106 protein-coding genes, 3 tRNA genes, 1 other RNA gene and 1 other annotated feature (2 of these 111 running past the window's edge) are annotated in these 113,968 nt (G+C 56.1%); of the genes, 59 read left to right on the top strand and 51 right to left on the bottom strand.

Going from position 1 to position 113,968, the window contains the following annotated elements:
• The 6 genes from ACTJKZ_RS06320 to ACTJKZ_RS06295 all read right to left on the bottom strand — a co-directional run.
• Window positions 1–519, bottom strand: partial view of a PP2C family protein-serine/threonine phosphatase gene (locus ACTJKZ_RS06320; protein WP_161735597.1) — the 5' portion only. The gene continues 258 nt to the left of window position 1, outside the view; only the first 519 of its 777 coding nucleotides appear in the window; its start codon is at window positions 517–519; the stop codon falls past the left edge of the window.
• Window positions 516–1,652, bottom strand: coding sequence for a type VI secretion system-associated FHA domain protein TagH (gene tagH, locus ACTJKZ_RS06315; protein WP_440829371.1), 1,137 nt, complete (start codon window positions 1,650–1,652; stop codon window positions 516–518). Before tagH ends, ACTJKZ_RS06320 begins: the two co-directional genes overlap by 4 nt.
• Before the next feature lie 36 nt (window positions 1,653–1,688).
• A complete protein-coding gene (gene tagF, locus ACTJKZ_RS06310) occupies window positions 1,689–2,387 on the bottom strand; it encodes a type VI secretion system-associated protein TagF (protein ID WP_161735601.1) in 699 nt (232 codons plus the stop codon).
• Between the two features lie 13 nt (window positions 2,388–2,400).
• A complete protein-coding gene (gene tssM / locus ACTJKZ_RS06305) occupies window positions 2,401–4,515 on the bottom strand; it encodes a type VI secretion system membrane subunit TssM (protein WP_285085823.1) in 2,115 nt (704 codons plus the stop codon).
• Window positions 4,515–5,732 carry a type IVB secretion system protein IcmH/DotU gene (icmH, locus tag ACTJKZ_RS06300; RefSeq protein ID WP_161735605.1) on the bottom strand — a complete coding sequence of 406 codons (1,218 nt, stop codon included), beginning with the start codon at window positions 5,730–5,732 and terminating at the stop codon, window positions 4,515–4,517. Before icmH ends, tssM begins: the two co-directional genes overlap by 1 nt.
• An 85-nt stretch (window positions 5,733–5,817) precedes the next feature.
• Complete coding sequence (locus ACTJKZ_RS06295; RefSeq protein ID WP_013357636.1) at window positions 5,818–6,309, bottom strand: hypothetical protein; 492 nt, start codon at window positions 6,307–6,309, stop codon at window positions 5,818–5,820.
• 487 nt (window positions 6,310–6,796) lie between these two features.
• On the opposite strand from ACTJKZ_RS06295, the gene ACTJKZ_RS06290 reads away from it, so the two are divergent.
• The 7 genes from ACTJKZ_RS06290 (at window position 6,797) to cobA (ending at window position 18,779) form a co-directional block, all read left to right on the top strand.
• On the top strand, window positions 6,797–8,008 hold the full coding sequence (locus tag ACTJKZ_RS06290; protein ID WP_222924132.1) for a nitrate regulatory protein: 1,212 nt from the start codon (window positions 6,797–6,799) through the stop codon (window positions 8,006–8,008).
• Between the two features lie 263 nt (window positions 8,009–8,271).
• A complete protein-coding gene (locus ACTJKZ_RS06285) occupies window positions 8,272–9,522 on the top strand; it encodes a CmpA/NrtA family ABC transporter substrate-binding protein (protein WP_161735628.1) in 1,251 nt (416 codons plus the stop codon).
• 11 nt (window positions 9,523–9,533) lie between these two features.
• Window positions 9,534–10,406, top strand: coding sequence for a nitrate ABC transporter permease (gene ntrB, locus ACTJKZ_RS06280; protein ID WP_222924131.1), 873 nt, complete (start codon window positions 9,534–9,536; stop codon window positions 10,404–10,406).
• Window positions 10,407–10,416: 10 nt separating this feature from the next.
• Window positions 10,417–11,208: an ABC transporter ATP-binding protein gene (locus ACTJKZ_RS06275; RefSeq protein ID WP_161735610.1), complete on the top strand. Its 792-nt coding sequence runs from the start codon at window positions 10,417–10,419 to the stop codon at window positions 11,206–11,208.
• Window positions 11,209–11,218: 10 nt separating this feature from the next.
• Entirely contained in the window at window positions 11,219–15,283 is a 4,065-nt protein-coding gene (gene nirB / locus ACTJKZ_RS06270; protein ID WP_440829370.1) for a nitrite reductase large subunit NirB, read from the top strand.
• On the top strand, window positions 15,280–17,898 hold the full coding sequence (locus tag ACTJKZ_RS06265) for a nitrate reductase (RefSeq protein WP_440829369.1): 2,619 nt from the start codon (window positions 15,280–15,282) through the stop codon (window positions 17,896–17,898). The genes nirB and ACTJKZ_RS06265 overlap by 4 nt, the downstream gene beginning before the upstream one ends.
• Window positions 17,898–18,779 carry a uroporphyrinogen-III C-methyltransferase gene (cobA, locus tag ACTJKZ_RS06260; RefSeq protein ID WP_440829368.1) on the top strand — a complete coding sequence of 294 codons (882 nt, stop codon included), beginning with the start codon at window positions 17,898–17,900 and terminating at the stop codon, window positions 18,777–18,779. Before ACTJKZ_RS06265 ends, cobA begins: the two co-directional genes overlap by 1 nt.
• 704 nt (window positions 18,780–19,483) lie before the next feature.
• Here the strand turns inward: cobA and ACTJKZ_RS06255 are convergent.
• Window positions 19,484–20,296 carry a DeoR/GlpR family DNA-binding transcription regulator gene (locus ACTJKZ_RS06255; RefSeq protein ID WP_095707297.1) on the bottom strand — a complete coding sequence of 271 codons (813 nt, stop codon included), beginning with the start codon at window positions 20,294–20,296 and terminating at the stop codon, window positions 19,484–19,486.
• A 350-nt stretch (window positions 20,297–20,646) separates the two neighbouring features.
• Between ACTJKZ_RS06255 and ACTJKZ_RS06250 the strand changes: the two genes are divergently transcribed.
• The 8 genes from ACTJKZ_RS06250 (at window position 20,647) to ACTJKZ_RS06215 (ending at window position 29,711) form a co-directional block, all read left to right on the top strand.
• Window positions 20,647–21,444, top strand: a complete 798-nt coding sequence (locus ACTJKZ_RS06250) for a GolD/DthD family dehydrogenase (RefSeq protein WP_161735616.1) — start codon at window positions 20,647–20,649, stop codon at window positions 21,442–21,444.
• Between the two features lie 55 nt (window positions 21,445–21,499).
• Entirely contained in the window at window positions 21,500–22,435 is a 936-nt protein-coding gene (locus ACTJKZ_RS06245) for a D-ribose ABC transporter substrate-binding protein (protein WP_222924126.1), read from the top strand.
• Window positions 22,436–22,480: 45 nt separating this feature from the next.
• A complete protein-coding gene (locus ACTJKZ_RS06240; RefSeq protein WP_440829367.1) occupies window positions 22,481–23,092 on the top strand; it encodes a DUF2291 family protein in 612 nt (203 codons plus the stop codon).
• A gap of 10 nt (window positions 23,093–23,102) precedes the next feature.
• Window positions 23,103–24,635, top strand: a complete 1,533-nt coding sequence (locus ACTJKZ_RS06235) for a sugar ABC transporter ATP-binding protein (RefSeq protein WP_161735622.1) — start codon at window positions 23,103–23,105, stop codon at window positions 24,633–24,635.
• A gap of 38 nt (window positions 24,636–24,673) precedes the next feature.
• Window positions 24,674–25,741, top strand: a complete 1,068-nt coding sequence (locus tag ACTJKZ_RS06230; RefSeq protein WP_440829366.1) for an ABC transporter permease — start codon at window positions 24,674–24,676, stop codon at window positions 25,739–25,741.
• Between the two features lie 11 nt (window positions 25,742–25,752).
• Entirely contained in the window at window positions 25,753–26,550 is a 798-nt protein-coding gene (locus ACTJKZ_RS06225) for an SDR family oxidoreductase (RefSeq protein ID WP_161736842.1), read from the top strand.
• Between the two features lie 175 nt (window positions 26,551–26,725).
• Window positions 26,726–28,159, top strand: coding sequence for a YchO/YchP family invasin (locus tag ACTJKZ_RS06220; protein WP_260058052.1), 1,434 nt, complete (start codon window positions 26,726–26,728; stop codon window positions 28,157–28,159).
• 229 nt (window positions 28,160–28,388) lie between these two features.
• Window positions 28,389–29,711, top strand: coding sequence for a methyl-accepting chemotaxis protein (locus ACTJKZ_RS06215; protein WP_202605114.1), 1,323 nt, complete (start codon window positions 28,389–28,391; stop codon window positions 29,709–29,711).
• Between the two features lie 153 nt (window positions 29,712–29,864).
• Here the strand turns inward: ACTJKZ_RS06215 and ACTJKZ_RS06210 are convergent, their stop codons facing one another.
• The 4 genes from ACTJKZ_RS06210 to ACTJKZ_RS06195 all read right to left on the bottom strand — a co-directional run bounded on the left by ACTJKZ_RS06210 (window position 29,865) and on the right by ACTJKZ_RS06195 (window position 32,841).
• A complete protein-coding gene (locus ACTJKZ_RS06210) occupies window positions 29,865–30,065 on the bottom strand; it encodes a hypothetical protein (protein ID WP_237566777.1) in 201 nt (66 codons plus the stop codon).
• Window positions 30,066–30,158: 93 nt separating this feature from the next.
• On the bottom strand, window positions 30,159–30,653 hold the full coding sequence (locus tag ACTJKZ_RS06205; RefSeq protein WP_161736841.1) for a MarR family winged helix-turn-helix transcriptional regulator: 495 nt from the start codon (window positions 30,651–30,653) through the stop codon (window positions 30,159–30,161).
• Window positions 30,654–30,988: 335 nt separating this feature from the next.
• Entirely contained in the window at window positions 30,989–31,300 is a 312-nt protein-coding gene (locus ACTJKZ_RS06200) for a hypothetical protein (RefSeq protein ID WP_440829365.1), read from the bottom strand.
• Entirely contained in the window at window positions 31,297–32,841 is a 1,545-nt protein-coding gene (locus tag ACTJKZ_RS06195; RefSeq protein ID WP_440829364.1) for a methyl-accepting chemotaxis protein, read from the bottom strand. The genes ACTJKZ_RS06200 and ACTJKZ_RS06195 overlap by 4 nt, the downstream gene beginning before the upstream one ends.
• A 606-nt stretch (window positions 32,842–33,447) precedes the next feature.
• On the opposite strand from ACTJKZ_RS06195, the gene ACTJKZ_RS06190 reads away from it, so the two are divergent.
• Window positions 33,448–35,004 carry a putative bifunctional diguanylate cyclase/phosphodiesterase gene (locus tag ACTJKZ_RS06190; RefSeq protein WP_260058060.1) on the top strand — a complete coding sequence of 519 codons (1,557 nt, stop codon included), beginning with the start codon at window positions 33,448–33,450 and terminating at the stop codon, window positions 35,002–35,004.
• A gap of 77 nt (window positions 35,005–35,081) precedes the next feature.
• Here the strand turns inward: ACTJKZ_RS06190 and ACTJKZ_RS06185 are convergent, their stop codons facing one another.
• Window positions 35,082–36,155 carry a porin gene (locus ACTJKZ_RS06185; RefSeq protein ID WP_161736837.1) on the bottom strand — a complete coding sequence of 358 codons (1,074 nt, stop codon included), beginning with the start codon at window positions 36,153–36,155 and terminating at the stop codon, window positions 35,082–35,084.
• Window positions 36,156–37,081: 926 nt separating this feature from the next.
• Here ACTJKZ_RS06185 and ACTJKZ_RS06180 point away from each other — a divergent pair.
• From ACTJKZ_RS06180 to spy, 6 genes are all read left to right on the top strand, one after another.
• Window positions 37,082–38,302 (top strand): aspartate aminotransferase family protein, encoded by a 1,221-nt coding sequence (locus tag ACTJKZ_RS06180; protein ID WP_161735864.1) that lies wholly within the window; start codon window positions 37,082–37,084, stop codon window positions 38,300–38,302.
• Window positions 38,299–39,330 (top strand): arginine N-succinyltransferase, encoded by a 1,032-nt coding sequence (gene astA, locus ACTJKZ_RS06175; protein WP_161735862.1) that lies wholly within the window; start codon window positions 38,299–38,301, stop codon window positions 39,328–39,330. Before ACTJKZ_RS06180 ends, astA begins: the two co-directional genes overlap by 4 nt.
• Window positions 39,327–40,796, top strand: coding sequence for a succinylglutamate-semialdehyde dehydrogenase (gene astD, locus ACTJKZ_RS06170; RefSeq protein ID WP_285085817.1), 1,470 nt, complete (start codon window positions 39,327–39,329; stop codon window positions 40,794–40,796). Before astA ends, astD begins: the two co-directional genes overlap by 4 nt.
• Window positions 40,793–42,121, top strand: a complete 1,329-nt coding sequence (astB, locus tag ACTJKZ_RS06165; RefSeq protein ID WP_161735858.1) for an N-succinylarginine dihydrolase — start codon at window positions 40,793–40,795, stop codon at window positions 42,119–42,121. Before astD ends, astB begins: the two co-directional genes overlap by 4 nt.
• Window positions 42,122–42,170: 49 nt before the next feature.
• Window positions 42,171–43,166 carry a succinylglutamate desuccinylase gene (astE, locus tag ACTJKZ_RS06160; RefSeq protein ID WP_440829515.1) on the top strand — a complete coding sequence of 332 codons (996 nt, stop codon included), beginning with the start codon at window positions 42,171–42,173 and terminating at the stop codon, window positions 43,164–43,166.
• Window positions 43,167–43,473: 307 nt separating this feature from the next.
• Window positions 43,474–43,968 (top strand): ATP-independent periplasmic protein-refolding chaperone Spy, encoded by a 495-nt coding sequence (gene spy / locus ACTJKZ_RS06155; protein WP_161735856.1) that lies wholly within the window; start codon window positions 43,474–43,476, stop codon window positions 43,966–43,968.
• 72 nt (window positions 43,969–44,040) lie between these two features.
• On the opposite strand, the gene cho is transcribed toward spy, so the two are convergent.
• The 4 genes from cho to ACTJKZ_RS06135 form a co-directional block, all read right to left on the bottom strand.
• Window positions 44,041–44,901: an excinuclease Cho gene (cho, locus tag ACTJKZ_RS06150; RefSeq protein WP_161735854.1), complete on the bottom strand. Its 861-nt coding sequence runs from the start codon at window positions 44,899–44,901 to the stop codon at window positions 44,041–44,043.
• A gap of 67 nt (window positions 44,902–44,968) precedes the next feature.
• Window positions 44,969–45,859, bottom strand: a complete 891-nt coding sequence (yddG, locus tag ACTJKZ_RS06145; RefSeq protein ID WP_440829363.1) for an aromatic amino acid DMT transporter YddG — start codon at window positions 45,857–45,859, stop codon at window positions 44,969–44,971.
• 60 nt (window positions 45,860–45,919) lie between these two features.
• A complete protein-coding gene (nadE, locus tag ACTJKZ_RS06140; RefSeq protein ID WP_222924118.1) occupies window positions 45,920–46,744 on the bottom strand; it encodes an ammonia-dependent NAD(+) synthetase in 825 nt (274 codons plus the stop codon).
• 118 nt (window positions 46,745–46,862) lie between these two features.
• The gene (locus ACTJKZ_RS06135; RefSeq protein ID WP_222924117.1) at window positions 46,863–48,065 is read right to left on the bottom strand and encodes a multidrug effflux MFS transporter; all 1,203 of its coding nucleotides are present in this window, start codon (window positions 48,063–48,065) and stop codon (window positions 46,863–46,865) included.
• Window positions 48,066–48,368: 303 nt separating this feature from the next.
• Between ACTJKZ_RS06135 and osmE the strand changes: the two genes are divergently transcribed.
• Window positions 48,369–48,704 carry an osmotically-inducible lipoprotein OsmE gene (gene osmE, locus ACTJKZ_RS06130; protein WP_010245718.1) on the top strand — a complete coding sequence of 112 codons (336 nt, stop codon included), beginning with the start codon at window positions 48,369–48,371 and terminating at the stop codon, window positions 48,702–48,704.
• 66 nt (window positions 48,705–48,770) lie between these two features.
• Here the strand turns inward: osmE and ACTJKZ_RS06125 are convergent, their stop codons facing one another.
• The 6 genes from ACTJKZ_RS06125 to hxpB form a co-directional block, all read right to left on the bottom strand.
• Window positions 48,771–49,160 (bottom strand): DUF6515 family protein, encoded by a 390-nt coding sequence (locus ACTJKZ_RS06125; protein ID WP_222924116.1) that lies wholly within the window; start codon window positions 49,158–49,160, stop codon window positions 48,771–48,773.
• A 188-nt stretch (window positions 49,161–49,348) separates the two neighbouring features.
• Window positions 49,349–50,740 (bottom strand): L-cystine transporter, encoded by a 1,392-nt coding sequence (locus ACTJKZ_RS06120; RefSeq protein ID WP_161735845.1) that lies wholly within the window; start codon window positions 50,738–50,740, stop codon window positions 49,349–49,351.
• Between the two features lie 151 nt (window positions 50,741–50,891).
• Window positions 50,892–51,482 (bottom strand): metal-dependent hydrolase, encoded by a 591-nt coding sequence (locus ACTJKZ_RS06115; protein ID WP_161735843.1) that lies wholly within the window; start codon window positions 51,480–51,482, stop codon window positions 50,892–50,894.
• Window positions 51,483–51,631: 149 nt separating this feature from the next.
• Window positions 51,632–52,393: a 2-dehydro-3-deoxy-D-gluconate 5-dehydrogenase KduD gene (gene kduD, locus ACTJKZ_RS06110; protein WP_187484101.1), complete on the bottom strand. Its 762-nt coding sequence runs from the start codon at window positions 52,391–52,393 to the stop codon at window positions 51,632–51,634.
• Between the two features lie 16 nt (window positions 52,394–52,409).
• Window positions 52,410–53,246 carry a 5-dehydro-4-deoxy-D-glucuronate isomerase gene (gene kduI, locus ACTJKZ_RS06105; protein WP_440829362.1) on the bottom strand — a complete coding sequence of 279 codons (837 nt, stop codon included), beginning with the start codon at window positions 53,244–53,246 and terminating at the stop codon, window positions 52,410–52,412.
• Between the two features lie 176 nt (window positions 53,247–53,422).
• Entirely contained in the window at window positions 53,423–54,091 is a 669-nt protein-coding gene (hxpB, locus tag ACTJKZ_RS06100; RefSeq protein ID WP_161735839.1) for a hexitol phosphatase HxpB, read from the bottom strand.
• Window positions 54,092–54,240: 149 nt separating this feature from the next.
• Here hxpB and ACTJKZ_RS06095 point away from each other — a divergent pair, with 149 nt between their 5' ends.
• A complete protein-coding gene (locus ACTJKZ_RS06095) occupies window positions 54,241–54,777 on the top strand; it encodes a YniB family protein (protein ID WP_013357676.1) in 537 nt (178 codons plus the stop codon).
• Between the two features lie 12 nt (window positions 54,778–54,789).
• Here the strand turns inward: ACTJKZ_RS06095 and ACTJKZ_RS06090 are convergent, their stop codons facing one another.
• Together ACTJKZ_RS06090 and ghoS are read right to left on the bottom strand one after the other, a co-directional pair.
• Complete coding sequence (locus tag ACTJKZ_RS06090) at window positions 54,790–55,683, bottom strand: fructosamine kinase family protein (protein ID WP_222924114.1); 894 nt, start codon at window positions 55,681–55,683, stop codon at window positions 54,790–54,792.
• A 78-nt stretch (window positions 55,684–55,761) separates the two neighbouring features.
• On the bottom strand, window positions 55,762–56,082 hold the full coding sequence (gene ghoS, locus ACTJKZ_RS06085; RefSeq protein ID WP_222924113.1) for a type V toxin-antitoxin system endoribonuclease antitoxin GhoS: 321 nt from the start codon (window positions 56,080–56,082) through the stop codon (window positions 55,762–55,764).
• Window positions 56,083–56,433: 351 nt separating this feature from the next.
• Here ghoS and ACTJKZ_RS06080 point away from each other — a divergent pair, with 351 nt between their 5' ends.
• The 15 genes from ACTJKZ_RS06080 to ACTJKZ_RS06010 all read left to right on the top strand — a co-directional run bounded on the left by ACTJKZ_RS06080 (window position 56,434) and on the right by ACTJKZ_RS06010 (window position 70,260).
• Window positions 56,434–57,195, top strand: coding sequence for a DUF481 domain-containing protein (locus tag ACTJKZ_RS06080; protein ID WP_161735834.1), 762 nt, complete (start codon window positions 56,434–56,436; stop codon window positions 57,193–57,195).
• Between the two features lie 248 nt (window positions 57,196–57,443).
• The gene (gene thrS, locus ACTJKZ_RS06075) at window positions 57,444–59,372 is read left to right on the top strand and encodes a threonine--tRNA ligase (RefSeq protein WP_161735832.1); all 1,929 of its coding nucleotides are present in this window, start codon (window positions 57,444–57,446) and stop codon (window positions 59,370–59,372) included.
• A 3-nt stretch (window positions 59,373–59,375) separates the two neighbouring features.
• A complete protein-coding gene (gene infC, locus ACTJKZ_RS06070) occupies window positions 59,376–59,927 on the top strand; it encodes a translation initiation factor IF-3 (RefSeq protein WP_033732471.1) in 552 nt (183 codons plus the stop codon).
• A 99-nt stretch (window positions 59,928–60,026) separates the two neighbouring features.
• Window positions 60,027–60,224: a 50S ribosomal protein L35 gene (rpmI, locus tag ACTJKZ_RS06065; protein WP_004157374.1), complete on the top strand. Its 198-nt coding sequence runs from the start codon at window positions 60,027–60,029 to the stop codon at window positions 60,222–60,224.
• A gap of 44 nt (window positions 60,225–60,268) precedes the next feature.
• Entirely contained in the window at window positions 60,269–60,625 is a 357-nt protein-coding gene (rplT, locus tag ACTJKZ_RS06060) for a 50S ribosomal protein L20 (RefSeq protein WP_003853267.1), read from the top strand.
• 117 nt (window positions 60,626–60,742) lie between these two features.
• Window positions 60,743–60,868 (top strand) — a sequence feature (Phe leader region).
• A complete protein-coding gene (gene pheM / locus ACTJKZ_RS06055; protein WP_106120997.1) occupies window positions 60,748–60,792 on the top strand; it encodes a pheST operon leader peptide PheM in 45 nt (14 codons plus the stop codon). (Overlaps the previous feature by 45 nt.)
• Before the next feature lie 71 nt (window positions 60,869–60,939).
• Complete coding sequence (gene pheS / locus ACTJKZ_RS06050; RefSeq protein ID WP_161735830.1) at window positions 60,940–61,923, top strand: phenylalanine--tRNA ligase subunit alpha; 984 nt, start codon at window positions 60,940–60,942, stop codon at window positions 61,921–61,923.
• A 14-nt stretch (window positions 61,924–61,937) separates the two neighbouring features.
• Window positions 61,938–64,325: a phenylalanine--tRNA ligase subunit beta gene (pheT, locus tag ACTJKZ_RS06045; RefSeq protein ID WP_161735828.1), complete on the top strand. Its 2,388-nt coding sequence runs from the start codon at window positions 61,938–61,940 to the stop codon at window positions 64,323–64,325.
• Between the two features lie 4 nt (window positions 64,326–64,329).
• Window positions 64,330–64,632, top strand: a complete 303-nt coding sequence (ihfA, locus tag ACTJKZ_RS06040; protein ID WP_003853259.1) for an integration host factor subunit alpha — start codon at window positions 64,330–64,332, stop codon at window positions 64,630–64,632.
• Between the two features lie 200 nt (window positions 64,633–64,832).
• On the top strand, window positions 64,833–65,816 hold the full coding sequence (gene btuC / locus ACTJKZ_RS06035) for a vitamin B12 ABC transporter permease BtuC (RefSeq protein WP_222924112.1): 984 nt from the start codon (window positions 64,833–64,835) through the stop codon (window positions 65,814–65,816).
• A gap of 50 nt (window positions 65,817–65,866) precedes the next feature.
• A complete protein-coding gene (locus ACTJKZ_RS06030; protein ID WP_222924111.1) occupies window positions 65,867–66,412 on the top strand; it encodes a glutathione peroxidase in 546 nt (181 codons plus the stop codon).
• A complete protein-coding gene (gene btuD, locus ACTJKZ_RS06025; protein ID WP_440829361.1) occupies window positions 66,413–67,162 on the top strand; it encodes a vitamin B12 ABC transporter ATP-binding protein BtuD in 750 nt (249 codons plus the stop codon).
• A gap of 68 nt (window positions 67,163–67,230) precedes the next feature.
• On the top strand, window positions 67,231–67,689 hold the full coding sequence (locus ACTJKZ_RS06020) for a C40 family peptidase (RefSeq protein WP_013357687.1): 459 nt from the start codon (window positions 67,231–67,233) through the stop codon (window positions 67,687–67,689).
• A 293-nt stretch (window positions 67,690–67,982) separates the two neighbouring features.
• Window positions 67,983–68,729, top strand: coding sequence for an EAL domain-containing protein (locus ACTJKZ_RS06015; protein WP_253421744.1), 747 nt, complete (start codon window positions 67,983–67,985; stop codon window positions 68,727–68,729).
• A 79-nt stretch (window positions 68,730–68,808) separates the two neighbouring features.
• Complete coding sequence (locus ACTJKZ_RS06010; protein ID WP_440829360.1) at window positions 68,809–70,260, top strand: protein adenylyltransferase SelO; 1,452 nt, start codon at window positions 68,809–68,811, stop codon at window positions 70,258–70,260.
• 7 nt (window positions 70,261–70,267) lie between these two features.
• Here the strand turns inward: ACTJKZ_RS06010 and ACTJKZ_RS06005 are convergent, their stop codons facing one another.
• The gene (locus ACTJKZ_RS06005) at window positions 70,268–71,314 is read right to left on the bottom strand and encodes a 3-deoxy-7-phosphoheptulonate synthase (RefSeq protein ID WP_161735818.1); all 1,047 of its coding nucleotides are present in this window, start codon (window positions 71,312–71,314) and stop codon (window positions 70,268–70,270) included.
• Between the two features lie 151 nt (window positions 71,315–71,465).
• Window positions 71,466–72,293, bottom strand: a complete 828-nt coding sequence (gene ppsR, locus ACTJKZ_RS06000) for a posphoenolpyruvate synthetase regulatory kinase/phosphorylase PpsR (RefSeq protein ID WP_013357691.1) — start codon at window positions 72,291–72,293, stop codon at window positions 71,466–71,468.
• A gap of 436 nt (window positions 72,294–72,729) precedes the next feature.
• Here ppsR and ppsA point away from each other — a divergent pair, with 436 nt between their 5' ends.
• Window positions 72,730–75,111, top strand: a complete 2,382-nt coding sequence (gene ppsA / locus ACTJKZ_RS05995; protein ID WP_161735816.1) for a phosphoenolpyruvate synthase — start codon at window positions 72,730–72,732, stop codon at window positions 75,109–75,111.
• A 69-nt stretch (window positions 75,112–75,180) separates the two neighbouring features.
• Here the strand turns inward: ppsA and rprA are convergent.
• Both rprA and ydiK read right to left on the bottom strand, forming a co-directional pair.
• Window positions 75,181–75,288, bottom strand: an RNA gene (gene rprA, locus ACTJKZ_RS05990) — antisense sRNA RprA.
• Window positions 75,289–75,580: 292 nt separating this feature from the next.
• Complete coding sequence (gene ydiK / locus ACTJKZ_RS05985) at window positions 75,581–76,699, bottom strand: AI-2E family transporter YdiK (RefSeq protein WP_371876300.1); 1,119 nt, start codon at window positions 76,697–76,699, stop codon at window positions 75,581–75,583.
• A 205-nt stretch (window positions 76,700–76,904) separates the two neighbouring features.
• Here ydiK and ydiJ point away from each other — a divergent pair, with 205 nt between their 5' ends.
• Window positions 76,905–79,958, top strand: coding sequence for a D-2-hydroxyglutarate dehydrogenase YdiJ (ydiJ, locus tag ACTJKZ_RS05980; protein ID WP_222924107.1), 3,054 nt, complete (start codon window positions 76,905–76,907; stop codon window positions 79,956–79,958).
• Between the two features lie 33 nt (window positions 79,959–79,991).
• Here ydiJ and ACTJKZ_RS05975 read toward each other — a convergent pair whose 3' ends face one another.
• A complete protein-coding gene (locus tag ACTJKZ_RS05975) occupies window positions 79,992–80,396 on the bottom strand; it encodes a hypothetical protein (RefSeq protein WP_161736479.1) in 405 nt (134 codons plus the stop codon).
• 388 nt (window positions 80,397–80,784) lie between these two features.
• On the opposite strand from ACTJKZ_RS05975, the gene sufA reads away from it, so the two are divergent.
• The 7 genes from sufA to ACTJKZ_RS05940 are packed head-to-tail and all read left to right on the top strand — an operon-like array spanning window position 80,785 to window position 87,447.
• A complete protein-coding gene (gene sufA / locus ACTJKZ_RS05970; protein WP_003853229.1) occupies window positions 80,785–81,159 on the top strand; it encodes a Fe-S cluster assembly scaffold SufA in 375 nt (124 codons plus the stop codon).
• 7 nt (window positions 81,160–81,166) lie between these two features.
• Entirely contained in the window at window positions 81,167–82,660 is a 1,494-nt protein-coding gene (gene sufB, locus ACTJKZ_RS05965) for a Fe-S cluster assembly protein SufB (protein WP_013357696.1), read from the top strand.
• Between the two features lie 42 nt (window positions 82,661–82,702).
• Window positions 82,703–83,449: a Fe-S cluster assembly ATPase SufC gene (gene sufC / locus ACTJKZ_RS05960; protein ID WP_161736468.1), complete on the top strand. Its 747-nt coding sequence runs from the start codon at window positions 82,703–82,705 to the stop codon at window positions 83,447–83,449.
• On the top strand, window positions 83,424–84,704 hold the full coding sequence (gene sufD, locus ACTJKZ_RS05955) for a Fe-S cluster assembly protein SufD (RefSeq protein ID WP_440829359.1): 1,281 nt from the start codon (window positions 83,424–83,426) through the stop codon (window positions 84,702–84,704). Before sufC ends, sufD begins: the two co-directional genes overlap by 26 nt.
• Window positions 84,704–85,927, top strand: a complete 1,224-nt coding sequence (gene sufS / locus ACTJKZ_RS05950; RefSeq protein WP_161736480.1) for a cysteine desulfurase SufS — start codon at window positions 84,704–84,706, stop codon at window positions 85,925–85,927. Before sufD ends, sufS begins: the two co-directional genes overlap by 1 nt.
• Window positions 85,928–85,948: 21 nt before the next feature.
• Window positions 85,949–86,365 carry a cysteine desulfuration protein SufE gene (gene sufE / locus ACTJKZ_RS05945; protein ID WP_161736470.1) on the top strand — a complete coding sequence of 139 codons (417 nt, stop codon included), beginning with the start codon at window positions 85,949–85,951 and terminating at the stop codon, window positions 86,363–86,365.
• 56 nt (window positions 86,366–86,421) lie between these two features.
• Window positions 86,422–87,447, top strand: coding sequence for a L,D-transpeptidase family protein (locus ACTJKZ_RS05940; RefSeq protein ID WP_440829358.1), 1,026 nt, complete (start codon window positions 86,422–86,424; stop codon window positions 87,445–87,447).
• A gap of 81 nt (window positions 87,448–87,528) precedes the next feature.
• On the opposite strand, the gene ACTJKZ_RS05935 is transcribed toward ACTJKZ_RS05940, so the two are convergent.
• The 6 genes from ACTJKZ_RS05935 to ACTJKZ_RS05910 form a co-directional block, all read right to left on the bottom strand.
• Window positions 87,529–87,765 carry a major outer membrane lipoprotein gene (locus ACTJKZ_RS05935; protein ID WP_003853216.1) on the bottom strand — a complete coding sequence of 79 codons (237 nt, stop codon included), beginning with the start codon at window positions 87,763–87,765 and terminating at the stop codon, window positions 87,529–87,531.
• Window positions 87,766–88,068: 303 nt separating this feature from the next.
• The gene (gene pykF, locus ACTJKZ_RS05930; protein WP_033732486.1) at window positions 88,069–89,481 is read right to left on the bottom strand and encodes a pyruvate kinase PykF; all 1,413 of its coding nucleotides are present in this window, start codon (window positions 89,479–89,481) and stop codon (window positions 88,069–88,071) included.
• 344 nt (window positions 89,482–89,825) lie between these two features.
• Window positions 89,826–89,902, bottom strand: a tRNA-Val gene (locus ACTJKZ_RS05925).
• Between the two features lie 11 nt (window positions 89,903–89,913).
• Window positions 89,914–89,990 (bottom strand) — tRNA-Val (locus ACTJKZ_RS05920).
• Between the two features lie 3 nt (window positions 89,991–89,993).
• A tRNA-Val gene (locus ACTJKZ_RS05915) sits at window positions 89,994–90,070 on the bottom strand.
• A 152-nt stretch (window positions 90,071–90,222) separates the two neighbouring features.
• Entirely contained in the window at window positions 90,223–91,596 is a 1,374-nt protein-coding gene (locus ACTJKZ_RS05910; RefSeq protein ID WP_161736473.1) for an MATE family efflux transporter, read from the bottom strand.
• Window positions 91,597–91,799: 203 nt separating this feature from the next.
• Between ACTJKZ_RS05910 and ACTJKZ_RS05905 the strand changes: the two genes are divergently transcribed.
• Window positions 91,800–92,462, top strand: a complete 663-nt coding sequence (locus ACTJKZ_RS05905) for a riboflavin synthase subunit alpha (protein WP_161736474.1) — start codon at window positions 91,800–91,802, stop codon at window positions 92,460–92,462.
• 339 nt (window positions 92,463–92,801) lie between these two features.
• Here ACTJKZ_RS05905 and cfa read toward each other — a convergent pair whose 3' ends face one another.
• Entirely contained in the window at window positions 92,802–93,950 is a 1,149-nt protein-coding gene (cfa, locus tag ACTJKZ_RS05900) for a cyclopropane fatty acyl phospholipid synthase (RefSeq protein ID WP_440829357.1), read from the bottom strand.
• 310 nt (window positions 93,951–94,260) lie between these two features.
• Complete coding sequence (gene punC, locus ACTJKZ_RS05895) at window positions 94,261–95,463, bottom strand: purine nucleoside transporter PunC (RefSeq protein ID WP_161736476.1); 1,203 nt, start codon at window positions 95,461–95,463, stop codon at window positions 94,261–94,263.
• 107 nt (window positions 95,464–95,570) lie between these two features.
• Between punC and punR the strand changes: the two genes are divergently transcribed.
• Window positions 95,571–96,476: a DNA-binding transcriptional activator PunR gene (gene punR, locus ACTJKZ_RS05890; protein ID WP_161736477.1), complete on the top strand. Its 906-nt coding sequence runs from the start codon at window positions 95,571–95,573 to the stop codon at window positions 96,474–96,476.
• On the opposite strand, the gene purR is transcribed toward punR, so the two are convergent.
• The gene (gene purR, locus ACTJKZ_RS05885) at window positions 96,473–97,498 is read right to left on the bottom strand and encodes an HTH-type transcriptional repressor PurR (RefSeq protein WP_013357708.1); all 1,026 of its coding nucleotides are present in this window, start codon (window positions 97,496–97,498) and stop codon (window positions 96,473–96,475) included. The genes punR and purR overlap by 4 nt on opposite strands.
• Window positions 97,499–97,779: 281 nt before the next feature.
• Here purR and cydH point away from each other — a divergent pair, with 281 nt between their 5' ends.
• Entirely contained in the window at window positions 97,780–97,869 is a 90-nt protein-coding gene (gene cydH / locus ACTJKZ_RS05880; protein WP_095707274.1) for a cytochrome bd-I oxidase subunit CydH, read from the top strand.
• Between the two features lie 47 nt (window positions 97,870–97,916).
• Here cydH and ACTJKZ_RS05875 read toward each other — a convergent pair whose 3' ends face one another.
• Window positions 97,917–98,726, bottom strand: a complete 810-nt coding sequence (locus ACTJKZ_RS05875) for a C40 family peptidase (RefSeq protein WP_161736478.1) — start codon at window positions 98,724–98,726, stop codon at window positions 97,917–97,919.
• Window positions 98,727–99,090: 364 nt separating this feature from the next.
• Here ACTJKZ_RS05875 and ACTJKZ_RS05870 point away from each other — a divergent pair, with 364 nt between their 5' ends.
• Window positions 99,091–99,426, top strand: coding sequence for a Grx4 family monothiol glutaredoxin (locus ACTJKZ_RS05870; protein ID WP_170933470.1), 336 nt, complete (start codon window positions 99,091–99,093; stop codon window positions 99,424–99,426).
• Window positions 99,427–99,469: 43 nt separating this feature from the next.
• Here the strand turns inward: ACTJKZ_RS05870 and rnt are convergent, their stop codons facing one another.
• The 4 genes from rnt to ACTJKZ_RS05850 all read right to left on the bottom strand — a co-directional run bounded on the left by rnt (window position 99,470) and on the right by ACTJKZ_RS05850 (window position 102,527).
• Window positions 99,470–100,138, bottom strand: coding sequence for a ribonuclease T (rnt, locus tag ACTJKZ_RS05865; protein ID WP_440829356.1), 669 nt, complete (start codon window positions 100,136–100,138; stop codon window positions 99,470–99,472).
• Between the two features lie 120 nt (window positions 100,139–100,258).
• A complete protein-coding gene (gene gloA / locus ACTJKZ_RS05860; RefSeq protein WP_008926200.1) occupies window positions 100,259–100,666 on the bottom strand; it encodes a lactoylglutathione lyase in 408 nt (135 codons plus the stop codon).
• 116 nt (window positions 100,667–100,782) lie between these two features.
• On the bottom strand, window positions 100,783–101,880 hold the full coding sequence (locus ACTJKZ_RS05855; protein WP_161732546.1) for an alkene reductase: 1,098 nt from the start codon (window positions 101,878–101,880) through the stop codon (window positions 100,783–100,785).
• A gap of 50 nt (window positions 101,881–101,930) precedes the next feature.
• Complete coding sequence (locus ACTJKZ_RS05850) at window positions 101,931–102,527, bottom strand: TetR/AcrR family transcriptional regulator (RefSeq protein ID WP_222924102.1); 597 nt, start codon at window positions 102,525–102,527, stop codon at window positions 101,931–101,933.
• 174 nt (window positions 102,528–102,701) lie between these two features.
• On the opposite strand from ACTJKZ_RS05850, the gene ACTJKZ_RS05845 reads away from it, so the two are divergent.
• The 4 genes from ACTJKZ_RS05845 (at window position 102,702) to ACTJKZ_RS05830 (ending at window position 105,107) form a co-directional block, all read left to right on the top strand.
• Window positions 102,702–102,941 (top strand): DUF1289 domain-containing protein, encoded by a 240-nt coding sequence (locus tag ACTJKZ_RS05845; RefSeq protein WP_440829514.1) that lies wholly within the window; start codon window positions 102,702–102,704, stop codon window positions 102,939–102,941.
• A 68-nt stretch (window positions 102,942–103,009) separates the two neighbouring features.
• Window positions 103,010–103,906, top strand: coding sequence for an aldo/keto reductase (locus tag ACTJKZ_RS05840; RefSeq protein WP_161732542.1), 897 nt, complete (start codon window positions 103,010–103,012; stop codon window positions 103,904–103,906).
• An 84-nt stretch (window positions 103,907–103,990) separates the two neighbouring features.
• Window positions 103,991–104,509, top strand: a complete 519-nt coding sequence (gene sodC / locus ACTJKZ_RS05835) for a superoxide dismutase family protein (protein WP_161732540.1) — start codon at window positions 103,991–103,993, stop codon at window positions 104,507–104,509.
• A gap of 130 nt (window positions 104,510–104,639) precedes the next feature.
• Window positions 104,640–105,107, top strand: a complete 468-nt coding sequence (locus tag ACTJKZ_RS05830; protein ID WP_161732538.1) for a hypothetical protein — start codon at window positions 104,640–104,642, stop codon at window positions 105,105–105,107.
• Here ACTJKZ_RS05830 and ACTJKZ_RS05825 read toward each other — a convergent pair whose 3' ends face one another.
• The 3 genes from ACTJKZ_RS05825 to ACTJKZ_RS05815 are packed head-to-tail and all read right to left on the bottom strand — an operon-like array spanning window position 105,108 to window position 108,204.
• Window positions 105,108–107,108, bottom strand: coding sequence for an FUSC family protein (locus ACTJKZ_RS05825; protein WP_440829355.1), 2,001 nt, complete (start codon window positions 107,106–107,108; stop codon window positions 105,108–105,110).
• A complete protein-coding gene (locus ACTJKZ_RS05820) occupies window positions 107,105–107,962 on the bottom strand; it encodes an efflux RND transporter periplasmic adaptor subunit (RefSeq protein WP_222924100.1) in 858 nt (285 codons plus the stop codon). Before ACTJKZ_RS05820 ends, ACTJKZ_RS05825 begins: the two co-directional genes overlap by 4 nt.
• A gap of 5 nt (window positions 107,963–107,967) precedes the next feature.
• A complete protein-coding gene (locus ACTJKZ_RS05815) occupies window positions 107,968–108,204 on the bottom strand; it encodes a DUF1656 domain-containing protein (protein WP_013357721.1) in 237 nt (78 codons plus the stop codon).
• 150 nt (window positions 108,205–108,354) lie between these two features.
• Between ACTJKZ_RS05815 and slyA the strand changes: the two genes are divergently transcribed.
• Window positions 108,355–108,792 (top strand): transcriptional regulator SlyA, encoded by a 438-nt coding sequence (gene slyA, locus ACTJKZ_RS05810; RefSeq protein ID WP_010245551.1) that lies wholly within the window; start codon window positions 108,355–108,357, stop codon window positions 108,790–108,792.
• Window positions 108,793–108,832: 40 nt separating this feature from the next.
• Here slyA and slyB read toward each other — a convergent pair whose 3' ends face one another.
• Window positions 108,833–109,300 (bottom strand): outer membrane lipoprotein SlyB, encoded by a 468-nt coding sequence (gene slyB / locus ACTJKZ_RS05805; RefSeq protein ID WP_161732532.1) that lies wholly within the window; start codon window positions 109,298–109,300, stop codon window positions 108,833–108,835.
• Between the two features lie 282 nt (window positions 109,301–109,582).
• Here slyB and anmK point away from each other — a divergent pair, with 282 nt between their 5' ends.
• Window positions 109,583–110,704, top strand: a complete 1,122-nt coding sequence (gene anmK / locus ACTJKZ_RS05800) for an anhydro-N-acetylmuramic acid kinase (protein ID WP_161732563.1) — start codon at window positions 109,583–109,585, stop codon at window positions 110,702–110,704.
• Between the two features lie 47 nt (window positions 110,705–110,751).
• Here the strand turns inward: anmK and ACTJKZ_RS05795 are convergent, their stop codons facing one another.
• From ACTJKZ_RS05795 to ACTJKZ_RS05785, 3 genes are all read right to left on the bottom strand, one after another.
• Window positions 110,752–110,985 carry a DUF4060 family protein gene (locus ACTJKZ_RS05795; RefSeq protein WP_013357724.1) on the bottom strand — a complete coding sequence of 78 codons (234 nt, stop codon included), beginning with the start codon at window positions 110,983–110,985 and terminating at the stop codon, window positions 110,752–110,754.
• A 227-nt stretch (window positions 110,986–111,212) separates the two neighbouring features.
• Entirely contained in the window at window positions 111,213–112,424 is a 1,212-nt protein-coding gene (locus ACTJKZ_RS05790) for a diguanylate phosphodiesterase (protein WP_222924099.1), read from the bottom strand.
• Window positions 112,425–112,528: 104 nt separating this feature from the next.
• Window positions 112,529–113,050 carry a GNAT family N-acetyltransferase gene (locus ACTJKZ_RS05785; RefSeq protein ID WP_161732561.1) on the bottom strand — a complete coding sequence of 174 codons (522 nt, stop codon included), beginning with the start codon at window positions 113,048–113,050 and terminating at the stop codon, window positions 112,529–112,531.
• Between the two features lie 224 nt (window positions 113,051–113,274).
• On the opposite strand from ACTJKZ_RS05785, the gene ACTJKZ_RS05780 reads away from it, so the two are divergent.
• Complete coding sequence (locus tag ACTJKZ_RS05780; protein WP_237566675.1) at window positions 113,275–113,571, top strand: hypothetical protein; 297 nt, start codon at window positions 113,275–113,277, stop codon at window positions 113,569–113,571.
• Between the two features lie 144 nt (window positions 113,572–113,715).
• On the opposite strand, the gene ACTJKZ_RS05775 is transcribed toward ACTJKZ_RS05780, so the two are convergent.
• Window positions 113,716–113,968: the end of an MFS transporter gene (locus ACTJKZ_RS05775; RefSeq protein ID WP_161732528.1), read on the bottom strand. 896 nt of this gene lie beyond the right edge of the window; the window shows 253 of its 1,149 coding nt (coding positions 897–1,149); its start codon lies beyond the right edge, outside the window — the gene reads right to left on this strand; its stop codon occupies window positions 113,716–113,718.

Raw genomic sequence — 113,968 nt, 5'->3', positions numbered from 1 at the left:
CTCCTGCGAAAAGCTGACTAAGCGAGGCGGCTCAGCGCCGAGCGCATTATAGAGTAAATTACTGTTAATGCCGGTATTTTCATAGCCCGCTTCTTTCAGCTGCTGGGCCAGACTGTGGTCCCGGGTCACCTCGTGAAGCACGCCCCGTCGGAAGTGGTAAACCCGGCTGTCACCGGCATGCGCCCACCATGCACGCTGTTTCTGGCGGTCAATAAACAGGGCTGCCAGCGTGGTGCTCATGCGGGAATATTTCGGATTTTTACCCTGTGCCTCATGCAGCGCTAAGCGGCACTGCTCGATCGCCTGATGGGTGATTTCCGGCGTAAAGTCGGTGTGCGCCTGTATCTGGCTCAGCAGGGTGTCGCGCACCAGCTGTGCCGCCATCTCGCCACCGGGTAGACCGGCCACGCCATCGCAGACCACAAAACAGGCTTTTCGCTCATCCAGCTCGGCACCCGTGCGATCCTGATTCTCATCGCGTAGCCCCTGCTGGCAGCGGCTGGCAAAAACGATTTTCATGCGTCGTCCACCCGCGTCTGAGAATCTTTATACTGATTCACTTCCATGTCATAGGCATGAAGGAAAGCTTCGCCAAACAGCGTATGGAAATCATCTTCGATCTCACCGGCAGTACGCTGGTAATTACGCATGAAGTAGTCCCATAGCGCCGCTTTCTTCGCGGTGGAAAACGGCAGTTTTGACACCAGACCATCGGCGCGCGCCTGCTCCTCCAGCCGCTGCGGATTAAAGGATTGCAGCATCGCCGCGATAATGGCGCGAATGCCGGCAATCATGCCCAGCTGGTGGGCCTGCAGATCGACCAGCGCATCGCGCACTGCCTGTTCCGGCGGCATAAATCCGGGCATCTGACTCTGATACATCTGCATCAGCACGGTTTTGCCGGAGGGCAGGATTTTGAACGGGTTGTTGGCCTCATTCAGAATCATGGTCATGTCCGCTTTCACGCCCCGTTTGAGAATGGAACGTGATGAGAGCAGGGCCACGGTGCCCTGAGAAAAGAGGCTCAGCATCCGGCCGGTAATGCGCATCTGCTCTTCGTCAACCGGTGTGGCGTGGCCGTTGCTCAGCCCCATGCCGTCCAGCAGGGCGGCGATTAGCCGATCCTGATCCACCGGCTGTGCCGCCAGCGCCCGGCGTGGCTCACTGGCCTGCGGCTCGATCGCCAGCCGCGCATCACTGTGACGCTCTTGACGTGAAGGCGGCACGTCGTTGACCAGCAGCCGATCCTCAACCTCATGATGTTCGTGAATGCCCAAAGGATTCGCGGGCTGGGCGCTGTCACCCGCAAACAGCGCCAGCGGATCGCTCTGCGCGTTCTGGCAGGCGGGATCGCGCACTTCGAGCGCATACTCACCGATACGCAATGCGTCGCCGTGCTTAAGCAGCACCTGCATGCCGCGACCCAGCGTAATGCCGTTATGCTCGACCGGCGTTACGCTGCCCTGGTTGGTCAGCCGGCACTCCCCGTCATGCGACAGGTGAACCAGCGCCTGCAGGCGCGAAATAGCCCGCGTCTCATCCGGCAGCACCAGATCGTTGTCCTGACTGCGGCCGATGGTGCCGCCAGGCGGTTGAAACGCGACGCTTCTGACCGGAACATCCGTAGTGCATTGCACGATGGTAAATTGCATGAGTTATCCCAGATTGAACGGCAAACGCATCCGGCCTCACTCGAACATCGGAGGATAGAGGCCATTACGTCCCGGCTGTGCACCTGCCGCCGGGTTAAACAGTAACGAAAACAGTTGCGCCGTGAGGTTGCCGCTGTGCTTGTGGGTCGCATGGGCAAAACCATCACTGCGATTACTCCACCAGTAGCTCATATGCTGCTGAGGGTCGAAACGTTCGGCCACTTCACGCCAGCTCAGCGTGCAGGGCAGATCCTGAAAACCGATCACATCCATAATCTCAGAGGGCTTCCTGGCGGGCACCAGCAGCGGCGGCAGCGCCTGGATCTGCTGCTCTAACTGCTCGCCGTTCAGCGGCGTCTGAACCGCCCGTAACAGGGTCACGCCCAGATCCTGAAACCAGTCACCGGAGATGGTCAGCTGAGCCGGATGCCACTGTGCCAGCGGAAAGCTGTGCAGTGCCAGCAGCGGCCAGGCGCGCCCGACGCGGTCACAGGAGGGCAACAGACAGCCCATCTGTACGTGTGGCCGGGTCGCGGTCACCGGCAGGACAAAGTTCCATACCGGCGCGTGAAGAAAGTTCGCGCTGTATGACCAGGCCTGCTGATGCCAGTGCATTAATCCCTGCTGGAACCAGTGATTCCACGGGCTAATCTGTTGCTCACTCAGACGACGGTGCAGAAAGTCACCGGTCGACGGCAGCTTGCCATACCAGCCGGGGGCGGTGTAAGCAGCCATGTTCACCTCACCATTACTCGCTTTGCGAGTGTGATCGCGCGGCCGGGTGCAGCGGTGCTGCCGCCAGCACGCTGCCCACCTGGCCCGCGATTTTAAGATTGTCTGCCAGCTTGCGCATCATCAGTGCATTGTCACGCGCATAAGGCGATGACTGAATCTGCTGATCCAGCAGCTGGCTCAGGTGCCAGTCGAGCTGCTGCAGATCGCGGGCGCTTACCGTATCGGGCAGCGAGCGCTGTAAGTTTTGCAGCAGCCATGCCCGTAAAAATTCGCCATCGTAATTGCGCGGTTGATAGAGCATCTGATAGGCGCGCAGCGCATTGCGGCTGTAGGCGTTATCATCACCCGGATCGTTGCGCAGAATGTTGGTGATCTGCTGCGCCACGCGCGGCAGCAGCAAAGACTTAAGCGCATTTTGATAAAGCACCCAGGCGGCATCGCTGACCTGACTGCCGCGATATAAGCCAGCCCGCATAGTAAGCGGCGGATTATCGAGAGAAAAACGTTCCGACAGCGGCAGCTTCACCAGGTTGTTAAGAAAGGGTAGCAGATCAAAAATATTATCAGCAGGCTGATGAATCACCTGCTGACTCTGCTCACGAATGGCGGGTACGCGCGCGGCCACCTGCTGCAGATAGTGCTGATTCTGGTAGTAGCTGATGCCCCACAGGCTGGAGGCGATTAACAGCGCGCCTGCCAGCACGCCGTAGCCAATCCAGTGGAACAGCTGATTGCGATACTCCCAGCGGCGATTACTGCCCGCCAGCCCGCTCTCTTTAAAGACCAGATCGCTCAACAGGTCTCGAATAAAGAAGCTCTGGCCTTTGTTGCCGGGAATCGGACTGTTGCGATTAACGCTGTCCCAGGCGGCAATCGAATGTTCGCCCGCCTGACGTAACTGCAGTTTACGGCTCAGTTCACCCATCACCCGATCAAACGGCAGGCCTTCCTGCGTGCCGCTGGTAAAGAAGAGGCCGCGCGGGCTCCAGGCGACGGCATCCTGATGATCAGAAAAGACGATATCGAGATACTCGTTCAGCAGCGGGCGCAGTGAGGCGAACTCCTGCGGGAAGAGGAAGCATTCAGCGCGCTCATTCAGGTCGCGCTCCTGAGTCATCTGCTCCGCCAGCTGCTGCTGTAGCTGCTCTTCCAGCCGCTGAAATTGCTGGCCAAAATGACGATGCCAGTCATCTCTGTGCGGCCTGGTCGTCTCCCGGTTAAACGTAAAGCCCCAGATAGCGTCACGCCGCGCTTTATCAATGTTGCCGAAGTAGCTCATAAAGCCTTTCAGCAAATCAGTTTTGGTGACCATCACATAGACCGGGAAGTGAATGCCTGTCTGCTGATGCAGTTCCGCCATGCGCTCACGCAGCGCACTGGCCTGGGCAAAACGCGCTTCGGCAGAATCGCTCAGCAGATCGGCCACACTGATGGTCATGATGACACCGTTAATCGGCTGGCGGGTACGATAGCGTTTCAGCAGATTGATAAAACTGTGCCACTCCGCGGCATCGCGCACGCGCTGGCTCTCCTGCAGCGCATAACGCCCTGCAGTATCAATCAGCACCGCGCTGTCGGTAAACCACCAGTCGCAGTTGCGGGTGCCGCCGACGCCACGAATCGCCTGCTTACCCAGCGTATCGGTCAGCGGGAAATCGAGGCCCGCATTAAACAGCGCGGTGGTTTTACCGGCACCGGGCGCACCCATCACCAGATACCAGGGCAGCTGATAGAGGTAATTGGCATTAAAGCGCGAGAGCAGATTGCCGTTGTGACGACGGCCAAACTGGGTGCGTTTCAGCTGCATCGCCGCTTCGCTGAAGCGCTGATTAAGCCGCTCCTCCGTCATCTGACGTTCCGCCGGATCGTCGTTGCCCGCCAGTTGAAGCTGGGTCAGTAAGCGGCTGTTAAACCAGGCACGATAAAGCGACGGGATTAGCTGGAACAGGATCCAGAGAAAATAGAGCGCGCTCACGGTGAGCTGGCGAGGGAGCACCGGTTCCAGGGGACGCGACTCGCCCCATGTCCAGAACGGCCCCAGCATCCAGACCAGACAGCTCAGCGCCGTGACGCCAATAAAGCTCCACAGCAGGCGATGCGTTAACAGCAGGCGAAGGGAAGCGCGCATTATTGTGCTCCTTGATGATTACTGAGCGTTTCAGGCGCGGCAAACAGGGTGATCTCAACGCGGCGGTTGCGGGTCCGGTTTTCGCTGCTGTCGTTGGGCAGCAGCGGGTCGCTGTCACCACGGCCTTCAGAGCGTACCGTATGACCGTCCTCCAGCTGCAGCTGCAGCAGCTGGGTGATGGCACGGGCGCGGGCGAATGAGAACTCATAGCTGGAGGCAAAACGGCTGTTATCCACCGGATGATCGTCGGTAAACACGGACACCAGAATGGTGCCTTTGACATCTTTCATCGCAGTTGAGACGCGGGCCAGCAGCGCGCGGCCCACCGGGTTAATCACCGTGCCTTGCTCGGCAAACAATTTGTCTGCGGGAATAATCACTTTACTGCCAAAGGCACCATCGCTGACTTCGAGCTGTCCGGCAGCGATCACATCGTTCAGTCGCTGACGCAGATCGAGCAGCGCCTGCGGAGAAGAGGGACGGCGGCCCGCAGTAATCTGCGGCAGCGGGGTCTGATAGATGGTGCGCAGCAGCGGTTCGGCAGCGTTGCCGAGTCGCCAGTTCAGGCCGCTGTAGATCAGGCAGCCGATGAGCGCGACCAGCATGGCGCAGGCCCAGAGCGGCACCATCGGGCGGGCGAGGGTACTGACCAGCGGATGCACCTCGACCAGCGGGGGTTGCGGGGTCTGGCGCTGGGCGCGCGTCTCGTCAATCAGGCTTTTCAGGCGCTTACGGATACCGTCGCACTGGGCGCGGCCATTTTCACTGCCGCGATAGCGGCCTTCATAGCCCAGCAGCAGGCAATATTGCACCACTTCCAGCAGCCAGAGGTGTTGTTGCGGACTTTGTGAAATGCGCGACAGCAGCTGAAAGAATTTCTCGCCGCCCCAGCTTTCATTGTGAAAGGTCACCAGCATGCCGTTGCCCGACCAGACGCCACGCGTGCCCCAGGGGGTTTGCGCCGCGGCTTCGTCCAGCGCGCTGCAGATGCAGTAACGCGCGCCGATAATCATCTCAAACGGCAGCCCTGCCTGTTTACAGCGTTGTTCAAACTGGCGAATTTCATCGATCAGAGACTGGCGCAGACCCGCAGGGTCATCATGGGTGGCTGCCTGACGAATTTGCACCACCGCATTCAGCAGTGGCGCCGCAGCCTGAAGTAATAGATTCTCATTGCCCGAGGGGGTCGCCTCACGCGCAGGGGATTCCACAGTCATTAATTCGTGATCTTCCAGCCAATGGCAAATCCCTTTACCCGCAGCACAGGACGGTGCTGCGGGCAATATGCGCCGGATTTCATATTCAGTCTAAGATCCAGGTCGCGGTATCATTAGTCCGACAGGCTTTACTCGCGCCCCCGACGGCCACGCAGACCTGTTTCGCTTTCCGCGGACGGGGACGATCGCTCTGCAGCGTGGCATCGTAACGACTGCTCTCTACACCCGCTTTTAACGGTACATAACCAATCAATGGGCCATCGGCCTGGTCAGCAATCGCCAGCCAGCTGTGCTCCACATTACCTAATACTTCAAACGGTTTACCCGTTTCGAGATAGCGAACGACTTTGCCGCCGTAATCCGGCGAGGTCATAACCGAGGCACCATAGAGCGCCCGCCAGGTCTGATTGACCGGCTCAAATTCAGTCGGTGCTGCGACAGCGTGTCGATGGACCAGTTTAACGCCGTTAATTTCGCTGGTGACCAGCGTATCGTCAGTGACGGGCGGCGGCGGGGCCTTACAGCCTGCCAGGGTAAGCACCGCCAGCAGCGTTAACGCAAGACTCTTTTTCACCATGTTCCTCGTGATCTCATCAAAGTATCTGCATATTGCCAGGCCCGATGCAGGAGGCGCTGTTTTTCGCGCCGCATCGTGCCGAAAGTCTGTTTTTCAAAAAAAGTTCAGATTACATCAGGATAGTTACGCGTTTAGTCTACCTAAGACTTTTGAGAATTCAAACCATTGCACACGCTGCCGATGCGTGATAGCAGACGCTTTCTGGGCGGGCTGCGATATAAGAAAAGCGCCAGGCAATGCGATAGTTAAAGCGAACTGAATTATCGCGGGGACAAACTGGTTGAGAACAGTGCCGCGCATTCTGACATGCAATGGATTCGATTGGAAACTATTAAGTCTTTCTAATATTTTGCTGCCGATAAAATTTATCTCTTCAGCTAAACGATCTTATCAAAATCAGAATTTACGCGCCGGATACGCCTGCCTGTTTTCCGGAAAGCGGCACGCCTTTTGCTTCAGAAAGGTTTTAACGGCGGAGAGGTGAAACATGGATGCCCTGACCTGGCTGCAGGCCTCGCGTGACAGCGATATTGCCAGCCTGCAACGGCTGCTTGAAACCGGCGAGCTGATGGCCGCCGTCAGTGAGCTGGTTCATCGGCTGCAGCGGGAACGCGGCGCAAACAATCTCTGGATCTGCTCCGGTGGCACGCTCTTCAGCGCCGAGCGCCACGCCCGTCAGCAGGAGGTCAGCGCCGGCCTGCACCATTTTTACCAGGCGCTGCCGCACGCCATAGCACAGCCCGGTTTCAGTCGTTTCTGCAACCTGATTGCCGCCGCCCTGCAGGCACTGGAGGGACTGCCCGCGCTGCGTCAGCAAATCAGCCAGCATGAGCGGGATCAGGCTGCGGCGATGGCGGCGTTTAATCAGGTGATCCGCACCTTACTCAATCTGGTGTTTGAGGCAGCCGACACCGCCAGCGATCCCGGTATCTCGCGTGCACTTATCGCGCTGTTCAGTTTTATGCAGGGCAAAGAGCTGGCAGGACAGGAGCGGGCCATCGGCTCCGCGGGCTTTGCGGCGGGGCACTTCACGCCTGAGCAGCGCAGCCAGATGGTGGCGCTGATTGCGGCTCAGGAGCAAAGCTTTACCACCTTCCGGGAGTTTGCCGACGGCGTCGCCTGTGCAAGCTGGCAGCCGCTGTCTCAGGCCAGCCGGGATATCGAACGGCTGCGGCGCATCGCCTGCACCGGTAGCCAGTATGATGAAACCGGCGCACTGGAGTGGTTTTCTCTGCTCTCCGATCGGCTGGACCAGATGAAAACCCTGGAGGATGCCCTGACGGCCACGCTGATGCAGCGTTGTCGTGAGGCGATTGAGCAGGCGCAGCAGCAGGCGGCATCGCCGGTCGTTCGGGGCGACAGCAACTTCTCGCTCTACGTCTCGGGAGCTGACTGGCTGCCCGGCGCGGCTGCGCTCAACAGTGACGGTCTGGCCCCGCAACTTGGACGGTCGGTGCTGTCGCTGATTGGTGAGCAGTCACAGCGCCTGCAGCAGCAGGCGGATGAGCTGGCATCAATGCGCGCTTCACTTGACGAGCGACGGGTGATCGATCAGGCCAAGCACTGGCTGATGAAGCAGCAGGGTTTCAGCGAAGAGGCCGCCTGGCAGGCGCTGCGCAAAAGTGCGATGAACCAGAACAAACGGGTACTGGAGATCGCGCAGGCGGTGCTGGCGGTGGCGAAAACCCTGAGCAACTAACCCGGATGAGGTAGCTGCACAGCCTTTGTGCGTGATCTGCGTCAGAAACGTGCAAAAAAGGTTAATTTCTCACCAGGCTGCCCCCCGCAGATTGGCATTAACACGGCTTGAGCGATCTGGCACACCCTTTGCTTTAACCCTACAGAGAGTACGCATTGCTCCCGCCAATGGCGGTGGGGTCGGTGCTTTGGATAAAGGCGTCCATCCGCAGGCTTCGGCTTGTCGGAGGATGCCTTTTTTTATTTCTGTTCAGGGGCAAGATGATGAGCAAAACGCCATTTTCACTGACACGACGTCAGGCGCTGATCTCCGGTGCGGCGCTGGGTGCGGCCTGGATCGTGCCGGGATTACGAAATGCAGTCTGGGCAGCCGGCTCCGATGCGCCAGAAAAGGCGCAGGTGCGGGTCGGCTTTATTCCACTCACCGACTGCGCGCCGGTCGTCATGGCGTCAGTAAAAGGCTTCGACAAAAAGTATGGCCTGACATTGCAGGTCAGCAAAGAGGCGAGCTGGGCAGCGGTGCGCGACAAACTGACCTCCGGCGAACTGGATGCGGCGCATGTGCTTTACGGCATGATCTACGCGCTGCAGCTGGGTGTGGCGGGGCCGCAGCACGATATGGCAAACCTGATGACGCTTAACCACAACGGCCAGGCGATCACCCTGTCGAACCAGCTCAAGGCAGGCGGCGTCACCGATGCGGCCAGCCTGAAAAAAGCCGTTGATGGCAGTCCGAAAGGCAGCCTGACCTTCGCCCATACCTTTCCTACCAGTACGCACGCCATGTGGCTCTACTACTGGCTCGCCAATGCCGGCATTCATCCGTTTGACGATGTGCGCACCGTGGTCGTGCCGCCGCCCCAGATGGTGATGAACATGAAGATTGGCAACATGAGCGGTTTCTGCGTCGGTGAGCCGTGGAACCAGCGTGCCATCAGCGACAACATCGGTTTTACCGCTGCGACCAGCCAGCAGATCTGGCCGGAGCATCCGGAAAAAGTGCTAGGCACCCGCGCGCAGTGGGTGAAAGAGAACCCCAATACGGCCCGCGCGCTCACTGCTGCCGTACTGGAGGCGGCGCGCTGGATCGATGCCTCAGACGATAACCGCCGTGAAACCGCGCAGGTGTTAGCCGGTCGTGCCTGGATCAACACCAAAGTGGAGACGCTGCAGGGGCGGATGCTCGGCCAGTACGAGAACGGGTTGGGACAGTCGTGGCAGGACGCGCATCCGATGCGCTTCTTCGACAACGGCAACGTCAGTTTTCCGTGGCTCTCCGACGGGATGTGGTTCCTGACCCAGATGAAACGCTGGGGACTGCTGGCCAGCGATCCCGATTACCTCGCCGTGGCCCGCCAGATCAACCGCATCGACATCTACAAACAGGCCGCCAGCGCCGTCGGGCAGATGGCACTGCCCGCCAGTGAGATGCGCAGCAGCACCCTGATCGACGGCAAAGTCTGGGATGGCAGCAATCCTGCCGCCTATGCCGCCAGTTTCGCCATCAAACGTTAAGAGAGGTTGTTATGAAAACTGACGTGCGCGCCCTGACGCAGCCGGTACAAACCCCCGGCAGTGCCACCGTTATTCCGTTACAGGTCACCCCCAAAGCCGCCGTTCGGCCGGCACGGCTGCGTCCGTTTTTGCAGCACTGCATTCCGGCTGCGGGCGGCCTGCTGCTGATGCTGCTGGTGTGGCAGATCGCCGCCCTGTCCGAACCCTCGTTTCCCTCGCCTTACGCGACCTGGCAGGCCGCGCAGGTACTGTTCGCTGACCCGTTCTACAGCAATGGTCCCAACGATCAGGGCATTGGCTGGAATGTGCTGGCCTCGCTGCAGCGCGTCGCCATCGGATTCGGCCTCGCCGCGCTGGTGGGCATTCCTGCCGGATTTCTGCTGGGGCGCTTCACCTTTATGGCGCGCATGTTCAATCCGATTATTGCCTTACTGCGCCCGGTCAGCCCGCTGGCCTGGCTGCCGATTGGGCTGCTGCTGTTTCAGCGCGCCGAGCCGGCCGCCAGCTGGACCATTTTCATCTGTTCGATCTGGCCGATGATCATCAACACCGCCGAAGGGGTGCAGCGCATTCCGCAGGATTACCTCAACGTGGCGCGGGTGTTACAGCTCTCTGAATGGACGGTGATGCGCCGGATCCTGCTGCCCGCCGTGCTGCCTGCGGTGCTCACCGGGGTGCGTCTCTCTATCGGCATCGCCTGGCTGGTGATTGTGGCCGCCGAAATGCTGACCGGCGGGCTGGGGATCGGTTTCTGGATCTGGAACGAGTGGAACAACCTCAACGTGGCAAACATTCTGATCGCCATTCTGATTATCGGCGTCGTCGGGCTGCTGCTGGAGCAGGGTCTGATGCTGCTGGCGCGTCGTTTCAGCTGGGAAAAATAAGGAGAACATCATGCAGCAACACATTATTCGCGTTCAGCAGGTGAGTCAGCGTTTCAACACCGCCAGCGGCGAGTTTCTGGCGCTGGACAACGTCAGTTTTGATATCCACGAAGGGGAAACCCTGAGCCTGATCGGCCACTCCGGCTGCGGCAAATCGACGCTGCTGAACCTGATTGCCGGATTAACCCGTCCCAGCAGCGGCGTGCTGCTATGTGATAACCGCGAAATCACCGGACCCGGCCCGGCGCGTGCGGTGGTATTTCAGAACCATTCGCTGCTGCCGTGGCTGACGGCGTTTCAGAACGTCGAACTGGCGGTGCAGCAGGTGTTTAAAGGACGCTTCAGCAAAGCGGAGATGCGCGACTGGATCGAACACAACCTCAATCGGGTGCAGATGAGCCACGCCATGCACAAGCGGCCTGGCGAAATCTCCGGCGGCATGAAGCAGCGTGTCGGCATTGCCCGGGCGCTGGCAATGAAGCCGCGCGTGCTGCTGCTCGATGAGCCATTTGGCGCGCTGGATGCCTTAACCCGCGCCCACCTGCAGGACAGCGTGATGCGCATTCAGCAGGAGCTGAACACCACCATTGTCCTGATCACCCATGACGTGGATGAAGCGGTGCTGCTCTCCGATCGGGTGCTGATGATGACCAACGGCCCGGCAGCGCAGGTCGGCGAAATCCTCACCGTCGATCTGCCGCGTCCGCGCTCGCGGGTCGCGCTGGCGGATGAGCCGCGCTACCACCAGCTGCGCCAGAAAGTGCTGCATTTCCTCTATGAAAAACAGACCACGGCCGCATAAGGAGCAGACCATGAGGCAACGGTTGCTGGTGATAGGTAATGGCATGGCGGGGATGCAGATGGTGGAGAGCCTGCTGCAGCGTGCGCCGCTGCGCTACGCCATTACGGTCATTGGCCGCGAGCCGCACGGCAACTACAACCGCGTGCTGCTGTCGCCGGTGCTGGCCGGTGAAAAGTCCTTTGGTGAAACCCTGATCCACGATCGCGACTGGTATCAGCGGCATGGCGTCACGCTGCTGACCGGGGAAACCGTGCAGCAGGTCGATCTGGCCGCGCGTACGGTGCAGACCGATCAGCGCCAGCTCGGCTGGGATCGGCTGGTGTTTGCCACCGGTTCACAGCCTCGTCTGCCCGCGATTCCCGGTATTGATGCCCGCCACGTACTCGGTTTTCGCAGCATCGCCGACGTCCGGCAACTGCTGACGGGCCAGGGGCCGGTGGTGATTCTGGGCGGCGGTTTTCTCGGCATTGAAGCGGCGGCGGCACTCCGCGCCCGTGGCCGTGAGGTCACGCTGGTGCACCACAAACCCTGGCTGCTGGACCGCCAGCTGGATGCCAAAGCGGGCGAGCTGTTGCTGACGGCATTAGCGCAGCGCGGCATTCGCTGCGAACTCAGCAGTGGACTCACGGCGATTGACGAGGCGGGCGTAACGCTGACCTGCGGGCGTCACTGCGCCGCCACGCAGGTCGTGATTGCCATCGGTGTTCAGCCTGCGGTGACGCTGGCGCTGGCGGCGGGTCTGCCGTGTCAGCGCGGGATTATGGTTGATGGTCAGCTGCGCAGCGCCATTCCCGATGTTTACGCCGTGGGCGAGTGCTGTGAAATCGCGGGCGAAACCTTTGGCCTTGTCGCGCCCTGCCTGGCGCAGGCAGAGATTCTGGCGGCGCAGCTGGCGGGATCGCCGCTGGCGGATTTCGTCAGTGAGCCGCTGGCGACGCGGCTTAAGGTTAGCGGCATTTCGCTGTTCAGCGCCGGTGATGTCAGTGAGGCGCCATCCATCAGCAGTTTTGATCCGATCTCCGGCGACTATCGCCGCCTTTTTCTCCGTCAGGGCCGCCTCTGTGGCGTGCTGCTCTCTGGCGATACCCGGCAGGGTGCGGCGTGGCTTGAACGTCTGCAGCGTGCCGAACCTGTCACGCTCGATACCCTGTTCGATCACCATCAACCTGAACCGCAGCCGCAGGCTGCTGAGAGTCCTGAGATGAGTAAACCGGTTTTAGCCGTGATTGGTCACGGCATGGTCAGTCACCACTTTCTTGAGCAGCTGGTTGCCCGCGAACTGCATCAGCACTATCACGTCGTGGTTTACGGCGAGGAGCGTCAGCAGGCCTACGATCGCGTGCATCTGTCGGACTATTTCAATGGCAAAACGGCCGGCGATCTGTCGCTGGTCGGCGCGGACTTCTTTGTCCGGCACGGTATCGAACTGCGCAGTGGCTGCACGGTTGTGGCCATCGATCGCCAGCAGCGCAGCCTGCGTGACAGCGCGGGCAGTGAACTGGCGTGGGATAAGCTGGTGCTGGCGACCGGCTCACGCGCATTCGTCCCGCCGGTGCCGGGCCACGATGGCGACCGCTGCTTTGTCTACCGCACGCTGGACGATCTTGATGCCATTGCCGCCTGCGCCCGCCATAGCCAGCGCGGTATCGTCATTGGCGGCGGCCTGCTGGGTCTGGAGGCGGCGAATGCGCTGCGGCAGCTCGGGCTTGAAACGCACGTGGTGGAGTTTGCGCCGCGCCTGATGGCGGTGCAGCTTGATGAGGGCGGGGCGCTGATGCTGCGCCAGAAGATCGACGCGCTGGGCGTCATCATCCACACCTCAAAACAGACCGAGCTGATCGAGCAGCAGCCCGATGGCAGCGTGGTACTGCGCTTTGCCGACGGCAGCAGTTTACCCGGCGATCTGGTGCTGTTCTCCGCCGGTATCCGTCCGCGCGATGAGCTGGCGCGTGAAGCGGGCCTGACGCTGGGACCGCGCGGCGGCATTGAGATTAACGATCGCTGCCAGACCAGCGATGACGATGTGTTTGCCATTGGGGAATGCGCGATGTGGAACGGCCAGATTTTTGGCCTTGTCGCGCCAGGATATCAGATGGCACGGGTGCTGGCCGGACATCTGGCGGCTGAACCTGCCGCCTTCAGCGGCGCGGACATGAGCACTAAGCTGAAACTGCTGGGCGTGGAGGTGGCGTCGTTCGGTGATGCCCATGGCCGCACCCAGGGCAGTCAGCACTATCACTGGACCGACGGGCCAAAAGGCGTTTACAAAAAAATCGTGGTCAGTGCTGATTGCACACGACTGCTGGGCGGCGTACTGGTCGGCGACAGCAGCGATTACGCCACGCTGCTGCAGATGATGCTCAACGACCTGCCGCTGCCTGCCGCGCCGGAGAGCCTGATCCTGCCTGCGCTGGCCGGTGCGCCAAAAGCGCCGGGCGTCGCGGCATTGCCCGACAGCGCACAGGTCTGCTCCTGTCACAACGTCAGCAAAGGCGACATCTGCGCAGCGGTGAAAGGCGGATGCGGTGAGATGAGTAGCATCAAGAGCTGCACCAAAGCAGCCACTGGTTGCGGCGGTTGTGTGGCACTGGTGAAACAGGTGATGGAGTTTCAGCTGGAAACGCTCGGCGTCGAGGTGAAAAAAGATGTCTGCGACCACTTCAGTTATTCACGGCAGGAGCTTTATCACCTGGTGCGGGCGGGTGAGTTCAGAACGTTTGATGCGCTGCTAGCCTCACACGGTAAGGGGCAGGGCTGTGAAGTGTGCAAGCCGCTGGTGGGGTCGATACTTGCCTCCTGCTGGAATGACTATCTGCTGAAACCGGCGCACCTGCCGTTACAGGATACGAATGACCGCTACTTCGCCAACATCCAGAAAGATGGCACCTATTCGGTAGTGCCGCGTGTCCCGGCGGGTGAAATTACGCCACAGGGGCTGATCGCCATTGGTGAAGTGGCAGCGCGTTATGACCTTTACACCAAAATCACCGGCGGGCAGCGTATCGACCTGTTTGGCGCGCGGCTCGATCAGCTGCCCGCTATCTGGCAGACGCTGCTTGAGGCCGGTTTTGAAACCGGTCACGCCTACGGCAAGTCGCTGCGCACCGTGAAATCCTGTGTCGGATCCACCTGGTGCCGCTACGGCGTGCAGGACTCGACCGCCTTCGCCATCACGCTGGAGAACCGCTACAAGGGACTTCGCGCCCCACATAAAATCAAGATGGCGGTCTCGGGCTGTACTCGCGAGTGTGCGGAAGCGCAGAGTAAAGATATCGGCGTGATCGCCACTGAAAAGGGCTGGAACCTCTATGTCTGCGGCAACGGCGGCATGAAGCCGCGGCACGCCGATCTGTTTGCCAGCGACCTCGACGATGCCACGCTGCTGCGCTATGTCGATCGTCTGCTGATGTTCTATATCCGTACTGCGGATCGTCTGCAACGCACCAGCGTCTGGCTGGACAATCTGGAAGGCGGTCTCGATTACCTGCGTCAGGTGGTGATTGAGGACAGCCTTGGGCTGGGTGCAACGCTGGAGCAGGAGATGCAGCGGGTGGTTGACGCCTGGCAGTGCGAGTGGCAGACCACGCTGGCGGACCCATCGCGACGTGCGTTGTTTACGCCGACGATCAACAGCGAGCAGCCCGATGAAACCCTGCACTACAGCCGGGTACGCGGTCAGCGTCAGCCTGAATCCGTGGCTGCGCGTCCGCTGCTACAGCTGCCCGCCGAGCCGTGGAGCGCAGTCTGCGCACTGGAGGCGATTCCGCCCGAAGCCGGGATCGGGGCGCGACTCGGCAGCGAGCGTGTTGCCCTGTTCCGCTTTGGCGATGCGCTCTATGCGCTGGAAGATCGTGAACCTGGCAGCGACGCCAGCGTGCTGTCGCGCGGGATTCTGGGCGATGTCGGCGGCGAGCCGGTGGTGATCTCTCCGCTCTACAAGCAGCGGGTACGGCTACGTGACGGGCAGAGTCTGGATAATCCGCAGCATCAGCTGCGCTGCTGGCCGGTGAAGCTGGAAGCGGGGCAGATCTGGCTGGCAAACCGTCCGCAAAATCCGCTGGCGCAGGCATCATGAACAGCACCTGTCCCTATTGCGGCGTCGGCTGTGGCGTCTGCGTCACGCCGCAGGGTAATCATCAGGCAACGGTGATCGGCGATGCGCATCATCCCGCTAACGCAGGCCGGTTGTGCGTTAAGGGCGCGGCGCTGGGCGAGACGCTGACGCCACAGGGGCGTCTTCTTACCGCTCAGGTTAACGGCCAGCCGGTCAGCCTTGATGCGGCGCTGGATGCGGCGGCGGCAGGATTGCGCGCGGTAATCGATCAATATGGTCCGCAGGCAGTGGCATTTTATGGCTCCGGGCAGCTGCTCACCGAGGATTACTACGTCGCCAACAAGCTGATGAAGGGCTATATCGGTGCCGCCAACATCGATACGAATTCCCGGCTCTGCATGGCGTCGGCGGTGGTCGGCTATAAGCGGGCGCTGGGGGCGGATGCGGTGCCCTGCTGTTACGACGATCTGGAACAGGCGGATCTGGTACTGCTGGTAGGGTCCAATGCCGCCTGGGCGCATCCGGTGGTCTGGCAGCGGCTGATGCAGGCGAAGCAGCAGCGACCGGCGATGCGCATTGTGGTGATTGATCCGCGCCGCACGGCCAGTTGTGACCAGGCCGATCTGCATCTGCCGCTGCGCCCTGGCAGTGATGCGGCGCTGCTTTCCGGTCTGCTGCACTGGCTGGCGCAGCACGATGGCCTGGATGCCAGCATGTTGCCGCATCTGAATGGCGTGGGTGAAACCCTGGTGGCCGCCGCGCAGTGGGATGTCGCGCGGGTTGCAGAGACCTGTGATTTAACGGAACAGCAGGTGACGCACTTTTTCCGGCTGGTCAGCCAGCACGATCGGATGCTGACGCTGTGGTGCATGGGGATTAATCAGTCCGCCACCGGCAGCGACAATAACCAGGCGATTCTTAACCTGCATCTGCTGACGGGCAAAATAGGCCGTGCAGGCTGCGGGCCTTTTTCGCTGACCGGACAGCCAAATGCGATGGGCGGACGCGAAGTGGGTGGCCTGGCGAATCAGCTGGCGGCGCACATGAGTTTTACGGAAGCGGACTGCGATCGGGTGCAGCGTTTCTGGCGCAGCCCGTCGATGGCCCGCCAGCCGGGACTGACCGCGCTGGATCTCTTCAGGGCAATTGCGGAAGGTGAGGTGAAAGCAGTGTGGATTATGGGCACCAATCCGGCGGTGTCAATGCCGGAAGGCAACCGCGTGGCGCAGGCGCTGGCGGCGTGTCCGCTGGTCATTGTCTCGGATGTGATGGCGCAGACCGACACCAGCGCCTTTGCCGATATTCTGCTGCCCGCCCAGGGCTGGGGCGAGAAGAACGGCACCGTGACGAACTCAGAGCGGCGTATTTCGCGTCAGCGCGCCTTTGCCGCCGCGCCGGGGGATGCCCGGCCTGACTGGTGGCTGCTGGCGCAGGTGGCGCAGCGACTAGGGTTCCGAGAGGGCTTTAACTGGCAGCATCCGTCGGAGATTTTCTGCGAACATGCGGCGCTGTCGGGGTTTGAGAACGACGGTCAGCGGGCGTTTGATATCAGCGGGCTGGCGCCGTTGAGCCAGGCTGCATGGGATGCGCTGCGTCCGGTTCAGTGGCCGGTTAATGCTGCTCATCCGCAGGGCTGTGCGCGGTTGTTTGGCGACCGCCGCTTTTTCCACGAGGACGGAAAAGCCCGGCTGCGTGTCCCGGCTACGCCTGCCTTAACCCCGCGTGATGCTGCTTATCCGCTATTGATGAACAGCGGTCGGGTGCGCGATCAATGGCATACCATGACGCGCACCGGGCTGGTGCCGCGTCTGATGCAGCATTGTGATGAGCCGTTTGTGGCGCTGCATCCCGCTGATGCCGTGCAGTATGGCGTGACGGCGGGCGGTCTGGCGCGGGTGCAGTCAGTACAGGGCTGGATCAGTGTACGGGTACGGGGTGATAGCGGGATGCGGCGCGGCGAGCTGTTTGTGCCGATGCACTGGAACCGGCAGTTCAGCCAGCAGAGTCACGTCGATATGCTGGTCGCCGCCCGCGCCTGTCCGTTTTCAGGGCAACCCGCGCTGAAGCAGACGCCGGTGCGGATTCTGCCGCTGACGGTGAGCTGGCAGGGCTGGCTGTGGCAGCGTGGAATGACGCAGCCCGCAGGCTTGCGCTACTGGTCGCGTACGCCCTATCCGGCGGCGCAGCGCTATGCGGTCGCGGGCGAGGGAGTGCCGCAGGCGTGGCTGGCCGGACAGGTTGATTTGTCAGGTTATGACCTGCAGGTCGCCTCCGGCAGCGGTTGTGATTACCGGTTGCTGGCATGGCGCGACGGTGAGTTGCAGCTGGCGTTTTATGCCGGTAGCGCGTTGCCATCGCTGGATAGCGCATTTGTCGCGGCGGCCTTTGCGGATGCGCCGCAGGATGCTGCCGGGCGGCACAGCGTGCTGGCGGGTCAGGCGATGCAGGGCAGCGCGGCAGGCCGGATTATCTGTAGCTGTATGGGGGTAGGCGAACAGACGATTTTGCAGGCGGTGGCGGAGGGATGTCGTACCACTCAGGCGCTTGGCCGGAAGCTGAAGTGCGGCACGCAGTGTGGCTCCTGTATTCCGGAGCTGAAGCAGCTTTTGCTGTCCGATGTGGTTGTGGAGGAATGATGACGCGAGCAATTAATTCTCTGGATAAGTTACTGGCCCCGGTCGGTGTGGCAAAGCCGCAGGGTGCGGTGTGGCTGGTGGGCGCAGGCCCTGGCGATGTGGAGTTGCTGACGGTAAAGGCGTTGCGGTTGCTGCAGCGGGCTGAAGTAGTGGTGTATGACCGGCTGGTGAGTGAAGCGGTGATGGCGGAGGTGCCGGAGAGCGCGTTAAGCATTGACGTGGGTAAGCAGCCGGGTCAGCACGGGCTGAAGCAGGCGCAGATTAATCAGTTGCTGGGGGATCTGGCGCGCAGCGGGCGCAATGTGATCCGGCTGAAAGGGGGCGATCCCTTTATTTTTGGGCGCGGTGGCGAGGAGATGGTGAGTCTGCAACAGGCCGGGATCCGCTGTGAGGTAGTGCCGGGAATTACGGCGGCGGTGGGCTGTGCGGCCGCCAGCGGGATTCCGTTGACGCATCGGGATTGTGCGCAGTCGCTGCGGTTGATTACCGGGCATGGCCGGCGTGGCGAGCCGCAGCTGGATGCAGCCGCACTGGCGGCGGTGAATCAGACGCTGGTGTTCTATATGGGGCTAAGCTGGAGTGCGTCGATCAGTGCGCAGCTGCAGGCACAGGGACGGGATACGGCGACGCCGGTGGCGATTATAGAGAACGGCACCCGGCCGGATCAGCGGGTGTTGATTACCACGCTGGGAGGGCTGGCGGAGACGGTGGCGCAGGAAAAGCCGGTTTCGCCATCGCTGCTGGTGGTGGGTGAGGTCGTGCGGTTCTATCGGGCGGATTTGCAGGTGCGGGATGATGTGACGGTGAGCCGGTGCGATGGGCAGGAAGTAGGGTGCGTCGTGCAGGAAGTAGGGTGCGTCGTGCAGGGAAAACCTGCCTGATCGCAAAGGAATCCCGCATCCCTGCGGACTGGGCTCGCCATCCCTGGCTCGCACACTTTGCTTTTCAGGCAGGCCATTCCTGCACGGCTGGCATGGGTGAGGGATTTTGTAGATTTGTTGCAATGGAGTGCAAATACGGTGCGTCGTGCAGGAAAAACCTGCCTGATCGCAAAGGAATCCCGCATCCCTGCGGACTGGGCTCGCCATCCCTGGCTCGCATACTTTGCTTTTCAGGCAGGCCATTCCTGCACGGCTGGCATGGGTGAGGGGTTTTGCAGATTTGTTGCAATGGAGTGCAAATACGGTGCGTCGTGCAGGAAAAACCGGCCTGATCGCAAAGGAATCCCGCATCCCTGCGGACTGGGCTCGCCATCCCTGGCTCGCACACTTTGCTTTTTCAGGCGGGCCATTCCTGTACGGTTGGCATGGGTGAGGGGTTTTGCAGATTTGTTGCAATGGAGTGGAAGTACGGTGCGTCGTGCAGGAAAGGCCTGCCTGCTCGCAAAGGAATTTCGCCTCCCTGCGGACTGGGCTCGCCATCCCTGGCTCGCACACTTTGCTTTTTCAGGCAGGCCATTCCTGCACGGTTGGCATGAGTGTGGAGGTTTTGATGGTTTGCAGGCATGCCCGCGCTTTCCTGCGCCTGAAATTCTCGTTTCTCCGTGCTCTGGAATCACTCACGGCACTTCGGTACGGAAGTTCAATTACATCGCCCGCTTCAGCGGCAGCGGAGCCACCAACACTTTCACGCCCAGGGCCTCAAACGCTTTGACCTGCGCGGCGCTGATGCCGCTGTCGGTAATCAGGTAGTGGATGTTGCTCCAGTCACAGGGCAGCGCGAACATGGACACCTTGTCGATTTTGCTGGAGTCCGCCACCACGTAAACCGTGCTGGCAGATTTGATCATCGCCAGTTTTACCTTGATGTCCGTTTCGCTGGGGAAGCTCAGGCCCAGACGCGGTGAGATGCAGGCGGTGGCCAGAAAGAGTTTTTCGGCCAGCACATTTTCGAAAAAGCTGGCCGCTTTCTCGCCCGAGGTGGAGAGCGTCGGAAACTTAAAGGTGCCGCCGGTCAGCAGGATATTGATCCCCGGCTCGCCGCCCAGTTTCAGGGCGATATTGACTGCCGTGGTCACCACGGACAAACGGCGGATGTGGCTGATGGCGTCGGTAATCGCCGTGGTGGTGGTGCCGGAATCGAAAATCACCGTGTCGCCATTTTCGATATGCTGCGCCGCCAGTCGGCCAATCGCCTCTTTCTCTTCCAGATGGGTCTGCCGCTCCAGCAGCATCGCGCCGGTATTCTGCTTGCCCGTCATCAGCGTTGCGCCACCGTGGTAGCGCTGCACAAACCCCTGTTTTTGCAGCATGCGCAGGTCGCTGCGTAATGTGGCTTCAGTCAGTCCAAAGGTCTCGGTCAGCGCTTTGACCGTGACCGTACCATCCTCACGGATCATCTCCAGAATTTTCTCGCGGCGTTGCTGCATGTCAGCGAACTGCTCACTTTTGCTTTTCAATCGAAATGCTCCCTTTTTCAGTAACCTGATGGCTTGGGCGGACAAGGTCTCTGTGGCTGAGTTTAACGCGCCATTTTTATGAATGCGAGATGACCTGACAGGTCTGTGATTTTCGAACGAAAATAAATAATCAGCAGGTTATTGAATCTCCCAGGCTTTCCCGATTGCCGCAGAGCAGCTTTATTTCGGGACTGGAACCCAGATCACGTCTTTTCAATCAGATAAGCCGCTTTGTACAGCAGATGGTCGAAATTTGATCTGCTCCACATATCATTTCTTTTCGATAGCTTATATTTTTGTTCGAAAATGATTGAGTCAACGGCATCAGCAAAAATCAGGGGAAGAGTGGGATGAGTGGTGAATATGACGTAAACCTGCGCTACGGCGTGGATACTGCAATGAATCTGGCCGGTAAGGTGGCGGTGGTGACCGGCGGGCTGGGCGGCATCGCCATGGCAACCAATGGCATGCTGCTGGAGAAGGGCGCGCATCTGGCACTGCTCTATCCGCCGTTTGAAGCGGAGAAAGTTGCCAGTCTGCAGGCGGACTTCGCGGCCGATCGGGTACAGTTTGTCTGCTGTGACGTCACCGATCCCGCGTCGGTGGAAAAGGCGTTTGACGCGGTGGTTTCCCACTATGGCCGCATCGATATTCTGGTCAACTGCGCAGGCTACGTGATGCTGCAGCCGGTGATTGAGACTGATTTTGCTGAGTGGCAGAAGCAGATCGCGGTGAATCTTACCGGCCCTTTCCTCTGCTCGCAGGCGGCCGCACGGCTGATGATTCGTGCCGGTGCGGGCGGCAAGATTATTAACATCGCCTCCCAGGCGGCGTCCATCGCGATCGACAATCATGTCGCCTACACCTCCGCCAAAGCGGGTCTGCTGGGCATGACTAAAGTGATGGCCAAAGAGTTTGCTCCGCATCGCATCAACGTGAATACCCTGTCGCCCACCGTGGTGCTCACGCCGATGGGCGAGAAAGCCTGGCGCGGCGAGAAAGGCGAGCAGATGAAAAAGCTGATTCCGCTGGGTCGCTTTGCCTATACCGATGAGATCGCCGCCGCCGTGCTGTTCTTCGCCAGCAACGGCAGCGACATGATTACCGGCGCAGATTTGATGATCGATGGTGGCTTCACCATCTGGTAAGGCCAACCCAACACCTGGGACTTCATACCCTGCCATAACGATAAGAGAGAACATCATGAAAAACCGTACCCTGCTGTGTACTGCCGTGGCTGCCTGTCTGGTTTCTCAGGCGGCGTTTGCCGCCGAAAAAGGCACCATTATGATTCTGGTTAACTCACTCGATAATCCTTACTACGCCTCCGAAGCCAAAGGGGCCAACCTCAAAGCGCAGTCGCTGGGCTACAAAACCACGGTGCTGTCGCACGGCGAAGATGTGAAGAAGCAGAGCGAACTGATCGATGCCGCTATCGGTAAGAAAGTGCAGGGTATCGTGCTGGATAACGCCGACTCCACCGCCAGCGTAGCGGCGATCAAAAAAGCCAAAGATGCCGGCATTCCGGTGGTGCTGATCAACCGTGAAATCCCGGTAGATGACGTGGCGCTGGCGCAGATTACCCACAACAACTTCCAGGCGGGTTCAGATGTGGCCAACGTCTTTGTCGAAAAGATGGGGGAAAAGGGCAAATACGCCGAGCTGGCCTGTAACCTGGCCGACAACAACTGCGTGACCCGTTCTAAATCGTTCCATCAGGTGCTGGATCAGTATCCCGATATGCAGAGCGTGGCGCGTCAGGATGCCAAAGGCACCCTGATCGATGGCAAGCGCATTATGGACAGCATCCTGCAGGCGCACCCGGATGTGAAAGGCGTGATCTGTGGTAACGGTCCGGTCGCGCTGGGTGCCATTGCGGCGCTCAAGGCAGCCGGTCGCAACGATGTCATCGTGGTGGGGATTGATGGCAGCAACGACGAACGCGATGCGGTCAAAGCGGGTACGCTGAAAGCCACGGTGATGCTGCAGGCGCAGGCGATTGCCGCTGAAGGCGTGACCGATCTCGATAACTTCATTCAGAAAGGCGTGAAGCCGGAGAAACAGCGTGTCATGTTCCGCGGCATTCTGATTACTCCGGAAAACGCCAAAGGCGTCCAGGACTTTAACTACAAGTCGTAATTAACCGCTGCCGCGCCTGCGCGAGCGGGCGCCAGGGAGAAGAAGATGTCCCGAAGAGTCTGGCTGACGCTGGTAGTCATGCTGCTAAGCGGCTGCAAAATTATGTCGCAGCAGGAGCTGGCTGACCTGAAGAATCCCCCCAATCCGAAGATGGCCAACATCGACCAGCTCTGGCAACAGAAGCTGGTGCCGCAGGTCCAGGCGGAGGCGAAACCGCTGGCAGCGCTGATGACGTCGCTCCAGTCTGCCAAAGACTTTGACAGCGCCTGTCAGACCTACGGCTATCGCAGTCAGGCTGAGAACCCCTGTATTTTCAGCGTCTCCGTTCGCGGTCAGGTAACGGCTGTCAATACCACTTCCCGCAGCGGAAAGATGACCGTAAAGGATGAATCAGGTGACAGTGTCACTATTCAGGTGGGACCGATCATCCGGGGCACGGCGCTGCGCGATGTCTATAAAGGCGCGAGTTATCAGGACTTTAACGATCAGGTGCTTTTTGGTGATTACGGTAAGGCGATTAACCAGCACGCCTCAGCCCTGATGCAACAGTTCGCGCCAAAAGTGGGCGACAAAGTGATGGTCAGCGGCGTGTTCAGCAGCTGGGACATTCCGCAACAGCTGCCGGATATCACCCCGGCTGCCATCACCCGGCAATAAGGAGCGGCAGATGCAAAATCCGCAACCGCAAACGTCCGGCGACGTGATTATCGAAACGCGCAACGTGTCGCGTCTCTATCCCGGCGTGACCGCGCTCGATCAGGTCAGCTATCGGGTCTACCGCAACAAAGTGAATGTCCTGATTGGGGAGAACGGGGCCGGCAAGTCCACCATGATGAAGATGCTGGCCGGGGTTGAAACGCCGTCGTCGGGCGAGATTCTGCTGGATGGCAAGGTGGTGTCGCTGAACTCCACCCATCAGGCGGAGAAGCAGGGGATCAGCATCATTTTTCAGGAGCTGAATCTGTTTCCCAACATGAACGTGATGGACAACATTTTTATCGCCAACGAGTTTTTCCAGCGCGGCGTCATCAATGAGAAGTATCAGTACGCGCTGGCGAAGTCGCTGCTGCAAAGGCTGCAGCTCGATGTCGATCCCTATGCACCGCTGGGCGAGTTGGGCATCGGGCATCAGCAACTGGTGGAGATTGCCAGAGCGCTGTCGAAGGATACCAGGGTGTTGATCATGGATGAACCCACCAGTGCCCTGAGTCAGTCGGAAGTCAAAGTGCTGTTCAATGTCATCGACCAGCTGAAGCGACGCGGCGTCACCATTATCTACATCTCACACCGGCTGGAAGAGTTGATGGAGATAGGCGATCACATCACCATTTTTCGCGATGGCCGTTTTATCAGTGAGCGCGAGGTGCGCGACGCCAGCGTGCCGTGGATTATCGCCCAGATGGTGGGCGATAAGAAAAAACAGTTCGACTATCAGCCTGCGCCACAAGGAGAAACGGTGCTGGAGGTCGAGGGGCTGACCGCGCTGCATCAGAACGGTGGCTACAAGCTGAATGAGGTCAGTTTTACCCTGCGCAAGGGCGAGGTAATCGGCATTTATGGTCTGCTGGGTGCCGGGCGCACCGAGCTGTTTAAGGGGCTGATTGGCCTGATGCCCTGTCAGTCGGGCCGGGTACGGCTGTCCGGTAAGGATCTGGCAAAGCGCAGCTTCCAGCAGCGGCTGAAAAGTGGCATCGCGCTGGTGCCGGAAGATCGCAAAGGCGAAGGGGTGATTGAACTGATGTCGATCACCGCCAACATGACACTCTCTGATTTCAGCCTGCGCGGTTTTCGCCGGGCGCTGGGGCTGCTGAATCCCGGCCGGGAGCAGCAGCGGGTCAATGAGATGATCGGCCATCTGGCGATCAAAGTCAGCGATCCCGATCTGCCGGTCACGGCGCTAAGCGGGGGTAATCAGCAGAAGGTCGTGCTGGGTAAAGCGCTGATGACCGGGCCGCAGGTGGTGTTGCTGGATGAGCCGACGCGCGGCATCGATGTCGGTGCCAAAACCGACGTCTATCACCTGATTGGCAATCTGGCTCAGCAGGGGCTGGCCGTCATGTTCTCATCGTCTGAACTGGATGAGGTGATGGCGCTCGCGGACCGCATTTTAGTGATGGCCGATGGCCGGATAACGGCCGATCTGCCCCGCGCAGCGGCAACGAGAGAACATCTGATCGCGGCATCAACCCCGCAGGATTAAGCGCCTGACCCATTGGGCTAAGCTGGCCGGAGAATGTCATGAACCAAAAATACCTGCTCTATATGTACCTCCTCAAGGCGCGCACCTTTATTGCGCTGCTGATTGTAGTCGGCTTCTTCAGCGTGATGGTGCCGAACTTTCTGACGCCCTCTAACCTGCTGATTATGACGCAGCACGTCGCCATTACCGGACTGCTGGCGATTGGCATGACGCTGGTGATCCTCACCGGCGGTATCGATCTCTCGGTGGGCGCGGTCGCGGGGATCTGCGGCATGGTGGCGGGCGCGCTGCTGACCAGTGGCATTCCGTTATGGGGCGGCAATACGCTGTTTCTCAACGTGCCGGAAGTGATTCTGGTGGTGGCGATCTTTGGCGTGCTGGTGGGGCTGATTAACGGCACGGTGATCACCCGACTGGGCGTGGCCCCCTTTATCTGCACCCTGGGCATGATGTATGTGGCGCGCGGGGCGGCACTGCTGTTCAACGACGGCGGCACCTACGCCAATCTGGTCGGGATGCCCGCGCTGGGCAACACCGGTTTTGCCCTGCTGGGTTCCGGCACCGTGCTGGGCGTGTATCTGCCGATCTGGCTGATGCTCGGCTTCTTACTGCTTGGCCTCTACCTGACGCGCAAAACCCCGCTGGGCCGTTACATCTACGCGATTGGCGGCAATGAGTCCGCCGCGCGACTGGCGGGCGTGCCGATTATCAAAGTGAAAGTTTTTGTCTACGCCTTTTCCGGCCTCTGCGCCGGTCTGGTTGGGCTGGTGGTGGCCTCTCAGTTGCAGACTGCGCATCCGATGACCGGCAACATGTTTGAGATGGATGCCATTGGTGCCACCGTGCTGGGCGGCACGGCGCTGGCGGGCGGGCGTGGGCGGGTGTCCGGCTCGATTATTGGCGCGTTCGTGATCGTCTTCCTGGCGGATGGCATGGTGATGATGGGCGTCAGCGATTTCTGGCAGATGGTAATTAAAGGTCTGGTGATTGTCACAGCCGTCGTGATCGACCAGTTCCAGCAGCGTCTGCAAAGCAAAGTGGTGCTGCTGCGTCGCCATGAAAAAAAGCAGCAGGCAGCGCCTCTCACTGATATTCGTCACAGTTAACAGGAGCAATTATGAGCCGCGAACAACGTGCAAAAACAGTGGTGATTACCGGTGCCTGTCGCGGCATCGGTGCCGGGATCGCGGCACGTTTCGCCCGCGACGGGGCCAGGCTGGTGATGGTGTCGAATGCCGATCGGGTCTTTGCCACCGCTGACCAGCTTCAAGAGCAGTACGGCAGTGAGATTCTGGCGCTGCGGGTCGACGTTACGGATGAAGCGGCGGTGCAGCAGCTCTATCAGCAGGCCTTTGAACGCTTTGGACAGATTGACGTCTCGATTCAGAATGCGGGCGTGATCACCATTGACCGTTTCGACACCATGCCGAAAAGCGACTTTGAGCGGATTCTGGCTGTGAACACCACCGCCGTCTGGCTCTGCTGTCGTGAAGCCGCGAAATATATGGTGAAGCAGGGCAGCGGCAGTCTGATTAACACCTCATCGGGGCAGGGACGGCAGGGCTTTATTTACACGCCGCACTATGCCGCCAGCAAAATGGGGGTCATCGGCATCACTCAGAGTCTGGCGCTGGAGCTGGCACCGTGGAACATTACGGTCAACGCCTTCTGTCCCGGCATCATTGAGAGTGAGATGTGGGATTACAACGATCGCGTCTGGGGCGAGATCCTCAGCAGCGAGGAGAAAACCTACGGCAAAGGTGAGTTGATGGCCGAGTGGGTGAAAAATATTCCGCTGAAGCGTGCCGGTCAGCCGGAGGATGTGGCCGGGCTGGTGGCGTTTCTGGCTTCAGAAGATGCGCGCTATATCACCGGACAGACTATTAATGTCGATGGCGGCTTAATCTTCTCCTGATGACGCCAGAGATGATCCAGGCCTGCTGCATAGCAGGCCTTTTTTTCTGCCAGACTTTTCTGGTATATGCACAATTTGCCTCTGCTGTCCTGCATCGCCGTCACAATATGTTAAGGTAACTGTGAATGAATTTGACTTTTATCGCAGTGACAAATTAATCAATGTGCCAGGTGACATGATACGGAAAACAGGGGTTCTCTCTTTGATTGCGCTGTCGCTCTCTGCCTTGCAGAGCGCTCACGCGTTCCAGACTGAAACAACAGTGTCAGAAACGCCCTTCGACAATCCTGCGCGCTACAGTGATTCGCTCCCGACGCTCGGCAGCACCCGCGACGAGGATGAAGCATGGAGCAAAAAGCTGGCGGCTGTGGCGAAAAGCATCGGTGAAGCGAGTAACAACAGCGACAGCAATGTGACGTTTGGCCAGCAGGCGGGCGTCTGGGCGTTCAATCATCTGCGTGATGAAGTGGCCGGTCGGGTTGAGAGCGAAGGGCAGTCACTGCTGTCGCCTTATGGTAACGCGCAGCTGGACCTGAAAGTCGACATGAACGGAAACTTCACCGGCACTGGCGGCGATCTCTTCAGCGCACTGGCCGACGAGAATAGCCAGCTTACCTTCAGCCAGCTTGGCCTGCATGATACCGGTGAGGGTCTGGTCGGCAATGCGGGACTGGGACAGCGGTGGGACGCCGGTAACTGGCTGCTGGGCTACAACGGCTTTGTTGATCACGTCTTCAGCAGCGGCCTGCAGCGCGCCTCGGTGGGAACTGAAGCCTGGAGTGATTCGATGCGTTTCTCTGCCAACTACTATCAGCCACTTTCCGGCTGGAAAAATCTGGGCAGTTCGCAGCAGCAGCGCATGGCGCGCGGCTATGACATCACCAGCCAGAGCTATCTGCCCTTTTATCGTCAGCTGGGCGTCTCGGTAAGCTATCAGCAATATCTGGGTGAAAATGTCGATCTGTTTAACAGCGGCAACCGCTATCACAATCCCTCTGCCATGTCGTTTGGCCTCTCTTACACACCAGTGCCGCTGGTAACGCTGTCTGCTACTCACAAAACCAGCAGTGCCGGTGAAAGCCAGGATCAACTGGGGCTGAAACTGAACTATCGCTTCGGCGTGGCGCTGAGCCGTCAGCTTGACGCCGGTAACGTCGCGGAAGCGCGCTCTCTGCGTGGCAGCCGTTACGATACCGTGACCCGCAGCGATACGCCGGTGCTCTCATTCCGTCAGCGCAAAACCCTGTCGGTATTTCTGGCGACACCGCCCTGGCAGTTAAGCAGTGGCGAGAGTCTGCCGCTGAAGCTACAGGTGCGGGCAAGCAATGACATCAGGGCAGTGAGCTGGCAGGGTGACACGCAGGCGCTGAGCCTGACGCCACCGGCCAATAACGCCGATCCGCAGGGCTGGAGTGTGATTTTACCGCAATGGGATCCGTCGCCAGACGCCAGCAACGAATACCGGCTGTCGGTGACGCTGGAGGACAGCAAGCAGCAGCGTGTCACCTCTAACTGGATCACCCTGAAGGTTGAGCCACCGATGGCGATGGACGCGGCTCCGCAGACCGATCGTTACGATTTAATGGCGCCTACCGGTACGGCGCTGTAGCGGGAACCTGCCAGCACTGCGCTCTGGCGGGTAAATCTGACCAGCGTGATGCATGACCCGTCCGCCCGGATTCATCTGACCACTGTACCGATGCTGTGCGGCCGTCAGGCTTATGTGTCAGTAGTAACATCATGTTGCAATCATCAGTCGCAACTATCGCAGCGATGCGTAAGGGACGCTGGCAAAATGCCGATGATAAGAGCAATTCCATCGTTTACTGGTCTTGCTTATGCGCCTGAGTTTACTGAAATATCTTGTCCCTGCTTTTCTTCGTCAGCGTGATCTGCACGCCGCCGCGTCTTTCCGCTCGCTGGGGCGCGCTATGCCCGTGATTGAGTTCACGCCTGAGGGCATTATTCAGAAAGCCAGCCCGCTATTTCTGGCCGCCATGGGATACCGGGCGGACGACATTGTCGGCCAGCATCACAGCATGTTCTGCCCGCCCGCGCTGGTGAACTCGCCAGAGTACCAACGTTTCTGGCAGCGTCTGGCGGCAGGCGAAAGCTTCAGTGATAAATATCTGCGGCTGGCGAACGGCATGCGACCAGTCTGGCTGGAGGCGAGCTATATTCCGGTGACTGACCGGCGCGGACGGGTATTCAAAATCGTGAAAATAGCGGCTGATATTTCAGAAAGAATGCAGTCATCACTGGAGCAGGAGTCCATCATCAATGCGATCAGCCGCTCCATGGCCGTGATCGCATTCAGTCCTGACGGCCACGTGCTGGAGGCAAATGATAACTTCCTTAAGGCTACCGGCTATCAGGCTGCTGAAGTAACAGGAAAGCATCACCGGCTTTTCTGTTCGGATGCGCTCTCTCAGAGTGAGGAGTATCGGCAGTTCTGGGTGAGGCTGAATCAGGGCGAGTTTTTTTCGGGCCAGTTTCCCCGTCTTAACCGGCGTGGCGAACCGCTCTGGCTCAGGGCCACTTACAACCCGGTTTTTAACAGCGATGGACAGCTCATTAAAATTGTTAAATTCGCCACCGATGTGACGGAACAGGTGCTACGTAATCAGCAGGAATATGATGCGGCATTAAATGCCTGGAACATGGCCGTACAGACGCGGGGAAGTGCACAGGCGGGTGCGGATGTTATCGACAACAGCATTCAGATGATCAGCCGGATTGCTGAAGAGATGAGCGTGGTCTCGGCAGATGTGACGCGCCTGAACAGCCAGTCTGACAGCATTAATGGCATGGTTGAAACCATCCGACGCTTTGCCATGCAGACCCGCCTTATTGCACTGAATGCCGCCATTGAAGCGGCGCGGGCGGGCACGTCAGGCCGCAGCTTTGCCGTTGTGGCGGCAGAGGTCCGCAGCCTGGCGGCCAGCGTCAGCAGTGCGACCGAGGAGATTGAGCGGGTAGCCACAGGGAATAATCAACTGGCCAGAGAGGTGCTGCGGGGAATTGAAACCTCGCTGGCGAACACCGGTCAGGGGGTACTGCTAATGCGTGAGGCAGGAGACGTGATTGCCAGTATTAAGAAGGATTCAGAGCGGGTTGAAAGCGCCGTCAGAGACGTTGCCCGCGCGGCACATAGCGAATAACGACGCCTTCATCGGCCGGGTAAACAGGGCCGGTGAAGGCGTGGCCCGGAAGAGCAGGGATGAATCGGGCCAGGTCCGGCGTGGGTACGAACAGGAGAATAAGGAACGGCGGTTGTGACGCTTATCTGAACAGCGCCGCTCAGCCCGGCATGGTCAGTTAACCAGTTTCGTCACGACACGAACGGCTCTGGCGTAGACTTCTCTCTGACCGTTGACAGACCGCGCTTCCTGTTGTTTCAGAAACGCAATGATTTCCTGGATTCCTGCTGTCTTACCTGACTTCAGCAGGCTGGAAACAGCCTGTCCTACCACGGCATGGACATCATCCATATCCGCCGGTTTATCGATGCTCAAAAGAAACTCCAGGGCAGCAATTCTGCTGAACAGCATCTGAATGGGCAACGCGTCGGTGATTCAGCCTGCCCGTCTGTTTATCGAAAGCGAGCATTATGGCAGAGCCTTAAGCAGTTTTTCCCGCAGTGTGGCAACCTGGGTCGTCAGTTCACCCAGCTCACTGCAGGCGGTATCCATTACTGAGATCATATCTGCCGGGACACCCGCCGCCGCGACTTTAAGCTGGTGGCCCTGTTCCGTCAGTGAGACCACAACCCGACGCTCATCCTTCCCGGTGTCACGCTGCCGACAGATAATGCCAGCGCTCTCCAGCCGCTTCAGAAGCTGACTGAGCGTGCCGGAATCCAGCCGGACGCGCGCGCCAATCTCAGAAACGGTCAGGCGATCTTTTTCCCACAGCACCAGCAGTACCAGATACTGCGGATAGGTCAGCCCAAGCGGTTTCAGCCGCGACTGATAGAGCTTTGTCATGGCGAGCGATGCGGAATAGAGCGCAAAGCAGAGAAACTGGTCGATGGTTTCTGGCGCTGCACTGGCGGGAGACGTATCAGCGATCCCCACGGTTTCATCATTCATATTTTTACTCATTCTGAGTCCGGGGCAGGAGAGCCAGACCACCGGCGGCTTATCAGCCCTGAAGTCTTGCTAAGTGTATATCGGGGAGATGCTGACTGCAGCAGCATCTCTTTTCGGGTGTCAGAAACCCAACTTTCAATCGCTTTCGCGGCGAGAGGAAAAGCCGTTGGCTACGCCTCCGGTTGAAAGGTGGCTCAGTATTGAGTCAAATTAAATTGAAGTCAATATAACCGGGCGCAGCCCCTGGCGCACAACGTGCGCCAGGGGCAAAACGGCGAAGATTTGCTGCAAAATTTCAGCATTTAACGCAGAAGTGAATGCCGTGCACTGTCAGCGCCCTGATCCGGTCATCGGGTAATGACCGCGCAGCGCAGAAAGTTATCCATGACCGCAATCATTCTTCCCACCGCCAGCAGGTCAGCGGCCAGCAACAGGTCGCTGCGCACCAGTTTGTCCATCAGAGCGCGATCACTCATGTGCGCCTGAATCTGGCTGTAAAGCTGGGTCAGATGTATCCAGTTATTGGCGAACGTATCCACACTCAGATACTCGCCTTCACTGAGTTGCTGAAGCAGAATATCCACATCCTGTTTCAGGCCACCGATCCGGCTGATAAGGTCAGCCGTGCCGACGGAGAGTTGTCCGCCGGAAGGGTTCATACGGTGAAGGTCCCCACCATGCCGCGCAGATCGCGCGCCTGCGCCAGCAGGGACTGTGACGCGGAAGAGGACTCTTCCACCAGCGCAGCGTTATTCTGCGTGACGCCGTCCATCTGACTGACTGCAATACTGACCTGGGAGATGCCCTGCATCTGTTCACCGGAGGAGAGTGAGAGGTTGTCCATGGCATCGGCCAGTTCGCCCACGCGGCTGACAATTTCCAGGATGCGCTCACCCGTTCCTGCCGCCACGGTGACGCCTTCCTCAACCTGCGTGACCGCCTGCTCAATCAGCTGCTTGATGTCGCGCGCTGCAGTGGCGCTGCGCTGGGCCAGCGAGCGGACTTCACCCGCGACCACAGCAAATCCGCGACCGTCTTCACCGGCACGTGCTGCTTCTACGGCAGCGTTAAGCGCCAGAATATTGGTCTGGAAAGCGATACCTTCTATCACAGAGGTAATGTCACGCACCCGCACGGCACTCAGCGAAATGTCATGCATGGTTTCTGACAGGCGCTGAACATCCACTTCGCCCGCATGAGCCAGCGTGGCAGCCTCGCGTGCTGAACCCGCCGTCTGATGCGCGCCCGCCGCATTGCTTTTTACGGTGGCAGTGAGCTGCTCCATGCTGGCTGCGGTTTCCTGCAGCGCAGCAGCCTGCTGCTCGGTACGGGATGACAGCTCACTGTTGCCCTGAGAAATCTCATCGGCCGCCAGCGCCACCGAAGCGGAAGCATCTTTAATTTGCGACACCAGCCCGCGCAGATTGGTCTGCATACCGCTTAACGAGGCAAGCAGGCTGGTGCTGTCGCCACGGCGTAGCGTAACTGCGGAGGTGAGATCGCCAGCGGCAATTGCGGCAGCCAGCGTCTGTGCCTGAACAGGTTCGCCGCCCAGCTGACGCATCAGCATACGCACAATAAACACGCAGGTGGCGACCGCAGCCAGCACGGAGATTGCTGCCAGGATGATCAGTATCCAGGTGGTGCGGGCGATCGCGTTACCGTTTTCCACCACCGCATCCCGGCTGTTGCGCATCTCAAGCTCCGTCAGATCGTTGATCGCTTTAAGCAGAGTCTGCTGCGCAGGACGCGCTACGGTTAACAGATAGTCGGTAACCTCCTGCTGACGGTTTTCCAGCCCGAGTTTCCCGGCGTTCATCAGGGTGGATAGCGCGGCCCCTTCGGCAGATTCAATTCTGCCCATCGCCTCGCGTCCCGCGGGGCCGGCGTCAGTTTGCATCATGTGCGACAGCGCTTCACGATTGCTGATGTAAAGCGCCTGCTGTTTTTGCAGACGTTCCCATTCTGGCTTCATCGCAACAGGATCGGTCATCAGGGCCAGGTTACGCACTGCAATAGCCATATCCCGCACGCCGCCACGCATATCCAGTACGGTCTGGTACTTTTTCAGCCGGACATTGACCACTTCGTCCATGCTATTACGGGCGCTATTAAGCGCCTGAATCGCGGTACCGGCACAAATAATAAATAGCAAAATCAGCAGGCCAAAACCTGCGCTAAGGCGCGTTGAGATTTTCATCGATCTTCCAGAAGCGTTCGTTGGGTAATCCGGTATCGGCAGTCGGAGAGGGTTCTGTAGGGTTGGGTTCAACTAAATTGATCGCTATTTAGTTTTGTACAACAAAAGTCCGTTCTGCCGGAGTGTGCCCCGCGTGATTGGACCGACAGTAAAAAAATAAAAAAGTGTCATATTCTCAGGCTTTGTAACGCAAATTTGCGCAACGACCTGCGGCGATAATGACACATCAACTTATTGTTAATTAAAAATTTAATATGGCTGGCATGGTGCATTCTGACGCGCTGTGCGGTGGTGCACCATCCCGGATGCATAACCCGTCGGAACCCTTGTAATGCACAAATATAACCGGACCGGCCTGTTAATCTCGCCGCCGCTGCCGATAGAACACTCATCGATATTGATGACGTAACCGGCACGCGCCGCTCAGTGCAGCTCTTCTGTTGTGCTGGCGCGAGGCGGGTGAGAACGCGTGATTTCTATAAAAAGAAATAGCGGAGGGGTGATTATCGTCGGTAGTTAAGCTGACAGGCTATAAGAAATACACCCCGGTTTTTTACTGATAATTAAAACAACACTCTGACACTCTCTATCACCGGGAATGAACGCATGCGCCTGAAACTTTTCTGGCTCGCAGTGCTGAATATTGCGACCATCATTTTACTCTCAACACTGTGGGAATTCGGGCTTGAGGCACGGATTTCCAGCCTGCTGGGCCTGGGCTACGATCCCGATTTTGAAACCAGTGAGCGGGTGCGGTTTATCGTGACCTCAACCTCATTTGCCGGGCTGGCGATGATTATTCCGGCGCTGTTTATCGCGAATCTGATCCGCAAAGCACTCAGAGCGGAAAAAGATGCGCTCAGGCTGGCCGGAACCGATGCGCTGACCGGGGTCCTGAACCGCCGGTCCTTGAATGAGTATATTGCAGAACTTGATGCTGGTGAGGTGCCCTATACCCTGACACTGCTCGACATTAATGAGTTCAAAAGTATCAATGATCTGAACGGTCATCGTCAGGGTGATGCCACGCTGATCGCTTTGGCCAGTCTGCTGACTGCCTCGGCCGACAGCGGGAGCCAGGTATTCCGCGTAGGTGGGGATGAGTTTGCCATTGTTGCCGATGCTTCTCAGGCGGATCAGGCGCTTGATGCCGCGAGGCGTTTCTGTCAGCAGGCGACATCCATCCGCACCGGTCCCCACACCTTCCTGAGTCTCTCAGCCGGTATTGCCAGCTCAACCTGCACGGCGCAGGCTGATGTGATGCGGGCAGCCGATCTGGCGTTATACGAGGCGAAGCAGGATAAGGGCGCCTATCTGGCGCGCTTCTCGCCAGATATGGAACTGCGTTTTCGCCAGCGCGAAAGGCTGGAGCAGGAGGTGGTTGCCGCCGTCAGCGGCCACGCTATCGTTCCCTTTCTGCAGCCGCTGGTGTCGCTGCGAAGCGGAAATATTACCGGCTTTGAAATACTGGCACGCTGGATCACCGCGTCGGGGCAGACGGTTTCACCGGCCGAGTTTTTGCCGGTGGTGGAACGGCTGGGGTTGATGGACAGCATGACCGTGGCGCTGCTGCAGGATGCGGTCAGTGCAACACGGGCATGGCCTGCCGGGCTCTGCCTGTCGCTGAACATTACCCCGGAGCAGCTGCTGAGACCGTCGCTGACCACCTGTCTGTCCCGCATTATGCAGCAAGCCGGACCGGTTATGCTGGAACTGGAGATCACGGAACAGAACGTCATGACCATCTCTGATGATGCCCGTGAGGCGATACGTCAGCTGAAAGAGGACGGTATCGGCGTGGTACTGGACGATTTCGGTACCGGCTATTCCAATCTCTCCGTATTACTGGGGCTGGGTATTACCAAAATCAAAATTGATCAGACGTTTATTGCCGGAATTGTGACCGGGTCGGAGCAGCGGAAAGTCGTGGAAACGCTGCTGGCGCTCTGTCAGGGGCTGAATGTGGTGATTACGGCAGAGGGGATCGAGGACGTCACCACGCTGCGGTGGCTGAGAAAACGCGGCTGTGATTATGGTCAGGGGTATCTTTTCAGCCGTCCGGTACCTGCCGGGCAGGCAACCACGCTGCTGGCCTCGGCCAACGTGGAAGAGCTGATGGAGGAAGAGGCCGTGGCGGTTAACTTAGTCAGGGCGCTGGGCTGAAACCGGCGTGAGAACAGATTATGCCTGGCGTGAGTCAGTCAACAGGCCCGGCAGGAAGCGCCGGGCCTGCTGTCTCATCAGAACTGGTAAATCAGACCCAGCGCGGTGATGTCGTCGGTCGCCAGACCGAGCGGGTTGTTATCTTTCAACAGGTTGATGCGATATTCACCATAGACCGACATGTTCTTGTTGAAGTAGTAGGTGGCACCCACGGCGGTGTACTTAATAATGTCGGCATCGCCGATATTTTCAATCTCTTTGCCCTTCGATGAGACGTAACCCACGGATGGACGCAAGCCGTTCAGGAACTGATACTGCGCCACGGCTTCAAAGTTTTGCGCTTTGTTGGCGAAGCCGCCGCTAATCGGCGTGGCGTTCAGAGTTTCGCCGTACATCGCGGCCAGATACACCTGGTTCGCATCATATTTGACTGAGGTCGCCCAGTGCTGGGCTTTATCGCCTTCACCGCGTGCGGCTGCGTTCTGCGCCGTGGTGCGATCCAGGCTGGCAAATGCGCCAGCGAAGCTCAGGCCGAAATCGAAGTCATAAGACGCGGAGAGGGCAAAACCATCGCCATTGGAACGACGCACGCCGTCGATGTTACTGCTGCGGTCGTTTTTGCCCTGATACTGTGCAGCAAGGTTTAACCCGTCTACCAGACCAAAGAAATCACTGTTACGCCAGGTCAGCACGCCGGTTGAGCGGCCAGAGAGGAAGGCGTCGGTATAACCGGAATCACCGCCGAAGAACGGCAGCATATCGGTGTAACTCAGCGCGTCATAGACCAGGCCATAGTTACGTCCGTAATCCAGCGCACCGGCCTTGCCAAATTTCAGGCCAGCATAACCCAGACGGGTGCGGTTGGTAGCCTGTGCGTCACTGCCTTCGGAGTTGTGAAGGCTGTACTGATACTGCCAGAAACCATAACCGGTGAGCTGATCGGTAATCTTCGTCTCGCCCTTGAAACCAAAACGGGCATACGAAGAAGTATCGCCGTTGTTGTTATCGTCATCAGAAAAGAGGTGTGACACGTTAATCTTGCCGACCAGGTCCAGCTTATTGCCATCCTTGTTATAAATTTCTGCGGCCTGTGCGGAGGAAAGACCGATCAGTAACGGCATAATAGCCGCCAGTAAAGTGCGCTTCATCATTTAATTATTACCCTGTATTCATTAATTATTATTCCCCTGATGCGGGGTGAAATGAAAATGACACAAAAAGTTAAAATTACAAAGTGCAATAAAAGTAACAAAATGTGATGTCTATATTCAGCTAATGGATATCATCGGACAACAGAAGATTAAATGACAAGGTAATAAGATTTTCTTCTAATAAAATGCCTGAACTTTCTGTATAGATATGGTTTTTAATCAATGAGTTAAATGCCTTTTTTCGCTAAAATTCATAACTTTAAAGTATATAAATTAATCAGATAAAGCTCTGCATTAATTATAGTGAGTATTCTGATAGTGATAATTCCACAAGGATTCACTTCTAACCATTAGTCTGCATATTAATATCTGTGCATCTTTTAATAAATATTATTTCCCGCCCGATAATCACGTCAGAAATAATCCGCACGAGAGTGATTAAAGCGTCATCATATTGATCATTAATTGAACGATAACAGGCGGGGAAATTAATTCGCCTGGCGTGATAAATGAAAATAGTTTGTTAAGTTTTGCCATTAACCCCTCTTTTGCCAGACGAAATCCCGCAGCTACGGCTGCACCAGTGAGAGGCAAACTGCGCTAAAAAAGGGCAAAGAATGGGTTTTTATGGAGAGATAATTTATCAGCGATCACAAAAGCGATATTTCATCCCGCGAATGCATAATTCTGCTGTTTAAAACCCGGCTTTGCCGCTTCAGTCAGAAAATTATTCACTATATATGCAAATTAAGTGAATATTGTAACCACCTAACTCATTGATATTGCGTTGTGGTAACCATTTTATGCATTAATTCTCTGGCTGGCACGTTAACTGCACTCTACAGTAGGGCTGCACTACAACATCTTTTAACAATTTTAAAACATAAGCTTTACCCGGCCGGTAAAGTAAAGCAGGAGAGTGGGTTATGGCACTGCACGTTTCGCGTCACGATTTCGATCAATGGATGATGCCGGTTTATGCACCAGCGACCTTTATACCGGTTCGCGCAGAAGGCTCGACCGTTTGGGATCAAAACGGTAAAGACTATATCGACTTTGCCGGTGGCATCGCCGTCAATGCGTTAGGGCATGCGCATCCGGCGTTACAGCAGGCGTTGCAGGAACAGGCCGCACGGTTATGGCACACCGGTAATGGCTACACCAACGAACCGATTCTGCGACTGGCGAAGCAGTTAATCGACGCCACCTTTGCAGACCGGGTGTTCTTCTGTAACTCCGGCGCGGAGGCAAACGAAGCAGCACTGAAACTGGCGCGTAAAGTCGCGCATGATCGTGCTGGCCCGCATAAAAGTGGCATTGTGGCGTTTAAAAATGCGTTTCATGGTCGCACCCTGTTTACCGTCTCAGCCGGTGGTCAGCCCGCCTACTCAAAAGATTTTGCGCCGCTGCCGCCTGAGATTCAGCATGCACCGTTTAACGATCTGGCTGCAGCTGCCGAACTGATTAATGACCATACCTGCGCCGTAATTGTTGAACCGATCCAGGGTGAGGGCGGCGTGCTGCCTGCCGATCCAGCGTTCCTGCGCGGACTGCGTGAACTCTGTGATAAGCATCAGGCCGTGCTGATTTTTGATGAAGTGCAGAGCGGCGTGGGGCGTACCGGTTCGCTTTACGCCTATATGCACTATGGCGTCACGCCGGATGTCCTCACCAGCGCCAAAGCGCTGGGTGGCGGCTTCCCGATAGGTGCGATGCTGACCCGTGACGATCTGGCGCTGGTGATGGGCGTCGGTACCCATGGCACCACCTATGGCGGCAATCCGCTGGCGGGCGCGGTTGCCGGTAAAGTGATGGAGCTGATCAACCAGCCTGACATGATGACAGGTGTCACGCAGCGCCACGAGTGGATTGTCGCGGCCCTTGATGAGATCAATCAGCGCCTGCATCTGTTTAAAGAGGTGCGCGGTCTGGGTCTGCTGATTGGCGCGGTGCTCAGCGACGACTTTGCCGGTAAAGCCAAAGAAATCAACCTTGCCGCCGCTGAGATGGGCGTGATGGTGCTGATTGCCGGGGCCAACGTGGTACGTTTTGCCCCCGCGCTGAATATCAGTGAGCAGGAAGTGAAGCTCGGCATGGCACGCTTTGCTGAGGTGTGTGCACGCCTGGTTCGAGGGTCCGCATCATGATGGTAATCCGTCCGGTTGAACGCGATGATTTAAGCCAGCTGATGGCGCTGGCCGGTAAAACCGGCGGTGGGCTGACCTCGCTGCCCGTTGATAGCGCCACCTTACAGGCGCGTATCGATCGATCGCTGCAGACCTGGGAGGATACGCTGCCGCGCGCTGAACAGGGCTATGTCTTTGTACTGGCGGACAGTGAAGATAATCGCGCTGTCGGCATCTGCGCTATCGAGGTGGCGGTCGGCCTGCAGGATCCCTGGTACAACTTTCGCGTCGGCACGCAGGTGCACGCCTCGAAAGAGCTGAATGTCTACGCCGCGCTGCCAACGCTGTCGCTGAGTAACGATCACACCGGCAGCAGTGAATTGTGTACGCTGTTTCTCGATCCCGATTACCGTGACGGCAAAAATGGTTATCTGCTCTCGAAGTCCCGTTTCCTGTTTATGGCGAACTTCCGTGAACGCTTCACCGACCGCGTGGTGGCTGAGATGCGTGGTGTCAGCGATGAGCAGGGCCATTCGCCGTTCTGGGAGAGCGTGGGCAGCCGTTTTTTCTCAATGGAATTCAGTAAAGCCGATTTCCTCAGCGGCACCGGCCAGAAATCGTTTATCGCGGAGCTGATGCCGAAACACCCGCTCTATATCGACTACCTGACGCCAGAGGCGCAGGCGGTCATCGGGCAGGTGCATCCACAAACTGCCCCTGCCCGTGCCGTGCTGGAGGCGGAAGGTTTCCGCTACCTCAACTATGTTGACATCTTTGATGGCGGCCCGACGCTGGAGTGCGATATCGACCATATCCGTGCTGTGCGCAAAAGCCGTCTGCGCAGCGCAGATCGGGGTGAAAACCCGGCTGATGCGCCGCTCTGCCTGGTTGCCAATAACCATTACCGCCAGTTCCGTGTGGCGCTGATCCCGGCCCATGCCGACAGCGACAGCGTACAGCTTACGGATGAACAGATGCGGGCGCTCCATTGCCAGCCGGGCGACAGCCTGCGCGTGGTGACGCTCTGCAAAGAGGAGAAAACAGCATGACGCACCTGATAAAGGGAGAATGGGTAGACGGTGACGCGGAGGTCCTGACCAAAGCGGATCCGGTCAGCGGCGAGACGCTATGGCAGGGCCAGGCGGCATCGGCCGCGCAGGTCACGGTGGCCTGTGACGCGGCGCGCGGCACCTTTCCGGTCTGGGCCAGACGCCCGCTGGCGGAACGGCAGGCGATCATAGAGAAATTTGCGGCCGGGCTTGAAGCGCACAAAACAGAAATGGCAGAAACCATTGCCCGTGAAACCGGCAAGCCGCGCTGGGAAGCGCTGACCGAAGTCGGCGCGATGATCAATAAAATCGGCTTTTCAGTAAAGGCGTACCATAGCCGCACCGGTGAGCAGCATGAAGGCGAAAGCTCGCTGCGCCATCGTCCCCACGGCGTGCTGGCGGTGTTTGGTCCCTATAACTTCCCCGGTCATCTGCCAAACGGTCATATCGTCCCGGCGCTGCTGGCGGGCAACTGCGTGGTCTTTAAACCCAGCGAACTGACGCCGCTGACTGCCGAAAAAACGGTTGAGATCTGGCTGGCCGCGGGCTTGCCAGCTGGCGTACTGGCGCTGTTGCAGGGCGGACGTGAAACCGGGCAGGCGCTGGCCACCTGTAGCCAGATCGACGGCCTGCTGTTTACCGGCAGCGCCCATACCGGCTATCAGCTGCATCGTCAGTTTGCCGGTCAGCCTGAGAAGATGCTGGCGCTGGAGATGGGCGGCAATAACGCTCTGATTGTAGAAGATCCGGCTGACCTGGATGCGGCCGTCAACATCACGTTGCAGTCCGCCTTTATTACCGCCGGACAGCGCTGCACCTGCGCCCGGCGTCTGCTGGTTAAACGCGGCAAGGCGGGTGATGCGTTTCTGCAGCGGCTGGTGGAGGTGGCGGGGCGACTTCAACCGGCCGCGTGGAATGCGGAGCCACAACCCTTTATGGGCAGTGTGATCTCGACCGGCGCGGCAGAGAAGATTATGAGTGAGTGGCAACGTCGGGTTGAGGCGGGCGGTGAGGTGCGGCTGGCGATGCGCTGGCCGGATCGCCACAGCGCCATTCTGACGCCAGGCATTATCGATTTGACCGGCGTGCAGGGCATCCCGGATGAAGAGGTCTTTGGTCCGCTGCTGGGCGTCGTCCGCTATGACACCTTTGATGAGGCGATTGCGCTGGCGAACCAGACCCGTTACGGGCTGTCGTGCGGATTAATTTCGCCTTCGCGCCAGCAGTTTGATCAGCTGCTGCTGGAAGCACGCGCCGGCATCGTCAACTGGAACAAACCGCTGACTGGCGCAGCCAGTACCGCACCATTTGGCGGCATTGGGGCGTCGGGCAACCATCGCGCCAGTGCCTGGTATGCGGCGGATTACTGCGCCTGGCCGATGGCCTCACTGGAGACGCCAGACCTTACGTTACCCGCTACGCTGTCGCCGGGACTCGATTTCTCCGCACCGGAGACGAGATCATGAAGGCAACCGAAGCCAACTTTGATGGGCTGGTGGGATTAACACACCACTATGCCGGGCTGTCGTTTGGTAACGAAGCCTCAACCCGCAACCAGCTGCAGCCCTCGAATCCCCGTCTGGCGGCAAAGCAGGGATTGCTGAAGATGAAAGCGCTGGCCGATATGGGCTACGTGCAAGGGGTGATCCCGCCACATGAGCGGCCCAATATTGCGGCGCTGCGTCAGCTCGGATTCAGCGGCAGCGATGAGCAGGTGCTGGCGACGGCCGGGAAAACTACGCCGGGAATACTTTCCGCCTGCAGCTCCGCGTCGGCAATGTGGGTCGCCAATGCCGCTACGGTTTCGCCGTCAGCAGACAGCCTGGATGGCCGGGTTCACCTGACGGTGGCAAACCTTAACAACAAATTCCACCGGGCGATGGAAGCGCCGGAAACGGTCTGGTTGCTGCGTTCCATCTTCCGCGACGACCGCCATTTTGCCGTGCATGATGCGTTGCCGCAGGTGGCGATGTTTGGTGATGAAGGCGCGGCTAACCACAACCGGCTCGGCGGCGCCTATGGCGAGCGCGGCGTGCAGCTGTTTGTCTATGGCCGCGACAGCAGCCATGAGGGCAACGCTCCGCAACGTTACCCGGCGCGGCAGACACGTGAGGCCAGCGAGGCGGTGGCCCGTCTGCATCAGCTTTCACCCGAACGCGTGCTGTTCGCCCAGCAGAATCCTGTGGTGATCGATCAGGGTGTGTTTCATAACGATGTGATTGCGGTCAGCAACCAGCAGATGCTGTTCTGTCATCAGCACGCCTTTGTTGATCAGCCTGAACTGCTGGCGCAGCTTCGGGCGCGCGTCCCCGGTTTTGTGGCACTGGAAGTGCCGGCAGATCGGGTGTCAGTGAAAGAGGCGGTAGAGACTTATCTGTTTAACAGCCAGCTACTGAGCCGTCCCGACGGCACGATGATGCTGGTGCTGCCGGAAGAGTCACGTCAGCATGCGGGCGTATGGCGCTACCTGTGCGAACAGGTCGAAGGGGACTCGCCACTGAAAGCCCTGAAGGTATTTGATCTGCGCGAAAGCATGTATAACGGAGGGGGGCCAGCCTGCCTGCGTTTGCGGGTCGTGCTGACACCAGAGGAGCAGCAGGCAGTGAATCCGGCGGTGCTGATGAACGATCAACTCTTTAGCACACTGAATAGCTGGGTTGACCGCCATTACCGCGATCGCCTGACGCAGGCCGATCTGGTCGACCCGCAGTTGCTGCGTGAGGGACGGGACGCGCTGGATGAACTGACGAAGCTGCTAGACTTAGGAAATGTATACGCATTTCAGCAGTGAAGCAGGAGGTAGAAGAGTCTGCCATCTGCTCAGGCGCAAAGGAGGAATGATGCAGGACTTTTTACAGCAAACGCTTTCCGGCGAGGTGCCGCGTAAGCGCAGTGGTGAAACGGCGCATCTTCGCTGGCAGTGGTTGTATCACGGCATACTGTTAATGGAGCCAACGGTGCCGGTTAAACAGGCGCTGGTTCTTTCCGCCGGGATCCACGGTAATGAAACCGCCCCGGTTGAAATCGTGAACCAGCTGATTAATCCCCTGCTGCGCGGTGAAAAATCGCTGCAGCAGCGCATGCTGGTGATTCTGGGTAATCCCATAGCGCTGCGGGCGGGTAAGCGCTATGTGCGCTATGACATCAACCGGCTGTTTGGCGGACGCTGGCAGCAGATTGACGATGGCGATGAGGCCCGCCGCGTGCTGCGGCTGGAGCAGACGCTGGAAACGTTCTGGCAGCTGGGCGAGTGCGATGAGACGCGCTGGCATCTCGACATGCACACGGCGATTCGCGGCTCTTATCATCCTCAGTTCGGCGTGATGCCGCACAACGAGCGCTCCTGGCCGCCTGCGTTTCTTGACTGGCTGGCCGCTGCCGGGCTTGAAGCGCTGGTTTTCCATCGCGCGCCGGGCGGCACCTTTACTCACTTCAGCTGCGAACACTTCGGTGCGGCCAGCTGTACCCTCGAGCTGGGCAAAGCGCTGCCGTTTGGCGAGAACGATCTCAGCCAGTTCAGTGCAGCACAGCAGGCGCTGGCATCTTTACTCTATGGTGAAGCCATGCCCGTCACTACCGTTAAGCCGCGCCACTATCGGGTTGCGCAGCAGATCACCCGGCTGAGTGAGCACTTCACGCTCCATATGTCGCCGGAAACGCTGAACTTTACCGCCTTTCCACAGGGGACGTTACTGGCGGAAGATGGCAACACCCGCTATTACGTGCAGCAGGCACGGGAATATGTGCTGTTCCCAAACCCCAACGTAGCAGCCGGGTTGCGTGCCGGGCTGATGCTGATAGAAGAGGGCGAACAGACTCAGGCACTGCCGGTCTGATGGCTGAACTTACCAGCGCTGTTCATGGCGCTAAAAAATCGGCAGGAAAAGCGCGAGAGAGCCTTCCGCTTTCCTGTCGTAACCATTACACTCCTCCATGATTTCTGCGAAATTCGCTGTAAATTCATAAACGTTTTCAATTCCTCACGCCTTTCTTCTTATTCTCTTCATGATTGCCCGATTTTTATCTTTTATGCTTTCACGGCTTTACTCAGGCTCTGAGTAGTTGACGTTCAGCGTCGTATGCTTGTTTCCGAAGACGCGACAGAGTGCTGTCGTCATTATCATGAATTATAAGGACACGATTATGCGCAAACTGACTTCCCTTTTACTGGCTTCTTCGCTGGCGTTTGGTGCAGCCACCGCCGTCCATGCTGCTGCAGATAACCTGACTCCACCGCCAGCAGGCAGCGAAAAAGCACTGCATAAACCGCCAATGCGTCATGGCCCGGAGATGATGTTTAAAGGTCTGAACCTGACCGACGCGCAGAAAACGCAGATGCGTGACATCATGAAAGAGAGCCACAAAGATATGCAGCGTCCGTCGCTGGATGAGCGTCGCGCAGCCCACAGCATCATTGCCTCTGACAGCTTCGACCAGAGCAAAGCAGAAGCGCAGGCAGAAAAAATGTCCGCAAATGCGAAAGAGCATGCGCTGAAGATGCTGGAAACTCAGAACAAGCTCTATAACGTGCTGACGCCGGAACAGAAAAAACAGTACAACGCGAACTTTGAAAAGCGTCTGACTGAGAAAGGCCCGCATGATGGAAAAATGGCACCGCCAGCAGAACCGGCTGAATAACCTTAGCTAAGCCACCGGTCTGAGACCGCCGACGCTGTCCACTGAAGTAAGTGGGCAGCATCGGCGGTTTTTTTATAGCGGAAGAATCGGGTAGGCACCCGACAGAATCGGGCGGCAGAGGATTTTGTAGCCGTCGTGGTCAAAACCGCCTTTGGGCCGCTGCAGTTTTCTGGCCTCATCCATGCTGTTCACCGAACCAAGATAGAACCAGTGGTCGATGACGTGAATCTGGGTCATCTCTTTGCCTTCCTCCACCAGACCTACGGCACCCTGCCAGGGCCAGCAAAAGACCCGGACATTCTCCAGCGCTTCCAGCAGACGATCCTGATGATCGCTGACCGGCTCTTTACCGCAGCAGGCACCGGCGCAGCGGCGCAGTGCCGAACGGAAGCAGCCCCGACCCGCACTCAGCGCTTCCAGACCCAGCAGGCCATGACAGAGCTGATACTCATCCGCAAGCTGCTTCAGTCGTTCAAGCGCAGCAAAGCGACTGCGATAGAGGCCAAACAGGTTGGGAGACTGGCTGAAATCGAGATCTTTTGCGTAAACCACATTCGGTTTGCCATCGGTAATCTGTAACGAGCAGAGCTGCCGGTTTTTGCGCAGCCGCTTATTAAACAGCGGTTGCTGGGTTTTGATCATCTGCGCTTCCAGCAGCAGTGCACCGAGATCACCTGCGGTAGGGATCCAGCTTACTCGCCGCGACTGACGCAGCATTTTCGCCTCATCAGGGGTGCGAAAATGGGACATTACCCGCGAACGCAGATTGACACTTTTACCGATGTAGAGCGGCAGTGACTCACTCTCGCCGTGAAAGGTATAGACACCAGGGTGATTCGGCAGACCTTCCAGCCATTCACGCAGGTGTTCAGGATATTGATAAATTTTATTCGCGTCGGGTTCGGGACGAAGAATGGCAGCACGTCTGGCCAAAATGAACTCCACTTACTGGTTGTCCATACAGCATAACAGGCAGGCGAAATGATCGCCAGCCGTCTGGTTAAAGACGCCGTGTCGCCAGCCAGTAGATCAGCGAACCCAGGGTAATCATCGCGACCCCCTGCCAGAAGACCAGCGGTGGCGTCAGGCCGAGCCATAGCGATCCCAGCAGGGCCGACAGCACGGGCGTGAAATACGAGGCAGTGGCCAGCAGCGTCAGGTTGCCCTGCTGAATCCCGTGGTTCCAGGCGGAGTAGGCGATAGCGGTAGAGAGTCCGACAAACAGCACCTCCAGCAGTGGAACCAGTGCAAAGGTCATCGGCGCGGCACGATCGCTAAAGACATATTTAATCCACAGCGCCATCGCGGTCAGGATAAAAAACAGCGTGACGCCGTTCGAACCCCGGGCGCAGCGGCGGGTAACGTTGTTGTAGATCGCCCAGGTCAGGGCAGCGATAAAGGCGAGTGCATAGGCGACAGGATTACGCAGCATGTTCTGCCATAACAGCGCAGGCGACCCGCTGCCGCTGCTTTTCATTACCCAGACGATCCCCAGCAGCGACAGCAGCAGTCCGGGCCAGAGCCAGACGCGGAAACGTTGCTGACTAAATGGAATAGCCAGCACGATGGTGAGGCAGGGCCAGAGATAGTTAATCATTCCCAGCTCCAGCGACTGACTGCGATCGCTGGCCAGCCCGATCGCCAGCGCCAGAGAGATTTCATAGCCCACGAAGAGGGTCCCGCCCAGCCATAAATAGATCGCAGGCATTGCGCCGGGCTTTGGCAGGCCGCGGGTCAGGCAGAGCAGGAGCGCTGTGGTGGTATAGATCAGCGCCGCGCCGCCAGTGGCACCAAAGGCTTCACTGACGCTGCGCAGCAAGCCAACGGTGGTGCTCCATAGCAGAATGGCAATAAGTCCGATGAAAGTGGCGCGCGAAACGGTGACAGGCATGCAGCGATCAACAAGGTGAGTGAGAGAAGCCTCCCTTGTCGGGGCAAAGGAGGCGTGGAATTACTTCCAGAAGTCGTCAAATACCGTGATCGGCGGGCGACGTTTGTGCTCGGTCTTCAGATACCAGCCTTCGATGATGCGGGCGTTATCAGGATTGATGGTTTTCCCTTCCAGATAATCATCGATCATCTCGTAGGTGACACCCAGCGCCACTTCATCCTGCAGGCCAGGACGATCGTCTTCCAGATCGGCAGTCGGTTTCTTCAGGTAGAGATGCTCCGGGCAGCCAAGATGCTTCAGCAGCTGTTTGCCCTGGCGCTTGTTCAGGCGGAACAGTGGGTTGATATCAGTGCCGCCATCGCCATACTTGGTGAAGAATCCGGTGACCGCTTCTGCCGCGTGGTCTGTGCCGACCACTACCCCTTTGGTCATGCCTGCGATGCTGTATTGCGCTTTCATTCGCTCGCGCGCTTTTTCATTACCGCGCACGAAGTCGGAAAGCGTAATACCGGCTTCTTTCAGCGCGCGCTCACTGGCCAGCACCGACTCTTTGATATTGACCACCAGTGAACGGTCAGGCCCGATAAACGCCAGCGCGTCCTGACAATCCTGCTCATCCGCCTGCACACCATAGGGCAGACGCACGGCAATAAAGGTGTAGTCATTATCGCCACTCTCCTGACGCAGTTCCGTAATCGCCGTTTGCGCCAGCTTGCCTGCCAGGGTTGAATCCTGGCCGCCGCTTATTCCCAGCACCAGCGTTTTCAGTCCGCTGTGACGTTTCAGGTAGGCTTTAAGAAAATCGACGCTGACGCGCACTTCCTGGTCGGCGTCGATAGCGGGTTTCACACCCAGTGCTTCAATAATTTCCTGCTGCAGTGACATGAACTTCTCCTCAGGTCAGTGGCCTGTCGGCTTAATGCGAACGTTTTAATAAAGCTAACGTGCCTTCGCCAAAACAACAAGCTTAAGCGGCAACTGATTAAGGCTTAACATTGCGAAATCAGTGAGTTTTTACCCGCGGCAGCGGTTTTTTGGCCAGCAGGCTGAACATCAGAATTGCCATCATAAAGCAGCCAAAAATGGTGGCGCACATGCTCAGTACCGAGGTACCGCCGATGCCGGTGATCGGCACGGTAACCGCGCCCAGGGTGAACATGGTGACGCCAATCACTGCGGAGGCGCTGCCCGCGCGGTGGCCCTGACTCTGCATCGCCAGTGATGAGGCGGTGGTGGCGATCACGCCATTACTGGCGATGGTAAAGAACAGTGCCACCAGCAGTAGCGCTAACGGGGCATGTAACAGCGCGGCCAGCAGCAGCAGACTGGAGGCGACAAAGGCCAGCGTCAGCCCGCCTTTCAACACCCGATACTCGCCCCAAAGTGGACAGAGGCGGGCGCTGGTTTGCGAGGCAATGATCAGACCAAATCCGTTGGCCGCAAAACAGAAGCTGAAGGCCTGAGGCGACAGGCCATAAAGCTGTTGCAGGACAAACGGTGAGGCACCGATGTAGGCGAACATGCCGGACATCATAAATCCCTGGGTCAGGCAGAAGCCCATAAAGGGGCGATGGGTTATCACCTGACCCAGCGCTGCGTAGGCGGAGAAAATCGATCCTTTACTGCGCCGTTCTTCTGGCAGCGTTTCATGCAGCTTCCAGCGTGCCAGCAGAATCAGGAGAATGGCTATGCCGCCCAACACCATAAAGATGCCGCGCCAGTTGACTATCGTCATCAGCACACCGCCCAGTACCGGTGCGCCAATCGGTGCCAGGCCGTTGACCAGCATCAGCAGCGCGAAGAAACGCGTCAGCTCATGACCGCTGTACATATCTCGCGCAATCGCCCGTGACAATACCGCACCACCTGCACCGGCCAGTCCCTCGAACAGTCGTGCCAGCAGCAGCTGGTTAATATCCTGCGCCAGTGCACAGCCCATTGAGGCGATAAACAGCAGCCCCAGTGACAGGGTCAGCGGACGCAGGCGGCCGAACTTATCGCTCATTGGACCAAACAGCAGCTGTCCAACGCCCAGACCCAACAGACCGGCGGTAAGACTCAGCTGCGCGGTTGCGGTTTCAGTGTGCAGATCCTGCGCCATTTGTGGCAGGGCAGGCAGATAGAGATCGATGCAGAGCGGGCCCAGTGCGGCCAGCAGGCCGAGCGTAATGGCGTAAACCAGGCGGTTGGCGTGTACAGGGGTCATTTATCCTCGGATTCGTCAGCGATGGGGTGAACAGAAAGCAGGTAAGCCAGTAAATTACAGAGACCCGTTACGCAGCTATCACACCGATCAACGCCCTCACAGATGATGGCCGATGAGTCTGAAAACGGGTCGTTACGGCGTGTCTGTTTTGCGGGGAAGTATACGTCTGCGTTGACAGCAAAACAGCCTTCTTTACGATATCCTGACGTTTACCATGCCACGAATTGTTACTCATAAACTTGATAAATCAGCATTTATGTTCCAGGCTTGTTTCCACATGGACAATAAATGAGGAACAACAAGATGAATAAAGTGATGGGATGTATCGCTGCGGCGCTGACGCTGGCTGCACTGTCTGGTTGTACGACTTACGATCGTGCTGAAAGCTACGTGACTAAGCCAGTTGTTAAGGATGTTAAAAAAGGTATGACCCGTGATCAGGTTCGTCAGATCGCCGGTACGCCGTCTACTGAAATCACCATGGTTCACGCGCGCGGCACCTGCCAGACTTACGTACTGGGCCAGCGCGACGGTAAAGCACAGACTTACTTCGTGAGCTACAACGATACTGGCCGTGTGATGAACTACGGCTTCCAGAGCTGTGCGGAATATGACACCGATCCGCAGGTTCAGCAGTAACACGTAGCACTCCTGAATAGCAAACGGCCCGTCGTCATGACGGGCCGTTTTTCGTTGTGGCGCGGATTACAATCCTGCCGGACGTGGCACCTCAACATAATCACCGTCTATCTGCCGCTGGTAGTAGTGGCCATCCTGCACATAAAAACGTTTACCATTAAAGTCGAGTACCCGCATTTCATTGCTGACCCGCGACCCGGCTGGCGGTTCGACCACCACATATTCATCCCCGTGACGCTGATAATAACTGCCGTTCAGCAGGTAGTAGGTCAGTCCGCCAATCAGCACCGCGGTAGCGGCTTCAGGTAAAAAACGCACCGGGCCAGGACCGCCCCAGTGGGGGCCGGGTCCGCCATGTCGACCCCATCCACCCGGGCCCCAGTCGCCAGGGTGGGCGAAAGCCAGCGCGGGCGTCAACAGCGCCAGCGTCAGAAGCGAGGCAATAATTTTTTTCATCGGATGTCCTCCTCATAAGACTGGATGCAGAATTCGCTTTTTGCCGGGCAAAGACAAGCATTAAAGCGGCGATTTTTCGCCTGTTTACCATGCTTAACGCTTTCTTAACGGCGTCGCCATCAATGGGGAGGATTATGGAGAGGCAGGGCGGAAATAACCTGGCGCGGGCGCGCCAGGTTTACAGCAGATTAACGATGCGCCAGCTCGGCGTTGTCGTCACTTTCCAGTACGCGCTTATCGGTCAGACCTAACCAGCGGCTGGTCAGGGAACCGGCGGTCATGGAACCGTTAACGTTCAGTGCCGTACGACCCATATCAATCAGCGGCTCAATGGAGATCAGCAGCGCCACCAGGGTGACAGGCAGGCCCATTGCAGGCAGAACAATCAGGGCGGCAAAGGTGGCACCACCGCCGACACCGGCCACGCCTGCGGAGCTCAGCGTCACTATCCCAACCAGGGTGGCAATCCACAGCGGATCAAACGGGTTGATTCCAACCGTTGGCGCAACCATCACGGCCAGCATGGTTGGATAGAGGCCGGCACAGCCATTCTGTCCAATTGTGGCACCAAAGGAGGCCGCGAAGCTGGCAATCGAATCAGGTACGCCCAGACGACGGGTCTGCGTCTCTACGCTCAGTGGAATGCTCGCTGCGCTGGAGCGGCTGGTGAAGGCGAAGGTGATCACCGGCCACACTTTACGGAAGAAGCGCAGCGGGTTGATGCCATTCACCGACAGCAGCAGGGCGTGAACACCAAACATGATGGCCAGACCCAGGTAAGAGGCGACCACAAAGCTGCCCAGCTTGATGATGTCCTGCAGGTTAGAACCGGCAACCACTTTGGTCATCAGCGCCAGCACACCGTAGGGGGTCAGCTTCATTACCAGACGAACCAGCTTCATAACCCACGACTGCAGCGTATCAATTGCGACCAGCACGCGCTGACCTTTCACTTCATCATCTTTCAGCAACTGCAGGGCAGCGACACCCAGGAAGGCGGCAAAGATGACGACGCTGATAATGGAGGTTGGACTGGCGCCGGTCAGATCGGCAAACGGGTTTTTCGGGATAAAGGAGAGCACCAGCTGTGGCACGCTCAGGTCAGAGACCTTGCCGACATAGTTGCTCTGGATCGCACTCAGACGCGCGGTTTCCTGCACACCCTGTACCAGACCTTCCGCGCTCAGACCAAACAGGCCGGTCACGAACACGCCAACCAGCGCCGAAATCGCGGTGGTAAACAGCAGCACACCAATGGTCAGTACGCTGATTTTCCCCAGTGACGAGGCGTTATGCAGACGGGCAACCGCGCTCAGAATTGAAACGAACACCAGCGGCATCACCACCATCTGCAGCAACTGGACATAGCCATTACCGATGATGTTAAACCAGCTGATAGACTCTTTTACCACTGCGCTGTTTTCGCCGTAGATCAACTGCAAAACCAGGCCGAACAGCACGCCGATCACCAGACCGGTCAGCACTTTTTTCGACAGGCTCCAGTTCTGACGGCTGAAGCGGGAGAGTAATACCAGCAGCACCACAAAGGCCACGATATTAAGCGTAAGAGGAAGGTCCATGCTGAAACTCCAGAGTAATGCGGCTTTCCCACCCGGGAAAGCCGCATAATGTTAATCACGAATTAAGACAGCAGGAATGGTAACAGCAGGTGCAGAGGGTGCCTTATATCCAAATGGCATGGTTTATAACTTAATGGTGTTTTGTGCGGATTTATTGCGCAGTATGACTGGAAATTAATCGACTGACGCCATTTTGTAGCGTATCAAACAGCTGAGCCGGCCAGCCGTTTGCACCAAAATATGGCATGCCGACCGGGAACCACAGCGCATAGCCGACCAGTCCCAGACACAATGCCCGCTCAAGCTGGTTTCCTTTCTGACTGCGCAGAATCGGCAGGCGGAAGCGCCAGCGGCAGGGCCATAGCAGCGGAACACCGGCGGGTGTCAGCATATCGGCCACAATATGACTGAGGTAGCCCAGCGTCAGACCCTGCAGTACGTCTGCCGGTATTGGCGACGACTGGGGCAGGTTTATCTGAAAAAGCCATAAACCGGCGGCCACCGCCAGCAGGCTATGGGTAAAGCCCCGATGACCGAACGCGCGCGCAATAGGATGAGAAAGCCAGCGTAGTCGCTGTCCCAGCAAAGATTTGGGGTGATCGATATCGGGCAACAGACATGTCAGTAGGGCTGAGGGAACAAGATGCCACCAGTCGGCCTGCGCCAGTACGGGTGTCAGCTCAGCACGCTTCGCAAAGATAGCGCTGGCAATGGCAAAAATAATGTGGCCTTCGCCCGTCATGATAGAACCTGGTTGCAAAGAAAGCTGTCGATGCATCCAGTATAGGGATTTATCCAGTAAATGAGAACATGTGACGCTGTAACGAAGCATGAATATTTTTAGCAAGGCGGACAGCGATGAAACACTGCCCGCCCGTTCTGCCAGAAAGATTAACGTGCCAGCCAGCCGCCATCTACCGCCAGAGTATAGCCATTCACGTAGTCAGATGCGGAAGAGGCCAGGAAAACTACCGGCCCCATCATGTCATCAGGCACGCCCCAGCGGCCTGCCGGAATACGCCCCAGAATCTCTTCACTACGCGACTCATCATTGCGAAGCTGTTCCGTATTGTTGGTGGCCATGTAACCGGGAGCGATGGCATTGACGTTAATGCCATGTTTTGCCCACTCGTTCGCCATCAGACGGGTCAGACCCATCACGGCACTTTTCGACGCCGTATAAGAGGGCACCCGGATACCGCCCTGGAAGGAGAGCATGGAGGCGATATTGATGATCTTGCCGCCATTACCCTGCGCGATAAACTGACGGGCAACCTGCTGCGACAGGAAAAACAGGCTCTTGCTGTTAAGATTCATCACGTCATCCCAGTCCTGCTCGCTGAAATTCAGTGCGTCCTCACGGCGGATAATGCCGGCATTGTTGACCAGAATGTCAATTTTACCGGCAGCGGCCAGCGCCTGTTCAACCACTGAGGCCACCACGCTGGTCTGCATCAGATCGGCCTGCACCGGCCAGAACCGGCGACCCAGCGCCTCCACTTTACTGTGGGTATCATCCGGGCCATCACGATTAACGCCGACGATATCACAACCCGCCTGGGCCAGGCCCAGCGCCATACCTTGCCCTAAACCGGTATTACAGCCGGTCACCAGCGCGACTTTACCTTCCAGGTTAAACGTACTCAGTACCATGGTATTTCTCCTCTGCTCAGCGCAGTTCACTGATTTTGACGTGGTCCATGTCATCAAAGACCTGATTCTCACCCACCATGCCCCAGATAAAGGTGTAACGCTGGGTGCCGACACCGGCGTGAATTGACCAGCTGGGTGAGATCACCGCCTGCTCGTTGTGTACCAGCAGATGGCGGGTTTGCTGCGGTTGCCCCATCATGTGGAAGACGGCGCACTCTTCGCTCATATCGAAGTAGAAATAGACTTCCATGCGGCGTTCGTGGGTGTGGCAGGGCATGGTGTTCCACAGGCTGCCTTCATCCAGTCTGGTTAAGCCCATGGTGAGCTGGCAGGTGGGCAACACATCCGGCACGATAAATTTGTTAATGGTGCGGCGATTAGAGGTCGCGGCATCACCCAGCGTCGCGGTTGCTGCGTCCTGCAGCGTGATTTTCTTGTCCGGGAAGGTGCTGTGTGCTGGCGCACTGTTGTAATAGAATTTGGCCGGCTGTGCAGGGTTCAGGCTGCGGAACTGCAGGTTGCGCGCACCTTTGCCGATGTAAAGCGCCTCTTCGTGACCGAGCTCCCAGGCTTTACCGTCAATCTCGACCAGACCCGGGCCGCCAATGTTGATCATGCCAAGCTCGCGGCGTTCAAGAAAGTAACTGACGCCCAGCTGTTTTCCCATCTCATCACCGATAATGACTGGCTTATTAACCGGCATCACGCCGCCAATGATGATGCGGTCGATGTGGCTGTAGGTCAGGGTGTAATTGTCAGCGGAAAAAATCGTTTCAATCAGAAACTCGCGGCGCAGCGCGTCAGTGTCGAGTTGTTTAGCGTGATCGCTGTGAATGCTTTGGCGAATGTCCATCTCAGGCCTCTCTGCAGGTCAGGTTATTCATGCCCCGAATGGGGACGCTTCGGGCATCTTAGGCAGAGCGGGAGGGGAATTCAATAAAAATGAAACGTTGTTTTATTTTTTTTGCGGGGTAGATCAACTGGCAGGCGCAGTGGGCAAAAAAAAGCCCGCTATGCGCGGGCTGTTTATTATCCCTGCAGATGCTGCAGGCTAAGCTGTGTCAGATTGTCCAGCCGGACATCCGCCAGCGCCCAGCGCGGATCGTCACGGTGTTCAGCGGCGGGTACCACAATCGACCGCATGCGGGCCGCTTTGGTCGCGATCATGCCATTAAACGAATCTTCCAGCGTGACGCAGTTGAGCGGATCGATCGCAAGGCTGGCGGCGGCGTTGAGATAGACCTGCGGATGGGGCTTGCTGTAGGGCAGCGCTTCTGCTGAAGACAGCACATCAAAATAAGGGCGCAGATTGAAGATTTCCAGCACCTGTTCCAGCATCTTTAGCGGCGATGCGGAGGCCAGGCCGATTTTCAGCCCATGTTCCCGGCACAGTTGCAGTGCCGTTTCCACGCCCGGCAGCAGTGGCCGCGTCTGATCCACCAGCGTCATGGCGCGCGTAATAATCCGCTCAGTGACCTCCTGCTGAGAGGGGCCATGCCACGGCAGCGTTTCGTACCACATCCGCACAGTCTGATCGATACGCAGGCCAAGGGTATCGGGCATTTCACTGCGGCGTGACAGGTCAACGTCCAGCGTTGAAAAGATATCCAGCTCAGCCTGATCCCATAGCGGTTCAGAATCGATCAGTAAGCCATCCATATCAAACAGGGCAGCAAGGACAGGGCGGTGCCAGGCCATCAGCGGTCTCCTTATAAATAAAGTCGGTTTAACCATAACATCATTCTCTGCTGACGCCTGCTTCATCCTATTGACCACGCTTTATTTGGGAAATTTCTCCGTTGGCAGGTAGACTGACGGCAAATTGGATTCCAGGTTCAGGAGATATTATGACCTATCAACAGGCTGGCCGTATCGCCATCCTTAAGCGCGTGGTGGGCTGGGTGCTCTTTTTAGTGGCACTCCTGTCGACCATTATCTCAGTATTGAGCTTTATGTTTAAGCACAGCGAGAAGCAGCCAGGTATTGACGCCGTTATGCTTGATTTCGTGCATGTCATTGTCGATATGCTGCGCTTCAACACGCCGTTCCTGAACGTTTTCTGGCATAACTCGCCGGTACCGGAATTTAATGGTCAGATGAACCTGGGTTTCTGGCTGATCTACATTCTGATTTTTGTCGGACTGGCGCTGGAGTCATCAGGCGCGCGGATGGGACGGCAGGCACGTCACGTCAAAGAGGGCATTGAAGATCAGATGATTCTGGAGCAGGCAAAGGGCAGTGAAGGACGCAGCCGTCAGCAACTGGAAGAGAAGGTGCGCGTTCCTCGCCACACCATCTTCCTGCAGATTTTCCCGCTTTACGTCCTGCCAGTGGTGATTGCGATAGCCGGATATTTTGCGCTGTCGCTGCTGGGCTTTATCTGACCGTGAACGCCGTCAGGCCGGTCTGGCCTGACGGGTGCCGAGCGCATCTTCATCCAGCAACTGGCCAATGGCGAACTGCGCATCGCCAGGCCAGTGTCCGCCAAACACGTTAGCCCGATTCAGCAGATAGTAGAGCTGGTAGACCGGCAGACGCTGCGAAAAACCATCCGGTAGCGGCCACACCGCCTGATAGCCATCGTAAATCTGGCGGGGCAGGTCAGGATACCAGCTCAGCATGGCTAAATCGCACTCACGGTCACCCCAGTAACAGGCCGGATCGAACAGCCAGGGGCCACTGTCACTGCTGGCGCAGTTAGCGGGCCAGAGATCGCCATGCAGCAGCGATGGCTGCGGATGATGTGACGCAAGCACCCGCTGCACGGAGGCGATGATCAGCTCGGTATCCCCGTACTGAATCCCCTTTTCGGCCGCCAGCTGCAGCTGCCAGCCAATGCGCTGTTCGGCAAAAAAGACCGACCAGCGTCGCAGCCAGCTATTAGGCTGGGGCGTGGTGGTGATGTTGTTGTCGAAATCGAGGCCGAACTGCGTCTGTTCGCTCCACTGGTGCAGGTGCGCCAGCTGCTGACCCAGCTGATATGCACGCTGCTCATCAAGCGGCTGTGGCCTGATGTACTCCAGCAAGAGAAAGCTCTCCTCGCGATGATGACCCACACCATACACTTTTGGCACTCGAACCGTGCCGGTGCGCGCCAGCAAGGCAAGCTGGTCGGCTTCCCAGGTAAAAAGCGACAGCATCTCGCGGCTGTTACTTTTGACGAAGACATCGTGGTCACCGTAGCGAATATGCCAGGTGGGATGGATATCACCACCCGCAAGGGCGTGACGTTGAGTGATTTCGGCGTTGCCTAACTGCTCGCTTAACAGACGACTGATGGCTGACCACATAGGGCTATCCTCGTTGTTCGCTGCGTAAGTCCGATGCTGATGCCTGAATATTCACCAAAACCAGCGTGATTGCACCTTTTATTCTGGCGCGGAGGTGGCGGGGCGATGACTGGCAGTGTCCCGCAGATACTCTTCAAAGGTCATGACAGTCACATCCGGTTTCTGACCCAGTGCGTTTTCACCGGCAGCCGCAACCTGCTGTCGCAGATCCTCAGCGTCCAGCGTACTGACGATGCCATAACTGTTCGTGCCCAGTTCATGGGGATGGCCGTTTTCATCAGCCAGCGTGGTGGTGAAACCGGCGGCGGTCATCGCGCTGGTCAGCTCCAGGATGTCACTTAATCCCGACTCCTGATAATGAAAGGTCACGATATAACGGGTTAAGGCCGTATTGCTCATGAGGCACCTCCGGGAAAGAGAAACTGAACTGAGCGTAGACTATGGTGAAAATTCAGGCGAATTATGAAAGAGATGCTAAATGTCTGTCGTGACGCATAACGTAAATCAGTGTCAGGAGCCCTGCCATTGACGTAAAAATCTTTCTGCCGTTACGTCTGGCTTTTCATCTGGGCAGCACTATAATGCGCGACGTTAATAAGATGAGTCCCAATTAACATGGGTTGTCAGGGTGATTCCAGGCATTTTGTGTAAGTTAATAATTTTTTACAAAACTTACCGTAAATTGCATTGAATGCCGGGCAAAACGCTTCAGACTCTCCGTTTTTTAAACAGTCGCACGGATCACATTTAATGAAAGCCTATAACAAGCTGTCTGCTGTTCTTTTGCTCTCCGCCGGAGCGTTTTGTCACCAGGCACTGGCCGATAACGCCGTATTCACCTCAATGGATGACCCTTCCACGGCTAAGAAGCCATTTGAAGGCTCTGCTGCTGCGGGATACCTGGCGCAAACCGGTAACACCACCAGTTCATCAATGACGGCTCAGACCAATATGACCTGGTATCAGTCATCTATGGCCTACAGCTTGTGGGGTAACGCAGCGAACACCTCGTCAAATGATGAACGCTCTTCAGAGACGTACAACATCGGTGGTCGTTCACGCTATAACCTCAACTCCTATGACTACCTGTTTGGGCAGGCGAGCTGGTTAAGCGATCGTTTCAATGGTTATGATTCACGTGACGTGCTGACTGCCGGTTACGGTCGTCAGATTCTGAATGGTCCGGTGCACTCGCTGCGTGCGGAATTGGGTCCGGGTGTGCGTTATGACGATTACCACGCTGGCGGTCATCAGACCAAGGCGCTGGGCTATGGCGCAGTGAGCTATCAGTGGCAGTTGACCGACACCACCAAATTTATTCAGGGCGTATCCGTGCTGAGCAGCTTTGGTGAAGACACCACAGTGAACTCCGAAACCGGCCTACAGGTCGCTATCAATAGCCACTTCGCGCTGAAGCTGGCTTACAACGTCACCTGGAACAACAATCCGGCTGAGTCTGCGCCAGATCGTACCGACACCAAAACCTCAATCATGCTCTCTTACGCAATGTAAGCGCATTTTAAACTGCGGCATGCCTGGCGGTCTGACACTGTGGGTCAGGCCGCTTTTTTTTGTTCGCTCCATGGCTTAGCGAAAAGGGGATGGTTTTTCTCGTCGGCGAAAACTGCTATCATCCGCTACGCACTGCAATCCTGGCGACATTCCGACAATGTGGGTCTGATATCACGCCAGGTCACTCATTTTACATTACGTTGCATGTAAGCTTTCGTGTGGCTTACCACTGCAAATAAGGACATGAAATGCCTGTAATTACGCTTCCTGATGGCAGCCAGCGCGTGTTTGACCGCCCTGTCAGTGTCATGGATATTGCGCTGGACATCGGTCCAGGTCTGGCGAAAGCCTGTATCGCTGGCCGCGTTAACGGTGAACTGGTTGATGCTGTTGATCCCATCACCGACGATGCCGCTGTCGCGATCATTACCGCAAAAGATGAAGCGGGTCTGGAAATTATCCGTCACTCCTGTGCGCACCTGTTAGGGCACGCCATTAAACAGCTGTGGCCGGATACCAAAATGGCGATTGGCCCGGTCATTGATAACGGCTTCTATTATGATGTCGACATCGATCGTACCCTGACCCAGGAAGATATCGACCTGCTGGAAAAACGCATGCATCAGTTGGCTGAAACCAACTACGATGTGGTGAAGAAAAAAGTCAGCTGGCAGGAAGCACGCGACGTCTTTGCGGCGCGCGGCGAAATCTACAAGACCACCATTCTTGATGAAAACATCAGCCATGACGATAAGCCTGGCCTGTATCATCACGAAGAATATGTCGACATGTGCCGCGGTCCGCACGTGCCGAACATGCGGTTCTGCCATCATTTTAAACTGCAGAAGATCTCCGGTGCCTACTGGCGCGGCGACAGCAGCAATAAAATGCTGCAGCGTATTTATGGCACCGCATGGGCCGACAAAAAGCAGCTGGCAGCCTATCTGCAGCGTCTGGAAGAGGCGGCGAAGCGTGACCATCGTAAGATTGGTAAGCAGCTGGATCTCTATCACATGCAGGAAGAAGCCCCCGGTATGGTCTTCTGGCATAATGACGGCTGGACCATCTTCCGCGAGCTGGAAGTGTTTGTCCGCAGCAAATTAAAAGAGTACCAGTACCAGGAAGTTAAAGGTCCGTTCATGATGGACCGTGTCCTGTGGGAAAAAACCGGGCACTGGGAAAACTATAAAGAAGCCATGTTCACCACCTCATCTGAGAACCGTGAATACTGCATCAAACCGATGAACTGTCCTGGACACGTTCAGATCTTTAATCAGGGTCTGAAATCCTACCGTGACCTGCCGCTGCGTATGGCAGAGTTTGGTAGCTGTCACCGTAATGAGCCATCAGGTGCGTTGCACGGTCTGATGCGTGTTCGCGGCTTTACCCAGGATGATGCACACGTCTTCTGTACAGAAGAGCAGGTGCGTGACGAAGTGAACAGCTGTATCCGCATGGTCTATGACATGTACAGCACCTTCGGCTTTGAAAAGATTGTGGTGAAGTTATCCACCCGTCCTGAGAAGCGCATCGGTACAGATGAGATGTGGGATCGTGCCGAGGAAGACCTGGCCGCCGCGCTGAACGAAAACAACATTGAGTTTGAGTTCCAGCCTGGCGAAGGCGCGTTCTACGGCCCTAAAATTGAGTTCACTTTGTACGATTGTCTTGATCGCGCCTGGCAGTGCGGAACAGTTCAGCTAGACTTCTCCCTGCCAAAACGCCTTGAAGCAACCTACGTAGGTGAAAACAACGACCGTCAGACGCCAGTGATGATTCACCGTGCGATTCTGGGATCGATGGAGCGCTTCATCGGTATTCTTACCGAAGAGTTCGCCGGTTTCTTCCCAACCTGGCTGGCACCGCTGCAAGTTGTGGTAATGAATATTACCGACGGACAAGCGGAATATGTTGAGTCTTTGACGCGTAAGCTGCAGAATGCTGGCATTCGTGTGAAGGCAGACTTGAGAAATGAGAAGATAGGCTTTAAAATCCGCGAGCACACACTACGTCGCGTCCCTTATATGTTGGTCTGCGGTGATAAAGAGGTGGAATCAGGCAAAGTTGCCGTTCGCACCCGCCGTGGTAAAGACCTGGGAACGATGGATGTCGATCTGTTTGTTGAGAAGTTGCAACAAGAGGTTCGCAGCCGAAATCTTCACCAATTGGAGGAATAAAGTATTAAAGGCGGAAAACGAGTACTACCGACGCGTCCGAACAAAATTAACAGTGAAATCCGCGCAACTGAAGTGCGCTTAACGGGCATGGATGGCGAGCCGATTGGCATTGTCACATTACGCGAAGCTCTGGAAAAAGCCGAGGAAGCGGGCGGCGACTTAGTCGAAATCAGCCCGAATGCCGAACCGCCGGTCTGCCGTATTATGGATTACGGCAAGTTCCTCTATGAAAAAAGCAAATCTTCTAAGGAACAGAAGAAGAAGCAAAAAGTTATTCAGGTTAAGGAAATCAAATTCCGTCCTGGAACCGATGATGGCGACTATCAGGTCAAACTACGCAACCTGATTCGCTTTCTGGAAGATGGCGATAAAGCCAAAATCACGCTCCGCTTCCGCGGTCGTGAGATGGCGCACCAGCAGATCGGTATGGAAGTGCTTAACCGCGTCCGTAAAGACCTGTGTGAAGATCTGGATTTGGCCATTGTCGAATCCTTCCCTTCGAAGATCGAAGGCCGCCAGATGATCATGGTGCTCGCTCCTAAGAAGAAACAGTAGGCTTTCAAGTAGCAATAGCCGCGCAGCGTTCGCGCCGTGCGGTTATCTGTTCGCCTGTCTGGGTCATGTTATTAACAATGCGAAGTGGATATTTTTAAAATGCCAAAGATTAAAACTGTACGTGGCGCGGCTAAGCGCTTCAAGAAGACCGCTTCTGGCGGCTTCAAGCGTAAACACGCAAACCTGCGTCATATTCTGACTAAAAAATCTACTAAGCGTAAACGTCACCTGCGCCCTAAAGGCATGGTGTCAAAAGGCGATCTGGGTCTGGTTATTGCCTGCCTGCCGTACGCATAAGTAAATTTTTTTCATTAATTCAGAATATTAAACAGGAGAGCTAAATGGCTCGTGTAAAACGTGGTGTAGTTGCTCGCGCACGTCACAAAAAAATCTTAAAACAAGCTAAAGGTTATTACGGTGCACGTTCACGTGTTTACCGTGTTGCTTTCCAGGCTGTTATCAAAGCTGGTCAGTATGCTTACCGTGACCGTCGTCAGCGTAAGCGTCAGTTCCGTCAGCTGTGGATCGCGCGTATCAACGCAGCGGCACGTCAGAACGGCATGTCTTACAGCCGTTTCATCAATGGTCTGAAAAAAGCAGCCATTGAGATCGACCGTAAGATCCTGGCCGACATCGCAGTATTCGACAAAGTGGCATTCTCTGCACTGGTCGAAAAAGCGAAATCAGCCCTGGCGTAAGTCAGATGAAAAAGGGAGCTTGCTCCCTTTTTTATTGCCTGTAACCTACGCAAAAGATTGACATTTTCGTCGCAGAGCTTTTCAATAGACCCCCTGTATCGCATGACAAGGTAACCGCAAGCATGAATGCTGCTATTTTCCGTTTCTTTTTTTACTTTAGCGCCTGACATTCGGGGGCTTTTGCGCATAAGAGAAGAAACGAAAAACCGCGCTAAAAGCCTCCCTCGTGGAGGCTTTTTTGTTTCTGGCGCTAGCATATTGGACCGGCAGGTCCCAACGAGAACTGACCAGCCTGACTGGAAAAAGAGGAAATTATGTCCCAACTCGCAGAACTGGTGGCCAGCGCCACGGCGGCCATCGACGGGGCGACGGATATCGCCGCCCTTGACGCGGTGCGCGTCGAATACCTGGGTAAGAAAGGACATCTGACACTGCAGATGACGACGTTACGCGAGCTGCCAGCAGAAGAGCGTCCTGCAGCAGGTGCGGTAATCAACGAAGCGAAGCAGCAGGTCACTGAGCGCCTGAATGCACGCAAAGATGCCCTGGAATCCGCCGTGCTGAATGCCCGTCTTGCGGAAGAGACCATTGATGTCTCGCTGCCGGGTCGCCGTATTGAGAATGGCGGTCTGCATCCGGTCACCCGCACCATGGATCGCATTGAGACTTTCTTTGGCGAGTTAGGCTTTGGCGTGGTAACAGGGCCGGAAATTGAAGATGATTATCATAACTTCGATGCGCTGAATATTCCTGCGCACCACCCGGCACGTGCCGATCACGACACCTTCTGGTTCGACGCCACGCGTCTGCTGCGTACTCAGACCTCTGGCGTGCAGATCCGCACCATGCAGGCTCAGCAGCCGCCTATCCGCATTATTGCGCCAGGCCGCGTCTACCGTAACGATTACGACCAGACTCACACGCCGATGTTCCATCAGATGGAAGGGCTGATCGTTGATAAAAACATCAGCTTTACCAACCTGAAAGGCACGCTGCACGATTTCCTGAACAACTTCTTCGAAGAAGATTTACAGATTCGTTTCCGTCCTTCTTACTTCCCGTTCACTGAGCCATCGGCAGAAGTGGATGTTATGGGTAAAAACGGCAAGTGGCTGGAAGTGCTGGGTTGCGGCATGGTGCACCCTAACGTGCTGCGCAATGTCGGCATCGATCCGGAAGTTTACTCTGGTTTCGCCTTTGGTATGGGCATGGAGCGTCTGACCATGTTGCGCTATGGCGTGACTGACCTGCGTGCTTTCTTCGAAAATGATTTACGTTTCCTCAAACAATTTAAGTAAGGGCAGGATATCCAATGAAATTCAGTGAACTCTGGTTACGCGAATGGGTAAATCCAGCCCTGGACAGCGCTGCGCTGTCTGAACAAATTACTATGGCCGGTCTGGAAGTGGACGGGGTTGAGCCGGTTGCCGGTGCGTTCCACGGCGTTGTGGTCGGTGAAGTAGTCGAGTGCGGCCAGCACCCTAATGCCGACAAGCTGCGTGTCACCAAAATCAACGTGGGCGGCGATCGCCTGCTGGATATCGTCTGTGGCGCGCCGAACTGCCGTCAGGGACTGAAAGTCGCCGTCGCGACCGTAGGCGCTGTGCTGCCAGGTGATTTCAAAATCAAAGCGGCCAAACTGCGTGGCGAGCCCTCTGAAGGAATGCTCTGCTCGTTCTCTGAGCTGGGTATTTCCGACGATCACAACGGCATCATCGAACTGCCTTCGGATGCGCCGGTTGGCACCGATATCCGCGCTTATCTGCAGCTGGACGACAACACTATCGAAATCAGCGTTACGCCTAACCGCGCCGACTGTCTGGGTCTGATCGGTATCGCCCGTGATGTTGCCGTGCTCAACGGCCTGCCGCTGAACGTACCGGAGATGCAGCCGGTCGCGGCGACGCTTAACGACACGTTCCCGATTCAGGTTGACGCGGCAGAAGCCTGCCCGCGCTATCTGGGCCGCGTCGTGAAAGGGATTAACGTTAAGGCTGCTACGCCACTGTGGATGAAAGAGAAGCTGCGTCGCTGCGGCATTCGCTCTATCGATCCGGTCGTCGATATCACCAACTACGTTCTGCTGGAGCTGGGTCAGCCGATGCACGCCTTCGACCTTGACCGTGTTGATGGCGGTATCGTGGTGCGTATGGCGAAAGAGGGCGAAAAGCTGACGCTGCTGGATGGTACGGAAGCCGCCCTGCAGAGTGATACTTTAGTGATCGCCGATCATCATAAAGCGCTGGCGATGGCCGGTATCTTTGGTGGTGAACATTCGGGTGTGAACGGCGAAACGCAGAACATCCTGTTTGAGTGTGCTTATTTCGATCCGCTCTCTATCACTGGTCGCGCTCGTCGTCACGGTCTGCATACCGACGCATCACATCGCTACGAGCGTGGCGTTGACCCGGCACTGCAACACGTTGCGCTGGAGCGTGCCACTCAGCTGCTGCTGTCTGTCTGCGGCGGTGAAGCGGGCCCGATTATCGATCAGACTCATCAGTCAGCGCTGCCTGTACCCGCCACGATCACGCTGCGTCGCGAAAAGCTGGATCGTCTGATTGGTCACGTGATTGCAGATGAGCAGGTTACCGACATTCTGACGCGTCTCGGCTGTGACGTGACTGTAGGTGAAGGGCAGTGGCAGGCCGTCGCACCGAGCTGGCGCTTCGATATGGCCATTGAAGAAGATCTGGTCGAAGAAGTGGCCCGTATTTATGGCTACAACAATATTCCTGATGTGCCGGTACAGGCGGGTCTGGTGATGACCCATCACCGTGAAGCGGATCTGTCGCTGAAACGCGCCAAAAACCTGCTGGTAGATAAAGGTTATCAGGAAGCAATTACTTATAGTTTCGTTGATCCGAAAATCCAGCAGCTGCTGCATCCAGGTGAAGAGGCGCTGCTACTGCCAAGCCCGATCTCCAGCGATATGTCGACAATGCGTCTGTCACTCTGGACCGGTCTGCTCAGTGCGGTGGTTTACAACCAGAACCGTCAGCAGAGCCGTGTACGTCTGTTTGAGAGCGGCTTACGCTTTGTGCCAGATACGCAGGCGGATTTGGGCATTCGTCAGGATCTTATGCTGGCTGGCGTCATCAGCGGCAACCGCGTTGAAGAGCACTGGGATCTGGCGCGTCAGACAGTTGACTTCTATGATTTGAAAGGCGATTTAGAGTCGCTGCTCGATTTAACCGGCAAACTGGATGAGATCAGCTTCCGGGCTGAGGCGAATCCGGGGTTGCATCCAGGACAGAGCGCGGCGATTTATTTACGTGATGAACATATCGGATTTATCGGCGTTGTTCATCCTGAGCTGGAACGTAAGCTTGATCTCAATGGCCGCACCTTAGTCTTTGAACTGCTTTGGAATAAGGTCGCAGACCGCGTCCTGCCTGACGCGCGCGAGATTTCTCGCTTCCCGGCGAACCGCCGTGATATTGCCGTTGTAGTGGCTGAAAACGTCCCTGCAGCAGATATCATTGCGGAGTGTAAGAAAGTTGGCGTAAATCAGGTAGTTGGCGTAAACTTGTTTGACGTGTACCGCGGTAAGGGCGTTTCTGAGGGCTTCAAGAGCCTCGCAATCAGCCTGATTTTGCAGGATACCAGCCGGACACTCGAAGAAGAGGAGATTGCCGCGACCGTTGGCAAATGCGTTGCGGCATTAAAAGAGCGATTCCAGGCAACCTTGAGGGATTGAACCTATGGCGCTTACAAAAGCTGAGATGTCAGAGTACCTGTTTGAGAAACTCGGGCTGAGCAAACGCGATGCCAAAGAGTTAGTAGAGCTGTTTTTCGAAGAGGTACGTCGCGCTTTGGAAAATGGAGAACAGGTAAAACTGTCTGGGTTTGGTAATTTTGACCTGCGTGACAAGAACCAGCGTCCTGGCAGAAACCCGAAAACGGGTGAAGATATTCCGATTACTGCGCGTCGCGTAGTAACGTTCCGCCCAGGACAGAAGCTGAAAAGCCGCGTAGAGAACGCTACACCCAAAGAGACTGACTGAATTTCAGCGTTTCAAAAAGGCCGCGCAAGCGGCCTTTTTTCATGGTTCCGGTAAGCAGCTTTCAGGGTTTCAGTAAGCCAGGATCCCGCTTCCCGCGCCCGTCAATGCCCACACCAGCCTGGCGCAGAGCCCCTTTCAGCCTTTCTTTTTTCACCAATCTCTCTACAATCAAATCACTGTTTTCTCAGCTAATCCCGCTTATGTCTCTGCTCGACACGTTCGCACGCCAGGCCGGTCAACGCGGCCAGAAGTGGCTGATTGCGCTCGCCCTTATGCTCGCTGCACTGCTTTGTCTCAGCCTCTGTGCTGGAGACAGCTGGGTCGCGCCCTCTGCGTGGTTCAGCGATAGCGGACAGCTCTTTGTGTGGCAATTGCGGCTGCCCCGCAGTCTGGCTGTCGTCCTGGTGGGCGCGTCACTGGCGGTATGCGGCGTGGTGATGCAGGCGCTGTTTACCAATCCCCTGGCGGAGCCGGGCCTGCTCGGCGTTTCGAATGGTGCCGGTATCGGCCTGGTGCTCGGCATGCTGCTGGGCAGCGGCTCGCTGTGGAGCCTTGGGCTGGCGGCGATGGCCGGCGCGCTGATTATTACGCTAATCCTGCTGCATTTTGCTCATCGTCAGCTCTCGGTCACCCGGCTGTTGCTGACCGGCGTGGCGCTGGGGATTATCTGCAGTGCCATCATGACCTGGGCGGTTTACTTCAGCACCAGCCTCGATCTGCGTCAGCTGATGTACTGGATGATGGGGGGATTCAGCGGCATTGACTGGCGCTATGGCTGGATGATGCTGGCACTGCTGCCGGTGATGCTGGCGCTGGGGGCGACCGGGCCGATTCTCAATCTGCTGGCTCTGGGCGAGACCTCCGCCCGTCAGCTCGGGCTGTCACTCTTCTACTGGCGTAACCTGCTGGTGCTGGCCATGGGCTGGCTGGTCGGCATCAGCGTCGCGATGGCCGGCGCTATCGGCTTTGTCGGGCTGGTCATCCCGCATCTGCTGCGCCTGAGCGGCATCAGCGATCACCGCTATCTGCTGCCGGCATCGGCATTGGCGGGCGCGGCGGTGCTTCTGGCAGCCGATATCGTGGCGCGTCTGGCACTGACGTCAGCGGAGTTGCCGATAGGCGTCGTGACGGCGACACTGGGCGCGCCACTGTTTATTATTTTACTGGTGAAATCTTCGCGCTAGCTTCGGCTGGCTACTCTGTATCCACAACCGCATCCATTACAGGAAAAAGCATGAACATTTATGAGACTGAACTGGTTACGCTCGACGGGGAAAAAACCACGCTGTTAAAGTGGCAGGGCAAAGTCCTGCTGGTCGTCAACGTTGCCTCGAAATGTGGTCTGACGCCGCAATACGAAGAGCTGGAGAACCTGCAGAAAGCCTGGCAGGATCAGGGTTTCAGCGTACTCGGCTTCCCCTGCAATCAGTTTCTGGAGCAGGAACCGGGCAGCAGTGAGGAGATCAAAACCTTCTGCAGTACCACCTATGGCGTGACGTTCCCGATGTTTGCCAAAACCGAGGTTAATGGCCCGGCGCGTCATCCGCTCTATGCACAGCTGATTGCGGCCCGACCTGACGCGGTGCGTCCTGAAGGCAGCGGCTTTTACGCGCGTATGGAAAGTAAAGGACGCGCGCCGAAAGAGCAGGGCGACATCCTGTGGAACTTTGAAAAGTTCCTGATTGGTCGTGACGGCAGTGTGATCCAGCGTTTTGCACCAGACATGACGCCGGAAGATCCCATCATTCTGGAAACGATTAAACAGGCGCTGGCAAAATAGATGCTGTTGCGCCTGCAACAGGCCGCCGTCCCCGGACGGCTGCTGCCCCTGACCGGCGAACTTGCCGCCGGTCAGTTGCTGCACATTGCAGGCCCGAACGGAGCCGGTAAAAGTACCTTACTGAGTGTCATTGCGGGGCTGCAATCCGCCTCTGGCAGGGTGTTGCTGGATGAACAGCTGCTAAGTAACTGGAACGGTGCGGCACTGTCCAAGGTGCGCGGCTGGCTGCCACAGCAACAGGCACCCCTGAGTCAGATGCCGATCTGGCACTATCTGCGTCTTCATCTTAAATCGGCGGGGCCGCAGGCCGATGCCCGTCTCAGCATGCTGCTGCAGCGGCTTCAGCTGCAGGATAAGTTATCGCGTTCACTGACCCGGCTCTCCGGCGGGGAATGGCAGCGCGTCCGGCTGGCAGCCGTCTGTGCTCAGATTGATCCTCACATCAATCCTCACGGGCGGCTGCTGATCCTTGATGAGCCGTTGACGGCGCTGGATATCGCACAGCAAAAAGCGGTGGACGATTTGATTGCAGCGCTGTGCGCGTCGGGGATCAGCGTAATCGCCAGCAGTCACGATCTTAACCACAGCCTGCAACAGGCAGACAGGGTCTGGCTGATGGATAGCGGGCAGGTGATCGCGCAGGGCGAACCTTCAAAGGTTCTGACGCCGCAGCGCCTGACACCGCTCTACCAGATTGCATTCCGGCAGATTGAGCTTGAAGGACGCACGCTGCTGACCGTTCTGCCCTGATACTTGCTACCTGGCGGGCTTTACCGCTACATTATGCCGGTTGCAACTTCTGATAAGGACATTTGGCGATGCGCCTGGGTTTGCTGATTTTAGTTCTGCTGCTGACGGGATGCAGTCATCACGCTCCGCCGATTAATGGTCGTCTTTCCGATTCAATCACCGTGATAGCGGAACTGAACGATCAGCTCGGTCACTGGCGCGGTACCCCTTATCGTTATGGCGGCATGAGTCGTAACGGTGTTGACTGCTCCGGCTTTGTCTATCTGACCTTCCGCGATAAATTTGCACTGCAACTGCCGCGCACCACCTCAGCCCAAAGCGATATTGGCACCCGCATCAGCAAAGATGAACTGCTGCCAGGCGATCTGGTCTTTTTCAAAACCGGACGCGGTGAAAATGGCCTGCATGTGGGCATCTATGATACCGATAACGCTTTTATCCACGCCTCGACGAGTCAGGGCGTCATTCGCTCCTCACTCGACAATGTCTACTGGCGAAAAGTGTTCTGGCAGGCTCGCCGTATTTAACAGCAGGTTTGCGAAATCAGACTTAAGTCCAATTTAAAATAGAGTTAAAACAAAGGGTAAAAGTTTTATTTTAAATGAACGTTTAGCGTGAGGATTTAATAAAAAGAATAATGGCTGATTTAATTCCACTAATAACCGGTGTTTTATCACCTTTATTTGGCTTAAGCGTGATCGGCTGTTGTCAAACGGCAATGGAAGCGTAAAGAAGGTCGTCTCTTCAATGATTTGGCACTATTGCCTGCAGCTGACCATTACTATACGATATCAACATCGCCGCATATTCTGGCATTAAAATGAAAATTCATCTCTCGGCCGACTATCAGTCGGAAATCTGGTTTTATCCTGTCTGTGATGTTGACGGACGGTTGACCGCTGTCGAGCTGGTTACGCAGTTTGTGCATGAAAGTGCGCCCATCACCCTGCCACAGGATCTGCTGCTTCCCCAGCTTGACGAGTCGCAGCAGTTGCGCCTGCTGCAAAGCCAGATTGGATTGCTGGAGCAGAATCGCGGATTATTTGAAACGCATTCCGTGTCAGCCTTTATCCGTATTGATGAAGGCATGGCCCGGACGCTGCTTGCCAGTGAATTAGTCATGCGCAAAATAAAACAGCTGCCGTTCATTCTCCTGAATATCACTGAAACGTTTCCGCAACTTAAGCTGGGCAACAATAATCCGCTGCTGGCGAGCCTGCATGCTGAGTTTAATTTAGCACTTTCACATTTTGGCGCGGGCAAAACACCCTCTAATGCGGTCTACGATAATTTATTCAGCTGCATCTGTCTCGACAAAGAGTTTATTCACTCCCTGGCAAAGCGCGCATCATTCGTGCCGTTTATTCAGAGCATTATTGATAATTTCCGCACGCATTGTGACCGCCTTATTATTTGCGGCATTGACGATGAAGTGCTGTTCGAAAAAGTGAGTCAGCTGAATGGCGCTGAGTTTCAGGGTTCACTCTTCCCGGTGGTAAAATCTGATGCGCTGCATTCGCTGCTCTGTGCCGACGAGCGCATGCCATCTTCTCAGCATCCTGGCTGACCTGACCTGTTAATCCCCGGCATCAGCGTTACACTAAAGGACTAACCTACGTATCGCTGAGTATCGCATGGGAGAAACAATGTCCTCAGGCAAGGCCTCTTTTGACAACACCTGGTTCCGTGAGCTTTCCGGGTGTTATACCGCGCTGAACCCCACGCCGCTGGCAGGCGGACGTCTGCTGTATCACAACGCACCGCTTGCAACCTCAATGGGGCTGGATAGTGCGCTTTTTGAGGGTCACGGTCACGATGTGTGGCACGGTGCGGCACTGCTGCCCGGCATGCAGCCGCTGGCGCAGGTCTACAGTGGCCATCAGTTTGGTGTCTGGGCGGGTCAGCTCGGTGACGGGCGCGGTATCCTGCTGGGTGAACAGCGTCTGGATGATGGCAGCAAACTTGACTGGCATCTCAAGGGTGCAGGCCTGACGCCTTATTCCCGCATGGGCGATGGTCGTGCCGTCATTCGCTCCAGCGTCCGGGAGTTTCTCGCCTCGGAAGCGCTGCACCATCTGGGCATCCCCACCACGCGCGCACTCACTCTGTCGATAGGCGATGAGCCGGTCTACCGCGAAACCACTGAACGTGGCGCGATGCTGATGCGCATTTCACCGAGCCACCTGCGTTTCGGTCATTTCGAGCATTTCTTTTACAGCCAGCAGCAGGAGAAAGTACAGCAACTGGCCGACTACGCCATTCGCCATCACTGGCCGCATCTGGAAGGAGAAGCGGACCGTTATCAACAGTGGTTTGCCGACATTGTGTTACGCACGGCTCGCCTGATTGCGCTGTGGCAGAGCGTGGGCTTTGCGCATGGCGTCATGAATACTGACAATATGTCGATCCTTGGCCTGACTATCGACTATGGCCCGTATGGTTTTCTGGATGATTATCAGCCTCACTTTATCTGTAATCACAGCGACTATCAGGGGCGCTACAGCTTTGAAAATCAGCCGATGATTGGCATGTGGAATCTTAACCGTCTGGCACATGCGCTGTCGGGGCTGCTGACCACTGAGCAGTTGCGAACGGCGCTGAGCGCCTATGAACCTGAACTGATGCGGGTCTGGGGTGAAAGGATGCGGGCAAAACTCGGCCTGCTGACACAACAGAGCAGCGACAATCAGATTCTGACCGATCTGCTGGCGCTGATGATGCAGGAGCACAGTGATTACACCCTGACGTTCAGACTGCTGAGTGAGACCCGGCAGACTGAACGTCGCTCACCGCTGCGCGACGAGTTCATCGATCGTGAGGCGTTTGATAGCTGGTATCAGCGCTACCGCAGCCGTCTGATGGACGAGCAGGTCAGCGATGCGGAGCGTCAGGCTGTGATGAAGGCGGCCAATCCGGCGGTGATTCTGCGCAACTATCTGGCACAGCAGGTAATTGAAGAGGCGGAGCGGGGCGAGCAGGGTGCGCTGGCTCGTCTGCATCAGGCGTTACAGCAACCCTTTAGCGATGAAACAGCCGCTGAGTATCGTCAGCGGCCGCCAGACTGGGGCAAAACCTTAGAGGTCAGCTGCTCCAGCTAATCGGAACTCAGAGGCGGTGCGAAACCGCCTCGGCCAGCAGGGCGAGCACCTGTTCGCTCTCCTGCCAGCCGAGGCAGGGATCGGTAATCGACTTGCCGTAAACCAGCGGTTCGCCGCTCACCACTTTCTGATTGCCTTCTTCCAGGAAGCTTTCAATCATCACACCGGCAACGGCCCGCGATCCTGATTTAATCTGCTCTGCCACCTCTGCCGCCACATCCATCTGACGACGATGCTGCTTCAGGCAGTTGCCGTGACTGAAATCGATCACCAGCTGCTGCGGCAGATTAAATGCCCCCAGACTCTCCGCGGCGGCGGCGACATCACTGGCATGATAGTTTGGCTGTTTGCCGCCTCGCAGGATCACATGACCATGCGGGTTGCCACTGGTCTGATAGATAGTCATCTGGCCCAGTTTATCCGGCGACAGGAACATGTGGCTCGCGCGTGCGGCGCGAATTGCATCTACCGCGATCTGCACGTTTCCATCAGTGCCGTTTTTAAAGCCGACCGGGCAGGAGAGGGCCGAGGCCATTTCACGATGGATCTGGCTTTCGGTGGTACGTGCGCCAATCGCGCCCCAGCTGATCAGATCGGCAATAAACTGTCCGATCACCATATCCAGAAACTCCGTGGCAGTGGGCAGGCCCAGCGCGTTGATATCAATCAGAAGCTTGCGGGCAATGCCGATGCCCCGGTTCACATCGTAGCTGCCATCCAGGTCCGGATCGGAGATTAAACCTTTCCAGCCGACAACGGTGCGTGGCTTCTCGAAGTAGGCACGCATTACAATCTCCAGCCGATCTTCATAGCGGCTGCGCAACGCGTTCAGACGCGCAGCATACTCCAGGGCCGCTTTCGGGTCGTGCAGCGAGCAGGGGCCAATCACCACTAGCAGGCGGGGATCTTCACCCGTCAATATACGGGCGATACGTTTACGGGCAGCGGTGACGTTGTCGGCAATCGCCGCGGAGACAGGATGTTCAGCCGCCAGGCTGGCGGGGGTAATCAGACTACCAATGCGTGCGGTACGCAGTTCGTCGGTTTTGTTCATGAGTATCTCGAAAAGGGTTCTTCGCAGCGGTGGAATACCGGGAAGTGATGGTGGTCACAATAAACCATTAGTCTGCGAATTCAACCCGTGATTTGATAATGAAATCAAAACCCACGGCAGCGGCGCTTTACATCTTCGATCTGATTTCCCTTCAATACATGCGGCGTGTCAGGCCCATAATGTCGAGAATTTTGGTAGCGATCTCTTCGACCGAGTAGTTGGTGCTGTTGAGATAGCGGATTTGATGGGTGCGGAACAGCGCTTCCACTTCGCCTACTTCCAGCCGGCACTGACGCATTGAGGCGTAACGGGTATTTTCCGCCCGCTCCTGCCGTATTGCTGCCAGGCGTTCCGGATCGATGGTCAGCCCGAAGAGTTTATTCTGGTGGGCGCGCAGCGCGGGCGGCAGTTTAAGATTATCCATATCGTCGGCAATAAACGGGTAGTTGGCGGCACGAATACCAAACTGCATCGCCAGATAGAGGCTGGTGGGTGTTTTGCCACAGCGCGAGACGCCTAACAGAATCACCTGCGCATCCTCCAGCCCGCGCAGCGAGATGCCGTCATCATGTGCCAGGGCGTAATCGATCGCCGCAATACGCGCGTCATATTTCCCCAGATTACTGGCGTCCAGTCCGTGGGTACGATGTGCCACTGGCGCTGGCGATAAGCCCAGTTCCTGCTGAAGAGGTGCCACCAGCGCTTGCACGATATCCTGACAAAAACCCTCACTCTGCACGATAATGTCGCGCACCTCGGGTGTGACAATGGAGAAGAACACCAGCGGCCGTACGCCGCTCTGCTGATAGAGTGCGTTAATCTGGGCTTTAACCGCCAGCGCCCGCTGGACGTTTTCCACAAATGGCAACGTCAGGCTGGTGATATTGACTGGAAACTGCGACAGCACCGCATGGCCCAGGACTTCAGCTGTAATCGCTGTACCATCGGAGATATAGAAAACGCTTCTGTCAGTTGTCATAATGAATTCTGCCTCAGCCAGGAGTGAGCCATCAGCATGCGCGATGCGACTTAATAAATCATCTCTGATTTTAATTTCTGGAATGTCTGCCCGGATTATCTGTCTGCAGTTTCATCACACTAATAAAAATGAAAAGGCGTTTCGATTCGCCGGAATTCTTTTCAACCGTGATCGGGCTACAAATAGCCCTGCGTCTGTTGCGCAACAAAACAGAATGCATAAGTGGCTGAAAATCTTCCATTTCCTGCCACATCAATCAGTTAGAGGAATATAGCGACTTTGCGCAACAGCAAAATAATCCGCTCACAATTCCGAAACTGCGGCTGAAATTCTGCTTTAACGATTCAACAGATCGTTATTGATGGGGTGATATGCCAGGCTGGAAACAGCTCACTCTCTGTGTCCATTCATTGATAATTGATTAAGGATAAGCGCGATGTCCACTCAAGAACAGCCACTGGTGCTCTGGTATAACCAGCTTGGTATGCATGATGTTGATCGGGTAGGCGGCAAAAACGCCTCCTTAGGTGAAATGATAACGAATCTGTCGTCGCTGGGCGTTTCCGTGCCCAATGGTTTTGCGACCACGTCGTACGCCTTTAACCTGTTCCTCGATCAAAGCGGGCTGAACCAGCGAATTTATGCGCTGCTGGATGAGACAAATATTGATGATGTTGATGCGCTGGCAAAAGCGGGTAAACAGATTCGTCAGTGGGTGGTGGAAACGCCGTTTCTGCCGGAGCTGGAGTCCGCCATTCTGGACGCTTATCAGCAACTGTCTGCCGATGATGCTGACGCGTCGTTTGCCGTCCGCTCCTCTGCCACCGCCGAAGATATGCCCGACGCCTCCTTTGCCGGCCAGCAGGAAACCTTCCTGAATGTGCAGGGCATCGACGCCGTGATGGTGGCGGTCAAGCATGTCTTTGCTTCACTGTTTAACGATCGTGCTATCTCTTACCGTGTGCATCAGGGCTACGACCATCGTGGCGTGGCGCTCTCTGCGGGCATACAGCGCATGGTGCGTTCGGACCTGGCCTCGTCAGGTGTGATGTTCACCATTGATACCGAGTCCGGCTTTGATCAGGTGGTCTTCATTACTGCCGCCCTGGGACTGGGTGAGATGGTGGTGCAGGGCGCTGTTAACCCGGATGAGTTCTATGTTCACAAGCCAACGCTGGCGGCCGATCGTCCGTCTATCGTACGCCGCAACATGGGCTCAAAAAAGGTGCGCATGGTGTATGCCGATTCTCAGGCGCATGGCGAACAGGTACGCATCGAAGATGTGCCTGAGGCCGAACGCGACCGATTCTGCCTGAACGATGAGGAAGTGCAGGCGCTGGCGAAGCAGGCGGTGCTGATTGAACAACACTATCAGCGGCCGATGGATATTGAGTGGGCCAAAGATGGACATACCGGCAAGCTGTTTATTGTTCAGGCGCGTCCTGAAACCGTGCGCTCAAATGGTCAGGTAATGGAGCGTTATACGCTGCAGGGTCAGGGCAGCGTCGTCGTTGAAGGGCGAGCCATCGGTCATCGTATCGGCGCAGGCGTGGTGAAGGTCATCCACGATATCAGCGAAATGAACCGCATTGAAAAAGGCGATGTGCTGGTGACGGACATGACCGACCCGGACTGGGAACCCATCATGAAAAAGGCGTCAGCCATTGTCACTAACCGTGGCGGACGAACCTGTCATGCGGCAATCATCGCGCGTGAGCTGGGTATTCCGGCGGTAGTGGGCTGTGGCGATGCCACCGATCGGCTAAGAGAGGGCCATCAGGTTACCGTTTCCTGCGCTGAGGGCGACACAGGCTACGTTTATGATCAGCTGCTCGACTTCGACGTCACCAGTTCGCAGGTCGATTCACTGCCTGAACTGCCGCTGAAAATCATGATGAACGTGGGCAACCCCGATCGTGCTTTTGATTTTGCCTGTCTGCCGAACGAGGGTGTTGGCCTGGCGCGGCTGGAATTTATTATTAACCGAATGATTGGCGTCCACCCTAAAGCGCTGCTTGAATTTGATCAGCAGACGCCGGAACTGCAGCAGCAGATCCGTAAAATGATGAAAGGATTTGATAATCCGGTGGAGTTTTACATCGCTCGTCTGACCGAGGGAATTGCCACGCTTGGTGCAGCATTTGCACCGAAACGCGTAATTGTCCGACTTTCCGACTTTAAAACCAATGAATATGCCAACCTCGTTGGCGGTGAACGCTATGAGCCGCAGGAGGAAAACCCGATGCTGGGATTCCGTGGTGCAGGTCGCTATGTGGCGGATAACTTCCGCGACTGCTTTGCGCTGGAGTGTGAAGCGGTAAAACGCGTTCGCAACGAGATGGGCCTGACCAACGTCGAAATCATGGTTCCGTTTGTGCGTACTGTGGATCAGGCGCAGGCCGTGGTGGAAGAGCTGGCCCGTCAGGGGCTGAAGCGCGGTGAGAACGGGCTGAAGATCATCATGATGTGCGAGATCCCGTCTAATGCGCTGCTGGCAGAGCAGTTCCTGCAGCACTTTGATGGCTTCTCTATCGGCTCTAATGACATGACGCAGTTGACGCTGGGGCTGGACCGCGATTCCGGTGTCGTCTCCGCGCTGTTTGACGAGCGTAACGAAGCCGTGAAAGCGCTGCTTTCCATGGCCATCAAAGCAGCCAAAAAGCAGGGCAAATATGTTGGAATCTGTGGGCAGGGACCGTCAGACCATCAGGATTTCGCCGCATGGCTGATGGAAGAGGGCATCGATAGTCTGTCGCTGAATCCGGATACCGTAGTGGAAACGTGGGTGAGTCTGGCACAGTTAAACAAAACCGCCTGACACCGCTTGCAGAAATGATGAAAGGCCCGCACTGCGGGCCTTTTTCTGTTATAGCTGGTCAGGTTCAGGCAAAAAAAAAGCCCATCACAGGGGATGGGCAAAGACTACACACAGCAATTCTTTACGCTACTCAGGGGAATCAGGTTGTCTGAAAATCAATAGCTTGACTTCGAACATAGGAAACATGTTATTCATACCGCTGGCTGGCGTCTTTAAGAATCCTCTTATTAGTTTAAAGCCGATAATCTTTTGTCACCTTTACTTCGCCGTTTGACTTAAGAAACAGTGCAGAAAGTAATCTTTTTTAGGCCACAAAGGTCAAATAAAGGCCAAAGATGGCTTTTTTCTTAAAAATCGCTAATGGAAAACAGAATTTATCTGATTGGTGAGAGTAGGTGCGGTTAATCATCATTAACCGCACTAATCAATGCTCAAAAGGGGGATTGGCGAAACGCGTTACTGCATCGCATCAGACGGCAGGCGGGGTTCCCTCATGATCGGCCAGCGCATCCGCCACGGCCAGCGGGTCATTATCTGGCGCTGGCGCTTCATGAACCCAGACGGAAACGAGACGGTAAGAAACAGCCAGAACTACCGGCCCGATAAACAAACCAATCATGCCGAAGGCAAACAGGCCACCTATTACGCCAGAGAGGATCAGGATCATCGGCAGATCGGCACCCATCCGGATTAACATGGGGCGCAGAACGTTATCCATTGTACCGACCACACAACTCCAGACCAGCAGCACGGTCCCCCAGGTTGTATCGCCGCTCCAGTAGAGATAGATAATGGCCGGGACCAGCACCAGCAGCGGGCCAAGCTGAACCAGACAGCAGAGGATCATCAGCACCGTTAACAGCGTGGCATAGGGAATGCCGGAGATCGCCAGACCAATACCGCCCAGCACGCCCTGAACCAGTGCCGTCACTACCACGCCAAGCGCCACGGCACGAATGGACTGTGCTGCCAGCAGCACGGCGGCATCACCGCGCCGTCCCGCCATGCGGAAAGCAAAGTGACGGATGCCCTGGGCAGCCTGTTCGCCACGCCAGTAAAGCAGCACACTGAATAGCAACATCACGCCCAGATGGATCATAAAGCGGCCAAAATGACCGGCCTGCGCGACAAAAAAGCCGGTAGTACGGCCAATGTAGGGCTGAATTTTGGCCATGATGCCGGCACCACCGCTCGCTACCAGCGTGTCATAACTGACATAAAGCTTTTTGCCGACCATCGGCACATCCCTGAGCCACAGCAACTGCGGCATCGTATGACCCTGGGTAACCCAGGCGATAACCGGGGCACTGTTATCGATCAGGCTGCTGACCAGCAGTGCGATAGGGATGATAAACAGCAGCAGCAGCAGCATTGTCATCACGATCACCGCCAGCGAACGGCGCCCCCATAACAGTCGCTGGAATTTCAGCATCAATGGCCAGGTCGCAATCACCACCATGCTGGCCCAGGCAAAGCCCAGAATAAACGGCTGCACCACCCATAAGCAGGCGACGATCAGCAGCAGAATGAACATCAGGGTGAAGAGTATTTGCGGTAAATCCATATCCCGGTACTGGCTTTTCATCATTGACTCATAACCTCGTCTTAATCCTTCATTTCAGGGCATTCGGGTGCCCGTTTTTATCATGATCTATTTGCCAGGGTTTAAACAGCGTCGCGGAGAAAGGTTTTTGTCTTTTCTGAAAAAAGGGCAGTCGCAGAAAAAATATGATAAAACGAGAAATCGCTCACGTATAAACGCAAACGTTTACAACACCTTCGGTCAGACAATCATGATCCCACAGATTTCGCAGGCACCGGGCCTCGTTCAACTGGTGCTGACGTTCCTTGAGTCGCTGAAAGAGCAGGGTTTTACCGGCGACATTGCAACCAGCTATGCCGATCGTCTTTCACTCTCCACCGATAACAGCATCTATCAATTGCTGCCCGACGCGGCGCTCTTTCCGCGTTCGACGGCGGACGTTGCGCTGCTGGCCCGTGTGGCTGGAGAAGCACGTTTTGCCAGCCTGGTGTTCACCCCGCGCGGCGGCGGCACCGGCACTAACGGTCAGTCGCTGAATCAGGGCATTGTGGTAGACATGTCGCGCTACATGAACCGCATCCTGGAAATCAATACCGATGAGGGCTGGGTACGCGTCGAAGCCGGCGTCATCAAAGATCAGCTGAATGCCTGGCTGAAGCCTTTCGGCTTTTTCTTTTCGCCTGAATTGTCCACCAGTAACCGCGCCACGCTGGGCGGCATGATCAATACCGACGCGTCGGGCCAGGGATCGCTGGTCTATGGCAAAACCTCAGACCATGTACTGGGCCTGCGCGCCGTGCTGCTGGGCGGCGATATTCTTGATACGCGGCCGATGGCCACCGCGCTGGCTGAAACGCTGGCACAGACGGCAACCCTCGAAGGCCGTATTTATCAGCAGGTGCTGACACGCTGCCGCGAGCACCGCGATCTCATTGTGGAAAAGTTTCCCAGGCTGAATCGCTTCCTGACCGGATATGACCTGCGTCATGTCTTCAGCGACGATATGCAAACCTTTGACCTGACACGTCTGCTATGTGGCGCTGAGGGCACACTGGCCTTTGTCACTGAGGCGCGTCTCGATATCACCCCGCTGCCGAAAGTGCGGCGGCTTGTGAACATTAAATATGACTCCTTCGATTCTGCCCTGCGTAACGCGCCCTTTATGGTGGAAGCGCAGGCGCTGTCAGTTGAGACCGTTGATTCCAAAGTGCTGAACCTGGCGCGGGAAGATATCGTATGGCACTCGGTACGTGAATTGATTGCTGACGTACCCGATAAAGAGATGCTGGGTCTGAACATCGTTGAGTTCGCGGGTGACAATGCCGCGCTCATCGATCAGCAGATCGAAAAACTGTGTGCCCGGCTTGATGCGCTGATGCAGCAGCAGCAGGGCGGCGTGATTGGCTATCAGTTCTGTAACGATCTGGCGGGCATTGAGCGCATCTATAACATGCGTAAAAAAGCGGTAGGTCTGCTGGGAAATGCTAAAGGCCGGGCTAAGCCGATTCCGTTTGTCGAAGATACCGCCGTTCCGCCGGAAAAACTGGCGGACTACATTGTCGAGTTTCGCGCGCTGCTCGACAGTCACGGCCTGAGCTACGGCATGTTTGGTCACGTCGATGCAGGCGTCCTGCACGTGCGTCCGGCGCTGGATATGTGCGATCCGCAGCAGGAGATGATGATGAAACAGATCTCTGACGAAGTGGTGGCGCTGACCGCGCGCTATGGCGGCCTGCTGTGGGGCGAACATGGCAAAGGGTTCCGCGCCCAGTACAGTCCGGCATTTTTCGGTGAGACGCTGTTTAATGAGTTACGTCGCATCAAAGCGGCGTTCGACCCGCTTAACCGCCTGAATCCGGGCAAAATCTGTACGCCCTTTAACAGCAACGACGAGATGATGCAGGTTGATGCGGTTAAGCGCGGAACATACGATCGGCAGATTCCGTTAACGGTCCGGGATGAATGGCGTGGAGCGATGGAGTGTAACGGCAACGGGTTATGTTTCAATTTTGATGCCCGCAGCCCGATGTGTCCCTCCATGAAGATTACCCGCAACCGTATTCACTCGCCAAAAGGGCGGGCAACGCTGACGCGGGAGTGGCTGCGGCTGCTGGCCGGGCAGGGCGTTGATCCGCTGGTACTCGAAAAACAGCTGCCGGAAAACAGCCTGTCGCTACGCGGGTTGATCGCCCGTACCCGCAACAGCTGGCACGCCAGCAAAGGGGAGTATGACTTTTCACACGAGGTGAAAGAGGCGATGTCCGGCTGTCTGGCCTGTAAAGCCTGTTCCACCCAGTGTCCGATTAAAATTGACGTACCTGCTTTCCGTTCGCGCTTTCTGCAGCTCTATCACACCCGTTATCTGCGCCCGGTCAGCGATCACCTGGTGGCGGCAGTCGAAGGTTATGCGCCTCTGATGGCGAAGGCACCAAAAGTGTTCAACTTCTTCCTGCGCCAGCCGTGGGTGAAAGAGTTAAGTAAAACGCATATCGGCATGGTCGATCTGCCGCTGCTTTCGTCTCCTAACCTGAAACAGCAACTCAGCGGCCATCCCGCCATGAACATGACGCTGGAACAGCTGGAGGGACTGACAGCCACGGAACGCGCCAGCTGTGTGCTGGTGGTACAGGATCCCTTTACCAGCTTCTATGAGGCACAGCTGGTGAACGATTTTGTCAGGCTGATTGAGAAGCTGGGTTACCGCCCGGTGCTACTGCCTTTCTCGCCAAACGGTAAAGCGCAGCACGTGAAAGGCTTCCTTCAACGTTTCGCACGCACGGCAGCCCGTACCGCTGATTTTCTCAATCGGGTTGCAAAACTGGAACTGCCGATGGTCGGCGTCGATCCGGCTACCGTGCTCTGCTATCGCGATGAGTATCGTCACACGCTGGGTGAATCGCGCGGCGACTTCAACGTATTGCTGGTGCATGAATGGTTAGAGCGTGCCCTGGCAGAACGTGAGGTACAGGCCACGGGCGGGGAGTCCTGGTATCTGTTTGCACACTGCACTGAGGTAACAGCTCTGCCTTCAGCGCCCAACCAGTGGCAGGCGATTTTCTCCCGTTTTGGCGCAAAGCTGGAGAACATTAATGTAGGTTGCTGCGGCATGGCGGGCACTTATGGGCACGAAAGTCAGAACCTTGAAAACTCGCTGGGGATCTATGCGCTCTCCTGGCATCCCCAGCTTCAGCGACTGCCGCGCCAGCGCTGTCTGGCCACCGGCTATTCATGCCGCAGCCAGGTCAAGCGTGTGGAAGGCAACGGCATGCGCCATCCGCTACAGGCATTGTTAACGCTAATGTAAAAAAATTGTGCGCGACGTCACGTCGTGACTGGATTAGAATATCCAGCCTGCGTGACGCACGAAGTCACTTTGCAGCACGGCGGCTTTGTTCCACTCTCCGACCATAGCCAGTTGATGGCAGAGGCGGGTCAGGGACAATCGCGCCAGTTGATAGGCCTGAAGGCGAAACAGGCGATCGCGATCGTTGTTTCCCATCTCCTGCACCAACCGGTGATGCAGTTTACCCATCGCATGCAGGTAACTCTGATCGTCACCGTTCAACTGGCAGACTTCTGCCATATCCTGGCAGGCATCGTTAAACTGACGTAGCTGATGAATCGTGCAGTCGGCCCGGTCGAGTTTTGCCTGCGCCATATAAAAGTCGACGGTGATATCACGCACCGAAAACTGGTACTCGTCGATTTTATGCTGCAGCCAGGCGGAGACAGAAAGCATTATGGCGTCACCCTCAATGTTAATGATAATAATTATCATATTCATTTGGGGCGCGATTGCAATTGCAGGAGAGAAAAATTTATCGATTTATCCTGCCTGTCGGTATAATCGGAAATAACAATCTGTTTACATCAGAGAAAGGCGTAACCTATCAATAAACATTTTTATCAAAAATGGTTATTTCAAATAGAGTGATTTATTAATAGGTTATCACTGGCTTATTGAGACTGACTCTGTTCACACAGGATGAACGGAAGCAGCTATGCTTAATAATTGAGCGAATAAAACAGCACAAGATGATTATCCCTGCAAAACAAGAGGTTGAAGTGATTGGTCAGATCACTACCATAGGGGGATAGCCTGAAAAGGTCCGGACTCAAGAGGTATCAACATGGCATCTGTTAATACAGACTCTTTCTCACCCGACGATTTTGTCTGGAAAGGTCTGACGCTGACTGAAACCGCAGCGCAACAAATTCTCAATCTGGCGGCTCAGGACCCTGAAGTCAAGGGGCTGCGTCTGGGCGTAAAACAATCCGGTTGCGCCGGTTTTGGCTACGTCATGGATCTGGTGAAAGAACCCGTCGAAGACGATCTGCAGTTCTCATTCCACGGCGCAACGCTGTTTGTGCCGCTACAGGCGATGCCATTCGTTGATGGCACTGAACTGGATTACGTTCGCGAAGGCCTGAATCAGATTTTTAAATTCAATAACCCTAAAGCTCAGCACGCCTGCGGGTGCGGTGAGAGCTTTGGCGTCGAGTAAGTGAAATATGTCACGACACAGCGAAACATCTGACGATGTACAAATCTGGGAAGGCAAGCTCAACTACAAAGAGGGCTTCTTTACCCAACTGCAGACCGAAGAATTTGCCAACGGCATCAATGAAGATGTGGTGCGGGCGATCTCGGCTAAGCGTAACGAGCCAGAGTGGATGCTGGAGTTTCGTCTTAAAGCGTTTCGTGCCTGGCTTGAAATGGAAGAGCCGCACTGGCTGAAAGCGCACTACGAAAAACTCGACTATCAGGATTACAGCTACTACTCCGCGCCCTCGTGCGGTAACTGCGATGACACCTGCGCCTCAGAGCCGGGTGTGACGCAGGCTTCAGGCAGCGCGCCAGCCAGCGACTACCTGACGCAGGAAGTGGAGAACGCTTTTAATCAGTTGGGTGTGCCGGTGCGTGAAGGGCGGGAAGTGGCGGTTGACGCCATTTTTGACTCCGTCTCTGTGGCAACCACCTATCGCGGCAAGCTGGCGGAGCAGGGGATTATCTTCTGTTCATTCGGCGAAGCGATTCAGGAACACCCGGAGCTGGTGAAGCAATATCTCGGCACGGTAGTTCCGGCTAACGATAACTTCTTTGCCGCACTGAACTCGGCGGTGGCCTCTGACGGCACCTTCGTCTATATCCCGAAAGGGGTGCGTTGCCCGATGGAGCTGTCGACCTATTTCCGCATTAACGCAGCAAAAACCGGTCAGTTCGAGCGCACCATCCTGATTGCCGATGAAGACAGCTACGTCAGCTACATCGAAGGCTGTTCAGCCCCCGTGCGTGACAGCTATCAGCTGCATGCCGCCGTGGTGGAAGTGATCATCCATAAAAATGCTGAAGTGAAATATTCGACCGTTCAGAACTGGTTCCCTGGCGGCGAAGGCGAGGGCGGTATCCTCAACTTCGTGACCAAGCGTGCGCTGTGTGAAGGTGACCACAGCAAGATGTCCTGGACCCAGTCTGAAACCGGTTCAGCGATCACCTGGAAATACCCGAGCTGCATTCTGCGCGGGGATTATTCGGTGGGTGAGTTCTACTCGGTGGCACTGACCAGCGGTCGTCAGCAGGCCGATACCGGCACCAAGATGATCCACATTGGTAAAAACACCAAATCGACCATTATCTCCAAAGGGATTTCGGCCGGTAAAAGTCAGAACACCTATCGCGGCCTGGTAAAAATCATGCCAACTGCCACCAATGCCCGTAACTTTACGCAGTGTGACTCAATGCTGATCGGCCCTGATTGCGGCGCACATACGTTCCCGTATGTCGAAACCCGCAACAATACTGCCCAGCTTGAGCATGAAGCCACGACCTCACGTATCGGCGAAGACCAGATGTTCTACTGTCTGCAGCGCGGTATCAGTGAAGAAGACGCCATCTCGATGATCGTGAACGGCTTCTGTAAAGACGTATTCTCGGAGCTGCCACTGGAATTTGCTGTGGAAGCCCAGAAATTGTTAGCCATCAGCCTTGAGCACAGTGTGGGCTGATGCCGTCACACGCCTTGCCGGAAGCAATGTGAAGGAATAAGAATGTTAAGCATTAAAGATTTGCAGGTCAGTGTTGAAGATAAAGCCATTCTGCGTGGCCTGAATCTCGAAATTAAACCGGGCGAAGTGCATGCCATCATGGGGCCGAACGGCTCAGGTAAAAGCACGCTGTCAGCCACGCTGGCAGGCCGCGAAGATTATGAAGTCACTGGCGGTTCAGTCAGCTTCAAAGGTAAAGATCTGCTGGAGCTGGCCCCTGAAGAGCGTGCCGGTGAAGGCATTTTTATGGCGTTCCAGTATCCGGTAGAGATTCCGGGCGTCAGCAACCAGTTTTTCCTGCAAACCTCGGTTAATGCGGTGCGCAAATATCGTCAGCAGGACGAGCTGGATCGCTTCGATTTCCAGGACTTCATTGAAGAAAAAATTCAGCTGCTGAAGATGCCGGAAGATCTGCTGACCCGTTCAGTGAACGTTGGCTTCTCAGGTGGTGAGAAGAAACGTAACGACATCCTGCAGATGGCGGCGCTTGAACCTGAGCTTTGCATCCTGGATGAGACTGACTCCGGTCTGGATATTGATGCCCTTAAAATCGTGGCTAATGGCGTGAACAGCCTGCGTGACGAGAAGCGTGCCTTTATCATCGTCACTCACTACCAGCGTATTCTGGACTACATTAAGCCAGACTTCGTTCATGTTCTGTATCAGGGCAAAATCGTGAAATCTGGCGACTTCTCGCTGGTGAAACAGCTGGAGGAGCAAGGTTATGGCTGGCTTACCGACGAAGAGTGATTCTGCGCTGCAACAGTGGCATCACCTGTTTGAATCACGTGGCGACGTGCGTTCTCTGCAGGCACAGCAGCACTGGCAGCAACTGATGCGGGTTGGCCTGCCAACCCGCAAGCATGAAAACTGGAAGTACACGCCGCTGGATACGCTACTGTCCCAGCAGTTCGTGCTGCCCGATGCGCCGCAGACCCTGAGTGCTGAACAGGTTGATGCACTGGCCCTGCCGCTGGATGCGATCCGTCTGGTGTATGTCGACGGTCAGTTCCAGCCCGCCTTCAGCAGCCGCGACGTCGAACTGTTTGAGATCCAGCACAGCGTGGCCGCCGAGCGCCGTCCGCTGCCTGCAGCGGTTCAGCCGGAAGTCTTCCTGCACCTGACCGAGAGTCTGGCAGAAGCGGTGACGACACTGCGTCTGGCACGCGGTAAAGCCGCAGCCCGTCCGGTCTACCTGCTGCATATCACTAGCGGCCAGCAGACGGGCATGAACACAGTTCACTATCGTCATCACCTGCAGCTGGAAGAGAGTGCCGAGGCGGAAGTCATTGAGCACTACGTTTCACTGGATGAGCGCGCCCATTTCACCGGCACGCGCTTTACCTTTGCGATTGGTGACAATGCGAAACTGACTCACACCAAGCTGGCCTTTGAAAGCAGCGCCAGCTACCACTTTGCGCATAACGATCTGGTGATTGGTAACGATGGCCAGGTCAGCAGCACCAGCTTCCTGCTGGGTGCGGGCCTGTCGCGTCACAATACCAGTACTCAGCTGAATGGCGAAAATACCATACTGGCAATTAACAGCCTGGTTCTGCCGGTGAAACAGGAAGTGGCGGATACCCGTACTTACCTGGAGCACAACAAAGGCCACTGTGTCAGCCGCCAGATGCATAAAACCATCGTGCGTGACAAAGGGCGTGCGGTATTTAACGGTCATATCAAAGTGGCGCAGCATGCACTGAAGACCGACGGGCAGATGACCAATAATAACCTGTTGCTGGGCAAGCTTTCTGAAGTCGATACCAAACCGCAGCTCGAAATTTACGCGGATGACGTTAAATGCAGCCACGGTGCTACCATTGGTCGTATTGATGATGAGCAGATGTTCTATCTGCGTTCTCGCGGTATTGAGCAGGATGCGGCACAGACCATGATTATTCATGCGTTTGCAGCTGAACTCACCGAAACACTGGAAAATGAGGTGATGCGTCAGGCCGTGCTGCAGCGTATCGCGCAACGTTTTCCCGGAGGCGACATATGATGAACTTCGATCTCGAACGCGTCAGGGCTGATTTTCCTATCCTGAAGCGTGAGGTCAACGGTCATCCGCTGGCCTATCTTGACAGTGCGGCCAGCGCACAGCGTCCACTCTCGGTGATTAACGCCGAGAGTCATTTCTATCAGCACGGCTATGCGGCCGTGCATCGTGGTATCCATACGCTGAGCCAGCAGGCGACCAGTGATATGGAGAACGTGCGCGATCAGGCTGCCCGTTTCATTAACGCCGGCTCACAGGAAGAGATTATCTTCGTTAAAGGCACCACCGAAGGCATCAACCTGGTGGCAAATACCTGGGGCAGCAGTAACCTCAGGTCTGGCGACAACCTGATCATCACGGAGATGGAGCATCACGCCAATATCGTGCCGTGGCAGATGCTGGCACAGCGTACCGGTGCAGAAGTGCGTGTTCTGCCATTAAATGACAACGGTGAGCTGGCGCTGGAGCAGCTGGCGGGGCTGATAGACAGCCGCACGCGCCTGCTGGCGGTTACGCACGTTTCTAACGTGCTCGGCACAGTTAACCCGGTTAAAGCCATCGTGGCCCAGGCAAAAGCCGCTGGCGTGATTACGCTGGTGGATGGCGCGCAGGCTGTGATGCATGACAAAGTGGATGTGCAGGATATCGGCTGCGACTTCTACGTCTTCTCCAGCCATAAACTCTATGGTCCGAATGGCGTCGGTATTCTCTATGGGCGCAAAGCACTGCTGGATGAGATGCCACCGTGGGAAGGCGGCGGTTCGATGATCGGTCAGGTTCTGCTGCCCACCGGCACCACATGGAACAGTGCGCCGTGGCGTTTTGAAGCAGGTACACCGAACACCGGCGGCATTATCGGCTTTGGCGCGGCGATGGCCTATGTGCAGGCGCTGGGACTGGATACCATTCATCAGCGTGAGACGGCATTGATGAATTACGCGCTCGATAAGCTGGGCACCGTTCCGGATATTCAGATCTATGGCCCGCAGTCTCGTGCCGGTGTTATTGCCTTTAACCTGGGCAAACATCATGCTTTCGATGTCGGCAGTTTCCTGGATCAATACGGTATTGCCATCCGCACCGGACATCACTGTGCGATGCCACTGATGCAGCACTACAATGTCCCGGCGATGTGCCGTGCTTCCTTCACCTTCTATAACAGTGAAGAGGAAGTGGATCGTCTGGCTGCTGGTTTGGCACGCATTCATCGTCTGCTGGGCGGCTGAACAGTTTTAACGGAGTCACTGATGGCAAATTTGCCTGAAAAAGAGAAACTGGTTCGCAACTTCAACCGTTGCGCTAACTGGGAAGAGAAGTACCTCTACATTATCGAACTGGGTTCAAAGCTTCCGGAATCTTCTGAAACGTTACACCAGCCGGAAAACGCGATTTCGGGTTGCCAGAGTCAGGTGTGGATTAGAATGACCCCGCAGGCCGATGGTTCCATCGCATTTGAAGGTGACAGTGACGCTGCTATTGTTAAAGGTTTGATTGCTATTGTATTTAGTCTCTATCAGAACCTGCCACCCGCTGAAATTCTGGCGCTGGATGTGCGCCACTGGTTTGGCGAACTGGCACTGGTGCAGCACCTGACGCCCACCCGATCGCAGGGGCTGGAGGCGATGATTCGGTCTATTCGCCATACCGCTCAGAACCTCAGCTAAGTTACACTCGACAGACGCCATCCGGCGTCTGTTTTTTTATCTGACGAGAAAATTGCATGAAACCTGCTTTACGTTTAGCCGGTGCATTGCTGCTGACCTGCTTTGGGCTCTCTGCACCCGCATTCGCCACCGAATACCCGCTGCCACCGCCTGACAGTCGCCTGATTGGCGAAAACGTTCTGACTCAGGTTCCTGATGATAAACAACCACTGGAAGCCATTGCAGCCCGCTACCAGGTCGGGCTGCTGGGCATGCTGGAGGCGAATCCCGGCACCGATCCCTGGCTGCCCAAAGCGGGTACCCAACTGACGGTACCGCTGCAGATGATCCTGCCCGACACGCCACGCGAAGGGATTGTGGTGAATCTGGCCGAGCTGCGTCTCTACTACTATCCCAAAGGGGAAGATAAGGTTATCGTCTATCCCATCGGCATTGGCCAATTGGGTGCGGCAACGCCGGTCATGGTGACCCAGATCAGCCAGAAAATCCCGAATCCGACCTGGACCCCCACGGCTAACATTCGCAAGCGCTACGCCAGAGAGGGCATTACATTGCCTGGCGTGGTACCAGCCGGACCGGATAATCCAATGGGACAGTTCGCCATGCGTCTGGCACGGGGTACCGGCCAGTATCTGATCCACGGCACCAATGCGAAGTTTGGCATCGGCATGCGGGTCAGTTCAGGCTGTATCCGTCTGCGTTCAGAGGATATAGAAGCGCTGTTCAACGCCGTCCCCAAAGGCATGCGTGTTCAGATCATCAATCAGCCGGTTAAGTACGCGTTGGAGCCGGATGGAAAACGCTACGTGGAAGTGCATCAGCCGCTGTCGCGTAACGATAAAGACGATCCACAGACCATGGCCATTGCGATCGGCAGTGACCTGAAGAAATTCATGAAGAGTGAGAAGAGTGATAGCGCGCTGATTAAAGCCAGCTTAACGCGACGCTCAGGCATGCCTGTGCTGGTCAGCAGTGGCGAGCCGGTGCAAAGTGATACCGTGCCGCCTGCGGGGCTGGAGAGTGCATCTGTGGGGGTTGATAGCCCGGTGACACAGGCTGAGGGTAACGCGGTTCAACCCTGACTGGATAAGTGTCTGTGGAGGGCACTGAATTCGGAGCAAAAAAAATGGCGCCATAAAGGCGCCATTTTTAAACCAGAACTCTTACTTACGGTAAGAGTGAGCCTGGTTGTCCAGACGCTGGTTAGCGCGAGCTGCGTCATCTTTAGCAGCCTGAACGTCTGAACGCACTGCGTTCACGTCGTTGCTCAGCTGGTCAACTTTAGCGTTCAGAGTCTGAACGTCTGAAGACAGCTGGTCGATTTTAGCGTTGCTTGAGCAACCAGCCAGCATAGTTGAAGCCAGAACTACCGCGCCCAGTACCAGTTTAGTACGATTCATTATTTATACCCTCTAGATTGAGTTAATCTCCATGTAGCGTTACAAGTATTACACAAAGCTTTTTAAGTTGAGAATAAATTTTTGATGAGAAGATGCTTAAATTTGATCGTTCGCTCAAAGAAGCAGCGAATCCCAGAATATGATAAAAAAATTTAGCGAAAACAGAGAGATTTAATCGGATTAACCTTAATATTAAGAGTATTTGAATAGTTATTTTCGATTGGAATTTTCCGGGATTTGGTTTAAGTAGAAATAAAAAAAGCGCCTCATTAAGGCGCTTTAAAATAATGGCAAAAAAGAGTTTTACAGTACGTGTACAGAGGCGGTGTTGGTAGTTCCGCTTGGTACTAATGCACCTGACACCAGCACCACAACATCACCTTTCTGTCCATAACCACTTTCCAGCGCGGCTTCTTTACCCAGACGATAGAAATCATCGGTTGAGGCGATTTCAGTGACCAGACGGGTCTCGATCCCTTTGCTCAGGATCAGCTGACGTGCGGTGGTCTGATTGGTGGTCAGTGCCAGAATGGTGGCGTTCGGGAAATATTTACGTACGGCTTTAGCAGACTTACCACCTTCGGTCGCGACCACAATCAGTGGCGCTTCCAGCTTCTCAGCCGTCTCTACCGCACCACGGCAGACTGCTTCAGTGATACGCAGCTTGCGGGTATCGTTCTGGCTGTCGATGCGTGACTTCATGACGCGGTCGGTACGCTCACAGATGGTCGCCATGATGGTGACCGACTCCAGCGGATAACGACCCTTAGCGCTCTCACCAGACAGCATGACTGCATCGGTACCGTCGAGGATGGCGTTCGCTACATCACCGGCTTCTGCACGGGTAGGGCGCGGGTTCTTGATCATGGAATCAAGCATCTGCGTCGCGGTGATAACAACTTTACGTGCTTTATTACATTTTTTGATCATCATCTTCTGCGCGAAGATCACTTCTTCGACCGGGATCTCAACACCCAGGTCACCACGCGCAACCATGATGCCGTCTGACGCTTCGAGAATTTCGTCGAAGTTATTCAGGCCTTCCTGGTTTTCGATTTTAGAGATGATCTGGATATGCTCGCCGCCGTGCTGTTTCAGGTGCTCACGAATTTCCAGGACGTCTGAACGCTTGCGGATGAAAGAGGCGGCGACAAAATCTACGCCCTGCTCACAACCAAAAATCAGGTCGCGCTTGTCTTTCTCAGCCAGAGCAGGCAGCTGGATGGAGACGCCCGGCAGGTTAACGCCTTTGTTCTCACCCAGATCGCCATTGTTCAGGACTTTGCACACGACGGTATTTTCAGTGACTTCGGTCACTTCCATGCCAATCAGTCCATCATCGACCAGCACGGTGTTACCAATTTTCAGGTCGGCTGTGAAACCCGGGTAGGTCACCGCAACGCGTTCGCTGTTGCCGATCACACTCTGGTCGGTAGTGAAGGTAAAGGTCTGGCCAGCTTTTAGCGCCGCATCGTTGCCGCCTTCCAGCTTCATGGTGCGGATTTCAGGGCCTTTGGTGTCCAGCAGGATAGCCGCCTGACGACCGGTTTTTTGCATGACGGCACGCATATTAGTTATGCGTTGACCATGCTCAGCGTAGTCGCCGTGAGAGAAGTTAAGACGCATAACATTCATGCCCGCTTCAAGCAGTTGAGTCAGCATCTCTTCGGATTCGGTTTTCGGGCCGATTGTACAAACGATTTTAGTCTTTTTCATGACGGATTTTCTGTAAGTTGTGATGGATGAATAAGGGCGAAATCCGATGGCAGCGCATCGAAGTGAAAATTCTGATTGAGACTGAAATGGGCAGTACTGAGTAAGAATAGGTGACGAAGGCCAGGCGTGCAGGGAAGTTGTGTGGTTACGGTTGGTAACCACCACGCTGTTGTTGCGCAAATCATTTGAGTTATCGCAGTAAGCACGTGATCGCTGAAACCTTTCAAGTAAGCAACGCGGGACAGTATAGACGCTAAGTATGCGAAAACCAATCAAAAAGCAGAGGGGGGAGCGATGCAGATCAATAAAAGGGAGAGTTGCGCAAGCTGAAGAAATTCTGAAAGTGGTGCGCTCTAATGGACTCGAACCATCGACCCCCACCATGTCAAGGTGGTGCTCTAACCAACTGAGCTAAGAGCGCATACTGAATATTGGTGCGTCCGAGTGGACTCGAACCACCGACCCCCACCATGTCAAGGTGGTGCTCTAACCAACTGAGCTACGGACGCACTTGGTGCGCTCTAATGGACTCGAACCATCGACCCCCACCATGTCAAGGTGGTGCTCTAACCAACTGAGCTAAGAGCGCAACATGCTGTCAGGGCGACAGCGGGGACGAATATTAACGGCAGCGCAGAAGCCTGGCAAGGGGAAAATAGTTTTTTCGCCATGACTGAGCAGCAACTGTGCTAACCGTCGTTTTTTTCGTCATCGCGGGCCATAATTAACCCGCTTTTACGGTTATCGCGCCGCGCGCGCCAGAATGATTTCCGCAGGTGACCGCTGTAAGCGTCTGATGCGCCAGATCATCATGACTGCCGCCGAGGTCAGACCGATAATAAAGCCGCACCAGAAGCCTGCTGGCCCCATCCGGGGCACCAGCCAGTCAGTCAGCGCCAGCAGATACCCGGCGGGCAGTCCCAGCAGCCAGTAAGCGATGAAGGTAATAAAGAAAATGGACCTTGTGTCTTTATACCCACGCAGGATCCCGCTGCCAATCACCTGTATCGAGTCCGAGAACTGATAAATCGCTGCCAGCAGCATCAACTGCGCCGCCAGTGTGACCACTTCAGGGTTGTCGTTATAGAGCAGGGCAATCTGGTGACGAAACGTCACGGTAAAAATCGCGGTCAGCGCTGCCATGCTGATGCCCACACCCTGAGCGGTCCAGGCGGCGACTTTTGCCTGCTCGGTAGAACCCTGACCCAGACGATAGCCGACGCGGATGGTGGTTGCGACGCCCAGCGACAGCGGTAATACAAACATCAGTGAACTGAAGTTCAGCGCGATCTGGTGACCGGCCACATTCACGATCCCCAGTGGTGAAACCAGCAGGGCCACAACGGCAAATAGCGTGACCTCAAAGAACAGCGCCAGTGCCACCGGCAATCCCAGCGTCATGAGACGGCTCAGAATCGGACGCGAAGGCGGCGACCAGTGGCTCTCCATACGGATATCGCGCATGCTGCCCATCCGGCGCACCCAGAAGCGCATGCAGATAAACATCACCCAGTAGACCGATGCCGTTGCCACGCCGCAGCCGACACCGCCCAACGCGGGCATGCCGAAGTGGCCGTAGATAAAGACATAGTTCAGCGGGATGTTAAACATCAGGCCCAGAAAGCCCAGCACCATGCCGGGTTTGGTTTTCGACAGCCCCTCGCACTGATTACGCAGCACCTGAAAGAAGAGATAGCCTGGCGCGCCGAACAGCAGGGCATGCAGATAGCCCTCGGCTTTAAGCGCCAGCGCGGGATCGATGTCATGCATCGCCCGGATAAGATAACCGGCGTGCCACAGCAGCACCATAATCAGCAGTGAGACAAAAAAGGCGAGCCAGTAGCCCTGGCGGATCTGTTCGCCGATGCGTTCGCGGCGGCCTGAACCGTTGAGTTGCGCAACGGTGGGCGTCAATGCAAGCAGAAGACCATGACCAAACAGGATGGCCGGAAGCCAGACAGAGGTGCCGACAGCAACGGCGGCCATATCCGTGGCGCTGACTGCGCCGGCCATAATGGTATCCACAAATCCCATTGCGGTTTGGGCCACCTGAGCAAGGATGACCGGAATCGCAAGGGCCAGCAATTGACGCGCTTCTGTTAAATACTTCTGCACGTTAACACCTGACTTATTAAATGAATTAAAAGGGCAGAAAAGCCCTTGGGAATAGCGCGCATCAGTGTAACCGGGGTAACAGAATTCGCCAATCTTTGTCACACAATGCGTTTTGCCACAGATTACAGAGGCGGTGCGGGCTGAATTCTAACAGCCTACCGGAGCTGTGATAAACTAGCGTAAACTTCGCAGAGGCAAAGACTATGTTTACCGGTATTGTGCAGGGCACCGCAGAAATCGTGTCCATTGAAGAAAAAGAACTGTTTCGTACCCACACTGTCCGACTGCCGGAAGAGCTCTTACCGGGCCTGGCGCTGGGCGCATCTGTTGCCCATAACGGTTGCTGTTTAACCGTAACGGCCATTGAAGGCGATTGCGTCAGTTTTGATTTAATTAAAGAGACGCTGCGGGTCACTAACCTTGGCGATTTACGTCAGGGCGATGTGGTTAATATTGAGCGTGCAGCGAAATTCAGCGATGAAATAGGCGGTCATCTGATGTCAGGTCATATTATGACCACCGCTGAAATCTGCAAGATTATCCAGTCAGAACACAATCGCGAAGTCTGGTTTAAAATCCAGGATCCAATGCAGATGAAATATATCCTGCATAAAGGTTTTGTCGGTATCGACGGCATCAGTCTGACGGTAGGCGATGTGACAAAGACTAAATTCTGTGTCTATCTGATCCCGGAAACGCTGGAGCGCACCACTCTGGGCACGAAGACGTTTGGCGACCGGGTCAATATTGAGATCGATCCGCACACGCAGGCAATTGTAGAGACCGTTGAGCGGGTGTTAGCACAGCGCGATGCCGCGGCAGCAATGAGCATGCTGACCGGCCATTCAGCCTCCGAGAATGAATAAAAGGCGTGTAAGCGCTGCAGGCAGCCAAATCGGTTTTAATCTGTCAGCATTATAAAAGCTCAGGGCGCAGGGAATCAGGTCAGAAGAGGAAAGCGTCTCGCGCTATGGACAAAAACGCCAGGCGTTTTTGAACAACGCAACGTGTTGGCCCGTTAACGGGCGCACCTCAGGGATGAGGTGCGTAATCGCGCGGGCCGAACATGTCAGGGATGACGGGTTTTGCGACTTTCCGATCTGACCCCGTTTCGTGCGCAACGCTCCCTGTTAAAGCAAAACAGACCTTTCTTTTCAGGTCTTCGGCCGGGAAAGCGCCTTCGTAATTACCAGCTTTTATACTCCCTATCGCGCCACCCGTAATCCACCCTCAACACCGCGGCTGAACACAATCTGCCACAGCTGAATATCGCGCGCCCGGAAGGCACCGGCACAGGCATTGAGATAATAGGAGAACATTCGCTTAAAGCGTTCGCCATAGTTGTCGGCCAGCGCCGGCCAGGCCTGCAAAAAGCGCTCATGCCAGGCCATCAACGTTTTGTCGTAATCGGCCCCGAAGTTATGCCAGTCTTCCAGAATAAAATGCGGCTCGCTGGCATCCGCCACGTGACGCACGGAAGGCAGGCAGCCGTTAGGGAAGATATATTTGTCAATCCAGGGATCGACGCTCATATCGGTTTTAATCGCGCCAATGGTGTGAAGAAGGAAAATACCATCAGGTTTTAAATTACGATCAACCACATCAAAATAGGTGGCGTAATTCTTTGGCCCGACATGCTCGAACATGCCTACTGAAACGATGCGATCAAACTGCTCATTCAGATCGCGATAATCCTGCAACAGAATCGTGACATCTAATCCGCTACAGCGCTGCTGCGCCAGTTTCTGTTGTTCGGCGGAAATCGTCACGCCATGCACTTTAACGCCATAATGACGTGCGGCAAATTCCGCAAGTCCGCCCCAGCCACAGCCGATATCCAGCAGCGACATTCCCGGTTCCAGCGCTAATTTACGGCAAATCATATCCAGCTTGGCTTCCTGCGCCGTCGCCAGGGTCGTGGCCTCTTTCCAGTAGCCACAGGAATATTGCATATAGGGGTCAAGCATCAGTGAAAAGAGATCGTTACCCAGGTCGTAATGCTCTTTACCGACAATCCAGGCCCGCTTTTTCGACTGCAGATTGGTTAAGCGGGCAGCGGCGATGCGCAGCGTATCTTTAAAGTGATGCGGGAGTTGCTGATCGAGTTTATGTTTAAGCACCTGATGGAAGAAAATATCCAGCCGGTCGCACTCCCACCACCCATCCATGTAGCTTTCACCGAGCCCAAGCGATCCTACCTGCAGAACACGCTTAAAAAAGCCGGGATGATTAATATGAATATCCCAGGGACGTGAACCATTAATTTCAATATCCGCTTTTTCCAGCATTTCGTGGACGATGCGATACCACTGGTTTTCTTCAGTGCTCACTGCTTCTGCATAAGATGAACTCATAGCTTTTCCACCACCTGTCCAATCTGAACCTGAACAAAGAGTAGTCAATTTTGTCAGGCATTGAGAAACGGTACGGATGATTCCGCACACCGGTTGACTGTGTGATACAGAGGACTGGAATAGCCTGCAGCAGGTCGGTCAGGCTAAGAATAACGCGCGCGAATACCGTCCCGGCAACAGGGTGCCAATCAGATTATTACGTTAGTATATTATTGATTTATTACAGGTTTGTTGACCCGAATGAGTATATTCTCACGCGGGTCAATATTCAATGACTTATTGTTAGGATGCTAACGAAAAAGTCAATGTGTCACTGGTTATCCTGGCAGGCAGGTTGCGGAGAGGCAACAACAGATTGTGCGCTTGCGGTACGCTGCATGGCGTAACCGAGTAGCGCCAGCAGAATCGTTACCGTCATTATCAGCGTAGTGGTAAACAGCGCCTGGGTTAATCCGGCAGAGACTGCCAGGCTTGCAGCGAAGCAGAGTCCGAGTTGTAAGGTGTTCTGCAATGCGGCCGCTTTACCGGTGGCGTGCGGGAAGGGCGTCAGCGCACTGGAAACCACAATCGGATAAATTGCGCCGTTAGCCAGCGCCATCCCACAGAACGGCACCATCAGGCTCACCAGCGTACTGTTGCCTGCAAGTGCAACAGCAAACAGCGCCAGAATGCTCAGGCTGTAGACGCCTAACAGCCAGGGGAGCAGCTGTGCGCCGTTAAAGCGGTTGAGCAGGGCGCGACAGCCAAATCCACCGATTAAAAAGGCGAGGGTCTGGGGTACATAACTCAGGCCGATATCGGCGGGCGAGAGACCCAGATCCGCCAGAATGAACGGCGATCCGGTCAGCCAGGCAAAGAAGCTGGCAGAACAGGCAGAGTAGATCAGCACGTTGCCGCTGTAGACCCGGGATTTCAGCAGGGTGAGAAAGCCGGGCTGTGCTCCTTTTTCGCGTGCTTCCGGGCGTACTGTGGGCAGACGCAGGGTGGTCAGAATCAACGCCACCGCAATCAGTGTCAGCACCAGAAAAATCGAACGCCAGTGGAAGTGACCGATCAGCCAGGCACCCAGCAACGGGGCCAGCGCCGGGGAGAGCGCAACCAGCGGCATAATCGTTGCAAAGACTTTGTTGGCGCGCGCGGCGGGGTAGCGATCCACCACCAATGCCTGCCAGCTCACGGCGGCAGCACAGACGCCAATGGCCTGCACAAAGCGCAGCGCCAGCATCAGAGTAATATCATTCACCCACAGCATGCCCGCACAGCCGACGCCAAACAGGGTCAGTCCGGCCAGCAGCACCGGCTTACGGCCGATGCGGTCGGAGAGCGGTCCCCAGAAAAGCTGACCCACGGCAAAGCCTCCCAGAAAGAGGCTCATACTGGCGCTAATCAGGCCGGGCGAGGTATTAAAGGTGTGCTGCATCGCACCAAAGGCGGGCAGATACATGTCAGTGGCTAAAAAGCCGAGCATGCTCAGCAGGGCAAGATAGGGCATAAATCCTTTATTCGACAGCATCTCATTCTCATTTTTGCAGGATAAACGCGGCAGAGTGTAAAAGGTGCGTTTGCCGCTGTGAAACGGTAATATTTGCCGGTTGCTGTTAAAATTTTTGAAGGCAGATTATGTGGTCAGAATATGCATTAGAGGTCGTTGACGCGGTTGCCCGAGGGGGCAGCTTCAGCGCAGCCGCGCAGGAGCTGCATCGGGTACCTTCTGCCATCAGCTATACAGTGCGTCAGCTGGAAAACTGGCTGGCGGTGCCGCTGTTCGAACGCCAGCATCGTGAAGTGGTGCTGACGCCAGCAGGCGAACATTTTGTCCGGGAAGGGCGCAGCGTCATCAAAAAAATGCTTGCTACACGGCGGCAGTGTCAGCAGCTGGCCAATGGCTGGCGCGGGCAGCTCAGCATTGCCGTTGACCGTATCGCCAAACCTCAGCGCACCCGGCAGCTGGTCAAAGATTTCTATCGCCACTTCCCCGATATGGAGCTGATCATCAGCTATGAAGTTTTTAATGGTGTCTGGGATGCGCTGGCCGATGGCCGGGTGGAAGTTGCGATTGGGGCCACCCAGGCAATTCCGGTGGGCGGACGGTTTGCGTTTCGCGATATGGGTACGCTCAACTGGCGCTGCGTGGTCGCGCCCGATCATCCGCTGACGCAGGCGAGCCAGATAGATGACGACACGCTGCGTAGCTGGCCGTCCCTGGTGCTGGAAGATACATCACGCGCACTGCCGCGTCGTATGACATGGACGCTGGATAACCAGCGCAGGCTGGTGGTGCCGGAGTGGCAAACCGGACTGGAATGCGTGCAGGCGGGCTTGTGCGTGGCGATGGTGCCGGGGCATCTGGCCAGGCCACTGCTCGACAGTGGCGAGCTGGTGGAGCTAACGCTTCCGGTAGCATTTCCGGACAGCCCCTGCTGCGTTAGCTGGGCCGAGGATCGCGCATCACCGGCGACAGGCTGGTTGCTCAGCTATCTGGGTGATGCGCAAACGCTTAATCAGGAGTGGTTAAGCGAGGATTAGCGGCGATAGTCGCGGAACGGACCATCGGCCACTGAACGGCGCTCAATCAGCGTCGGATGGACTTCAATCGTTTGTGACACTTCGCGCTTACTGGTGATGCGGTCGAGCAGCATATCCAGCGCCTTCTCACCCAACTGGGCTTTAGGCTGATGCACCGTGGTCAGGGCAGGGGCGAAATAGCGTGCGTTGCGCACATTGTCATAACCGATTACCGAAATATCCTGCGGCACGCGCAGACCCATCTCGTCGGCGGCGCAAATGGCCCCCATCGCCATGATGTCGCCGCCGCAGAAGACGGCGGTCGGGCGCTGCTTTTGCGACAGGATCTGCTGCATCGCCTGATAGCCCGACTCTGGCTCAAAGTCACCCTGCACAATCCACTCCGCGCGCGGCTGAATTCCCGCTTCTTCCAGTGCCTTCAGGAAACCGGCATGGCGTCCGCCGCCGGTATTGCGCTCCATCTGACCCGGAATGGCACCGATATCACGGTGTCCGCGTTCAATCAGATAGCGTCCCGCCAGATAGCCGCCCTGGAAGGCATTATCGAGAACCGTATCGGTAAAGTCGGCGCGCGATTCGCCCCAGTCCATCACCACCATCGGGATATTGCGGTTCTCTTCCAGCATCTGCAGCAGATCGTCCGGATACTCAGAGCACATCACCAGCAGGCCATCGACACGCTTCTGCGCCATCATGCTGAGGTAGGCGCGCTGTTTTTGCAGGTCGTTATGCGCATTACCCAGAATCAGCGTATAGCCTTTATCAAAACAGTGATTTTCAACCGCCTCAATAATTTCAGCGAAATAGGGCGCTTCGCTGGAGGTGGCAAGCAGACCCAGCGTCTTGGTGTGGTTTACTTTCAGACTGCGTGCTACAGCGCTCGGCGAGTAGTGCAATTCTTTAATTGCCTGCCAGACCGCCTCGCGCGTCTCTTCAGCGACAAAGCGGGTTTTATTGATGACGTGCGAAACGGTGGTCGTTGAGACGCCAGCGCGTTTCGCCACATCTTTAATTGTTGCCATGAAAATCGGACTCCAGTGCTTACCTAACTCTATGATAAGCGTAATGTTAAACGTTTGCGTCTGCTCAGGGTTTTTTCCGCAAAAATGCGGCTTTTCTGGCCGGTAAACAGGCTTCAGGCGGAGAAAAAACGCCTCAAAAGATGCGCAAACGGAATCAGGGTTGCACGCGTTGCGCAACAAAGGCGAGATTCTAACAAGGCTGAACGGATAAAACGAGATTTTTACCGGACCCTGTGGGAAAATGCCATATCCCTACAAAGTGTGTGACTAAGGAGCAAACAATGAGTACCGATCTTAAACTGGCGTTAATGACCACTGTCGGCTGTCTGCTGATGATTGTGGCTTTCAGTTTTACCGCCATTCTGCACTAATAAAAAAAGCCGGGATAATCCCGGCTTTTTTCGGACTGTAGTGCTGCTCAGCGAATGGTTTTCGGCGTCATCACCCGACGGGCACCAATATAGTGGCGCTGCCAGTAATCTTCGCCTAATGCACTGATCTGAATATCTTTGCCGGTACGTGGCGACTGAATAAACTTGCCATCGCCCAGGTAAACGCCGACGTGGTCCGCCGTACCGCGACCGTTAATGCGGAAGAAGACCAGATCGCCTTTCTCCAGCGATTCACGCTTAATCGGTGCTGCGTCACGCAGGTGATACATCTCGTTAGCGGTACGCGGGATCTTAAACTTCACCAGATCTTTATAGGCATACCAGACCAGACCGCTGCAATCGAAACCAGTATGTGGTGAGGTGCCGCCCCACTGATACGGTTTACCCAGCTGTCCCATCAGCTTCGTCATCGCGGTTTCTCGCGCTTTCTGGTAGCGCTGACGGTGTGATTTGCTCATTTTAATCGTGCCAGGTTCGCTGGTGGTGACCTCAGCGGTTTTCAGCAGGCGCTGATGACCATAGCGTTTTTTTTCTTTATTTTTTTCTTTGCTTTTGCTGATACGGGCGGTTTTAAGCGAGGTCTTCTTAGCAGGCGTCTGTTTAGCAGTGAGTTCGACTTTTTTCTGTTTTTTCGTTTTGAGTTTTTGAACAGGGCTGAGGCGAGTTTTTTTGGTCACCGTTTTTACCTGGCGACGCTTGCGGCGCTCATCATCGCGCGCACTCTTTTTTTCTGCTTTATGCGTACTGACGTTCACCGGCGTGTGCGGGGAAGCAGCAGCGACGTTGAAAAACAGTTGCGCAAAGGCCAGCATGAAAAGCGTAATGATTAAACGCATAGTCCGTTGATTAGTTAAGTTGTCAGGGCCACTACGCACCGCGACAAAGTTGAGATTAATCTGATCCAGGATCAGTGCCCAGGCCATTCTAGTCCAGTTCTTTTAAAAACTGTAATGCCTTTTAATATTAATCTTTGCAACCCATGCAATCGCGCTGAAAATGAACATTTTCAGCATCTTATCTCGACGAAATTATTACGAATTATTAAACTGTTACCAGCTGTTAATAATCAGGCATTCAGGCGTCCCGAGGCGGAACTTAACAATGATGGCGATTTAATCGGACAGCGGTAAAATCTCGTTTTCAGTCACGCTGCGAAGTCGCTACAATAAACAAACACGAAGTAACGAATTAAGGAAGGCAATTATGAGTACTGTAGAAAAAATTCAGCGCCAGATCGCAGAAAACCCGATCCTGCTGTACATGAAAGGTTCCCCGAAACTGCCAAGCTGCGGTTTCTCTGCACAGGCGGTGCAGGCGCTGTCAGCCTGCGGTGAGCGTTTTGCTTACGTGGATATTCTGCAGAACCCGGACATTCGTGCCGAGATGCCGAAATTCGCTAACTGGCCGACCTTTCCGCAGCTGTGGGTCGATGGTGAGCTGGTTGGTGGATGCGATATCATCGTTGAGATGTTACAACGTGGTGAGCTGCAGACACTGATCAAAGAGACTGCAGAAAAGTTTAAAGAAGCAGAATAAAAAAAGGCCGACATCATGTCGGCCTTTTTCATTGTGGCATCCCTTATGCGGAGGCGCAGGCGTCTGCGTCGCCCTCGGCGAAGGGCAGTGGCCAGCCGCCTAACCGTTTCCAGCGGTTTACCAGCTCGCAGAACAGTGTCGCTGTCTGCTGAGTGTCATAGAGCGCAGAATGCGCCTGCGTACTGTCAAACTCCATTCCCGCCGCAATACAGGCTTTCGCCAGCACCGTCTGACCCAGCACCAGTCCGCTCAGGGCCGCAGTATCAAAGGTGGCAAACGGGTGAAACGGGTTGCGCTTCAGGCTGGCACGTTCTGCTGCCGCCGACATGAAATTCAGATCAAACGTGGCATTGTGCGCCACCATAATGGCGCGATTGCAGCCGCTGTCTTTAATGCCCTTGCGGACCATTTTGAAAATGGCATGCAGTGATTCATATTCACTGACTGCGCCGCGCAGCGGATTACTCGGATCGATACCGGTAAAGGCCAGCGCTTCCGGATGCAAAAGCGAGCCGACAAAGGGTTCGACGTTGAAATGCAGCGTCTGATCAATCTGAATCCATCCCTCTTCATCCATTTTCAGCGTGATAGCGGCAATTTCCAGTAACGCATCGGTTTGCGCATTGAAACCCGCGGTTTCAACGTCGATCACCACCGGATAGAAGCCACGGAAACGTTGATTGAGTGCATTAGGGGAATTCGATTCAGACATCAGGATCTCGTTGCAGAAAAAGGGCAGCGCGTATTATGGCAAAAAACAGGGCCGGGTGCAGCAGATGAAGCGCAGAGAAGGGGATTCAGCCCACCTGATCAGGCAGGCTGAGAGGCAGGTTTAGTTGCCCAAGCCGTTACCGGCATCTTTGTTTTCGATCAGTTCGATTTTGTAGCCATCGGGATCTTCAACAAAGGCAATAATGGTGGAGCCGCCTTTGACCGGGCCCGCTTCACGGGTCACATTGCCGCCATCTTTGCGGATACGTTCGCAGGCTGCTGCTGCGTCATCGACGCCCAGCGCGATATGACCATAAGCATTACCGAGGTCATATTTATCAACGCCCCAGTTGTAGGTCAGCTCGATCACCGCACCTTCGCTTTCGTCGGTGTAGCCCACGAATGCCAGGGTATATTTATATTCGGTGTTTTCACTCTGACGCAGCACGCGCATGCCCAGCACACGGGTGTAGAAATCGATTGAACGTTGCAGATCGCCAACGCGCAGCATGGTATGAAGTAAACGCATAACATCCTCTTTTAAATAAAACGCCATCGCCGGATGACCCAGGCGCTAAGTATAGCGACGAAAATCGCCATTGAATAATGGCTGCCGTCATCGTCCCGGACGGCAGCCCAAACGGATTACAGCGTCGGGTAGTCGATATAACCTTCCGCGCCGCCGCCGTAGAAGCTTTCCGGACGCTGTGGGTTGAGTGGGGCATCCTGCTGGAGACGCTCAACCAGATCCGGGTTAGCAATGTAATCACGACCAAACGCAACCGCATCGATCAGACCGCGACCAATCAGATCATCTGCTTTCTCAACGGTGTAGGCACCGGCACCAATGATGGCACCCGGGAAGAGATCACGCACTTTCTGACGGAATGCGTCGGTGTAAGGCTGACCACCGGCCCAGTCTGGCTCTGAGAGATGCAGATAGGCGATGTTGCGTTTTGCCAGCTCGCCAATGTACCACAGCGCCGCTTCTTCTTCGTCCGGACCGTTGTCCAGATTCTGGAAGCTGCCGATAGGCGAGACGCGGATACCAATACGATCGGCAGACCAGTTAGCGATCACCGCATCGACCACTTCCAGCGCAAAGCGACCGCGTTTTTCGATGCTGCCGCCATATTCGTCAGTACGCTGGTTTGAACCCGGCGCCAGGAACTGATGCATCAGGTAGCCATGCGCGGAGTGCAGCTCAAGCAGGTCGAAGTCTGCTTCACGTGCGTTCGCCGCAGCCTGACCAAAATCGGCTACGATCTGCTGGATCTCAGGCACGGTCAGTTCGCGCGGTACAGACGTGTCTTCGCGATAGACGCTGCCATCTTCAGCACGCAGTGACGTACGCGTACCCGCAGCAATGGCTGATGGCGCGACCGGTGCTTTGCCTTCCGGCTGCACGCTGTTATGCGAGATACGGCCGGTGTGCCATAACTGTACTGCGGTGTGACCGCCCGCCTGATGGACACCTTCGTTAATCACTTTCCATGCGGCAATCTGTGGTTGAGTATGCAGGCCTGGCGCACCGGCATAGCCTTTTGCCTGGAAAGAAATCTGGGTTGCTTCGGTGATGATCAGACCGGCGCTGGCGCGCTGACGGTAATACTCCGCCATCATCGGGGTAGGGATGTCGCCTGGCTCAATGCTGCGCAGACGGGTCAGCGGTGCCATAAATACGCGGTTTGGGACGGTAATTGCGCCAACTTTCAGCGGACGAAACAGCTGGGTACTCGCCATAATAGCTCCTGATTAGTAGACCAGTCGTCTACAAACACGTTTTTTAAAAATCAGTGGCTTTTAAGCCACTGCTCGATGGTACTCAGTGCCAGACGCAGTGGCTGCGCCTCGCGGGAAATTTTGCTCTGCAGGCTGGCGCCCAGCCACAGCAGCGACAGCAACTCAGCCATCTGCGCGGGGGGCTGCGGCAGGCTCAGCGACTCCTGCTGCTCTGCGGCAATCAGCGTCCGGGCATAAAGCGCGGTAATCTTTGCTGCACCCTGCTGCAGTGCATCACGCATCGGCTCAGAGAGATCGCACACCTCAGCAGAAACTTTCACGCCCAGACAACCAACGATGTGACCCTGCTGCACAAACAGCTCAACGGCAGCACGAAAATGGTTAAGCAGACGTTCACGCGGCGTGCCGTCTGTCTGGTTGAGCTGTAACTCCACATCCTGCAGGTAACGCACAAAGTAGCGTTCCAGTAACGCCACACCAAACGCTTCTTTAGATCGGAAGTAATAGTAGAAGGACCCTTTGGGCACCGCCGCCTGAGTCAGCAGTTCACTAAGGCCCATTCCGGTAAAGCCGCGTTGCAGACAGAGCTGTTCACCTGTCTGGAGCAGGTGTTCGCGGGTTTCATTGCGTTGTAGCGTCTTATTCATGGCAGAGAGAGTAGTAGACCGGTTGGTCTAATGCAACGCGGCACCGGGCATTTGGCACAGAGTGTTCATGCACCCGCTAAAGAAAAGGATAATTCTGACGGGGCATGGCTTAATTCCTGCGCAACCAGGCTACGCTTTTTACTGGACTGTTTATTCTGTGAATCCGGAGTCATGGTGGCCGAGCAGCTTGAGTTTTTCCCGGTTCCCAGCCCCTGTCGCGGCATCTGCCAGACGGATGCGCGCGGCTACTGCCTGGGATGTTTACGCAGCCGCGATGAGCGGTTCAACTGGCTGCGCTTCAGCGATGCGCAAAAGCGGGGGGTCATTCGTCTCTGTCAGCAGCGTCGTCTGCGCCTGCAGCGGCAGCAGAAAGGTGAGGAGCCACCTGAGCCACAACAGCCGGAGTTATTCTGACGACTTTCCGCTTTCCGTTATACTCTCTGACACATTAATTACAGCCAACGCGCAACAGGGAGAACGCCATGTTAGAACCGCAGGCCATCGCTTTACAGGGCCCCGATTTTTCACCGCTGGTTATGGGGTACTGGCGTCTGATGGAGTGGGGCATGTCGCCGCAGGAGCGGGTTGCGTTTATTGAGCACCATCTGAGGCTCGGCATTACTACCGTTGATCATGCGGACATTTACGGCGACTACCAATGTGAGGCGGCTTTTGGTGAGGCGCTGAAGCTGGCTTCCGGACTGCGCGATCAGCTTCAGATTGTGACCAAGTGCGGCATCGCTACCCGCGCCCGGCCTGAACATCAGATTGGGCACTACATTACCGACAAAAATCATATCCTGCAGAGTGCTGAAAACTCACTGCGTCATTTCCATACCGATCGTCTCGACCTGCTGCTGATCCATCGCCCCGATCCGCTGATGTCGGCCGATGAAGTGGCCGAAGCCTTTATGGCACTTCATCAAAGCGGCAAAGTGCTGCATTTTGGCGTCTCGAATTTCACGCCATCCCAGTTTTCACTGCTGCAATCCCGTTTGCCGTTCTCGCTGGTCACGAATCAGCTGGAGATTTCACCCGTCCAGCAAAGCGTGCTGCTGGATGGTTCGCTGGATCAGTGCCAGCAACTGCGCATTCGTCCGATGGCCTGGTCCTGTCTCGGCGGCGGACGCCTGTTTAACGATCCTCACTTCCAGCCACTGCGTAATGAACTGGAGGTGGTGCGGCAGGAAACCGGTGCGACCAGTCTGGAACAGGTGGTTTATGCCTGGATACTGATGCTGCCGTCGCAACCGCTGCCCATCATTGGTTCAGGCAAAGCGGCGCGGGTCAGCGAAGCCGCCGGGTCACTGAATTTGTCCCTGTCCCGGCAGCAGTGGTTCCGTATTCGAAAAGCGGCGCTGGGATTTGATGTGCCCTGAAGCGTAAAACTGCGTCAATCTTCGGCAAAATAGTGCAACAGCGGCCAGACTTATCTCAAACCCTGGGATACAAATGGAGTCACCATGAAAATGAAAGCAGTTGCGCTTTTTGCCCTAATCGCCTGCGGCTCAGCACAGGCTGCCAGCGAGCAGGTTACGATCCATCAGGTTACCGCTGAAGGAACAGGAAAATCGCTGGGCACCGTTAAGATTGACGAGACCCAGTATGGTCTGCAGTTTACGCCGGAACTGCAGGGACTGAAGCCGGGCATTCACGGTTTTCATGTCCATGCTAAAGGCAGCTGTGAGCCAGGCGAATCTGAAGGCAAAGTGGTCGCTGCCGGTGCGGCAGGCGGTCACCTTGATCCGGCTAACAGCGGCAAACATCTGGGGCCCTATGCTGAAGGGCATCTGGGCGACCTGCCCGCGATTTATGTCGATGAGAAAGGCAACGCCTCCTATCCGGTGCTGGCACCACGGCTGAAGTCGTTGAAAGAGATCAAAGGTAAAGCGCTGATGGTGCATGCTGGCGGGGATAATCATGCCGATCATCCTGCCCCGCTGGGCGGCGGCGGAGCGCGTTATGCCTGCGGCGTTATCTGAATTTCCGGGCGGCAGGCGATAGCCGCCCTTTTTTATCCCGCCTGTTTATGAATTGTTATACCATCCCTGACATTTCCCCCCTATGATATTGATTCAGGTAAGAAAGCGTGATGGGGAAAGGAGCAGGAAAATGAAATTCAAGGGCGCATTACTGCTGTGTCTGCTGCTGGTGGGATGCGATAAACCCAATGATACGCAACTGGTCACTGAAACCGGACGGGAGCTTCAGCGCACCATCGATACCAGTCCGATGCGGGTCACCTGTGAAAAGATTGCTAAAGGTCGTGAATGGCTCAGCCGCCACATGGTGCGCAAGCTGGAAGCGCAGGGATGCGATCAGGTCTTTCGCAGCGCAACTGAAACCAATTTTACTGACACCACGATCTATCGCCGCACCATGACTATGGTGTGCGGTGGCATTCATGGTCAGAGTTTCACCGGCACTGAACTGACACGCCGTTTTATCTTTTCACCTGATGAGAAAGCGCTGGTGATTGAACCGATGACCGAGATGGATAAAACCCGTTTTGAGGGCCATAAAACGCTGCAACAGCTGCAGGATGATTTTAACCGGCAACAGCAGCAGTATTGCCAGTAATCACTCCGGCACAGCCTGCTTCAGCTGTGCCAGTGAACAGCGTAACCGCCAGATAATCCCCGCCAGTTCGCTGGCCTCGTTGTTTTTCAGGGCCAGTAACGCGGTAATCGTCGCTTCCAGTTCCGTCAGCATCTGATCCAGCGAAATGTGCCGTACGCCGCGGCTGCTGATAATCTGCTGCAAATTCTGCAGGCTGTTATCGCGAAACGCCATCAGCGTTGCTGAACCGGCGCGCCATTCACGCAGCTGCCAGACGATATGCGAGCAGTTAAGCAGCACCACTCCCCAGCGCAGTAACCAGACACGCGCCTGCTCATCCCGGCTGTGACTGAGCTGGCTGATGCGATGGTAAATCTGCGATTCAAAGCGGCTCTCGCTGAGCCGTGGCCGTTGCCGCAGTTGATCGAGAAATGCCAGCCGCAGCGCCCGGATATGCCGCCGGCTGCGCCGCGCATCGGAGCTGGGCCGCAAAATCTGAAAGGCCAGCCAGGCGAGCAGCACTCCGCAGACTTTGGCGATGTTATTGTTAAAAAAGTCCTGATAATCCCAGGTGGGCGGATTAGTCACCGCGATAAACGAGCCCATAAAGACGATGAACTGTCCCCACATCCCGGCGCGCTGTTTCTGCTGCAGTTTGAAGAGTTGCAGCGTCACCAGCAGCGGAAACAGAAACAGTAAAAACGGCCATAGCTGACCGATCTGCACCATCAGGCCAAACTTCATCACAAAACTAAATGCAAACAGCCACAGCAGCGTTTTCAGCAGCAGCGTGACGCTGCCGCCGGGTGAAGGGGCAGAGGCATAGAGCACGCAGGCAATAGCGGTCAGGGTAAGCGCCGAGGCCCCGGAAGACCATTGCGTATTAATCCAGAAGGCGCAGCCCAGTACAATCGCACAGAAGGTGCGCAGGGCGCTCCAGCCCGCTTCGGCACTGTCACTGTCACGCGCCAGCGCCGGAACCGGCGGCGGCTGAAAGCGGGTATCGGCATCGGCGCGATCCAGCAGGCGGATCCAGCGCAGCACGTTGAGGTACATCCAGCAGAAGTAGCGCAGCCGCTGACAAAAGGCGCGCTGCCGGTAGTCCCCCTCTGCCGCAGGCGTCACGCTACGCAGGATTTGCGCCAGACGATATTTATCACACGCCGGTTTCGCCAGCTCCGCCAGCAGTTGCTGCAGCGCCTCAAACAGCGCCTCTGGCGCGTCGGGCCAGTTCAGCAACATGCGGCGCAGGCTGGAGAGCACGCTGGTGAGTCGCAACTGCTGGTGCAGCACATAGTTCAGGACGTTGTTCTGTCGGCGAAAGCGGTAGTGGCTCCAGAACGCCTGAATCCGCAGCAGGTTCATGGTCAGGATCTGGCTGATGACGTTTTCATGTGCGGTGCGAATGGTGTCGCTGGTCGAGGGCTGCAGCAGTAACACCGCATGTTCCAGCAATCGCGCATGCATCTGTTTCAGGGAGGTAATCAGCGTTTCGCCATCGGAGGTGCTCGGCAGCACCATCATCATCAATCCAGCGCAAAGAATACCGGAGATCACCTCACAAACGCGTGCCTGGGCGATCGTCCATAGTGAGGTGATATCAGTGATATTGACGCTGCTGAAGGCGATAATAGCGGCGGTGTAGCCCGCCAGCGAAAAGGCGTAGGCAACGTTGTTCTGGTAGTGGTTTGCAATGCCAGTGCACAACGCCAGCCAGCCGGCAATCGCAAAGGTAAACAGCCAGGGTTCATTCAGGGTATGTCCGGCAATCAGCAGCGCGGCGCTCGCCCCAAGCAGACTGCCAACGATGCGGCCAAGACTTTTACTGATTGCGCCGCCAACGGTAGGAAAGCTGATCACCGCAGCAGAGGTCATTGCCCAGTAAGGTTCATCAAGATCCAGGCCATAGGCGATGCTCAGCGCCAGACACATCGCGATAGCATTCCGCAACGCATAGCGCCACTGACCGGCGTTCGCCTTAATCCAGGGCAGTTGATCCCAGGCCAGCCACTGAACATTCATGGCTGGATGGTGATGGTGCAGCTGGTGCCTGCCACCAGATTGGCATCAACCGGTAGCGTATCGAGACGAATGCGCACCGGCACCCGCTGCGCCAGCCGTACCCAGGGCACATTGGGTTTGATATCGGGCACCAGGCCGCTGTCAGTCTCAATGCTCTGGTCATAGATAGCGCGGCCAATGCTGTCCACCTGGCCCTGCAGCTGCATGCCATTACTGTAAAGCACCACCTGCGCCGCCGCGCCTGTGTGAATATGGCGCAGCTTGGTCTCTTCGAAATAGCCTAAGACGTAGTAAGAGTGGCTGTCGACCAGCGCAAACAGGGGCGATCCCGCTGTCGCATAGTTGCCGGGACGAAGTGTCAGATTCGTGATCCAGCCATCAGTCGGTGCAGTAAGCGTCGTTTGCTGCAGATTCCAGCGCGCCCGCTCCAGCTCCGCCTGCGCGGCTTTGGCACTGGCGGCGGCGGCTTCCGCGCTTAAGCGTGCCGCATCAAGATCCTCGGCGGAGATGATGTTGCGCGGCAGGCTGCTGCGCCGGTGATATTCGTGCTGCGCTTTCGCCAGGTCCGCCTGCGCTTTGCTGAGCTGAGCGGCAGCGTTGTCGAGCGCAATCTGCCATGGCACCGGGTCCAGCGTTAACAGCAGCTGGCCCTGATGCACGAACTGATTGTCTTTGACTTTTAGTTGCGTAATCCGGCCCGACACCTGGGGCGTGATATCCACCAGCTCCGCCCGTACTTTCCCGTCACGCGTCCAGGGCGACTGCATGTAGTAGTTCCACAGCCAGCCAGCAGCCAGCAGCGCCAGCGCAAACACAATCAGCGTTGAGAAATATTTTACCGCGTTAAATTTCATATCGATTATCCGTGACCGATGAGCCAGAGTGCGGCGGTAACGCACAGCACAAACAGAGAGAGATCAAACAGGGTGGGATGCCAGACATCGCCGGAGTAGATCCAGCCGCGCACCAGCGGGTGAATCAGCAGCCAGAAAAAGAAGCCGAGCAGTACCGCTTTAAATATCGGCGGGAAAAAAAGCGAGGCGCCCACGACCAGATCGGTTAGCGGTTTCGCACCTGAAAAAGCAGGAGTGAGCACGTGATAACATCCTTCGTTAACCCAAACGGCAGACTGAACGCGCTGCCGCGTAATCGTAGCCTGGTCCGGGATTTGTAATTTGTCCTGTAAACTCGCAGAATAGTGTAAAATCTGGCTTGATAGCTAGCAAGCTAATTATAAGGAGATGAAATGGATACGCCCCTCGGAACGGATTTATCTCGCCTGGTGCGCATCTGGCGCGCGTTGATTGATCAGCGGCTCAAGCCGCTTGAGCTGACTCAGACTCACTGGGTGACGTTGCATAATATTCATCAACTGCCGCCCGAACAGTCGCAGATTCAGTTAGCCAAGGCGATTGGTATTGAACAGCCTTCTCTGGTGCGGACGCTGGATCAGCTGGAAGAGAAAGGACTGATTACCCGGTCGACCTGCGCCAACGATCGTCGTGCCAAGCGCATTAAGCTCACGCAGCAGGCTGAGCCGATTATCGAACAGGTTGAGAGTGTGATTGATGAGACGCGGGATGACATTCTGTCCGGCATCAGTCGGGAAGAGATCAGTCAGATGGTGACGCTGATCGCCCGGCTTGAGAAAAACATTCTCGAACTTCAGCACAAAGAGAAATAAAAAAACCGACGCCTGCGCGTCGGTTTTTTGTTTTGCAGCCTTAGCGAGGTGAAACCGTCACCTGGCTGCCGTTGGACGCCATCGCTACACGCTGGCCAACGGAGTAACGTGAGGCAGCCTGCTTCTGAACCACCATGATGGTGTTGCCATCATCCTTGCGGATTTCCAGCTCAACGCCATCGGCTTTATTGACTGCGCCCTGTACGCCCTGGCCTGCTACGCCGCCCAGCACCGCACCACCGGCTGTCGCCAGGCTACGTCCGGTACCGCCACCAATGGTGTTACCCAGGAAGCCACCCAGTACCGCACCGCCGATTGCACCGATGACGTTGCTCTCATCACCGCCCTGGATTTTCACCGGACGCACAGAGACCAGAGTACCGTACGACACGCTCTGCACCTGCTTCGCTTCACTGGCACTGTAGGTATCACCCGACAGCGTACTGGTATTGCTACAACCTGCCAGCATCGCACCGGCCAGAGCGACCACAATTACACGCTTAATCATTTGAAACTCCTTTAGTCGAGAAGGCGCCACGTTTATCGCTGTATCCTGCACACAGTATAAGACACAAAACTGGCAAATTAATCCCTGTCCGAATAAAACACGGTTGGACGAAGCATAGACTATGTAAGATCAACAATAATTCAATCGTCGTTTAAAAATAGTCCCGTAACGTAACTGGTTAGCACGATCGGATAAAAAGAATTTAATCATAGAATTAGCGATCATTATTTGTCAGGCTAGCCGCAGATGAATCGCACTTCCCGCCGGAAGTAAGGAATGGTTATGAAATCAGGACGCTATATCGGGGTAATGTCAGGCACCAGCCTGGATGGCGTGGATGTGGTGCTGGCCGCCATTGATGGGAATATGGTGGCGCAGCAGGCGAGTTACTGCCATCCGATGCCATCTGCACTGCGTCAGGCCATTCTGGGGATTTGCCAGGGACAATCCCTGACGCTGTCACAGCTCGGTCAGCTTGATACCCGCCTCGGCCAGCTGTTTGCAGAAGCCGTGGTGACATTAATGAAGCGCGAGTCGCTGGATGCCAGCGATATCACGGCGATTGGCTGTCATGGTCAGACCGTCTGGCATGAGCCCCAGAGTGACGCGCCGAATACGCTGCAGATTGGTGACAATAACCAGATTGTCGCGGCAACCGGCGTCACCGTGGTGGGCGATTTCCGCCGTCGTGATATGGCGCTGGGCGGGCAGGGCGCGCCGCTGGTGCCCGCTTTTCATCAGGCGCTGCTGATGGATGCCACGGAACGCCGCATGGTGCTGAATATTGGTGGCATCGCCAATCTCTCGCTGCTGATCCCGGGACAGGCGGTACGCGGCTTCGATACCGGTCCCGGCAATATGCTGCTGGACGCCTGGATCTGGCGGAATCAGGGACAGCCGTATGACAAAGATGCGCAGTGGGCGCGCAGCGGCTCGGTGATCCCGGCACTGCTGGAGGCGCTGTTACGTGAACCCTGGTTTGCGTTGCCGCCGCCGAAGAGTACCGGGCGCGAACACTTCAACCTGGGCTGGCTGGAGCAGCATCTGCGCTATTTCCCGGGTCTGGCACCGCAGGATGTGCAGGCCACGCTGGTGGAGCTGACCGCCATCACCATCACACAGCAGGTGTTACTCAATGATGGCTGCGATCGTCTGCTGGTGTGCGGCGGCGGCAGTCGCAATCCACTGCTGATGGCGCGGCTGGCGGCGCACCTTCCCGGAACGGAAGTGGCGACCACCGATGCGGCGGGTATCAGTGGTGATGACATGGAAGCGCTGGCGTTTGCCTGGCTGGCATTTCGCACGCTCTCCGGCCTGCCGGGCAATCTGCCTGCGGTGACAGGCGCACGGGAGAAAAGCGTAATTGGCGCAATCTATCCGGCTAACGCTCTCTATCGACGCTAAGCAGGGGTACGGGGGCAAGTTCTGCCCCCTGATGTTACAGGCGGCCGTCAGGCGGCGCCGGAGAGATGCGTCAGATTACGAACCCCGGTGATCACCGTGGCAACCATGGTTTCACGTCGGGTAATCACCTCAACCTGATAAAACCGGCTGCGGTAGGCGATGGAATAGATGATGGGATGGTACTTATTACCTTCTCCGTAGCGGGCGTAGTGCGCTTCGAGCGCACGGGTCGCTGCCAGGATATGGGAGGGTTCTTTATCACCGCGGATGATTTGCTTCATTCAGTTCCTCAAATGCTGTCCCTGGAGTCACGTCGCACGTAATGGCGCGTAGCGCTGGCCTAACACTGAACATCTGACTGCTAAACATTTAATCACTGATGGGGGTTATGACTGACTGTGACACAGGAAGATGACAGAAAGATGATCCTCCGGCGCTGTTAATTATTTAGCAGCAGCCGGATGATCCAGCAAGGCAGGGAAGCGTAAATTCATCCAAATCGCAGGGGTTAAATCAGCTCCGGCCAGGCGACGGCCGCAACGCCATTCAGTTCAGGCCTGGAGAACAGGAACCCCTGAAACTGGGTCACGCCCGCGGCTTCAAGCCACATCCACTCTTCCGGTTGTTCTATGCCTTCGGCGATAACGCCAATCTCCAGTGAGGCGCAGCATTTCAGAATGGCATGAATGATTGCCTGTTTGGGCCCACTTTTATGCACGTCAGAGATGATGGCGCGGTCGATCTTAATCTTGTCGGGCTGAATGCGGGTCAGCAGCGACAGCCCGGCAAAACCGGCACCGAAATCATCCAGCGCCAGGCTGATGCCGGCTGCTTTCAGCTGCCTGATGGCGGCTTCAAATGCCTCCGGCTGCGAGATGATTTCATTCTCGGTAAACTCAACCATGACCTGCTCTGGCACCAGTCCCTGGGCCGCAATCTCATTCAGCAAAAAGGGAACGGCGTCGGGCACTTCCACCAGGGTCATCGGCAACAGATTAATCGACAGGGTCATCCCCTTAATCTCCAGCTTCTTCGCCTGAGCAAAGGCGATCTTTTTTGACCGAAGATCGACCTGATAAAGCTCTTCGCGTGTCAGTCGGGCAAAATAGTCGAGCGGCGATTCTCCCTGCGGACCGCGCAGCAGTGCTTCCAGCGAAACGATCTCGCAGGCGAAGGGATCAACAATAGGCTGAAACGCAAAGCTGACTTCATTCGTAGCCACCAGCGCCGCATCGCCTTCGCGCTGCTCTGTCTCGTTACGAATAAACGTCCAGCCGCTGGCGGCAGGGATCTCGAAATAGTTCTCTTTTTCGCGCGCTTCAACAAAGGTGCGCAGGAACTGCAGTGCGCGATCGGCATAGGTCATCTGATATTTCGTGGTGCATTTTTCCAGCACTGACTCCAGCACGGTTTCCTGATCGTGGAGCCGCAGATCGAAGAGCTCCATACCAACATGACCAAAACGTCGCGCCGGGGCGTAATCGCGCAGCAGTTCGACCAGATTATGGTGGCGCGGATCCTGGCAAATCCGGCTATAGACCGCCTTTACTGCCGCCTCCGGACCCTCCAGAAGCTGGAAAAAATGCGTGCCATTGAACAGTAAAATTCCGGTGACATTGGACGATTTGTTGATTTTATTTGCTTTCCGCGCCAAATCATTCAGGGTCTCGAGCTGCACATTTTCAGTGAGGTGGCTGCGATAGATGATTGTCGACAACATAAAGGTTTCCCGACTTTTTTATTTTTTTGTTAAGGCACTTTACCAGAAGCTTCTCCTGGGGAAAACGAGGGCCAGTATGACTTTCTTATTCTTACGCTATTATTTTAATCAACTGGCGGCGTGGTATCGCCGGTTCCCAAAGAACGTTGCATGAAAACGGTATCCAGCCAGCGGCCCTGTTTGAAACCCACCGAACGCAGGATGCCTGTCATCTCAAAACCTGCTGCCTGATGCACGGCAATCGACCCCTGGTTCTCGCTGTCGCCCACGTTGGCGATCATCTGACGAAACCCTGCCTGCTCAGCCCAGGCAATGGCATGCTCTAACAGACGTGAGCCGGCACCACGCTTCTGAAAGCCGGGATCGATATAAATCGAGTCTTCCAGCGTATGCCGGTAGGCGTAGCGCGGGCGATAAGGTGCCAGATAGCAAAATCCACGTACGTCGCCGTCGCTGACAGCAATGAACCACGGCAGCCCCGCCTGTTGAATCTTACGCATTCGCTCGCCCATCTCTGCAGCGTCAGGGGGCACGGTCTCAAATGAGCCGGTGCCGTTAAGGACATGCCAGGCGTAGATCTGCTGAATCGCCGGGATATGGCGTTCATCTGCATCAAAAATTTCCATCATGGGGTTTTGCCCTTATCGGCTGCACCTGTTGGAAAACAACGGTATAGCGGGCGCTCATAGCGCGCAATGTAATTCTCGTGCGCATTAGCAATTTTATTATGGGCGCTTCCTCCAGGACTATTCCTGGCGAAAAAGAGAGACTCATTCCTGCCGGTTGAGTCCCGCTACTGAATGGCGGTTAAGCCTATTCTGAAAACAGCGTTAGCCGGATGATTCATGCCGTGGTTAAGGCTATTATCTGTGCCGTTCCGATAGGGTTAATAATTCACGGGAGGCGCAGCGTGATGCGATTTGTTGATTTTCTGAATAGTAAGCAGGGGCTGCGTGCAGCACGAAATCACTGCTTCGAATTAAATGGGGTCGTGCTGGGCCATTTCACAGCGTTATTCCTGCAGGATAATCAGATTATTTTCACCAAAGATGGTAAGCAGTGTGCGGTGCCATATTATCTGGGGCCCGATGAAGATTTGCTTCAGCAGAAGGTCAATCCACGAATTAAAAATATCCGCGCGATCTGAAAAGCGTCGGTGCTGCCTTTATCCGTTTAATTATAAAGTGACATGGTTATTCCTGATGAGCCGGACAGTTCTGTTTTACGCTGTCTGGCAAATAATATAACCAGTTAACTCCCCGGCTTTATGCTGCTTTTAATTATTAACGTCTTATTTATCTGATGCGTTACTATTCTGCGACGGTGTAATAAACAGCAGGAGCAGGGCACTGAGTGCAAACAGCGTTAATGCCGTAATGGCACCCAGCGCGGCGTAAAGCTGACCAAACAGCAGCGATCCTGCGACCTGACCAGCTGCCAGCATAAAAAAAAGGATACCGACGCCTGTCGCGGGCTCTTCAGCTGTGGCCTGTGCTCCCCACACCAGCAACACGCCCGACAGCGTGACGTAACCTGCGCCGCAG

The organism is Pantoea sp. 22096 (assembly GCF_052045955.1).
Classification (GTDB): domain Bacteria; phylum Pseudomonadota; class Gammaproteobacteria; order Enterobacterales; family Enterobacteriaceae; genus Pantoea; species Pantoea alfalfae.
Note: the sequence above shows the minus strand (reverse complement) of the source record. Positions and strands in the feature narration are given on the sequence as shown.

What these genes read in the sequence shown, in the direction of transcription:
- ACTJKZ_RS06215 (WP_202605114.1), top strand. Translation starts at nt 28,389, where the DNA reads ATGCGCCTGAGTTTACTGAAATATCTTGTCCCTGCTTTTCTTCGTCAG.
- ghoS (WP_222924113.1), bottom strand. Translation starts at nt 56,082, where the DNA reads ATGAGCAATACGGCCTTAACCCGTTATATCGTGACCTTTCATTATCAG.
- astE (WP_440829515.1), top strand. Translation starts at nt 42,171, where the DNA reads ATGCAGGACTTTTTACAGCAAACGCTTTCCGGCGAGGTGCCGCGTAAG.
- cydH (WP_095707274.1), top strand. Translation starts at nt 97,780, where the DNA reads ATGAGTACCGATCTTAAACTGGCGTTAATGACCACTGTCGGCTGTCTG.
- sufC (WP_161736468.1), top strand. Translation starts at nt 82,703, where the DNA reads ATGTTAAGCATTAAAGATTTGCAGGTCAGTGTTGAAGATAAAGCCATT.
- ACTJKZ_RS06285 (WP_161735628.1), top strand. Translation starts at nt 8,272, where the DNA reads ATGAGCAAAACGCCATTTTCACTGACACGACGTCAGGCGCTGATCTCC.
- ACTJKZ_RS05935 (WP_003853216.1), bottom strand. Translation starts at nt 87,765, where the DNA reads ATGAATCGTACTAAACTGGTACTGGGCGCGGTAGTTCTGGCTTCAACT.
- nirB (WP_440829370.1), top strand. Translation starts at nt 11,219, where the DNA reads ATGAGGCAACGGTTGCTGGTGATAGGTAATGGCATGGCGGGGATGCAG.
- ACTJKZ_RS06080 (WP_161735834.1), top strand. Translation starts at nt 56,434, where the DNA reads ATGAAAGCCTATAACAAGCTGTCTGCTGTTCTTTTGCTCTCCGCCGGA.
- ACTJKZ_RS06005 (WP_161735818.1), bottom strand. Translation starts at nt 71,314, where the DNA reads ATGAACAAAACCGACGAACTGCGTACCGCACGCATTGGTAGTCTGATT.
- ACTJKZ_RS06290 (WP_222924132.1), top strand. Translation starts at nt 6,797, where the DNA reads ATGGATGCCCTGACCTGGCTGCAGGCCTCGCGTGACAGCGATATTGCC.
- sufE (WP_161736470.1), top strand. Translation starts at nt 85,949, where the DNA reads ATGGCAAATTTGCCTGAAAAAGAGAAACTGGTTCGCAACTTCAACCGT.
- sufA (WP_003853229.1), top strand. Translation starts at nt 80,785, where the DNA reads ATGGCATCTGTTAATACAGACTCTTTCTCACCCGACGATTTTGTCTGG.
- ACTJKZ_RS05875 (WP_161736478.1), bottom strand. Translation starts at nt 98,726, where the DNA reads ATGCGTTTAATCATTACGCTTTTCATGCTGGCCTTTGCGCAACTGTTT.
- ihfA (WP_003853259.1), top strand. Translation starts at nt 64,330, where the DNA reads ATGGCGCTTACAAAAGCTGAGATGTCAGAGTACCTGTTTGAGAAACTC.
- ACTJKZ_RS05795 (WP_013357724.1), bottom strand. Translation starts at nt 110,985, where the DNA reads ATGAAGCAAATCATCCGCGGTGATAAAGAACCCTCCCATATCCTGGCA.
- ACTJKZ_RS05850 (WP_222924102.1), bottom strand. Translation starts at nt 102,527, where the DNA reads ATGAATAAGACGCTACAACGCAATGAAACCCGCGAACACCTGCTCCAG.
- kduI (WP_440829362.1), bottom strand. Translation starts at nt 53,246, where the DNA reads ATGGACATTCGCCAAAGCATTCACAGCGATCACGCTAAACAACTCGAC.
- ACTJKZ_RS06180 (WP_161735864.1), top strand. Translation starts at nt 37,082, where the DNA reads ATGGCACTGCACGTTTCGCGTCACGATTTCGATCAATGGATGATGCCG.
- tssM (WP_285085823.1), bottom strand. Translation starts at nt 4,515, where the DNA reads ATGCGCGCTTCCCTTCGCCTGCTGTTAACGCATCGCCTGCTGTGGAGC.
- ACTJKZ_RS06030 (WP_222924111.1), top strand. Translation starts at nt 65,867, where the DNA reads ATGAACATTTATGAGACTGAACTGGTTACGCTCGACGGGGAAAAAACC.
- ydiK (WP_371876300.1), bottom strand. Translation starts at nt 76,699, where the DNA reads ATGATGAAAAGCCAGTACCGGGATATGGATTTACCGCAAATACTCTTC.
- yddG (WP_440829363.1), bottom strand. Translation starts at nt 45,859, where the DNA reads ATGCCTGTCACCGTTTCGCGCGCCACTTTCATCGGACTTATTGCCATT.
- ACTJKZ_RS06295 (WP_013357636.1), bottom strand. Translation starts at nt 6,309, where the DNA reads ATGGTGAAAAAGAGTCTTGCGTTAACGCTGCTGGCGGTGCTTACCCTG.
- spy (WP_161735856.1), top strand. Translation starts at nt 43,474, where the DNA reads ATGCGCAAACTGACTTCCCTTTTACTGGCTTCTTCGCTGGCGTTTGGT.
- astB (WP_161735858.1), top strand. Translation starts at nt 40,793, where the DNA reads ATGAAGGCAACCGAAGCCAACTTTGATGGGCTGGTGGGATTAACACAC.
- thrS (WP_161735832.1), top strand. Translation starts at nt 57,444, where the DNA reads ATGCCTGTAATTACGCTTCCTGATGGCAGCCAGCGCGTGTTTGACCGC.
- ACTJKZ_RS06245 (WP_222924126.1), top strand. Translation starts at nt 21,500, where the DNA reads ATGAAAAACCGTACCCTGCTGTGTACTGCCGTGGCTGCCTGTCTGGTT.
- kduD (WP_187484101.1), bottom strand. Translation starts at nt 52,393, where the DNA reads ATGGTACTGAGTACGTTTAACCTGGAAGGTAAAGTCGCGCTGGTGACC.
- ntrB (WP_222924131.1), top strand. Translation starts at nt 9,534, where the DNA reads ATGAAAACTGACGTGCGCGCCCTGACGCAGCCGGTACAAACCCCCGGC.
- ACTJKZ_RS06250 (WP_161735616.1), top strand. Translation starts at nt 20,647, where the DNA reads ATGAGTGGTGAATATGACGTAAACCTGCGCTACGGCGTGGATACTGCA.
- ACTJKZ_RS06265 (WP_440829369.1), top strand. Translation starts at nt 15,280, where the DNA reads ATGAACAGCACCTGTCCCTATTGCGGCGTCGGCTGTGGCGTCTGCGTC.
- ACTJKZ_RS05790 (WP_222924099.1), bottom strand. Translation starts at nt 112,424, where the DNA reads ATGTTGTCGACAATCATCTATCGCAGCCACCTCACTGAAAATGTGCAG.
- ACTJKZ_RS05785 (WP_161732561.1), bottom strand. Translation starts at nt 113,050, where the DNA reads ATGGAAATTTTTGATGCAGATGAACGCCATATCCCGGCGATTCAGCAG.
- ACTJKZ_RS05905 (WP_161736474.1), top strand. Translation starts at nt 91,800, where the DNA reads ATGTTTACCGGTATTGTGCAGGGCACCGCAGAAATCGTGTCCATTGAA.
- ACTJKZ_RS05820 (WP_222924100.1), bottom strand. Translation starts at nt 107,962, where the DNA reads ATGAAATTTAACGCGGTAAAATATTTCTCAACGCTGATTGTGTTTGCG.
- slyB (WP_161732532.1), bottom strand. Translation starts at nt 109,300, where the DNA reads ATGATTAAGCGTGTAATTGTGGTCGCTCTGGCCGGTGCGATGCTGGCA.
- pheS (WP_161735830.1), top strand. Translation starts at nt 60,940, where the DNA reads ATGTCCCAACTCGCAGAACTGGTGGCCAGCGCCACGGCGGCCATCGAC.
- tagF (WP_161735601.1), bottom strand. Translation starts at nt 2,387, where the DNA reads ATGGCTGCTTACACCGCCCCCGGCTGGTATGGCAAGCTGCCGTCGACC.
- ACTJKZ_RS05840 (WP_161732542.1), top strand. Translation starts at nt 103,010, where the DNA reads ATGTTAGAACCGCAGGCCATCGCTTTACAGGGCCCCGATTTTTCACCG.
- tagH (WP_440829371.1), bottom strand. Translation starts at nt 1,652, where the DNA reads ATGCAATTTACCATCGTGCAATGCACTACGGATGTTCCGGTCAGAAGC.
- purR (WP_013357708.1), bottom strand. Translation starts at nt 97,498, where the DNA reads ATGGCAACAATTAAAGATGTGGCGAAACGCGCTGGCGTCTCAACGACC.
- ACTJKZ_RS05940 (WP_440829358.1), top strand. Translation starts at nt 86,422, where the DNA reads ATGAAACCTGCTTTACGTTTAGCCGGTGCATTGCTGCTGACCTGCTTT.
- btuD (WP_440829361.1), top strand. Translation starts at nt 66,413, where the DNA reads ATGCTGTTGCGCCTGCAACAGGCCGCCGTCCCCGGACGGCTGCTGCCC.
- icmH (WP_161735605.1), bottom strand. Translation starts at nt 5,732, where the DNA reads ATGACTGTGGAATCCCCTGCGCGTGAGGCGACCCCCTCGGGCAATGAG.
- btuC (WP_222924112.1), top strand. Translation starts at nt 64,833, where the DNA reads ATGTCTCTGCTCGACACGTTCGCACGCCAGGCCGGTCAACGCGGCCAG.
- punC (WP_161736476.1), bottom strand. Translation starts at nt 95,463, where the DNA reads ATGCTGTCGAATAAAGGATTTATGCCCTATCTTGCCCTGCTGAGCATG.
- rplT (WP_003853267.1), top strand. Translation starts at nt 60,269, where the DNA reads ATGGCTCGTGTAAAACGTGGTGTAGTTGCTCGCGCACGTCACAAAAAA.
- ACTJKZ_RS06205 (WP_161736841.1), bottom strand. Translation starts at nt 30,653, where the DNA reads ATGAGTAAAAATATGAATGATGAAACCGTGGGGATCGCTGATACGTCT.
- sufB (WP_013357696.1), top strand. Translation starts at nt 81,167, where the DNA reads ATGTCACGACACAGCGAAACATCTGACGATGTACAAATCTGGGAAGGC.
- ydiJ (WP_222924107.1), top strand. Translation starts at nt 76,905, where the DNA reads ATGATCCCACAGATTTCGCAGGCACCGGGCCTCGTTCAACTGGTGCTG.
- sufD (WP_440829359.1), top strand. Translation starts at nt 83,424, where the DNA reads ATGGCTGGCTTACCGACGAAGAGTGATTCTGCGCTGCAACAGTGGCAT.
- ACTJKZ_RS05855 (WP_161732546.1), bottom strand. Translation starts at nt 101,880, where the DNA reads ATGGCGAGTACCCAGCTGTTTCGTCCGCTGAAAGTTGGCGCAATTACC.
- ACTJKZ_RS06240 (WP_440829367.1), top strand. Translation starts at nt 22,481, where the DNA reads ATGTCCCGAAGAGTCTGGCTGACGCTGGTAGTCATGCTGCTAAGCGGC.
- ACTJKZ_RS06090 (WP_222924114.1), bottom strand. Translation starts at nt 55,683, where the DNA reads ATGTGGTCAGCCATCAGTCGTCTGTTAAGCGAGCAGTTAGGCAACGCC.
- sodC (WP_161732540.1), top strand. Translation starts at nt 103,991, where the DNA reads ATGAAAATGAAAGCAGTTGCGCTTTTTGCCCTAATCGCCTGCGGCTCA.
- ppsR (WP_013357691.1), bottom strand. Translation starts at nt 72,293, where the DNA reads ATGACAACTGACAGAAGCGTTTTCTATATCTCCGATGGTACAGCGATT.
- ACTJKZ_RS05825 (WP_440829355.1), bottom strand. Translation starts at nt 107,108, where the DNA reads ATGAATGTTCAGTGGCTGGCCTGGGATCAACTGCCCTGGATTAAGGCG.
- ACTJKZ_RS06125 (WP_222924116.1), bottom strand. Translation starts at nt 49,160, where the DNA reads ATGAAAAAAATTATTGCCTCGCTTCTGACGCTGGCGCTGTTGACGCCC.
- ACTJKZ_RS05830 (WP_161732538.1), top strand. Translation starts at nt 104,640, where the DNA reads ATGAAATTCAAGGGCGCATTACTGCTGTGTCTGCTGCTGGTGGGATGC.
- hxpB (WP_161735839.1), bottom strand. Translation starts at nt 54,091, where the DNA reads ATGGCCTGGCACCGCCCTGTCCTTGCTGCCCTGTTTGATATGGATGGC.
- sufS (WP_161736480.1), top strand. Translation starts at nt 84,704, where the DNA reads ATGAACTTCGATCTCGAACGCGTCAGGGCTGATTTTCCTATCCTGAAG.
- cobA (WP_440829368.1), top strand. Translation starts at nt 17,898, where the DNA reads ATGACGCGAGCAATTAATTCTCTGGATAAGTTACTGGCCCCGGTCGGT.
- ACTJKZ_RS06015 (WP_253421744.1), top strand. Translation starts at nt 67,983, where the DNA reads ATGAAAATTCATCTCTCGGCCGACTATCAGTCGGAAATCTGGTTTTAT.
- ACTJKZ_RS06230 (WP_440829366.1), top strand. Translation starts at nt 24,674, where the DNA reads ATGAACCAAAAATACCTGCTCTATATGTACCTCCTCAAGGCGCGCACC.
- ACTJKZ_RS06200 (WP_440829365.1), bottom strand. Translation starts at nt 31,300, where the DNA reads ATGAACCCTTCCGGCGGACAACTCTCCGTCGGCACGGCTGACCTTATC.
- ACTJKZ_RS06225 (WP_161736842.1), top strand. Translation starts at nt 25,753, where the DNA reads ATGAGCCGCGAACAACGTGCAAAAACAGTGGTGATTACCGGTGCCTGT.
- astA (WP_161735862.1), top strand. Translation starts at nt 38,299, where the DNA reads ATGATGGTAATCCGTCCGGTTGAACGCGATGATTTAAGCCAGCTGATG.
- ACTJKZ_RS06010 (WP_440829360.1), top strand. Translation starts at nt 68,809, where the DNA reads ATGTCCTCAGGCAAGGCCTCTTTTGACAACACCTGGTTCCGTGAGCTT.
- pykF (WP_033732486.1), bottom strand. Translation starts at nt 89,481, where the DNA reads ATGAAAAAGACTAAAATCGTTTGTACAATCGGCCCGAAAACCGAATCC.
- ACTJKZ_RS06275 (WP_161735610.1), top strand. Translation starts at nt 10,417, where the DNA reads ATGCAGCAACACATTATTCGCGTTCAGCAGGTGAGTCAGCGTTTCAAC.
- cfa (WP_440829357.1), bottom strand. Translation starts at nt 93,950, where the DNA reads ATGAGTTCATCTTATGCAGAAGCAGTGAGCACTGAAGAAAACCAGTGG.
- pheT (WP_161735828.1), top strand. Translation starts at nt 61,938, where the DNA reads ATGAAATTCAGTGAACTCTGGTTACGCGAATGGGTAAATCCAGCCCTG.
- osmE (WP_010245718.1), top strand. Translation starts at nt 48,369, where the DNA reads ATGAATAAAGTGATGGGATGTATCGCTGCGGCGCTGACGCTGGCTGCA.
- ACTJKZ_RS06185 (WP_161736837.1), bottom strand. Translation starts at nt 36,155, where the DNA reads ATGATGAAGCGCACTTTACTGGCGGCTATTATGCCGTTACTGATCGGT.
- ACTJKZ_RS06115 (WP_161735843.1), bottom strand. Translation starts at nt 51,482, where the DNA reads ATGACGGGCGAAGGCCACATTATTTTTGCCATTGCCAGCGCTATCTTT.
- ACTJKZ_RS06095 (WP_013357676.1), top strand. Translation starts at nt 54,241, where the DNA reads ATGACCTATCAACAGGCTGGCCGTATCGCCATCCTTAAGCGCGTGGTG.
- ACTJKZ_RS06220 (WP_260058052.1), top strand. Translation starts at nt 26,726, where the DNA reads ATGATACGGAAAACAGGGGTTCTCTCTTTGATTGCGCTGTCGCTCTCT.
- rpmI (WP_004157374.1), top strand. Translation starts at nt 60,027, where the DNA reads ATGCCAAAGATTAAAACTGTACGTGGCGCGGCTAAGCGCTTCAAGAAG.
- ACTJKZ_RS06190 (WP_260058060.1), top strand. Translation starts at nt 33,448, where the DNA reads ATGCGCCTGAAACTTTTCTGGCTCGCAGTGCTGAATATTGCGACCATC.
- ACTJKZ_RS06235 (WP_161735622.1), top strand. Translation starts at nt 23,103, where the DNA reads ATGCAAAATCCGCAACCGCAAACGTCCGGCGACGTGATTATCGAAACG.
- punR (WP_161736477.1), top strand. Translation starts at nt 95,571, where the DNA reads ATGTGGTCAGAATATGCATTAGAGGTCGTTGACGCGGTTGCCCGAGGG.
- rnt (WP_440829356.1), bottom strand. Translation starts at nt 100,138, where the DNA reads ATGTCTGAATCGAATTCCCCTAATGCACTCAATCAACGTTTCCGTGGC.
- ACTJKZ_RS06135 (WP_222924117.1), bottom strand. Translation starts at nt 48,065, where the DNA reads ATGACCCCTGTACACGCCAACCGCCTGGTTTACGCCATTACGCTCGGC.
- ACTJKZ_RS06020 (WP_013357687.1), top strand. Translation starts at nt 67,231, where the DNA reads ATGCGCCTGGGTTTGCTGATTTTAGTTCTGCTGCTGACGGGATGCAGT.
- slyA (WP_010245551.1), top strand. Translation starts at nt 108,355, where the DNA reads ATGGATACGCCCCTCGGAACGGATTTATCTCGCCTGGTGCGCATCTGG.
- anmK (WP_161732563.1), top strand. Translation starts at nt 109,583, where the DNA reads ATGAAATCAGGACGCTATATCGGGGTAATGTCAGGCACCAGCCTGGAT.
- ppsA (WP_161735816.1), top strand. Translation starts at nt 72,730, where the DNA reads ATGTCCACTCAAGAACAGCCACTGGTGCTCTGGTATAACCAGCTTGGT.
- astD (WP_285085817.1), top strand. Translation starts at nt 39,327, where the DNA reads ATGACGCACCTGATAAAGGGAGAATGGGTAGACGGTGACGCGGAGGTC.
- gloA (WP_008926200.1), bottom strand. Translation starts at nt 100,666, where the DNA reads ATGCGTTTACTTCATACCATGCTGCGCGTTGGCGATCTGCAACGTTCA.
- nadE (WP_222924118.1), bottom strand. Translation starts at nt 46,744, where the DNA reads ATGTCACTGCAGCAGGAAATTATTGAAGCACTGGGTGTGAAACCCGCT.
- ACTJKZ_RS06195 (WP_440829364.1), bottom strand. Translation starts at nt 32,841, where the DNA reads ATGAAAATCTCAACGCGCCTTAGCGCAGGTTTTGGCCTGCTGATTTTG.
- ACTJKZ_RS06120 (WP_161735845.1), bottom strand. Translation starts at nt 50,740, where the DNA reads ATGGACCTTCCTCTTACGCTTAATATCGTGGCCTTTGTGGTGCTGCTG.